Below are 109816 nucleotides of genomic sequence, written 5' to 3'. Positions count from 1 at the left end.
GGTGTCCGTTGTGGACCGTTTCGGCGAACGCCCGTCCCTCGTCGGTGAGTCCCTCGACGATAGTATCGTACCACCAGTTCGACCGGATCGGTGGTATCCCTCCGACGAGCGTTCGGACGCCGTCGTGGATGCGGCCGTAGGCCGGATACGCGAGGAATCCGACGCCGATGGTCACCGCGCTCATCCCGACCGGCGTCGAATACGATGTCGGGAGCCCGACGTGCATCTCGTGGGGGTCGACGGCCGTCGCCTCGAGGCCGGACTGGACGATGACGTCGACGGCGATGTCGGGGTCGACGCTGACGAGTGCGGCCAGCAGCGCCAACACGGCCGGCGGGACGAGCAGGGTCACGGGTGGGCGATGGACGTGCCCGAGCCCCTCGGGCCGGTCGCCGAAGAACAGCGAGAGGAATCGCAGCGAGTAGAGGACGGTGAAGATGCTCCCGAAGACGGCGACGGCGGGATAGAGCCAGCCCAGCACCCCGATATCGTGGTAGTGACTCGCCTCGACGGCGGCCTCGAAGAGCAGTTCCTTCGAGTAAAAGCCGTTAAACGGCGGAATACCCGCCATGCTGAGTGCGACGACCGTCGTGATCGCCGCCGTGACCGGGAGATCGTGTCGGAGGCCGCCGAGTTTCGCGATCTCTCGCGTGCCCGCCTCGTGGGCGACGATGCCGGCGACGAGGAACAGTGCGGCCTTGAACAGGGCGTGGTTGAGCAGGTGGAAGACGCCGGTTTCAGCACCGTACACGGACGTAAATCCGAAGCCGGCGACCATCAGGCCGAGATGGCTCGCCGTCGAGTAGGCCAGCAGTTCCTTGATGTCCGTCGACGCGACGGCCATGATCGCACAGACGGTCATCGTCGTCAGGCCGAGCGTCGCAAAGAGGACGAGCCACTCGGGCCCGACGAGCATCGGCCGAACCCGGCCGATGAAGTAGACGCCGACTTTGACCATCGTCGCGGAGTGGAGAAACGCCGACACGGGCGTCGGGGCTGCCATCGCGTTGGGGAGCCAGAAGTGCAGCGGGACCTGTGCGGACTTGGTCCCCGCACCGATGGCGAGCAATCCGAGTACCGGAAGGAACAGCCCCCGCTCGCGAAGGGCCTCCTGCATCGCGTCGGGGTTCTCGAGCATCGCCGCGAGGTCGAATACTGCGACCGCCGAGCCGGAATCGACGACGTCGACGGCGACGAGCGACAGCAGGAGGAAGCCGACCAGCAGGAAGAGGCCGCCGCCGACGGTGATGAACATCGCCATCCGGGCGGCGTACTGCGAGGAGTCGTCGGCGGTGTAGTAGCCGATCAGGACGAACGAACAGAGGCTCGTGAGTTCCCAGAACAGAAAGATCGCGATCAGATCGGCGGCGAGCGCGACGCCGACGATCGATCCCATGAATGCGAGCAACGCGGCGTAGTATCTGGTGAGCCCCGACTGCCCGTGCATATAGGCGGGCGAGTACGTGAAGATGAGCGCTCCGATACCGCAGGCGAGCAACGCGAACAACAGCGCCCAGCCGTCCACGGAGAACCGAAGCGCGATGTTCAACGCGGGGATCCACTCGAGGGCGACGGTTCCCTCCTGGCCGTACTGGGTTCCGAGGAGTCCGAACGATGCCAGTGCGACGACGGTGCCCGCGTATCCGGTTCGCTCCCCGAGAACGCGAACGAAAAGCGGCGTGAGCGCTGTCGCGACGAACGGCAGCGCGACCGCGGCGATGACGATCGCCAGGTCGGGAGACATTCGATACGCCGGGGTAGGGGAAGACCGGCCTTAAACGGTTACCTTTCGGATAGCCGAACGGTGATCGGAATCGATCGACACGAGTGGGGGGCGATCGGGGTCGAATCGGTGGGGCCGATTCCCGACTGACGACTCCGACACGCTTATTCGCGAACGGGGACCATTCACGTATAGTGAGTACTGAGACGCCAGAACCGACCGAAACCGAAGCGTTCGAACGGGTCTGTGAGACGCTCGTCGAGCGGATCCTCGCCGGCGAGGTCGAACGCGACGAGGTCGAGAAAGCCAAACTCGAGGCCTGTTCGGAACACTCGGCACCGAAGGTGCCGAAAAACTCCGAACTGCTGGATTACGCGCCCGAGGAGCACCGCGAGGACCTCGAGACCGTGCTCCAGCGGAAACCGGTGCGGACGGCGTCGGGCGTCTCGCCGGTCGCGATCATGACCTCGCCCGAGCGCTGTCCACACGGCAAGTGTCTCTACTGTCCGGGCGGTCCCGATTCGGAGTTTTCCTCCTCGCAGAGCTACACGGGCGAGGAGCCGGCCGCCGCCCGCGGCGTCCAGAACGACTACGACCCGTACGGCCAGGTCACGCTCCGACTCGAGCAGTTGCGCCAGATCGGCCACCCCGTCGACAAGGTCGAACTCATCCTGATGGGCGGGACGATGACCGCCCGGAGCCACGACTACCAGGAGTGGTTCGTCAAGCGGGCCCTCGAGGCGATGAACGACTACGACGTCGACAAGGAGCCCGAGCCGGCCCAGGGAGTCAGTTTCGCCGAGGACCCCGAGGAGTACGAGTGGCAGTACCTCGAGGACGTCATCGCCGAAAACGAGACGGCTGACATCCGCAACATCGGGACGACCTTCGAGACGAAGCCCGACTGGTGTGACCCCGAACAGATCGATCGGATGCTCGAGCTTGGCGGGACGAAAGTCGAGGTCGGCGTCCAGACGACCTTCGAGCGGATCAACAGGGAGATGCACCGGGGCCACGGCGCGCAGGCGTCGATCGACGCCAATCGGCGGCTGCGCGACTCGGCGTTCAAGGTCGGGTTCCACATGATGCCCGGCCAGCCCGGAATGAGCAAGGAGATGTGTCTCGAGGACTTCCGGCGACTCTTCGAGGAAGAACAGTGGAAGCCCGACTACCTGAAGATCTACCCGACGCTCGTGGTGCGGGGCACTGCGACCTACGACTGGTGGCACAGAGACGAGTACGACCCCCTCTCGAACGACGAGGCCGCCGACCTGATCGCGGAGATCAAGGACATGATCCCCCGGTACACCCGACTCCAGCGCGTCCAGCGGGACATCCCGGCGGACTTCATCGACGCGGGCGTCTGGAAGTCGAACCTCCGCCAGCTCGCGCGCAAGCGCATGGACGAACACGGCTGGACGTGTGAGTGCATCCGCTGTCGCGAGGCCGGAATGCACGACGACGAACCGGAAACCGTCGAATTAGACGTGATGAGCTACGAGGCCTGTGGCGGCACCGAGCACTTCATTTCCGTCGAGGACTTCGAGAAGGACCTCCTCGTGGGCTTTTGCCGACTCCGGTTCCCGAACGATCCCGTCCGCCCGGAACTCGAGAACGCGGCGCTGGTCCGGGAACTCCACGTCTACGGCTCGGAAGTCGCGATGGGTGACGACGGCGCGACCGACCAGCACCAACACCAGGGCTACGGCCGTCGGCTGATGGACCACGCCGAGACACTGGCCGCCGACGCCGGCTACGACAAGGTAAGCGTCATCTCCGGCATCGGTGCTCGAGAGTACTACCGGAACAAGCTCGGCTACCATCAGGACGGCCCGTACGTCAGCAAACGATTGTGAGTGGACGGTCCGTACGTCAGCCACCGCCTGTAAGTCGCGCTCGTGGATCGTGTCGTCCGGATCGCAGCGCCCGCTTAGGTGGTGTCTGACCCCGACGCCGAATTTATTGTCGATGGTGTAGATTCGAATTAAAATCGAAAAATTTATTCGGGTATTCCCACAATTATCCGCTGCCGACAGTGGTCGGCACCGTTGTCAACCCCCCCCCCACTCCGACAACGCCACATCACCGTCCGATCGAGTGCGTCGAACGCCACTCATCGTTCGATTCCTGGTGCGGCCATCTCGGCGCGCTCGTCCCCGGACCTTTCTGTGCTGTCACCATCCCGTCAGTTTCGTTCTCTCATGCGCTCTCGGGTAGCCAGAGCGGTGCGTCCACGGTGTGGCGGCCGCCGTCGACGACCGTCTGCGAGAGAAGCCAGTCGGTCACTCCGTCCTCGGAAGCCGGAAGGTGTGGGCCGTCCGAGGGCGGTGCGCTCGTGAACGCCGGTCGTCCTGTCGTGCCGACCGGGGTACAAACCAGTACACAGCCCAACTGCGGGACGGGACGCCTCGCCGTCCTCGGCGAAGCGGTCACGCCTCGCGCGCCCTCCGATAGCCGAGACCGCCCTCGTAACAGAGGTAGCCAAGCGCCACTCCGCCGGCGAGGAGGCCGAGGATCGTTCGGTCGGTGCCGTCGGCGACAGCGAGAAACGACGGGAGCAAGGACAAACTGACCAGCGCTGGGGTCCGAATGCGAGTTCGCGGCGCGTGCTCGCCATCGCGGTCGGTCACCGCGAGGTACAGCTGTGGTCCGAGAATCGGGAGCACGATCATAACGAAGACGCCAAAGAGGACGTGATCGATCTCGAGGACCAGTCCGATGCTCATCCCGCAGCGAAGAGAACGGCCGCGACAGCGAGAACGCGGTTCTCTCGTGAGAGCATAGGACACGTTCGGACGCTGATAGTATATTCGTTCGGATGAACGTGCAACGGAGTCGTCGGCGCTCGGGCCACGACCGGCGAGATCGTCAGTCGATCGTGACCTCGAGTTCGAGCAGGCCGAGGTGGGGCGGTGCACCGCCGCCGTTCGTGCGGAACTCCTCGGGCGTCGAGTTGACGACGTTGTAGAAGTCCGACTGGCTGGTCGGGACGAGCGTACTGCCGTCGTCGCGCTGGAGGAACGCCGGGGTGTCAGTGCCCTCGATGAGTTCGAGTTGTTCCTGCCAGTCCTCGTCGGCGTAGATGAAGGTGCCAAACGAGAACCGGCCTGCGGCGAGCGCGTCGTGTTTCGACAGGAACAGTCCGGCTTCCTCGGCGTTGTACTCCTCGTCGCTCACCCAGGCGATCGCGGCGATGCCCTCGGCTTGGAGGAGGTAGAAGTCCCAGGAGAGCGTCGCGTCGAACACCGCCCAGACGCTGCGCGGGCCGACGGTGTGGAGTTCGACGCTGAACGCGGGCCGCAGTCGATCACCCTCCGGTTCGGGGACGAAGGTGGCGTCGTAGCCCGGCGATCGGATGCCCCGATCGTGGTAGACGACGCCGTCCATATCGATCCCCGCGTCGATCCGGTCGACGATTCCGCGGACGGTGGCCCCGCCCTGCCCCTCGAGGTGCTCGAGGAAGTCGGGAAATCGAGAGACGTCCGTCCAGGGTCGCTCGTCGTCCGCGCTCATACTGCTTCCCCCCCGCGGGCGGTGCGTGATCGACACTGGTCCCCGACACACGACAGCGGCCTGCCCACATCGGCCGTGGGGTTCCCGGTAGCCTCGTCCATGGGTCTTACTGGGTGGTGGCGCGGATTAGGCTTTCCGACCTCGAGGCGGTGTCCAGCGAGTCGGGCGTCGTCGTCCAGGCGGGGGATCCGGTCGGTTCGGGCGCTGGCGTCGGAGCGACACGTCTTTTTGACCGGGACGGGCAGTGTGAGGTATGGATCCAAAGCGGGAGCTCACCAGCGTCGACCTCGCCGCCCTCGTCGGGGAATTCGGTGCCTACGAGGGTGCGAAGGTCGACAAAGCGTACCTTTACGGCGACGACCTCGTCCGGCTCAAGATGCGGGACTTCGATCGGGGCCGCATGGAGCTGATCCTCGAGGTCGGCGAGGTCAAGCGGGCCCACACGGTCGCCCCCGAGCGCGTCCCCGACGCTCCCGGGCGGCCGCCGCAGTTCGCGATGATGCTGCGCAACCGACTGTCGGGCGCGGACTTCGCCGGCGTCGAGCAATACGAGTTCGACCGCATCCTCGAGTTCGTCTTCGAGCGCGACGACGGCACGACCCGGATCATCGTCGAACTGTTCGGCCAGGGCAACGTCGCGGTCACCGACGGCGAGTACGAGGTGATCGACTGTCTCGAGACCGTGCGCCTAAAATCTCGGACCGTCGTTCCGGGCTCGCGCTACGAGTTCCCCGACACCCGGACGAACCCGCTGACGGTCTCCCGGGAGGCCTTCGACCACGAAATGGACGACTCCGATACGGACGTGGTCAGAACGCTCGCGACCCAGCTGAACTTCGGCGGGCTCTACGCCGAGGAGGTCTGTACCCGCGCCGGCGTCGAGAAGGGGCTGGACATCGACGACGCCGACGAGGACGTCTACGATCGACTCTACGAGACCATCGAGCGACTGGCACTCGACATCCGAAACGGGAACTTCGACCCGCGACTCTACGTCGAGCGCGACGACGAGGGCGATTCCGAGGAAGGCGACGACGGCGGGAACGATGGGCAGGTCGTCGACGTGACGCCGTTCCCGCTCGAGGAACACGACGATCTCGACGGCGAGGCCTACGACTCGTTTCTCTCCGCGCTGGACGACTACTTCTTCAGGCTCGAACTCGCCGAGGAGGAGGAGCCGGATCCGACCGACCAGCGTCCGGACTTCGAGTCGGAGATCGCCAAACACGAGCGGATCATCGAGCAACAGCAGGGTGCGATCGAGGGGTTCGAGCAGGAGGCCGACTCGTTGCGCGAGCAGGCCGAACTGCTCTACGCCGAGTACGGGCTGGTCGACGACATCCTCTCGACGATTCAGGGGGCCCGCGAACAGGACCGCTCCTGGGACGAGATCAGGGACCGGTTCGAGGAGGGTGCCGAGCAGGGTATCGACGCGGCGGAGGCGGTCATCGACGTCGACGGCAGCGACGGCACCGTCGTCGTCGGGATCGACGGCGAACGGATCGACCTCGACGCCCAGCAGGGCGTCGAACAGAACGCGGATCGACTCTACACCGAGGCAAAACGCGTCGAGGAGAAAAAAGAGGGTGCGCTGGCGGCCATCGAAAACACTCGCGAGGACCTCGAGGACGCCAAGCGCCGCCGCGAGGAGTGGGAGGCTGACGAGAGCGACGGTGCGGACGAGGACGAGTCCGACGAGGAGGACGGCGACGACCGCGACTGGCTCGCAGCGCCGTCCATCCCGATCCGCGAAAACGAGCCCTGGTTCGATCGGTTCCGCTGGTTCCACACCAGCGACGGCTTCCTCGTGATCGGCGGCCGCAACGCCGACCAGAACGAGGAACTCGTCAAGAAGTACCTCGAGCCGGGCGACGTGGTGCTCCACACGCAGGCCCACGGTGGCCCCGTCACCGTGTTGAAGGCGACGGACCCGAGCGAGGCCTCCTCGAGCGACATCGAACTCCCCGAATCGAGCATCGAGGAGGCTGCCCAGTTCGCCGTCTCCTACTCGTCGGTCTGGAAGGACGGTCGCTACGCGGGCGACGTCTACGCCGTCGACTCCGATCAGGTCTCGAAGACTCCCGAGAGCGGCGAGTACCTCGAGAAAGGCGGGTTCGCGATCCGGGGCGACCGGACGTACTACCGCGATACACCGGTCGGCGTCGCGGTCGGCATCCAGTGTGAGCCCTACACGCGGGTGATCGGCGGTCCGCCGTCGGCGATCGAAACGCAGGCGGAGACGACGATCGAACTCGAGCCCGGCCGATACGCCCAGGCCGACGCGGCGAAGCGTCTCTATCGGCGCTTCCGCGAGCGGTTCGCCGACGAGTCGTTCGTCCGAAAGATCGCGAGCCCCGACCGGATCCAGCACTTCATGCCACCGGGTGGCAGTCGGATCGCGGACGACTGAGACGGCCCCGTCCGGAGTGACGGTCGTCGCTCTGGCTGACGGCCGCGGCACGATCCGCTGGCCACCATCGGCGGAGGCGTCGGTTCGCTGTTCGAGAAACGGCTGCACCTGCCGGGACCGCGATTACACGCCGGCTCGTGGTCGTGCTCGTATGGTCGAGATCGATACCGATACCGAGACGGAGCCGGAGCTGGGCACCGCCACGATCGTGTACGAACTGCCGGGAGAAGACGTCGAACGCGTCACCGTCGACAACGACCGGATCGCCTACTTCCAGGACCACTGGCTGTTCGCGTACGGGACCGACGAGGACGGCAACGACGTCGTTCGCCGCGTTCCCAAAGCACGCGTCCACTTCGTCGAACGGTCCGTCGAGGAGGTCACCGAAACGTTCGAATCCGGCCTCGAGAAGGCGAAGGCGAAACTCGAGGAGCTCCGTGACTGACGGCAGGTCGCCGACGTGAGACTCGCCGTCCCGGACGGCGGGGACGTGGGCAAGATCCATGTAAGTCGTTGCCGTATCCGTGCGTATGTCAGCAGACGACAGTACGCGCGTCGACGAAGTGATGTCGACGCCGCTCGAAACCGTCTCGAGGAGCGCGACGATTCGGGAGGCTGCGACGGTGATGCGCGACGAGGAGATCACTGCGCTCGTGGTGACGACGGATCCCCCGTCGATCATCACCAGCACCGATCTCGTGAACGTCGCCGCCGAGGGCCGCGATCCGACCGACGTGCAGGTCGAGGACGTGATGACGAAGTCCGTCGAGACCGTGCCACCGACCCTCTATCTCGAGGAAGTGGCTGCGATGATGACCGGCCTCAGTATCGGTCACCTGCCAGTGGTCGAGAAGGACGACTACGTCGGGATGATTTCCTCGACCGACGTCACTGCGGAACTTTCCTGACGACGGGCGACGAAGCCGACCGCGGTCGATTCGGCGATCGAGCGGACTCACCTCCGGTTGGCGTCGCTACCGCCGTTCGACGGGTGACTCGTCCATGTGCATCTCGTGAATCGAGATGCGAATGTCGGAGGCATCGTCGAACTCGGTCGTCGGCTGGTCGGCCTGGTCTCGTTCGAGACGGTCGTCGCCGCCTTCGGCTCGGCGGATCGTCCGTCGCTCGGCTTCGTCGTACGCCGATCCCATGGCGATCAGGAAGCCAACCATCGCCGTCACGAGCGCGACGGCACCGATCGCGACGGCTCCGATCGCGACTACCGCACCGGAGAGGACCTGACCGGAGACCAGCAGCGAGACCGCCGTGACGGCTGCGATCAACGTGAGCAGGCGGGCGAGTCGGCTGGTATCGAGCCCGCGGTATGATTTCTCGCCAGTCGTATCGAACAACACGTCCAGGATCCCGTTGTAGGAATCGTCGGTCCGGGCGTTCCCAAGCGAGTGCGTCGATTGCGCGACCCAGACGCCTGCGGTGAAGTTGAGGAAGGCGACGAACGAGACGAGTCCGATCTGGCCGTCGACGAACAGTCCCGACACGATCGCGCCGGTAAACGTCACCGCCATGATCGCGTGGGTCACGAGCGACCGAGTGCCGAAGTCTTCGAGTTGTGCGAGGTATCCCATGTTCATACCTAGCAAAGGGGGACGACGAGAATAGCGTTGGTCCCTACCTATGTCAATTGTCTACAAGCATCACGACTGTCGGCTTCGACGGACGGATTCGATCGGATAGCCGATGCTCGAGCGCGAAGCATCGCTCAGTTCGGCCACGAATCGCGACTTCGGCGGGGTACACACGCCGTGCTGTCGTCGGAACCACGCAGAACCGACGATTTCGATCGGTTCCCGCCGGCTATCGGATCCGTTCGGGTTAGAGCAAGTTGTTTTCAGCGATCGGGCCGATGACGGGGAAACTCGTCCGGTTGCCCTGGAACGCCATGACCAGGAGGTAGAGCCAGACGAGCAAGAGGGCGAACCCGATCCCCATCTGCGAGAGGAACGATAGGATCCCGATCAGGAACCCCAGAACGTCGCCGACGAGCATCGCCACGACCGTCGTGAAGACGTTGAGCGCGATGTATATCGCCGTCGAGGCGACCCCGAAGACGATGCTCTGGGCGGCGTGGAAGCGGGCGAACTCGTTTTCGTCCTCGAGGAGATAGATGAGAATCCCCGTCAGAGGCGAGAACAGGTACGCGATCGCACCCAGTACGTTCCCGTCGGGACCGAGGCTGGTTGCTGACGATGCTGCTGTTGTCGTTCCGGTTGCTGGTTCGTTTCTCGTTGACATCGGTGATCGACCCCATAGACCGGGATGAGGTACTTCGCTGTATTGGATAGGTCTCATATAAAAATACCGTTTACTGTCGTAAAATCAAATTCGGGCGGATCTCGGATCACTATTCGTGAGGGGGTAACCAATCGGTTGACCGCGACCCCGAGCACGAGCGACCGTCGCTCGGATCGCAGTCCACTTACCGCCACCCTGCAAACGAACGTCCATGCAGATCAAAGACCGGGAGCAGGTCGAGGGCGGCCGCGAGCGGGTCACCGTCGTCCCCGAGAGCGTCGACGACCTCTGGCACCTGCAGTACGTCCTCGAGCCCGGCGATCGCGTCGCGGGCGATACGACTCGACGGATCCAGCGCAACGACGACCAGATGCGGGACACGGGCGGGGAACGCGAACACATGTGGGTCGCCATCGCCGTCGAGACGATCGAGTTCCACAAGTTCGCCAACCGGCTGCGGGTCGGCGGCGAGATCGTCGCCTGCTCGCGCGAGGATCAACTCGACTTTCACCACACGCTCAACGTCGAAGCGCGCGACGAGATTTCGATCGAAAAGCGATTCAAGCCCGATCAGGTGGCCCGCCTCGAGGAGGCCGAGGAGGCGACCGAGAACCCCGACGTCGCGATCGCTACGGTCGAAGAAGGACAGGCTCACGTCCATACCGTCGCCCAGTACGGCACCGAAGAACGAGCGACGATCACCGGCACGACCGGCAAGGGCGAGTACGCCCGCGGGCGCTCGGAGCTGTTCGAAGAGCTCGCGACGGTCCTCACGCGCCTCGAGGTCGACGCGATCATCCTCGCCGGGCCCGGCTTTACGAAGCAAGACGCCTACAAGTACCTCGAAGACAACGAGCCCGAGGTGGCCGACCTGATCACGATGGTCGACACGGCGGCCGTCGGTGACCGGGGCGTCCACGAGGTGCTCAAACGCGGCGCAGTCGCGGACGTCCAGGAGGAGACCCGGATCGAAAGCGAGGCCGAGTACATCGACGAACTCACGCGGCGCATCGCGGACGGTGCCAAGGCGGCGTACGGCCCCGAACAGGTGAAAAAGGCCGCGGAGTTCGGTGCGATCGAGCGCCTGCTCGTGCTCGACGATCGATTACAGCGTGAACGCGGCCCGGACGGCGAGTGGGCGATCAGCGTCGACGAGATCGTCCGTACGACCGAGCAGAAAGGTGGCGACGTGACGGTCTTCTCGAGCGAGTTCCCGCCCGGACAGCAGCTCTCGAATCTCGGCGGGATCGCGGCGCTGTTGCGGTATCGACTCGAGTGAGTCGAGGGGGCCGTCCCGGTCACTCGACGCGCAGTTCCTCACTGGCTTCGATCAACTGGATCAGGACGGCGGCAAACAGCGAGCCGGCACTCCAGATCGCCGTCTCGCCGTCCTCGCCGCCGAGAACGCTCACGAGGATACTATCGTCGTCGCCGATGACGATCCGTCCCGACTGTTGCTCGTCCGCCCGATGGCCGGGCGGGCGTTCGACGATGACGCCCTCGACGTCGGCAAACCGCTCTCGAACGCCCGGGGCCCTGCTGACGACGATCACCGCGACGCCGTTTCGTGCCCGCTCGGCGAGGGTCCGTTCGATCGCGTCGGTGAGGAGATCGGTGCGGCGGGTCCCGAAGACGATCCGTTCCTCCGCCTGCGAGAGGATATCGACGGTCCGGTCGTCGACGCGGTCGCGGCCGCGAACCGTCCAGATGTCTTCCTGGGTCTCTTCCCCGGCCGGTTCGCTCTTGACGGTTTCGACGTAGTCGAACGCTCGATCCTGTTCGCGCTCGAATTCCTCCCGGAGGATCTCTCGTGCCTCCTCGACGCTGACCGGTCGGTACCGGATCGGCTTCGACTGTTGAACCTCGAGGAGTCCCCGGTCCTCCAGGCTGTCGGCGACGCTGTAGACCTGCGATCGGGGGACGTCGGTGGCGTCCGCGACGTCTCGTGCCGTTCCTGCGCTCAGCCGATGCAGCGCGATGAATACCTTGGCCTCGTAGCTGGTAAGCCCGAGCTGCTCGAAGGCGTCGACGGCCTTGGCTTCGTCGCTATTCACTCCTCGTCACCTCCCTGGTAGTCGGCGTCGGTCCCGCCATCGCTCGCAGTGGAGGTCCCCGCCCGTCTCCCGGGGGTGTCGAACGAGACGTCCGGCCCGAAGTACCGCGTCCACGTGACCAGCAGCGTCGGCAGGACGACGACGCTGGCCAGGAAGGCATACGTGATCGTCAGCGCGGTAATGATCCCGAACTGGCGGAGTGCGGGGAGGATGGCGAAGGCGAGCGTTCCGAACCCGCCGACGGTGGTCGCCGCGCTGCCGAGTAGTGCGCCACCGGTGCCGGTGACGGTCGTTCGCAGCGCCGACCAGACGTTCCCCTGGCGCTCGAGTTCGAGCGTGTAGCGGGCGCTGACGTGAATGCTGTAGGCGACGCCGAGTCCGACGGTGAGACTCGTGATCATCCCCGTGAGCACGTTGAAGGGCATGCCGATGAGGTACATCGTCCCCAGAATCCAGCTGACGGAGAACGCGACCGGTAACAGGGTCACGGCACCCAGCGAGGCACTGTTGCCGGTCACCCAGTACGCACCGGTGAGGAACAGGAACACCGCCACGAGCGTAATCAGCAAGCTCTCGAGGACGGTATCGAGCAGGTCCTGTTCGACGATGTGATTGACGATCGGATCGCCGGTAGCGATCGCGCTCCAGCGGCCGTCGCTGCCGTCTTCGATGTCGCCGGCGATGGTCCGAATCTCGCTGGTCGTTTCGCTCGTCGTGGCATCGCCGTCCAGGGCGATGACCAACCGGGCGGACTCGTACGTTCCGCCGTCGGTCCGGTGGAGGACCTGGTTCGCGGCGTCCTCGTCGATCTCGTAGAGTTGATCGTACAGCGCCGAGACGTTCTCGTCGGGAACGTCGTCGTCGTCGGTATCGGCCGCAGTGAACGACTCGTTGAACGACTCGTTTTGCGCGGCGATCCCTTCCATCGTCGTCAGCGGATCCCGTACGTCGGTCTCGTTCGTCGCGAGCGTGTACGCGATCTCGCTGTCGGCGACGTCGTTCCGGGCGTCGTCGATTTCCTCGAGTACGGCGGGATCGGTGACGGTGCCCTCGACGAGGATCTGTGCCTGCTGGTCCTCTCGCTGGAAGTTCTGATTGACGTACTCGAGGTCGTCCTTGGCGTGGTACTCGCCGGGACTCATCCCGCCCGGGAGGGTTTCGGTCCACGATGGGGGACTGTCCGCGAGGAAGTCCTCCTCCTGGAAGCTGGTGTCGACCTGGGTTGCACCGTATACCCCGCCTGCAGTGAGCAACGCGACGACGAGGAAGACGACCAGGGGGATCCGTCTGGCGGCGGTCGAACCCACCGTCAGAAGGTCGCTGAAGCGCCCACCGCCGGTCCCGAACGCACGTTTCCGCCGATCGATGCCGCGGGACTCGAGGAACTCGTCGATCTCGACCTTTGCGGCCGGGATCAGCGCACCGAAGACGATCAGTGCGGTGACGATCCCGACCGAACTGACGATGCCGAACTCCCTGATGGGGGCGATGGGACTAACGAGGTTCGAGAGGAAGCCGATCACGGTCGTGGCCGTCACCCAGACGAGGGCGGCACCCACGCCGGCCAGTGCGACCCCCATCGAGCCGCGGACGGTCCCGCTCGCGCCGTCCGCCTCGCGTTGCTCGCGGTGGCGCATGAAGACGTGAATCGCGTAGTCGATCGACAGGCCGATCAGGAGGACCGGCACTGCGACGAACAGCTGGTTGAACGCGATCCCGGTCCAGCCCATGAAGCCGAACGTCCAGACGAGGACGGCGACGATACCGGCGACGCCGAGGACGATATCCAGCGGATCGCGGTAGGCGATCAACAGCGCGATCACGACGAACAGCAACGCCAGCGGGCCGACGATGGCGAGGCTGTCGGCCATCGACCGGTCGATCTCGTCGGTGATGATCCCGCTCCCGAAGACGAGATACGAGTCGTCGTAGTCGGTTGCCAGCTCACGGATCTCGAGTTGGCTGTCGACGACCCGATCGCTGACCCCGCCGCCGACCCCACCCGTCCCGTCGTCGGGAGTCGACTGGACGACCGAGGTGACCCGTGCCTCGGCGTCGGTACTGCCCTGTTCGTAGGACGCCGACAGGAGTGCGAGCGCGGCGTTGTCCTCGGAGTCGTTCGTCGACAGCGTCCGCTCGAGCGTCCGCTCGAACGCCGCGTCGTCGAGCTCCTCGATAGCCGCGATCTGTTCGTCGAGTGGCGGTCGATCGTCGCTCTCTAGGGCTGCGTACTCCGCCTGGAGGACGCCGGCCGTTCCCGACCGATACGCCTCCTCGAGGTCGGCGGTGAGTTGCTGGTAGTCGGGGTTCTCGCGTGGGTTCGCCGACAGGGATTCGATCTCGTAGCGCTGAGATTCGATCTCCCTGACCTGCTGTAGTGCCGACTCGTAGCGGGCCGTCTGGGTCTCGTTGAGTCCCCTCGTCGAGCGCTCGACGACGACGTCGAACTGCCCCTCGAGTTCGGCCGCCCGTGGCCGGTACTCCGACTGGTTGATCGAGCCGCTCTCGAGGGACGCGTTGAGCTCCTCGTACTGGCGTTGGAGTCCGGCCGTCTCGTTGAGCCCGTCCTCAAGTCGTGCGCTGGTTTCGTTCACCCGTTGGGCGTCCTCCGTTCTGATCGCCGTGATGGCGACCAGGTTCTCGATGCCAGTGATCGGCTGCTCCCCGGCGAGCGTCGCGTTGATCGACTCGTCGGCTCGCAGTTCCTGCTGGAACTCGAGGGACGCGAGCAGCGACTCTCTCGTGAGCACGTCGTCACCGCGTGCGATTACCTGAACGCGGGTCGTGTTCTCCTGTTGATCGCTCGTGAAGTTCCCGTCGATCCGCTCGAGGGCCTTCGCTTCCTCGGATTCGGTCTCGAACTGGGAGAGGGAGGAATCGTCGTCGACCATCGGTGCGCCAGCCCCGACGAGCGCCGTCGAGACGAGAAGGATCACGAGGACGATCCGTGAGTGGGCGGTAATGGCGCGTGCGATCCGTTCGGGGCCGCTCATCCGTTCACCTCCAGGTTCGTATCGGAGCAGTCGTGTGGGCCCATTCTGTTGTTATGTTCTTACAAACAGGCGCGCATTTACGTGTTCGGAATGGATGGCTTTTTGAAATGTTGGGGGTCGCGCTCGAGGCCTGGAGCCCACGAACCCGACGCGAACGCACGGTATAGCAATTAGCAGTTGCCTTTACAGGTACTGCAGTTTTGTGAAGCGGGAAGCACCACTGCGACTGTCGATGCGACCCACTATTCGGCGACTGGTTCACAGAGTCGAGCGGCAACTCGAGAGCGGTCGTCGCCCGGAACCCACGTCAGACCTCATGTCGGCGTTTTCTGATACGTTTGGAGTCGGTAGATAGTGCGGCCTGCTCCGAGGAGGACGATGGCGGCGAACGCGAGCGCGACTGCCTCGGGCACCGATCTCCCGGCAGCGACCAGCCCGAACGCGATCGTCGCAACGCCCACTCGAATCGCGAGATTGCCGACGATATTCGCTGCGACTCCTTTCGGGACGTCCGTCGATGTATCGTAGCCAGCGATGAGGAACGTCCATTCGCGGTACTTGATCAGATACCCGAGGAGCACGGTCCCGAGTCCGACGAGCACTGTTTCCGGCGATTCGGCCAGTGACTCGATCATACGTGTTAGTACACTAAACTACGACATAAAACTGTCTAGGAAACAATTCGAACGGGATATTCACTGTCCGTGGAAGTTTCGAACGGCATAGACGGGCCGTTGGTGGAAACCAGGAAACAACGGAGAGCAGGCGTGAGGAGTGCACGGACCGGGATCGCTGCTGCTCGCGGTATTGCTCGCAGCAGAAATGCGCAGACCGGGATTTGAACCCGGGCCATGAGCTTGGAAGGCTTCTATCACAATCCGTGTGATTTCACCCATCAAACAGGGTTCAATTCGACGCAGAACGACACAGATTCAACACCAACTTCGACAGTCACCCCGTCTCAGTCTTGCATTTTCCCTCGTTAGCGTTCCCGGTTTCCTCGGCTCGTAATACTATTTAGGATATTATAAAGGCCGGTGTCGTGAGCTTTAGGGCTTACATCTATACGCACTGTCTAGTTCTGCACCTCCTCGACCGGCTTTTTTCCATCGAGAGCCTGATGCGGCCTCAGGTGGTTGTAGTAATGCACGAACTGTTCAAGCCACTGACGGGCGCTCGCCCGACTACCCACCCACGAATTATGGAAGCGGTCGATCCGCATTTTGAGGGTATGAAACTACTTTTCGATGAGGTTTCGGTCGATATAGTTGACCTGACCGCTCAATCCTAATCGAGCAAGAGCAGTCCGATAGCCGAATTGATCGACGAGAAACTCAGCCTCTGAGAGATCGTGTTTCTCACGGAGGCCAGCCAGGAACGCAGCCGCCGGATCGGTGCCATGTCGCCCAAATAACGCGACATCAAGGAGTAACTTCGTCTCGATGTCTATTGCAGCATACAACCAAGACCACTCCCGGTTAATCTTGACAGCGGTCTCGTCAACAGCGACCCGCGACGGCGATGCCGTCGGTGGGTCGCGTCCGCTGTCAGCCAGCCGATGGACCCAGTTCCAGACTGCTCCGTGAGAGCGTTCAACGCCTCATTCAGCGAGGATCGTTGTTGTCTCCCGAAGCGAACAACCGGTCTGATGGAGGCGGGCGGCGAACGCCCTGACGGGCGTCGCCGTCCGCTCGTTCTCCCAAGATTCTTCTAAATCCGTCTCATAACTCTCGCTGAGCAGGTCTGCGAGCATCAACCAACTCAACAGTACGACCTGCTCACTTCTCAAACTGGCTCAACTAGACAGTGCCCTTATTCTATACTTTCTCCGTGTCTGACTGTTTGAAACCGTCCAGTTCATCTAATGCGGTTCTGTTGAAATCCTCTTCTTCAGACATAGCACAGTTCGAAGCAGTTAGTCACTGAAGAGTGCGAATTGAGCGAAGAACTTTTTGTGGAATCAACGGAATACGAGAACAAGATGGATACCAGCCGTTCCAACCATGGTCTCTTGGCGTATTTTCTGTTTCTTCTTGGCGCAGTCTTCATTGGTCCACTTGAAGCTGTATTGGGGTTGGCGCTTTACTGGCTCCTTGGGAGTCAAGAAGAGTCGCCACAGAATGAATCCTAGTTCGTCAGTAATTTCCTACTTGCATCCTACCATTTGTACGTCCTATACTGACTGCAAACAGCTCAGAATGTGTTATCTACTGAGGACTTCAACAGGGCCAGCCGACCCTATCTACGATCCTTGATGCCGATCCTACCCTCGACGCACCGATTGAACTGTAGTATCAATCAACCGTTCCCCATCCTCGTTCACCCAGAGCGTTTCAATGAGAGACTGAAGACGACGAACAATACATATTCGTACAATACGGCTGATTTAGGTCGAACGAAGGGGAAGTCGATCCGATATTCTGTCACTCGTAGGCCTCGTACGGCTCGACCAACGTCAGGAGATCTTGTTCCAGTTCACCGCCAACAAACCGGACGTGCCCCGTTTCAGCCTCGTAGTCGATTATCCGAGCCTCCTCCAGTTTTGGAAGATGAGTATGGTGAAGTACAATTCGGATGCGTTGTTGGTGTTCGTCTGACTCCCGTCTCGGGTCTTCGTTCCGAACCCGGTCTGCAACGCGATCTACGAGCGCATCGTATTCCAGTGTCTTCTCAGAAGCGTTGTCCAACGCGTTGAGGGTGGCGCGTCGGTGTTCGTTCGCTACTGCCGACAGAATCGTATCGGGGGAGATCGATCTCTCACGCCCCGAAGAACCGGTACCCTCATCAATTGACTGTATCTCACGTGTCCCCATCTCTCGACTCTCATCCATACTCACATAGCGTAGTCCCATCTGCCTGGCTCTGTCCCATGGTGCATAATGGAAACAGTCAGTCCATTTCCGCTGCTGACTCGGGCGTGAGAAGTGTGTACCTCCCGAACGTCCCAATGGCACGACGCAGTCGCTCCGTCACTGCCTGATCGGAAATTCCGAGTTCGTCAGCTAACTCTGCGGTCGTACACCCTCGTGGAATGTCGTAGTATCCCCTTCGAATGGCAAGCGTCAACGCTTCTCGTTGGTGCTCACTCAGGCCGTACCACGGACCGGCCTCAGGGTCCGTCGGATTATATATGCGGATTAAATCCAAAGAGATGTGCGCGTCCTCACAACAGGTCTGGCACTGACTCATTGCTTCGCGGTCTGAGAATCGGATTTCGAAATTCCACCCTTCCGGTGATCCAGTAGCACCTAGTATTTGCCCGTCGTGTTCCAAAATGCACTGAAAAAGGTGGTCCTGGCTCGCATCCCAGTCGAGCCTGATGAGCGTCCGGTCGTCGAACACGTCAACCTCCGTGACGCTATTAACCGTTGGATAGCGTTCGACGGCCTCGAGAATGCCGTTTTCGACCGGTTCGTAGACCCAGAAGAGCGGCACGGTCACGTCCCCACTCGGGACGAGCGTTTCCAGTTCGATAGCCGAGGCTTTCTCTAGACTGAGGATTTGCCCGAGTTCAAAATCATCGGATGGGATGCGAACCTCCGTTATCACACTCATACTCGCTTGTAAGACTAGATTGTCCGGTTGCACAAAAGGAGGTGACATGGTGCACCATGGCCATCCGGGTGCCAGAGGTACACCCCGCTCGCAGCGCACACCATCTCGGCCAGCAACAGTGCGTTGACTCGTCTCGAAGCCATGATACACCACCCATGCCGGTTATTCGTCTGCCAGACGAAGGCTTCCGCATGGCGACTGTGATGGAGTTTACGAGTCCGGTAGCGGAGTTTCCGCTGGGAAGTGTGTTCGAGAACCTGCCGGGTGTGACCGTTGAACTGGAGCGATTGATTCCACACGAGACGCTGATTATCCCGTACTTCTGGGTGCGCGATGTAGAAACGAAGGATATCGAAGCTGCGTTCGAGTCACATTCCGGCGTGAGCAACATTCGAGTGGTCGATAGCGTCGAAGACGAGTATCTCATGCGGGCCGAGTGGGAGTCAGAGTACTTCGGCATCCTGAGTGCGCTTGCCAAGGCCAACGTCGTCGTGCTTTCCGGGATTGGAACGAAAGAGGAATGGCGGTTCGAGGTACGCGGTGAGAGTCAGGAGACGCTCGCTGAGTTTCGAGAATACTGCCAGGAAAACGATATTCCGATAGCGATCACCGCCGTCCACGCCATGCTTCCGATCCAGGGAGAGGGCTACGAGTTGACCGAGACCCAACGCGAGGCGCTGGTACTAGCCTACGAACGGGGCTACTTCGACTCCCCACGCGAGGCGTCGCTCGAAGAGATTGCCGACGAACTCGGTATCACCCAGCAGTCACTATCGTCACGACTCCGTCGGGGACATCGACGCCTTATTGGAGCGACACTCAGCAGTTCGTCGTGATCGTTCGGATAGTCTGCGTTTTAAACCTACTGTACTATCAGTATCCCTGTTGAACCGACTCAGACGGCTAGAATCAGTCTAGATGGGTACAACGATATCTGGGGTTGGAGTAGAAGCGGTTGAGTACGCTCAGGAATCTGGGACTGTTCGCACCCAGTTCGATCAGGAGAAGACACCAGCGAGCATGGCTGTTGTCGCAACGCTGGCGGACGTAATGGATACTGACCCTGTCGAACTCGACCCGCTCCATTCCACTGTTGACGCCGACGAATTAGATGCGCTCGTCCGCGTTCGCAACGGGACAAACGGGGATACCCACGCTGCATTCACGTACGAGGGGCACGCAATAACCGTACACAGCTACGGTGTGATCACTATCACACCAGAAAACGAACTCGCAGTGGAGAAACACGAAAGGGGGGCGGGAAGATGACGTCTGAGGAGACCTCGCTTGCGTCGAAGGAAGAATTAAACGCGGAGCTGAAAGACCTCCTTCGCAGGGCCTACGAGAGTGGAATCGATGTGGAAGGCGGATTCGAATGTCGGAATGGGGTCGAACATCCTGACTGGGACGTGATCGTCACCGAAGTCGAAAAGAACGAGCATTCGGAGTGAACGACTTCGAGCGTGGCCGGATCGGTAGCAACTACTTGACCTGTGAGTGACGAACGCTGTAACCAAGATCGCATCAAACGGGTACTCTCAGCGCAACAGCGGCGAGTATTACGTGCGCTCCTCGACGAGAGTTCGATGTCTGCTGACCCGATTCTTCGTAAGGGAGAGACTCTCAACTCCGGGGAGTACCTCACGATTTGTTACGAACTCCATCACGTCCTACTTCCCGAATTATCGGATGAGGGGTTCGTCGAGTTCGACAGGTTCGAAGACAAGGTACGGCGAGGAATGAAATTCAACGAGGTACGTCGGTTTCTTGAACAGATCGATGACGATCATGACGAGTAACCTGGTCCTGTAATCGATTTGCTACTGAATGCGCGCTTTGGGCTTGCACGACTACTTGAACAACTATCAGAACTGGCAGAACCCTCAGCGATCGATACGCAGCTCTCATCGACCGGCTGTTTCAGGCGATAATTTATCTGAAGAATGGGATTTCAACAGAGCCAGAGGAACCGGATCAAGAAGTATTGAGTCCCAGTTGTTGACCGTTTCCTGTCGATCGCCTACAGGTGCCTGGTCGTACCGGACAGCCATCTCATAGCTTTTCTGTCGAAGCTGTTGTTGGACGGCGGCGGGTCCCTGGTCACGGCTCATCTGCGGACCTACACTGTGTCTAATTGAGTACCAGGACATATCCCTGTGCTCCACCGGAATACCGGCTTCCTCGCAGAGTTTGTCCAGCAACCGGTTGAGCGACGAGCTACCGTACGGATTTCCGTACTTGGTAAGCCACAGTGCTTCCGTCCCCCGGTACTTTTCGTAATCTCTCGTTCACTCACCCATTTCCGGAGAATATTCGATGTGCGTTCGCTGAGAGCGACGTGCCAGTCATCCGTATTCTTCGTGGACTCATCCTTGGGGATTCGAAGCATCCCGTTCTCGAGATCCAACCGGCTTGTCTTGGCGCGTCCAACCTCCTTGGGTCTTAGTCCTGCGTCCATCGATGTGTAGACGATAGAGGGATACTTCCAGCCGTTCGCTTTCTCCCAGTCACTCCTGGTTACCTCGTTCTTCGGTTTCTCGAACCGCTGCGCCAGATGAGTCTTCCACTTCTCTCGTTCTCGGGGATCGAGGGAGTTGTAGTGGGGTATGGATCCGTACTCGAGACCACTCTGTTTGATCTTCCGTCGTTCGTCTCCTGTCAGGAAGTCCCGTATCTGGTGTGTAGCTCCTCCACTGGAGAACTTGATCTCCGGCTCCCAGTCGATACTCCGTCCTCTCTCATGGTTCAAATACTTGAACAGTGATTTGATCGCTTTCTGGACAGCAGCCTTGTGAGTCTTCGACAGCTCCTCGTACACCAACTCCTTACAGTACTCGTCCGCGTGATCTGTCGTGACGCGGAGCGTATAACCCTCTTCCTGCCTCCAGATCCACCGGTAGAACTGATCCAGTTTATGCCCTCTCTGCTGCGTAGTGTCGAACGCGTAACCCTCAGCCATCTCCGGATCCTTTCCCAGGTTGAGAAGCCACTTGATCAACTGTGTCCGGAAGCTGTGGTAGTCCTCGAGCTGCCGCTGGTTCAAGTATTTCTCCGACTGTTCCGGAACCACAACGATTCCATCGACCTCGTTACGTTCATCCTACATAAGCCCTCACCTCCGATTCCGCGAAAACAGGGGAACCGCTGACTATACCCCTAGTAAGCCTGAAACTTTTTATAATCCGGGGGCGGCTCCGGGGTGCGATACGCCAACCCACGTTGTAAGCTTCGAATGGCATGGTCGGGTCATTGCTGGAAACCCGGAAAACCAACGGGAGAAGGGCTATGGAGTGCGCGGACCGGGATTTGAACCCGGGCCATGAGCTTGGAAGGCTCAGGTCCTACCACTAGACCATCCGCGCGCAGTTTCGGGTTTTCGTTCCACGTTTAAGGCTCTTCCTTTTCGGTTCGATCCCCCGCTAGCGATCAGCGCCACCGCCGGCCCGAACGACGCGCGAAAAAACGAGTCACGGTATTCGACAGCCGACTCGGATCGGGCGGACACGAATACCCCGACGATGTCGATCAGTCGACGGTGCTCACCGCTCGAGCCAGGATCGAATGTCCAACAGCAATCCGGCCTCCGTGGCGAGGCGACGGCTACGCGTTCGACCCGGTGCCGGTCACTGTCGCGTAACAGTTCCCACTCGAGAGTTCTACCTCGCGACACTCGAGGGCGCTGTCGGCGAGTTCGGCCTCGAACTCGTCGGGGGCATAGATGTGGTAGAACCGGTCGACCGTCTCGCCGCCGGGGAGGGTCCACTCGATCGTCGTGTCGAACCCCTCGGTCTCCTCGAACTTGTCGTGGGCAGTCGACCACGCGCTGACGAGTGCATGGCCGCCCGGTCTGAGCACGCGCGCGAGCTCGTCCAAGCTAGCCGTGCGGGCGGCCCGCGTCGGCAGATGGTGCAGCGTCGCGACGTAGACCGCCACGTCGATACTGTCTGTCGCCAACGGAAGCGCCGCGGCGTCCCCCTGAATCAGGTCGACGGCGAAGCCACGCTTGAGCGCCCGTGTTTGCCCCGTCTCGAGCAGGCCGCGGCTGACGTCGAGGCCGACGACGGACTCGAGGTGGGCAGCGAGGAGTTCAGCGTGACGGCAGTTGCCACAGCCGAGGTCGAGCCCGACGCCTGCGACGTCGCTCGCGTGAGCCTCGACGAACGTCTCGACTTCGGGCCAGGCGTACTCTCGCGTGGACGCGAAGTGGGTCGCGATCCGATCGTAGGTGTCGCGTACGTCGGCGCGACGGGCGTCCTCGTCTCGGCTCTCCGTTCGGTCTCGAGCCCGATTCCGGTCCTCGGCCATCGTCGGGTGTCGTCGGGGAACGCGCAAAAAGCGTTCGCAACCCGCTCGAGGGACCCGCGTCGATCGGTCACGGTCGCGTATCGACGGGGAGAATGTGGGACCGTGACGGGGACTCGAGGAATTCGAGGGGTTTATCTATTCCCGACGGGAACTGTGGGATGCGTACGAGGGCTCGTAGATCAGGGGTAGATCACTCCCTTGGCATGGGAGAGGCCCCGGGTTCAAATCCCGGCGAGTCCACTCGAAATTTGGCGTTTCAGGCCTTCTAATTGCCGAATTCCGTTCCCTGTGGGTATTCTGGCGGCTATCGATACGACAGTGCTGACAGCGGCTTGTGTGAGAGTCATGTTCCTGTTATAGGTCTTCGATGAAGTCGCGTCGCTGTTCCATCTTCTCACGGTCTGTACGGCGGTCATAGTGGCGATCGAGGACTTCAGAGGAAACGTCACAGCGGTCGCTGACGATCTTCTCGGGAATGTCCTCGCGGAGCTGGTAGGTGATCGCCCCGCGCCGAATAGTGTGCGGCGAGAGACTGCTCGGGCAGTCGTAGTAGTGCCCGTACTCCGTGGCTTCGCAGTCGTTCGGATCGCGGTCGTGCGGGCACTCCCCGATCAGGCAGGGCTGGGTAAGCCGGTACACCTCCGAACGAATCTGTCCGGAACTCAGCCGCCCCTGGTCGCTCGTGACGAGCGGCTCGCGGCCGTGTTCGTCCACGACATCGTGACGGTGAAAACGGATGTACTCGTCAAGGACATCGCAGTAGTAGTCGTCGAGTGCCATCGCCCGCTCGGCTGGCCCCTGGTTCTTGAGCGGCGTGCCCGTATCGGGCCGGTGTCGTAACCAGAAGCACTGCTCGTCGGGCTCGTAGTCCTCGAGGTCGACCGCGCGAAGACTCCCGAGGCGGATCCCCGTGTGCCAGAGGATCGCCATGATGACGTGGTCACGGCTCGCGCGCTTGTACCGCTCGAGGTAGCCGATGATCTTGTGACCACGATCGGCGTCGAGCATCTCGTCGCGCGCTTCGTCACCGCGGTCGACGTCCGGCAGTTTCACCCGCTCGCGCATCCCCGGTTCGACGGCGTCGATCGACGCACAGAACTCGAGGAAGACGCGGAGCGTCGCGAGCTGCCCGCGGAGCGTCACGATGTTCACGTCCTGCTGTCGCCACACTCGGTATTGGTGGAGATGCCGGCCGGTGAGATCGTTGAGGTTGTCGATCCCGACCTCGTTGCACCACTCGACGAAGGCGTCGAGCCGGTACTTGTGATTCTGGAGCGTCTTCTCGCTCACCTCGAGTTCGCGGTGTGAGACGTAGAGGTCGACCGCTTCGCGTGGTGAGATCGGCTCGAGGTCATCGGTCATATCGACACCTCCCCCTCTTTACCATAGATCTGTGTCATTCGGATTCCTTGTTCTGAACACCCGCAAAACGGTCGTTTGGAGTGATCTACTTGGAGGCCGAGAGAATCATCAGGTAGCCAGACGACATTTCCACACTCCTCACAGACCCACTTGTTGTGCGTCGTCGCGCTGGGTTCAGTACCTTCTATAGACCGGTCACTCATGCGCTGACCCTCCGTGTCGCGTAGTTACTGAGCCGGCGGAAGACACCGCCGCGCCGGAGTCCCCTGCCACCGTCGGTGTAGACGATGTGACCGCCGGCGTGGCACTCGCTACAACGGAAGCAGGTCGTATCCGTCGAGCCCCAGGTGATACGCCGCGCGGTCGCCCCGCAGGTCGTGCAGCTGACCGTCTCGGGATCACCACTCATAGTCTTCCTTCGATTTTTCGAGTCGCAGTTTCGACCTCTGCACCACAGACGGGACAGGTCGCACCGTTCTCGTCCTTGACAGCGAGGACGTACGCACCGCCATTCGTACAGAAGCCCGTTGTGTGCGCTTCGTTACTCATCCTGATCACCGCTCTCGTCGCTGTCGTCGGCTTCGGTGACTTGGAGCCCGCAGGCGTCCGCGCGTCGGTGAACGCTCTCCTCAAGCAGCGCCTTGGCTTCGGGCAGCAGCGTGTAGCTGTTCGTCCGCCCGTCGAGTTCCCCGCGCTCGAGGAGATCGTCGTCGATGAGGCTGTCGAGGTTCTGGTACAGCCGTCCGTGGAGAACTTCGTCGTGGTGCTGCTCGAGTTGCTCCTTGATCGCGAGGCCGTAGGAATCCTCGCCAGTGGAGCCAATGGCGGCGATCGCCTCGAGAATGTCCCGCTGGAATCCGGTGAGGTCGCCCCAGGCGATGCCGCCGTCGGCCACCAGCTCGGGCTCGGCTTCGTAGTCCGTCGCGAGTTCGTCCGCGCAGTCCTCGCAGACGTAGCCGTCGGGCGTGATTACCTCTTTCCAGCCGTCACAGCCGGGCGTGTCGCAGGAGTAGAGCGGGTGTCCGCTCATTCGTCATCCCCCTCCCCGTCCTCGAGCGGACGGAAGTTCTGCTGTACCATGTCGGGGACGGGAAGGTGGCCGTCGCGTTCGTAGCCCGCGTCCTCGAGGGCCGCGTCGATCTCGGCGACGTCTTGCTCGTCGGCATCGCTGTGGATCACGAAGTGACCATAATCGTCGTCGTACTGCGCGATGCTGTCGGGATCAGCGTCCGGGATCGATTCGACCGCGTCGACGAGCGCGTCGTCGACCATCTTAGATCCCCTCCTGCTCGCGCCGAGTCACGTCGTGGTCCTCGATCGCCGTGTGAATCGCCGTCGGCGACCGAAACCCCTCGCCGTGGATCGCGTCGAGGGTGTTGATGACTTCGGAGAGAACCGCGTTCTGGTACCGCAGTTCGCTGGCGATCGTCTCGAGCGCGTCCGCTTGCCGCCGTGCTTCGGGTGAGCCCGACGTTGGATCACCGTCAGCGCGGAGAGGCGAGCAGGAGTGACAAATTGGTTCGTCGCTGCGGGCGTCGTAGCCTTCTGCTCGAGCGCCGCAGGCGCACCGAGCGTCAGACCTTTTGGCTGGCGATGTCTCTTGCCGTGCGTGGGGTACATGCCCCACGGAAGTTCCGAGATTCATTATCATCACGGAGCTACCTTCTGGGCGGCGCTGGGACGCCGCCCAATCCCACATACCAACAAGAGTCATCTTCAGCCGAGTTGGTAGCTCCTCAACCACATGTGTAGCCTCCCGGAACATGAATGTTACGGGAACTTATCTGTGAACCATGGGAGTGCGAATGCTATTTTAAGTATATTTAGACACCGTCGAAGCGTATATGAGAGTATGCGCTACTCAGGAGACTGGATGTCTCTCGTCGATGATCGTATTTTAGAATATATTTACGAGAACGATTCAGGTTCTCCAAAAGAAATGAAAGATAAGGGTCATATTCGCTACTCTCGGCAGCATATCGCCCGAAGGTGCAGGAAACTCAACGAGAAAGGGCTTCTCACCCATCTTGGTAACGGAGTCTACGTCATCACTGATGAGGGTGAAGCCTATCTCAAAGGTGAACTTGACACAGAGACTTGGACTCGAGTTAATAGGAACGAAGATAAAGCCGATTCCTCTACAAATAGCGTCCAAAATTCAACCTAACCTATTCGTATGAAACAGCGCCACTCTGCGTCTTGGATGGTGCAACTCGATGACCGTATACTCGAGCATCTGGATGAAGAACCATGGTCGTCAGTGTCAGTGATGGATTCAAGATCGTACTTCCGAGCGTCAAAGAGTCGAATAAGAGAACGATGTCAGATGCTCGCCTGTGCTGGTTTAATTGCTCCAGTCCATCATGATATGTATGAGATTACGACGTGGGGGATACGTTATCTTGAGGGTGAAATAGATGCGGACCATCAGCCAAAGCCATCACAACAGTTGATCAGAAAACGAATCACCAGAATTTAAGACTAATTAATATAATATATAATTATGGCTAATACAAAATCCAATTCAATGAGTTCCATCCGGGATGACTGGTGGCAAGTTGTCGCAGTACTGCCTTTTCTTTATCTAATAGTGTACTTTTTCATTCTCTTTGTACAGGATAGTATCACCATTCGCTACATCCAATTGGGGTTGGTACTCTTATATTCAATTTCACTTGTATATGATGCACGGTACATTCGAGAGACCACCTCACAACGGAGTCCCGGAAAATGGTTGACTTGGATTCTTGTATTTCTCGTTCTTATAACGATGGGTGCTTTATCGTTTATTGTCTCGCCATATTATCTTTACAAACGAAATGATTATGTGTCATTCTCGATTTGACGATATTCTGAAAAGGTGCATGGTGCTGAAAACGAGGTAGATCTCAACAGAAACGGCTCGAACGACGGTCCAACTGCAAGCCAAACCACTGAAACGTAATGAGCCGGAAGCCCGCCCGCTGGATGTGCACACTGGATGAACGGATTCTTGAGCACCTTTCAGATAATCCGTGGTCTACACCACGGCATATGTCTCAAGTCATCAAACTCATAGCATCGCGTGGGCGGGTTGACGAACGGTGTCAACTCCTTTCTCAGGTCGGGCTCGTCGCCCCGATCTTCGAGGACAGCAATATGTACGAGATCACCTGCGAGGGGACAGAGTATCTCGACGGCGAGCTCGATGTTGGGAACCGACCGACGCCGTCTCCTCGAGCGTTACGTGGTTGACCGTTCCTTCTGAATGAGTAGCTGACAATGGAGATGCCGCACAGCATTTGATATAAATATCAATCAGACCGGCGATCTTTCCCATATACCTGGTAGAGCTCATTTGTTAATTCGGATGCTAGATGATCATCGTTTAATAACCGTAGAAGATCATGGCGGTGTCGCAAGTCTGGGACCCTAATTCCTCGGCCATCCTCAGGATCTTCCTCAATATTTAGATTCAGATTATATTCATTAATTATCTCTTCTGCTTTATCAAGTGTTAGTGAATCATATACACCGACTTTTTCAATAACACTCATTTTTCTCAGAGAGATATTGTCGTTCATCACTGTTGTCTTTACTTTGTCTAGATTATGTATTGTGAGATCAGACTCTTCTAAACTGTCGAAAACGCTTGATGCACTCTCTTCATATGTCTCGAAATAATCAAACATCTTCTCGAATCTTCCAGGGTTGAAAATGAAAAGGACACCATTATAATATATAACGTCATATGTGTCTGGTAGAGCAACTAGGTCCTCCTCAAACGTATTATACTCGTTTCCTCTCAAGGCAGCTTTTATTTTCCATGTATGTCCAATTATTTGGCTTTTTGTATATACACTAAATGCTGCAAAGCGATCCTGATGAAGCCGATTAATCGCCCGGAATACTTGAAAAGATGGGTCATCTTCTTCTCCATAAGTTGTTTCAGAGAAAGAATTCCCCATTACGATTGACTGAAAACGATCAAACAAAGGTACGTCATCAGTATCAATGTACTGAATAGGCACCTTCTTTTTATTAGCATTTTCAATATCGTATTTTGCTAGGCTTCTAGACTCGTTCTTTAGTTTGTTGAGTTCAGTCTGAAGTTGCTCTAGAACCCACTTGCTAATTTTTATCTGAATATTTCTGTGAAGAGGAACCTCTCCAGCCTCATATTCTCCATCAATATTGTCAGATTTGTCTACTAAAAGAAACTGTCTAGTATAATTTGTGGGATCCTCGTTAACGAGATCCTTTGCTTTACGCAAATGGTCATGCGCATCCTCCACATCCATTGCTAGTAAGCGGCGATATGTACGTCATTACTTAGTTCTATTGTTTGAACAGATTCTGGGAACTTGTCAGGGTTCTTGCGAGATATTAACGTAATCTGTTTCCGCCCTGTATCAATTTCATATATATCGTAATTAAATATGGCCAGGACAGGATTTACATGAAGTTGGTTAGAGCGCACCTGAACAATTCCAATCACAATAAAGAATACGCCGAAAGCTAACCAGTTACCCACTTCCGTGTAGTCAAGAACCACAAATGGGAAAATATAGACTAAGATATAACTAGTTATAAGATCATTCCGGCTTCGATATGATTCAACATCAGTCCACTTCGGCTCCTTAGTCTTTCTAACAGATATTGCAAGCCAGAGACCGAATAGAGAAGCTATTGTCAGGATGATCCAGAGAACAGTAAGAATAGGAACATCAATAGATTCAATACCAGTGTATTCGCTCAAATATCTATGATCTACTGTTACTTTGAACCCCCAGTGTTTGAACATTAATATTGCATACAGAGGTGTGAAAGAACTGAAGAAAAGAAGCCATTTTAAATATCCTCTGTACTCTGCCATAGTGGACTCCTGATTTCTAGTTATGAGTTTCTTGCGCGTTGCTGCTTTGCTGGGTTGTATCTGAGGGGTTGCATGCATATACATTTCTGCCCCGAAGTGGAACTAAAACGATTCTATGATTAAACCCCATAGGAACACCTGAAGAGCTTGTTTATAGGAACTTCTCAACTGGAGGAGTTCCCGAATCTAAAGCCAATCAACCTTATTTCTCTCTCGTTGTTGTGCCTCTGGGCTATAACTTCCCCGGTAGTGTTCAAGGAAGGTCTCAAGATCATTCCATCCTCCCCAATCACACACCAAGAGCGGATCGACGTCAGCGGAGGCAAGTGCAGTCGCCCAGGTCCGTCGGAGGTCGTGAAAGCCGAGATGATTCCATCCGGCGTCTTCCGTCTTGTCATACAGCTGGTTAGCCGCCGATCGAACCCACCGGCGAAGCGATCGAGTACTCGTGATCTCGACGAGCGACGAGCTGGTCGGCGCGTCGCGGACGTCGTCGACAGTACGGATGGTCGTCGCCAGATCTCGCGGGACTGGCGTCTCGCGGAACTTGTCCCCTTTCCCGTGCCAGACGCGGAGCATCGTTCCGGCATCAGTATCGACGATATCCTCAGGAGCGACGTCGAGGACTTCGTGTGAGCGGAGGCCGCAGCGGGCACCGAGCGCGAACGCGATCCGCTGCTGGGTTCCATCGGCAGCCTCGAGCAACTGTTCTACTTCGTTCTGGCTGAGCCAGACCTTCATATCGTCGCGATTCTCGTGCTGTTTCAGATTCATGGCGTCCGAGTTGCCTGCATCTCGGACAAAAACGGGCGGGAATCTAGTTCTTTCGGTGGGGCTCGAAGGGGATATTGGGGTGAATCTGTCCGAGACTACCGCAATTCCCGGACACTGTATCGATGATGTCCTTATGCCTCAAACTAATCAGGCCGAGACTCTGATGTAACTGCATCACAGTACCAAGACGGAGCTAAATGCCAGACGTTCTTAAACGCCTCATCAAGTACGTAAAATTCGCAATTATCCTCAGCACTACGGACGCCACGGCCTGCAGCTTGGACTAATTCAGTCGTTGCCTCAGAATGATACCAAGACCAACCTCGATTTTCCTGTAGATAGCGGACTCTGGGATCTGCCAAATTCGGATATGGTACTTTTGTGGCCACCTGCCAGCGGCACTTGTCTCCCGCAAGATCTACGCCTTCCTTCATAGATGGTGTGATTAAAATCTGTGTCCCAGTGTAGGTAGCAGAGTCAGATTGGCCGCCCTGCCACGTTGCAAGCGCTGATTCAGCATCTTGTTCTTTCTTATGGACAGTAACCGATACGTCCACATCGCTAAGATCGTCAATTGTCTCCCCAAGATGAGAAGCTTGCTTATAGCTTGAAACGTGGACAAGACCCTTCTCACTAGGGTGGAGAGTGGAAAGTTCGTTGATGGTACGGCTGATTTCGTCGATATTGGCATCAAAACCTCCGCTTGACATATTCCCGATGTAGTCAATCCTAACCCTGCGATTCTCAACCGGGAAGGGTGAATCTTCAGTGATAACGTGTGTTGATTCAGGATCCAAACCGATCCGATCTACCCACTTTAAGATACCTTCCTTGCGGTCAGTTGCCCCATGAGAAGGAATAGTAGCCGATGAGAGAACTACTTTATCGGCTCTATTCCAGATCTGTTGCTTAAGCAGGTCACCAACGTTTGCAGGGTTAAATTTGTATTCTGTCGCCGTGAGTGGACCGGTATTAACATCGACAAACCAAGGGTTCTCTTCAGGATCATACTCGTCGGAGAAGCCTACCTCAATATTACTGACAAAATCGCGGAGTTCTCCCATGATTTGAATCTCTTTCTCGATCTCATTGCGAAGCTCAGACAGTGGCTGAGAAGGATAGTCCTTCGCATCAACCATCCGCATATCGATTGACTCAGGGAGCTTAAGATTCTCTATAAAATCGGCCATGCCCTCAGAAATCTGGGCCTGCAACTCCGCTTCAGAGAGTCCCGTCTCCAAATTTTGCTTCCGTCTGATAGCCCCTTTCACTAATCGTGCGTACCTTTTTCTGTGATTTTGGAGTTCGGCGATCGCATCCTCCTTTGCGCCAAATAAATCGTCAATAAGATCGTTGCTAACAATGTGATCCTCAAGCGGAGCCAGTTCTAAATCGTGACTAGGATCCTCAGCATGGAACAAGGAGTCAGGGATTGCAGATCGAAGTGACTCACCGATTCCTAATTCTTCAAGGTTGGTTGAGAGTTCAGGCGTGAGTTTAAACCCAGCAAACATCGACGAATACTGTTGTTCAATTGAATGTGCTTCATCTACAATAAGCAGTTCGCGATCGCCAAATGAAATCTGCTCTTGATCATCTGAGTTTGGGTTAACAACCGGAATGAAACCGTCTATTCTAAGATATGCAAACGTCAATCCCGCTATCTTTGATTCTATAGCACGCTCCTTTGCGTTCCAATACTGGCAGCCTGAATGGTCGCTGCATTTCTCGATGTCGGTGTTGTTGACGTGGCACTCTGCACAATTTACCGGATCACCAGGACTCGAAGCATAGTCACAGATATAGTCCTTGCGAGCACGAAGTGTATTTACGTATCCATTCAGCAGAGAATCGTTTACAAGTTGATCTCGAAGTGATTTCTGTGGTGTTGTGTAAAAAGAGCTGTTCGCTAAATTGCAGAGAGCAGTGTTAATAACTGACTTTCCAACTCCAGTCGGAGCATCGATTACGATTATGTCGTGGTCAGTATCACCGAATAGAACTGAAGCGGCCTCCTTGTAGATCCTCTGTTGTCCACTTCTATAACCGGGAGCTGGCCAATTTGCATCTAAATCACGGTCAATATCCGGAAGGGGTGGTTGTGTTCTAGTCATTTGACTGCTCTCGAGCAGAGATTCTCATATCAAAGTATGTCTATAGACATTAATTGTTTTCTGAATTATAGCCAAAGTGATCGGATTGACTACTGAGTCTATCGGAGACGACAGGAGAGTACGACACAGATGGAGGTATCCAACGACACAGTCAAGCTGAGAATCTGTCTCATCTCTCCACAGAAATTATAATAGTGTAACCGAATCGATTGGAAACACACCAATGGTTCTTCTCTGGATCAATAATATCGAAAGTTGGGTTGGAGTACTAAGCGGACTGGGCTCTCTTCTGTTGTCTGGGATTCTAGCGTATCTCTATTATCAGCAGCATGCCGAGCTACGGCGGCAAGTCGACACACAGGCCCAACAAAAGGAGCTAATGGCGAAGCAAACAGAGTTGATGGCTGTGTTGAATCGCCATACGGCGGTGGATTTCACTGTTTGACGGCCCGCTTGATGTTATAGACGACACACATCAGGGTGATTTCACGGAACTCTCGATACCAGGTACGCGCTCGCACGGCGTAGCCGAGCGAGCGCTTGATTGCGGAGTTCACGGTTTCAGTCATTGATCGCTGAGCGTACCGATTGTCGTCAATACGAGCGTTGTGAGCGTGATCGTATGGGGCGAAGATCCGATGTTTGATCAGCGGGCGAATGTCGAGTTCACGGAGCTGGTCGCGGAGCGCTTGCTTATCGTAGCCCTTGTCAGCGGCAAGGGACCGCAGATCGCCCGCATTCCGGCGGGCGATCTGCTCACAGAGGTCCGCGTCGCTTCCTTCTAACGTTGTTGAACAGTGGAGATCAAGAACGGCTTGCGTTGCTGTATCGACGAGTTTTTGACTTTGAGCGTTTGAACGCGGTAATTCGTTCGGTGGCAGTAGTGGCGGCTCGCACGATCACGTTCGTAGAATGTTGCGTCGATAGCAGCGTGTTCAGAGGGGTTGTGCAGCTGCGCCGAGTGGCGCAGCAGCACTCGACAGACACTCATCTCGATCCGATCAAACGACTTACACAGCGTAGATGGATCGGGGAGATCGGCCACGTCAAGGCCGATCTCCCCTGTTATTTGCGGCATTTCCTTCAACAGATCGATCGTCATCCGGTAGGACGTATCGAGGTAAATCCGGAGGCAATGCAGCGAAATGAGGGCATAGTCGGCGAATCCGCCGCCACCAGTCGGGGCGGCGGATTCGCCTCGTTCACCCGTAACTCTTTGTGCAATCAAGACGCAACGCTCGGTGAAGCGGGAGATTTGTGTCATGGACAACCAAATTTCCCCGCTTCAACTCCTTCGATTTACTGACCTTCCCCGACGCCGTCTAGTGATTCAACGCAGCCCTATACACAATACATGTGAGTGTATATCAGAGGATGTCCTGTTGGGAACTGTACCGTTAGGTACAGAATTCCGTGATGTCCTTGATCTGGATATTTATCCCTACAGAACGTGGGGAATCACGCTGTCAGCACGAAAATTAGCTTGAATTTCACTCAAATGTCCTCGAGGACCGGCTTCGCGGACACCTTTGTGACCTCAAAGAGTGGTTCGCGGACACAGTACTCGTGGGAAATAGAGATGCGTACATCTCAACTGTGATTGGAATGTTGCTCCAACAAGTGTAGCAATAGCCTCTCAGAACAGCGGTAAACGAGAGTGAGTATCTCGACACGAAATGACGACATCAACTCGTCATCCATCGCTACTGTTCCAATGATTTTTATAACTAGGGTGACTATAATCAGTATGTCCAGCATTGATTCGAAGATTCAGGATGCGATGGATCGGCGTAAAACGCTAAGACTGGATTATAGCGGTGAGGATGAGGTCGGCTTCCACGAACGTGAGTTAGAACCCTGGTGCTACGGTATTCACGCGGACACCGGGAACCCGTGTCTCAGAGCATACCAGGTCGCGGGATACAGCGAGTCAGGATATCCCGACGAAATGCCTTTCTGGCGAATGGCGAGAGTGGACCGGATGCGGAACGTCGTAGTCACGGACAACGACATCCGCTCGAATTCGCCTGAGTATTACAATCCACAGGACAAGGATATGAGGCAAATCTTCGTCAGCCTTCCCAAATAGGGTAATCTAGTCACCCCCAATTCTGCCCTTGGTTCCCAACCACCGAAGATGGATCTCTGGGGTTTTGGATTCTCTGTACTTATTACTGTCCACGAAGAGTGGGGTCGCGGACACGGTACTCCGATAAGTACGTGTACCTACCTTGCGGTATGATATCTGGCCAAGCTTCATATAGTTGGATTATAATGATTCAACTGTTAGAAGACATGGATTGGGGCTTTCGAATTCGCAAGGACGTCGATCCAAAGATACAGCTTTTGATACTGATTTTAGCGATTGCAGTTATTGCATCGTTGCAGTATTTCAACATACTCTGATTTTGGGACCACTTCTCTAGAGCGACTGGTCTCGTTCTACACTGACTGAGGTGGCTTTTCCCTGTACTTCCCGCTGTCCTCGAGGACCGACTTTGCGGACACCACGGAACGCTAAGGACAACGGATATATCCGTCTCTCCTCGTAGTAGTTAGTCAATCAGATGCCGACTCGAGTTGTCCAGCAGCACCATCCGGACGATATCAACTATTCGCTCGAGGATGTCAGTACGGATCCGGATGCGTTCGAGGACAAACTCCACGACCCAACAACCGATATCAAGGTGATGGATTACTCGCTCCCGGACGGAGACGTACGTGTCCTCTATACGCCGGGTGTATCGGGAACGGCTGACGATCTCGATCGAGAAATCAGCCCCGCTCAGTTGGAGGAAGATTTAGAACCGATGGATCCGACGAGCCGGGTCATCGCGATTTGGTTACTCCAGTTCTTCGCCGAGATGCAACAGGAAGAACAGGAGAACGGGAGTGAACTTGCGATCTACAAGGACCTCGAGATTGAGCGAGTCCCCGAAGCGGTCGAGCACGTTTCGTGGGACGGATCGTCGACGGACGTTGCCGGAAGCCTGATGTCGAACCTGATCCTGCGGCACTCGCTTCCGAACGCGAATCACCGGACGGGGATTACGATGGCACAGACCTATCTCGAGGCGGCAGGGGCCGAATTTGAAACACCAAAAACGCATACCGAAGAGTACGAATGGCGTGAGTGGGTCGATCCCTATATCGTCGAATCAAAACGGCTGCTAACCGTTCGACGACACAACCTGTACTTCCTCACGCTGAAACAGAACGGGTGCGAGATCGTCCGCCGAAAGCATGATATCGAGATCCCGCTCGACGAGTACGACCTCGATATGCACTACTACGAGGCGTGGGAGGAATACGCCGAGCTGCACGAGACACACTGCATCGAGTTCGCGGAGGAACTGGCCACTCGGGGTGGGGCAGGAAACCTCGTTCAAGAGCCAGCACTATCCGAAGAGGGATTCATCGACTTCCTGCGAACCGAAAACAGCAGCTCTGAAACGGAATAAGACTTAGTCGCGGAGGTGCGCGTTCGATCGCGCCAGTTCCCGGAGACGCTCGTTGTCCGGGACATCGTACTGTTCACTGACATCGCGAACAGCTTCTTGTAGGGTCATGGTTACTGTGAATGCCTATGAGATTGCTGTTGATAAAACTTCTCAACAGAACCCTGCTTTCTGTGAGTGAGATATACGCCGGAAAGTCAGCCGAATTATAATAGCTACTCTCTGTGGGTTACCGTTGATTTTCGAGGGTAAAGAAGACAGACTGTAATTCACCGATTTGAAGCCGGATAATCTTCTGGATCAATAACAGAAACCTCCCAGGTCCCTGTATCGGTTCGCGTCACCCGCACTGGTTGATCTTTCACGTTGCCCTCATCGTCGACCAATCCAAGCGCCCGAAGTTCGCTCTTCGGGAGCACGACACCGCCCGACGTACGACCAACTTGTACCAACTGATGGATCGGCATGGCTACATTTTGAACAGGTCCTGAATCTGTTTAAACATTGGTTTCACCAGTACGAGACTACGATATTCCAGAGTGCTATCACTGTAGACATACTCCTCGAGGTGAGGTGCTCGTGACCTGCAAATGAGCGACTTCAGCCCAAAGAATTGCACCCCAGAGTGGAACGCACTCGCCCGGACACCCGATGGACTCGCCGCCCACGTCGTCGCGATCGGCAACGGCAGAATCGTCGCGAGTGCCTGCGGTCTCGAGTCCACTGATTGGACTCCACTCGGCCAAGAAGATAGTCCGGTCCGTCTCTGCGGGACGTGCGCGAACCATTTCGGCGGTACGGGTCCCCGTCCGGTCGCTTTCCAAGAGCCGGTCGCGCTCCCGATCGCCGGCGTCGATGTCGGACCGATTGGAACCTCGGTAACGCTCACCGACGCTTACCCAGGTGAGAAAGCGTGAGTCGGGACGACCCGACCGACGATACCCTCTTCGCCGGCGTTGACGATATCAATCAGTCCGAGCGCAGCTGCTCGAGCGACGATCGAGACGGCCTCGAGGGAACTGACTACGTCAACCCAATCAAATGGGCTCGTCACCTCGAATACGACGAGATCCATTCGTTCACGGTTGGGTTCGCACCGGCGTTTCTAGCGATCGTATTGGGCGAGCCGACGTTCCTATTCCTGACGACGCTCGTCGTCGCCGGCGCGTTCTTCCCCTGGTTGCTCCGGAAGCGGCTCCGGTACTGTCCGCGGGAACCGCACTACTGCGTCGGCGGTTCGGTACTTGGGGTCCTCGCAGCGGTCCCCACCGGGGTACTACTCGACGTCTTCGGGGTGCTACCGGCATGAGCCATCGAGATAGTCTGACCGATGTCGTCGCTGGCGGTCTCGCGCTTGCCAGTGCCGCGGCGTTCGCGATCGGCCAGCGGACAACTGATCGTCGCGAACTCCCGGCCGACCAGAACGTCGACGGTCGGGGCGACACGACCGACGAGATCGTCCTCGAGCAGGATGACGACGAGGTCTACCGAGCATGACCGTCGAGAAAACGGTTGATGAGGTCTACACCGATCGAAACCTGCTCGCTGTCGCAATGGTCCATATGGCCGTTCTCGAGGATTACGCCGGTGGTTGGTACGAACCCGACGCGGACGATGCCGACGCCGACGAATGGGCGATCGTCTGGGCCCGGCTCCCGACCGGACAGGTCAGCTGGCACGTCCCTCGCGATCTCGCTCGTCGGTCGGCCCTGCCACAGACCTCGAGAGTATGGGACGGGCATGGTCGCGACGAAAAGAACACCCGACTCCGAACGTTCGCTGAAGCCGGCAGCTGATATCTTCGCTTCGGCCCTCCACAGGCGGTTCTCGAGTGCCGGGTTCGAACGTCACGGCCCGGCCAATAGATCGGCCCAATTTCGCCATTACGTCCCCTGATTCTCCAGTTTTCACTAATCTATTTCCTCGTAACCCGGCTAGTAGAATACGCATGAGTTCCCGCAGTAGAACTGACGAGCCACAGCCCTCTCACCCGGGTCCTCCCGACATCGACGATCCGGAAGAGATCCGGTTCGGGACGATCGACGTTGCGAACTCGTTTCGTGACGATCACCCGGACCACCTTGCACCAGTCGATGACCGTCGGACAAAGACCGTCACGATCGTCTCGGAGGCTCCCGACTACGTCGTCGACGAAGCGGTCCGTCTCGCTGAATCCGGAAAGGCCGAAAAAGCCCAACAGTTTGGCCAAGAAGAGCTAACTGCCAACGAACGACAGCAACTCGAGGATCGAGGCTCGTGGGAGGCACACCGCCACCTCTTCCACGCGCAGTCCGCGAAGGCGATCCTCCAGGGCCACGGAATCGACGATTGGCTCTCGTTTTACGACCCAGACCTCACGACCGACGAGCACCGGAGTCACGCCGACGAGTGGAAACAGCAAGAAGTCGGGGATCGACTCGACGCAGACGAAGAACGGCGACAGGCACAGGTCGCAAAGCAGGCCGAGAAGGTCCACGGAGAAATGTGCAGCAGCGCCGAAGATGCCTGTTCCGACGGGAAAGAGGACGCCTGTGAGGCGCTGCTCGAAGAGTGTGGCTACGATCGGGACGATATCGAGGACCTGATCGGGACGGTCGACGATCTCGATGAGGATCCCGAAGCTGTCTTTTCCGCCCCCGATCCGGACGACATCGACGATCCCGACCTCGAGACCGAGTCACAGTCGTTCGAAGCCTGGGCTCGAAGCTCGATGCCTGACCCGCCGGAAGAACCGAGCGACGAGGAACTCGCTCAACTGGCACCGACACCGGAACCCGACGATGTCGGTCGCGACCGGCTTCCGGGTCCAGCGCTGACGGCACTCAAGAAAGCCTGGTCCGGGTACAAACTCGCCCGAACCGAGACGCGAGAAGCACAGGACGAAGCCGAGCACTACGCCGGCGTTATCAACGGAATTCGGGCTGTTCACGGGCAGGATCCGCTCGAGTTTGACGATCTCGACGGGTTCGAGGGCGGACGGGTCATGCCTGATGATCCGACCGAGGAGTTCCCCACAGAGGAGGGAGAGATAACCCTCGAGCAAGCCGGCGTACTCGGTCGCCTAAGTGAACGTCTCCAATCGGCTTTTGACCCGGCCACTGGAAAATTCGAGTGTCCTGGCGGCAGCTGCTACGACCCGATGAAAGAATTCGAGGGTTAGACCGGCAGCGCGTCGTCCAGAATCCCGTCGTCGCCGCTGAAATGTGGCCGCTCCCGGTCGCAGTTGTCCGTGTCGATCTTTTCGAACTCTCCCGAGTGCTTGTTCTCGACGATTGCCTCGCGAGCCTGCAGATTCTTCAGCCGGTCAGCGTCGAACGTGCTCGCCTTGTTGATCTTGTCGATGTCGCGCTGCTCGGAGACGTGGAAGTAGATCCGTCGGTCGGACTGCGAGAGGATCGTCAGCGGCATCAGTGCCGGCCGCTGGGCGAGATGAATCGTCTCGACACCGTGTTTCCGTCCGCCGGTCTGCATCCGGTTGACGCGGCTGTCGAGGCTGTGCTTACTGAGGACTTGATGGGCCTCGTCGCACGAGACCAGCGCCGACTCGGGGGCCGCCTCGATCTCCAGGTCCTTGCACAGGGACATCGCTGCCTCACAGATCTGCCCGTAGAGTTCTTCGATCTCTTCGTCGTCCAGAGCGTCGGGGACGACCCGGAGCTTCCGGTGATTGAAGAGGCATTTCGGCCAATCGATTGACTCGAATCGGTCCTTGTCGACGACCAGTGTCCCGTAGAGCGCGTTGCCTTCGACCGACAGTCCACCCTCCTCGTCCTCGAGGTCGAAGTGAACCGCGATGTCGAAGTTCGGTACGCGATCCTCGAGGAGCGCCCCGGTGTAGTAGCTCTTGCCGGAGCCGGACGCGCCGATCACGGTGATTCGAGCCATGTTACAGCTGGCAGAGATAGGCGTCGTGATCGATCCCCCAGCTCCGGATGGTATCACGACTGACCTGCTTCGGTGGGGTTCGATCGATTCCGAGGATGGGATGGGCGGTCGCAATCGTCACCCACCAGTCGTCGTCGACGTAGGACACGATCGCGAACTCGCCGACGAACGTCGATGCTTGCTTGAACACGAGCCACTCCCGCCGCTCCAGTCCAGTCTCGAGGAGATCGTCGATATCGGAGCGCGTCGGCGTCTCGGTCGTCAGCTGGGTACCGACTCCGTCGATCGGGAGCACTGCCGGCGGCACCAGGCTATCCATCAGAATCACCCGGTTCTGTGTTCATGACGCACCGTTTCGCCGTCTGGAACTCGGCGAACTCGTCTTCTTCGAGCAGTTCCTCGAGGAGTTTCTCGCGTTCGGTGGCTTGTTCGTTGAACAGTTCGATCACCGGCTCCCAGTTCCCCTCGACGAGGCCGGCGATGTAGAGGGCCATCTTCTCGGAGGTCACCATGTTGACATCGACATCGACATCGTGCTCGGCACCGATCCGACGGAGATCGGCCCGCTGCATGTTGATGAGATCGGCCATGATGTCCGCCGGAGACTCGCCCGTTTCACCCTCTTGAAGGAGCATCTGCGCGATCTGGTCGGGGTTCGAAAGTGAACTCGCGATCCCCTCCGGAGTCATGTCGATTCCGAGGCTCGAGGCGAGGCCGTTGTCACCCATCACGCCGACCCACCTCCGTTGAAGTTGACGGCGTCTTTCAGCCGGGCGATCTGATCGTCACTGTCGGGTCGCATCATGACCGCGACGGCGGCACACGCCAGCGACGATCCCAGCAGGGCCCAGGCCGGGTCGACTTCTCCGTCGCCGTCGACGAAAATGTACTCGTTCGCGAACTCCGCACCGTAGTACCCGAGCCGGAACGCCGAGAAGACATCGCGAAGGTCGTCCTCGAGGGCTGCCTGATCGTCGTCTTCCAGACCGAGTACCGCGAGCTTGGCGGCACCGTCCTCGATGTGCGATTGCAGCTGGGCCGTCGGGTTGTCTCCCGTGAACTGTCCGATCGAGTCGACATCCTCAGACATCGAGCCGGCGGTCGCCTCCGATTCGGAGTCGGATTCCGACTCACTCTCACCGTCGTCATCATCGATATCGTCGACGCCGGCGAAGAGATCATCGTCGGACAGGTCGACCTCCTCGATTTCGATATCGTCCTCGTCCGGGTCATCACCCGACTCGCTGTTCTCGGCGGTTTCTTGAAGGCCACTCTCTCCCTCGTTGACGTCGTCGTCTTCGATTCGATCTTGCTCTGCTTCGAGGCTCTGGACGGTCTCATCGAGGGCCTCGGCCCGCGCTTGCTCTTGATCGCCGGCAATGTCCGGAGTCGGCATCAACTACCGGCCCCCGAGATTTTCCCGCGGTCCTTGAGTCCCTGAATGACCGCTCGATCGCCTTTGAGCGGCTCGTTTGGATCCTGTGGAACGACGATTTCACCAAGCGTCTCTTCGTCGTCATCATCGGCGTCGTCGGAATCCTCGAGGGTGTCGAAATCGAAATCGTTGGCAGTGCCCGACGATTCTTCTGCTCCGTCATCGTCTCCGTCCTGCTGCCGCGTCCGAAGCCAGTAGAGGGCTGCGAGGGCGACAGTCACGACACCGAGGATAACGAGCGTCCGTTTGGACGGACCGAGCGAGAAACCGCTCGAGGCGCTCCCGTCACCGTCTGTCGACGGGCCCGGATCGACGGAGGGTGTCGGACCGGAGTGGTCGGAGGGCTGGCCGTGCTCTGCTTCGATGTCTTGAATGGAGTCGTCTGTCATTGGTGTTCGGAGGAACAGCCGCAATCAGTTTCGTCGTCGTCACTGTCACTGCCCCAATTATACGGGATGTCGCAGTGGGGACATTGGTCGGGGTACCCGTCGACGTGCTCGTGGCAATTGGGACACGAGAACTCATGCTCCTCTGCCGGAGGACGGGTATCACTCTCGGTCTCGTCACCGCTTTCGGAAGGATCGTCGATCGATCCGCCATCGGCTCGGGCCCGATCGGCCCGGCGGTCGGCAACATCGTCGACGAGATCTTCCCACTCGTCTTCATAGTCGTACTGCTCGAGCGGGATGATGTCGGCCGGGACATCGGGATCACCATCCGCGGGGAGAACGTGCGGATGGAGGGACTCACGGAAGTGCTGACCGGAGGTACAGGGTCCCCAGGACTCGCATCCCCAGCAGAACGTCCGGTACTTGTTTCCCGGTTTGTTGCTGCGTTCGATGCGTTTGGACAGCACGGGAACCACGCGCCGACTCGAACAGTAGCGACACTCTCGTCTCGTGGGTGCGCCGTTACTCACGGGACCCACTGGCGGTTCGCCAATTCTCGGGTGCAGTTGCTAATCGGATCATCGGTAGAGGGCGGGGCGAAATTGGCGGTGCTTGGAGGGCCGCCTATCGCCAAAAATGGTCCGTCTGAGTAAGTATCTAAGCCCAATTTCGCCAATTCCCAATTAATTAGGCCGTATATCTGACAGAAGCGCCTCGGTTGAAAGCGCAATGGCGACAGTCAACGTAAATCGGGCGACGGATACGCTCTCCTCGTCGTCCTTCGCGAAGTCCGCTGTCCTCATCGTCGGGGGCAGTCTCGCAGCACAGCTGGCAACCAGCTACCTCCGAGAGAACGTCTACGACGTTCAGGTTCGGGGTGGCGACGCCGTGTATGCCCTCACAGCGGCGTTCCTCACGCTCGCAGCGTTGCCCGCAACGTATTCACGACCGCTATCTCTCGGCATGGGAGCGACGTCGGTCCGCGTCCTGCTGGCCGATTTCGACATCGTCTAAGAGGTGATCTAACATGCAAATGAGCCAAAACAACGTCGAGCAAGAAACGACTCTCCATGCCGGTCTCCCGTTCATCGAGATGCAGGATGTCGCCGCCGGCGACGACCGAACCGCCTGCGTCACGATCACCGGGCCGGAGGGCTATCTGATCGCCATCGACGCGGGTACGAATATCGCTCCCGAGTTTCGAGATGCCGACGGGCAGAAGCTCGACGGCTCGACGAAGGTCGCACTGCACAAGTGTACGAAGCAGGGCGACCCGCTTCCCGGCGGCCAGGCGTTCAGCGATACACTCAATCGATTCGAGTACTCGAAGATGCGGGTCGAACCCGACTTCTTCCGCTACATCGATGAAGAGCTGATGATCGCCGAGCGGGAGATCGTCAAGATGTTCGTCGAGATCCCGGAAGGCTCGAGCGGGTTCAGCGCTGAACAGTCCCGACTCCACGTCGGGGACGATACCAGCGACTTCGGTGTCCCTGTCTCGATTCTCGATACGGACAACCTCACTGAGCAAGAGAAGGCCGCGGTCGAGATGGCCGCCCAACGGTGATTTCGATGGCAGGAGATATCCAACCCGAGACCCTCACGCAGGCCAGCACCGAGGTCGACATCAGTCTCAATCAGAACCAACTCGATCCCCAGCGCCACACCCGTATCATCGAGTTCACCGTTCCGGACGATCTCGAGTGGGTCGAGTACGACGCCCTTCGAGATCCGGTCCGGTTCGTCCCGCGGACGATGGAGACGGTCACCGGCGACGGCGCTACGTCGACGTACGGCGTCGATGCGAACCTCCAGCCGATCGCTGGCGAGGAAAAACTCGAGGACCAAGACTATCCGGTCGTCGTCGCCGTCGATGTCTCGACCGGTGACGAGATCGATATCGACTCGGTCGACTACGCGGCCAACGAGGTAACGCTTGCATCGACGCCGGCCGACGGCGACGATGTCAAGCTCTACCCGATCATGACCGACGGGTATCTGAAGGTCGAGGGGTTCAACCAGTTCGATCAGCCCCAGGGAACGCTGTTCCCGTGGGGATTCCCGCTGTTCCGCTTCCACGACATGGAGCAGAACCGCCGGGGCCGCGAGATCAACCTCCAGGGGGCGGTGCGCTGGGAGCGTCACGAGACGCTCGCGTTCAAGATCGACGCCCCCCGCCAGATCGTCTGGGAAGACGAGGACTACCCCGAGAGCTACGTTTCGACCTTCGAGGTCGACACGAGGATCGGTCTGTAAGCAACAATGGGCGTCCGTACCACCACTACCGGCGAAGCCGGGACAGCGGACGACGCCCGCCCTCCAAGCGAGCGCAGCCAGTCGCCGACTGATCCCTTTTTGATGGGATACGATATGACCGCCGTCGAGCAACCCGCTCGAGCAACGGTCGATGTCAGCGCCGTGGTCGTGCTCGCCTCGAGGTTGGTCTAACCGCGACACATGGGAGTTAGAGAACAAATCCGCAATTCAGAGGAGTATCAGCAAATCGTCGCGGAGCAGCAGGCCCAGCAACAGCAGCAGGTACAGTCCCAGCAGGTTCCCGAGGCCGTCGATCCCGTCGTTTCACTCGAGAAGACGGATCTCGACTTCCTCACCCAGCTGGCGATTCTGTTCATGCTGGTCCTGATCTACCGCGAACTGAAACGAGGTGAGACATAGTGGCATTCAACTTGGATTTCGACATTCGGGACAGCGCAGACGACGCGCTTCGTGACGCAACTGACGGGAACGTCGGTATCTCCGACGATTTCACGTCGACAGAGGACTCCGGCGGCATTCGTAACGTCGCAACCACCGGGGCTGTCGAGGGGTTCAGTGCGACAGATAGTGCGGTCAAAACGGGCTCGGAGGCCGTGCTCGACAACGACCGCTTCAGCGTGCAGGATACGGTACGGACGGGCCTCGCACAGGCACCGATGTCGGCCGCTGCCAGTATTAAACAGGGTGAACCCACGTGGGTTAACGACGACCAGGTAGCCGAAGGGTTCCAGCAGGTCGACCAATCGATCACGAATACGATCGACAGTGCGGTCGAGGGGACTCCAGCCGACAACCCTGCGACCGATGCTGTGCGATGGGCAGGTGATACGTTAGTCGGTGATGCTCTACGGATCGGTGTTGGAACTGCGACCGGGATCGACACTGAAGAAGGCACGACCGATTACACGCCCGGTGCCCTCGAGGCGGCCGATATCGGCCTGACTCTCGGGACGGCGGGAGCCGGCTCTGCTGCTCTCCGTGGCGGTACTCGCAGTCTTGACAGCGCCACGTCGGCAGTCGGTCGCTTGACGAGTCGCTTCGGGGACGATGCCGGTGACGCTGGTCGACTCATGACTGACGGCGGTCGGTCTGTCGACGATATCGGGAGTGCAGCGGATGACACGCCCCAGTTGGTCCCATCCGGTGAAGACGCTCTGAGTTTCGGCTCCGGTGCCGACGATGCTCGAGACGCGGCCAGCCGCGGCGTCGACGACGTGATGGACGTGTTCAACCGCAATGCGGACGATGCGGGTCGCTCCACTGATGACGCCGCCACGGTCGTCGATGATACGGTGGACGACGCCGGGCGTGCCGCCGACGATACCGGCTCGCAGCTAACACTCGATGCTTCGGCTCGCTCGGCCGACGATGCTGGATCGTTGAGCGGCCGGATCAGGTCGGCTATCTCTCGAGACGGTGACGGACTGGCCTCGAGGGTCAGCCGTAGCACCGACGATGTCGGCTCGACGGCCGCCCGATCGGGCGATGACTTCGGTTCGACCGCGGCTCGCACGGGCGACGACGCCGGTTCGACGTTTACCCGCACCGGCGACGATGTCGGCTCGGCAGTCTCGCGGTCGGGTGATGATGTCGGCTCAACGTTCACCCGCTCGAGCGATGACATCGGCTCGACAGTGACCCGCTCGGGCGACGATGTCGCCCGGACAGCCGACGACAGCAGCAGTCTTTTCAGCCGCATTCGGGATTCGCGATACGCCCGCTACGGCGCAGCCGGTGGGGTGATCGGCGGTGGAATCGTCGCCGGCGGCACCCTCGCGAGTATGGTCATGGGCGGCTCCGACGAGCCAGGTGACGACGAGCGTCAGGGCGCTGGCTGGGGCGACCCTGAGCCGATCGCCGAACTCGAGGGTGGCTGGGTACTCTCCCGCCAAGAGCAGACCACCGGCAGTGACGACCGGTATTTCGTCGCTGGCGGCCCCTCCTCCGGCGAGCAGTTCCTCGCTGCTGGCGGCGAAGCCGTACAGCCCGATCCGGATGCGACCCTCGACGATGTTCCGTCGTTCGATACCGAGTCCGCCGCTCGACAGGCGCATCAGGCCTGGCTCGAGCAGGCTGGTTCGGCGTCGGACAGTGACGGAAGCGGTGAGTGGGACGAGTTGGAAGCGCTCGAGGAGCTCGGCAACGGCTGGGTTCTCTGGCGTCAGGAGAAGATCGACGGCACTGACCGGCGGTTCTTCGTCACTCGAGAGCACAGCAGCGGGATCGAGGTCCTGCTGTCCGGCGGCAACGCAGAGGTCGTCGACGGACAGACGCCGATCGAAGAGCTTCCCTCGTTCCCGAGCGAAAGCGATGCCCGAACCGCTTACCAGGCGTGGCTCGAGGCAAACAGCGGCGGCGGCCGTGGGTCACAGGGTGGCCGCGGTGGACAGGAACGCGCCGACGGCGGCGGCGAACAGGCAGAGTCCGGCGAGTGGACCGAGTGGACTGAATACGAGGTCGTCGAGCCGTGGTACATCCTCCGGCGCGAACACACCGGGAACGGTAGCGTCGAGTTCGTCATCGCCGGTGCCGACGGCAACGGCAACACGGTCTTCCTCGGCCCCGACGGCGAGATCGTCGACGAGCCACACATCTACTCGTCCGAGGAAGACGTGCAGGCGGCCCTCGACGCCTATCAGCAGAACGCTGAGAACGGGAACACCGACGAGAGCAAGCAGCCGACCGGCGAGCAGCCCGATCAGCGCGACGTTCAGGAAGGTACGAACGAAGGCTGGTCTGAGTGGGAGTGGGTCGAGGCCGTCGAGCCGTGGCACATCTACGCTCGAGCCCACCGGGACGGCGAACAGGTCGAGTTCCTCGCTGCCGGCGACCTCGGTGACGGGACAACCGTCTACCTCGGGTCTGATGGCGATGTCGTCGACGAACCCGATATCTTCGAGTCCGCCGACGAGATCCAGACCGCGCTCAAGGCCTACTATCAGGCCGTCCAGAATGGAGAGATCCCGGCAGAGCGCCAGCCGACCGGCGCAGAGCCGCCGCTCAAGCAGGTCCGTGAGGACGCCGCTGCGGCGACTGGCGGAATCCTTAGCTGGATCACCGACAACCCGGTTCGGATGGTCGGAATCGCCGTGATCCTGATCGCTGCGGCCTACTACTACAACTACTACTACCGCGACGAGCCGATCGACTGGGGCGATGAGAACGACGCCGGCGACGAGTCGGTCATGGACATGGGGGCCGATGGATGAGCAAGGTTCGCCTCGCTCGAGAGGTCGCGCAAGCGACCGGCCGGTCGCTCGATGATGCGGCCCGGTATGTCGGCGATGTCGGGCCTGCACGGGCCCGTCAAGCAGTCGACGCGGCGAAGAAAGGGGGCCGGACGGCGAAGGACCTCTGGAAGCCGGCTGCCGGCGTCGGCGCGGTCGGTGCCGCCGGGTACGGTGCCTACCAGTTCCGCGAGCAAGACGTCCGCAGAGCCGAAGCACTCGCCGAACAATCGGACTCGTCGGCCGATTTCGTCGAGGCGATCATGAACAGCGATCTCCCCGAGGGGGCGAAACAGGATCTCATCGACCGCTACACTCAATCGATCAACGAGAACGGCGGTGACGGATCCAGCCCCGATGGAGGCTTCATCGAATCGCTCCTCGAAGACTTCACCGACGATATCATGACGATGGTGATCGGCATCATTGCCCTGGTGCTCGTCCTGAACTGGGCGCTGTCCCAGTCGTCTGCCGGCCCCAGTCCTATCCGAATCGATAGTGGGGGTGAGTCCTCGTGAGAGTGTCGGACAACGTCGATTTGATGGTCTCGCTGCTACAGCGGATCGCCGAGAACACGTCAGACATCGAGGGAGGCGACGGAACCGAGTCCTCCGAATCGCGAGAGGATACCCACAATCACTACTACGACGGTCAGGTCCGGCCGATGGGCCCGCAGCAGTACATTGTCTCGGAGACATCGAACCTCGAGGACGTGAACGATGACGGCTCCGTGACGCTCGAGCCAGGCGACGAGAAGACGGTCGTCTCGCAGTCGCTCCCGCGGAGTAGCCAGCAGGCTCTGGCGTTGCTGGCGATCGGGGCGACAGACGAGACGGACGTTCAGTGGGCGTTGCAGATCGACGACCACACCGTTGGCGGTGGCTGGACGAACAGCCCGCTCGGATTGGTCAACGATCCGTTCTCGTTCGTCGACGAGTTTCAGGCCATCATTCCAGCTGAGCACAAAATAGAGTACGTTGCTCGGTACAATCCCGCTGCATCCGGCAGTGTCGATCTCGTCGGCCGAATGCACACTGAGGTGATATAATAATGGAAACAGGGATACTCAACAAACCACCCGAGGGCGTTCTCGCAGGAGAGAGCGTTCCTCGTGAGAACGAGGAATCAGAGTATGAACGGATGAAACGTGAGCGCGTCGAAGCTCTGAAATCTGTCGACAATACGGAGAATAACGACTTATGACGCTACCAGCACTGGATACCAGCGAAATCAGTTTCCTCGGATACTGGAACGCGCTTGACCACTCGACCGAGGACTCGATCGACCCGACGGAGGTACTGAATAACGGAAGTGTCGACGCACACAATGTGTATGAGAACGGGGTCGAAGGCCTGTTCAGTTTCGGCTTTTCTCGGGCAACCTCGAGAACAGTCAATTTCCGCGTCAAGGATGACGGGTGGTTCGTTGCATGGCTCGATACCTCGGGGGAGTTCGACACCCATGTTCCAAAAGACGGCGATTTACACGGCCCATACGACTACCTCGGGGATTGGTCGTACCCCGGAAGCGTTGACCCCAGTAAGAGTCTACTAGCCGAAACGATTCGGAATCTCTACACCGAACTGTCGAACTCCGGTACGATTACGTTCAACAGTTCAGACGTGGCCCACTTCAATTACGAATATCCGAACGCTACTGGGATAACGGTCGTCCACTCGAAGCAGACAGAGAGCAGCCAACAGGAGGACGTGACACCCACGGACTCGACAACCGTACATCGCGCATACTTCGCCGGCTCTGCGAAAGACGGGGCCAGCGGCGTCAACTGGGACCCGAACAATCAGGGCTTAGATCTGTGCGGCAATGGTGAGATGTTCGGAGTTCCAGCAGACGACACAACGTACTTCACCAATCCACTCGAGTCGGGTGTAACGAGTACGTTCGCGGTCAATGCAGATGGCTACGAAAGCGAGGACGCAGCAGGCGACCTACTGGTGTTGTGGTCCTAATAAGGTGATTCAATGACTATTGATTCCACTGCTTCGACGACTGATCATACCTACGACGAGCCGGCGGACACGCTGCTTCCAGAAGGTGACAACACCCTCACGGTCGACGGACTTGCCTCGAGCGCACCTGTCACGAACCACAGTAGCGTGTCACCCGATGGCTCGATACTCCCCGAGGGTGGAGACGATTCCCCTCAGATACAGGGCCTCGTCTCGTCAGCAAGCGTCACGACCGAGCGAGCGGGGACCTTCGTTTCGGGCTCAGTTACCAAAAACGGTGATTTCGTCAATGGGACGGTGTACGCCTATGTAAATGGGAATCTCGCTGGTGGGACCGGACTCACGTCGACATCCTTCTCAATGGGTGTCATTCCCACTGGCGTTCATTCTGGGGAAAACAGTCTCCCTCGGGATGGTGACAATATCGTCCTCATCGAGTCTGAGACTGGTGGCCTCGTCACGAAGGATCTCACTGGTGCTGAGACGAGGGTGTATGTTGACTTCTCGCCGCTCAAAATCATCATCAAGGATGCCCACGGACAGCCGGTTCCTGGCGATCCTGTCTCTGCGGACGTTGTCTCAGCGACGACGAACGAGGACGGCGTCTCAGAGGTCGAAACCTCGGGCGAGGTCGACGTGGTCGCTCTCAGCGGCACCCTCGAGGACACGGTACAACTCGGCGATGATGGTACGACTGTCGAGTATCAGTATTCGGGGCTCGAGGGATCCGTCGAAACGCCAGATGGAGACCCGATTGCGGGTAAAATCGTCAATCTGCTTGTCGGGAGTGGCGAGCCATACGACTCGACGACGACTGACGAGAATGGTCGGTACGAGTTCGCGCGGGTCCCGCCGGACATGGCGTTCTACGCAGAAGCCTCGCCGTATCACCGCCCGGCCGATTCACGAGGGCAGGGCGAGTGGGTCCTTCGCGGCTTCCCGTCGCGGCAGATGCGCCGCGGCGACCCACACGACTACGAGTTGGTCGAGGAGGACGATCTAATCAGTGTCGGCGTCGAGGTCGTCGACAGCGAGACTAGCGAGCCGATCAAGGGCACGGAGGTGATTGTTGGCGATTTCCGCGTCGAGACAGAGAGCGGAGGTCGGGGCCGCGGGTTCGTCGATAGAACTGTGACGGACTCCGTCCCGATTACCGCAGGGAAGGATCGCCGATACCGTCGCCGAGAGGAAATCGCCGAGATCGGCGAGGAGCCGATCGAGCTAGAACTGCCACTTGATCGCTACGTCAAAAGCTCACAGAAATAATGAGAAGACAGTCAGAAGCCTACAAACACCGCGAACAGACCGATCGTGTCCACGATATCATCGGAGCCGACATCCCGCGCGATCTGCTGAAAGTATCGATCACCGAGACGGATACGCAGATTCCGGCCTATCTCGAGGAAGACGTGTCGATCGATGGTATCGTGACTGTCGAGCAGCGAGACACTGTCTCCGTCAACCAAGCCGGTACAGTGGCAGTGCAAGAAGACACGCCGCTCGACGTGAGCGCGTCTACTGTCCCGGTTGACCATCAGGGCGTGATCGATATCTCGAGTCGCGACAATCGCATCCTCGGCGATGTCGACATCACTGCGCTCCCCGACGCCGATCGAGCCGATTGGTCCGGTGCAACGATTGCGGCCGACGGCTCGATCGAGCATTCGCTGGCCGCGGTCGGTGCCGATCGCCTCCGCGGCCGGGTCGAGTCGACCGGGAGCTACGACATCCAGGTCAGTTGGCTCGCGGAAGATGGAACCGAATTGTTCACCGATGAGATCGCGTCGGGAGTAGCCGCCGGGACGGCCACGGATATCGATGAGCCTGCGGTCGGTCCCGAGGCGACCGTGACGATCGTCGATACCAGCAGCGCCGAACAGACTGCAACCGGGGTGTTTCATCTCGCGTGAGTAGTGCTACTGATCCATCTAACGACATCCCCTCGAATCATGAACTCTCGGAACGGATGACTCAGATCGAGCAGAAACTCGATCATGTAACGGAGCTGCTCGAGCGGATGGAGACCGATCTCGAGGAGGATCTCGATGTCGTAGAAGAGGATCTCGAGGAGCTTCGACCAAAGACATCCCGACTGTGGTTGATTTACAAGGGCGGAAAATGGACGACGGGGCTGCTTGTGGGATCCGGTCTCGTGGGGATCGCTCTGACGTCTTTGGTCTGATTTTTCTGTGTGCCTATGCCGAGACAGGCTCTGCTTCGTCGATTATGTCTTCGCCATCGGTGTACCGCATCGGTCGGACGACGACCCACACGGTCTGATTGCCCGGATAGACGGAGACGTACCCGAGGTGTTCGAGGGGTTTGATGATCTCCTCGAGAACGGCTGTCTTCGGTGTGTCGTTGGTGTAGAGCTTGTTCTTTGCCGTTTCGAGTTTAACCCGTGATTTGGTTTTGTGTGGAGCGTGAGCGCGATCGTGGAGGGTTCGATATGCATCGGCGAGTCGCTCGTCATCAGGAAGGATCGGCTGTGGTCCCTCGAGGTCACCTTTCGCTTCGACCTCCTGACGAACGAGTTCGCGGAGCTTCTGGCTCCGGCTCTTGTCTTCGCGATCGGCGATCTCGTCGAGTTGCTCGAGCAGATCATCCGGACAGCCGAACGAGGTCCGGCTCGTCGGGTTGTGATCCATCCGGCTCATCGGCTCACCCCGGTTTGCATAAGTCGTGAATACGCGGACGGCGTCGAGTTATGCAGTTCGGATGCAAGGGGGGTGTAGTAACCTCCGAAGGTGCCTTGTGCGCGGGTGTGCGTGCGCGTCATATTTGTCCCTCTACCTCCCGTTCACGGTGGTGTGTCCGTTCGATTGCGGTGTCGTGTGGCTCCCCCTCGAGCGTCTCGCCGGTGGCCTGGCACATCTCGTATTCGTCGTCGGGGCTCCCGTCCGTGGCCTCGATCTCGATCAGCTCGAGGAAGTCGGCCTTCCGAAGCGTGCAGAGATGGGCGCAGGGTCCGTCGTGGTACTGCCAGCCCTTGCAGTCGCACCGACCGACGTACTCGCCGTCTTCGATCCCGAGCGCACAGTAGTGGACGCTCTCACCGTCTCTGAGCGTAACCTTGTACCCGAACCGACCGAACGATTCGATCAGTGCCTCGCGTGGATCGGCTCGAGTCCACGACTCGGTTCCGTCGTCGCGTTCCTCGAGGAAGTCGACCGGCTCGCCGTCAGTTGGTTCTGGGAAAGCGCTCATTGGCCTTGTGACACCTCCTGTAGATCGTGTGGACCGTTCTCACAAACGCGACGGGGGAGGCCGCCGCTCGAGGTCTTGGTCACCATTCGGCCACCGCAGTGCGGGCAGTAGCGGGTCACGCTCGAACACCTCCGCCGTACTGCGGTTGACCACGACCGAGGTTTACAGTTGCCCGCCCGGCGAGTCCACTCGAAATCAATTGTTGTCTCGAGGGTTCCTAAAACTCGAGTAACAACCCTGTCCGTCCCGATATCGGAGGAGTCGCGTTTTTCGAGCCGACCATCTTCGACGGAGTTCACTACGGCTCCGTTCGGACCCCGCCGCTGTCCGGCGGTCAATAGAGGGAGGTGGGCAGGCGTGTGGACTGACCGTCCGTTCCGTTCTGAAACTTCCGCTACCCGAAGATAGCGACTCACAGTCGGGTGAATTCGGGTTCACAATCAATCATCTGGCTCGGGGGCCGATGGCTGGTCGTCCGCCGGTTCTGGCTGTAACTGGCGGACGAGATTCAAATGCATGAGGTGAAGGTGCATCCCGATTCCGTACAGGATGGTACCTAGTCCGACGAACGTGAGTGGCATCAGTATCGCTTCGATCGCCTGTGATGGACTGTCGAGGTTTGCGGGAAGGACGACACCAACGGCTAATAGAAACGCACTTAGAATGATCACCAATCCTGTACGGACTGCCCGGGAGTACTTCCCAATCTTTCGAATCCGTTTTTCGATCTCCTCTCGAGAGGGTGACGCCGTCTCACGGGCCATAACTTACGCCTCACTCGTTCTATACATCGCTCTCGCTGCGAGTTCGGTCATGATCATCTGCATCGGATACTGTCATCGCTCACCATTCGACCATCTGCGGCGTAAAACGAGGGCCGGAATTGGCAACCCGACACATGAAACGCATGCCAAGCTGCTGTAACGGTTACTGGCTACGGACTTGCCTGCTGATCACAGCGATCGTCTTTTTGCCGACGCCGACTACTGCTTCGAGCGACCGTTAGCAGCACCATCGATCGAACACGCCTGTAGGGGCCTAGTTCTCGGGTCTGGAACGAAGTCGTCGCCGAAAGAATTCGACGAGTTCACTCACGTAGCCAGTTCCCCAGATTGCGACGATCACTGCGCCGACTGCGTTGAACACGAAGTCGGTAACGATGTCGTCGATGCCATAGACAGTGACCACCGCGCCGCCGAGGGCGAACTCGAGTACCTCCCAGACGACCCCGATCGCGAGGACGAAGACGACGATGAACACGGAGCGAAAGGTCGACGGGACGTTCATCTCGTCGGTGTGGAGTTCGAACGCTCGGAAGGCCGCATACCCCAGTCCTGCGATGACTGACGCCGAGACGGTGTGTGCGATCTCGTCGTACCACTGGTACACGTCGTAGAACCAGAGCGATCCCATCGTGTGAAGGATCACGGCGGTGGTGGTCCAGAGGACGAGTCCGGCGTCCATCGAGTACCCGTACTCCCGGCGCAACCACGCCGGCAGGAGCGTTATCCCGAGGGCAAACCCCGCAGTTCCGGAGATTCCGAACTGAAACGTCACGACCCCGTAACCGAGGAGCGCGACGAGCCCGAGTTGCAGGCCTCGAACGAGACGGCGCTCCTGAGCATCCGTCAGTCCCAGCGCGTCGCCCAGCGTCATGGTGGGTCCGCTCCGTTCGCGGCTCGAGCGACGGCACCCGCCGGCTCGAATCGGCCAGCGTACCACTGGAAGAGCACGCCGAGGACGAGCCCCACGACGGTGACGCTGACGAAGTCCCACTGGAGTTCGGTCTGCGAGTGCAGGTACGCGGTCCCGAGCCACCGATCCGAGTAGAACTGCGCGACGGTCCAGAGCGCCTGGAGCGCCATCGTCGTCAGCATCGCGAAGCCGACGGCGAACCGACGACTCAGTTCGACCGATGCGAACGTCTCAAGCTCGACGACGACAATGAGTGCGAGCGTCGCAACGGCGAGATACACCACGGTCTCGGACGGAAATTCGGCCACACTGGCAACGACAGAGAACGCAGCGACTGCCAAGAGCGGCCAGGAAACCATCGCCGTCCAGTCGCCGGTGATCAGCGCTGGCACTGAGACCGTAGCGACGATGACTAGCTCGAACCCGCCCCAGAGAAGAACACCTGTAAGAACACTCTCAATAGCACCCAACACCACGATGCCCGTCAGCAACCATCCGATGGCGGCGTTCATCCGCTCGTCACGGACGAGGTTCTCGAGCGCCACAGCGTATCAACGCGGTCCGGAGACACTAAAATCCGCAGCCAAATTCGCAACTGCCCAACGGAATGAACGTCCGTCGCCAACGGATCGACGGACGTGATATGGTTCCTCTCGTCGACCGGGATCGCTGACGTCGACAGTGATGAGTCGATTCGTATTGCTGACGGGAGTTCGTTTCCGGTCCATCTCGAATTCGGGCCAGGCGTACTCTCGCGTGGACGCGAAGTGGGTCGGATGAGGCTGGTTCCGATTGGCATCGGCGTCAGAAACGAATCCGAGACAGTCTGCTCTTTCGAGACCGGCATTCTTCCGGTTCGTGCCCGTCTAGTTGACCATGGCCGTTTTCGACACTTGGGACGGCAAGCGTCTCCTCTGGGTTGGATTCGGATCGGTGATCGCGGCACTGATCGGGATCGCCCTCTTCAGATACGTGGGGACGGTCCTCTTCGCGATATTCGTCTACTACGCGACGCGTCCACTGTATCGCCAACTCGACCGCGTCATCGACTATCCGAACGTGACGGCGACGGTCACGATACTGTTCGTCGTCATCCCTATGGCTGCTGTCATCGCCTACGCGGGCCTCGTCGCACTCCGGGAACTGGATCAGTTTCTCGCCTCGAGCGAACTCGAGGCGTATCGATCGCTCCTCCAGCCGTATTTGCGATTGGCCAGGGAGGGCAACATCGATAGACTCCGGGACGCGTTCACGGCCGGCACTGGTGGCTCCATCGGGGGCATCATTCGACAGGACCTGGCGGGAGTCCTGGGACGCCTGCAGTCGATCGCCGGATTCGTCTTCTCGGTTCTCGCTCGATTCTTCCTCATGCTCACGTTTCTCTTCTATCTCTTGCGTGACGACCAGAAGTTACGACGGTGGTTCTACGAGAGCATCGACCACGACGACGAGATCGTCTCGTACATCGAGTCGGTCGACGACGACCTCGAAACGGTCTTTCTCAGCAATCTTGCGGTCATTGCGGTCGCCGCCGTGACTGCCGTCGCGACGTACACCGGTCTCAACTATCTCGCCTCGGGAGGGGCCGTCGTTGCGACGCCGGTGTTGCTCTCGCTGCTCATCGGGATCGGGACGCTGATCCCTGCCGTCGGGATGAAAATAGTCTACGTCCCGTACGGATTGATCCTGCTCGGACTCGCAGTGACGACGTCGACGCCGCTTTGGCACCCGGTCGCGTTCCTCGTCTTCACGTTCGTCGTCGTCGACACGATCCCCGATTTCTTCGCGCGGTCGTACCTGTCCGCACGAAGCGGCGTCCACATGGGACTGGTTCTCCTCGGATACTTCCTCGGGACCCTCGCGTTCGGCTGGTACGGACTCTTCCTCGGCCCGATCATCGTCGTCCTTACGGTTCACTTCGCGCATATGATCTTCCCCGCCCTCGGTAGCGCTCTCCTCGGAGAGTGACCGCGACCGACGGAACGCCCTGGCCCGTCGATTCCGTCAATCGTAACGTGACCGGATGCGGCGCTGTCCCACGGATAGGAACGACGCCACGGGAGGTTGGATCAGAGTCGTAGCTGAAGGCCGGTGCATGAGACTGGCCGTGCAGTGACCGGCTATTAGACGATTCCTTCAGTTCGTCCCGAACGGCGGATCGGATTCGCTCTATTCTGCGCTACCCCGCTGTCGCTTTCCCGTCTATGAGGTGCACGCGAGTAGTGCGTCGGGCGTCAGTACCGATCGGGATGTGGGTGTGCGTCGATTACACACGGCCGACACCCGGTTATGTGCGCTGCGTCCTTTTCGACACCTATGCACGACGGCAGACCCGACGCTCTTTCGAGACGACGCGTCATCACCTCGGCCAGTGGCCTCGCTCTCGCGGCTCTTGCAGGCTGTCTGGATGGCTCCGGCGCGTCCGATCGCGGTGCAACACCGACGGAGGGCCCGCCGATCGCCGACCGATCGCTTCCCGAGGAGTACACGACCGACGAACTCGAGGCGGAGAGCCTGTCCGGCGGCTCGGGACCGGACGACATCCTGTCGATCGACGATCCGCAGTTCACCTCGGCCGACGACCCGCCCGCAAATCTGGCCGGCGGGGATCCCGTCTTCGGCGGCGAACCGGTCGCGGTGACGTACTGCCCGCTAACTGGGACCGCACAGGACTTCTCTCGCGGTGAGAGCGAGTTCGGCGTCTCCGACCGACTGATCAACAGCACCCTCGTCATGCACGATCGCGGAACGGAGACGTGGTGGCCCCAGATGCTCGCGCGGAGTATCCGCAGATGCTCGCACGGAGTATCCGCGGCCCGGGCGAAGGGGAGTCCCTCGAGGAGTTCCAGGTCGCCCGGACGGCGTGGGAGCGATGGCACGAGCAGTACCCGGGGACGGTCGTTCTCACGGAGGAGGCCGGCTCCATCCGTAATTACGGGCCGGTGCTCGTCTCCTCGGAAGAACCGAGCGAACGGGGAAATACTATGAAACGGAATATATCCGAGACGATCGAGAGCGTCCCGAGACGATCAGTGTTGACGATAGGGGCTACCGTCGGCATCGGAACGGTCGCCGGCTGCCTCGGTGGAACGGACGAGAGTGATGAGAACGCGGAAGAGGAGGCCGGCGACGACGATCAGCGGGGGGATGTCGGAACTGACGTCAGTGCAGAAACGAGCGCGCTCGCGGCGGAGATGGTCGAAGCGATCGACGACGACCTCTCGGTACTCAAATGGCAGTTGCACGATATGTTCGTCCCGCAGTACACCGACAGCGCGGACATGGACGGTGACATCCCGATTCTCGGAGACGCCTACGCCGATATCGTCGACCAGGGGTTCGACCGTCGAGCGATGCCGACCCTACTCGACGACAACGAAATTCCGGATTTCATGGTCTTTCTCGAACCCGAGTGGGCCACTGCGTATCTCGACGGTGACTGGTCGAAAGAAGAGTACTACGCGGAGATCGAAGCCTCCAAACACTGATCCCGAAAGCGATCCCTGCGCCCGACGGCGAGATTCTCGGCTACTCACGTCACCGGGGTTGTCGCCAGTTCGCATCGAGACCGGCCGGAAACCTCCAGCGACAGCACCGCGGTCGCCGCGTCTTCGGCCCTCGGCGATCGGGGACTACTCGTCGTGGGCGACCGACTGGACGTGGCCGACGACGCCGCTTTTCAGTTTCACGTGCGGACCCTCGGGCTCGTCGCCGTAGATCGTCCCGACCTCACCGATGATCGGCTCCGTATCCTCGGAGTGGGGATCAGCGTCGTCCTGAACGATTTTGACGGTCATTCCCCGTCGCAGTTCTTCGGCGGACGGTCGTTCGCTGGCCATGGCTGGAGGTGGAGCGGGTCGCTGGAAAAACGTAGTGCCTGCAGCGGCGACGACAGCGAGCCCGTCCCGTTACGTTTTACCCCCGTGGGGCCGAATCGGTCTCCAATGACTGCCCAGACCGTCCAGCAGGGCGACCTCGTGACCGTCATCGGCCTCGAGGTCCACGTCCAGCTGGAGACCGACACGAAGATCTTCTGTGGCTGTTCGACCGAGCCCAGCGACGAGCCAAACGACAACGTCTGTCCCGTCTGTCTCGGCCTGCCGGGCGCGCTGCCGGTGCTCAACGAGGCCGCCGTCGAGGCCGCCGTCAAGATCGGGAAGGCGATCGACGCCGACATCCCCGAGGAGACTCGCTTCCACCGGAAGAACTACTACTACCCCGACCTGCCCAAGAACTTCCAGATCACCCAGTACGACGAGCCGATCTGCCAGGAGGGCTCACTCGAGGTCGCCGTCGAGGGCCAGCGCCGCACGATCGAAATCGAGCGCGCCCACCTGGAGGAAGATCCGGGCAGCCTCCAGCACGTCGGCGGCGGTGGCGGCATCGATTCGGCGGAGTACACCCTCGTCGACTACGATCGTGCGGGAACGCCGCTGATGGAGATCGTCACCGCGCCGGACTTCCGCAGCCCCGGCGAGGTCCGAGCGTTCCTCGCCGAACTCGAGGAAGTCCTCGAGTATCTGGGCGTCTTCGACGCCGAACGCGACGGCAGCCTGCGGATCGACGCCAACCTCTCGATCATCCCCACCGAGGAGATCGACGGCGACGATACCGACGAGATCGGGATGGACGCCCTCGAGGCCGCGAACCGTACGGAGGTCAAGAACATCTCGAGCCACAAGGGCGCACAGAAGGCCCTGGCCTACGAGGAAACCCGCCAGAAGAACGCGATTCAACGCGGGCGCGCGGTGGAACAGGAGACCCGTCACTGGGACGAGAGTCGGGGAATCACGGTCTCGATGCGCTCGAAAGAAGAGGAGAAGGACTACCGGTACTTCGAGGAGGCCGACCTGCCGCCGCTACGGGTCTCGAACTGGAAAGACGAGATCGAGATTCCGGAGCTTCCCGCCGCCCGTCGCGAGCGGTTCCAGGAGGAGTACGGTCTCAGCGAGGAGGCCGCTTCGAAGCTCACCTCGACGAAACAGGTCGCGGACTTCTACGAGGACGTCGCCGGCGAGTTCGACCCCGACCTCGCCGCCACCTGGGTCGCCGACAACCTGCTGGGCGAACTCAACTACCGCGACATCGAAATTACCGGGATCGAGGGGCGACTCGAGGAGATCAAGCGGCTCGTCGAACTCGTCGCCGACGACGAGATCACGGCCAAAAACGCCCGCGAGACGGTCCTGCGCTCGATGCTCGACGACGGCCGGACCCCCGACGAGGTCGTCGCCGAGGAGGGGTTGGGCAAGACCGGCGAGGACGAAGTCCAGCAGGCCGTCGTCGAAGCCATCGACGAGAACCCCGACGCCGTCGACGACTACGAGAGCGGCGACGACGGCGCGATCAACTTCCTCGTCGGGCAGGTCATGCAAAAGACCGGCGGCAGTGCGGACCCGGGTGACGTAAATCAACTTCTGCGGGCCGAACTCGAGGGGTAAACGGCGCTCGCTGGTTGTCTCGAGTGAGCTGAGGGACAGCCGTTCGTCGCTGGTCGAAAGCTACGGGACGTGCGTTGGCACTCGTATCGAATCTTGTAGCGGTTGCTGTCCGATCGTGGAGCGAGAAGATGGCAGGTTATAGTGCTCGGTGTCGCTGCCGAACGACGATGTGGCCAGTCGGCGAGCTCGTAGAACTTCCGGCCACGGTCCGCCGATGGCCGACCCCGTCACAGCGCGTGCCACTGGGTACTGGTTTCCTTGCTCGGCGCGATACGTCAACCCTGTACTGAGCGATGTCTACTGTACTGAGCGATTTCCACGGGTGAACGAGTTGCTCGTCCACCGTCAGCCCATCACCGACAGCGGTCCCGACCGCTATCGCGTCAATTATTAGCGGGTAGCATGTCGGTAGCCGACATGGACCGTATTTCGCTTGGCAACGACGAATTCGAGGGCCGAAACAACGCGTACGTTCTCGCTGACGACACCGACGACGAACTCGCGCTCGTCGATACCGGCGTTGCTATCGATCCAGTCCGCCAGGATCTCCGCGAGGGCCTCGCCGAGCGCGGTTACGAGTTCGCCGACGTCGACGACATCGTCCTCACACACTTCCACGTCGACCACGCCGGACTCGCCGGCGAGATCCAGGCCGAAAGCGACGCGACGGTCTACGTTCACGAGGCCGACGCGCCACTGGTCGCCCAGGATCCGGACGCGGTCGCTGCCGTCGAGGATCGCCGCCGCCAACTCCTCGAGCAGTGGGGCGTTCCCGCGGCTGCACGGGAGGAACTCCTCGGTTTCTTCGAGTCGGCCGACATCGAAGGACAGCCGGCCGAACCGACGCCGATCGCGGACGGAGACGTGCTCGAGGTCGGTGGTCGATCCCTCGAGACGGTCCACGCACCGGGCCACGCGGCGGGGCTGTGCTGTTTCGAAACCGAGTCCGGCGACGAAGCGTTCGTCGGCGACGCCGTCCTGCCGGTGTACACGCCCAACGTCGGCGGTGCGGACGTGCGGGTCCAGCGCCCCCTCGAGAAGTACGTCGCCACGTTAGAACGGTTCGTCGATCGCGAGTACGATCGCGTCTGGCCCGGCCATCGCGATCCCATCGACGAACCGACCGATCGGGCCGAAACGATCCTCGAGCACCACCGGGAGCGAGCGGAAACGATCCTCGAGTTGCTCGGGGAGCACGGACCGGCCGACGCCTGGACGATCAGCGAACGGTTGTTCGGTGCCCTCGAGGGAATTCACATCATCCACGGCCCCGGAGAGGCGTTCGCTCATCTCGATCATCTCCGCCACGAAGGGATCGTCGCGTACGAAAACGGCCGATATCGGCTTCAAGACGGTTCGCTGGCAGTCACGGACCTCTTCTAGGGGGTGCTCGGCCTCGAATCGATCGACGGTACGTCAAAACTTTTCATGCGTGTATTATTCACAGGAGCCTTGCTAACTTCCCTCATCTTTATTAAGTGGGAATCGAAAGAGAGGGATGAGAATCGGTAACTCACTGACTTACAATGGCTAACGAAAATAACGATACTCTCGAAACGAGTAGATCTGGAAACGGGGTTGTGGGACGACGAGCATTTCTCGGTGCTGCGAGTGCGGGTGCGTTGACGACGACGCTCGCCGGTTGTATGGGTGGCGTCGGCGGTGGCGGTGGCGACGGAACGTTCAAAATCGGTCACCTCGGCCCGACGGAGCTCCAGATGGGGCGTGGGGCCGAACGGAGTGCGGAGCTCGCGGTCTCCGAACTGAACGACAACGGCGGTATTCTCGATCGGGACGTCGAACTCCTCTCGCGAGACACCGGCGGCGCACCGTCGGAGGGCGAACGGGTGACCGAAGATCTGGTCCAGTCCGAACAGGTCGACCTGCTCGTCGGCACCTTCGTCAGCGAGGTGACCCAGGGGATCATCGACTTCGTCGCGGAGATGGACGTGCCGTTCGTCATCACCGGCTCCGCGGACCCGGCGACGATCACGGACAATCACGGCGAGGATTACGAAACCTACAAGAACATCGTCCGAACCGGACCGATCAACTCGGATCTGCAGGCGGAGGGGATGGGGGGGTACGCGAGCTACCTCAACGAGCAACACGGCTTCGAGAATTTCTCGATCCTGGCCGACGACGCCGCCTGGACCGGCTCCTTCCGGGACATTCTCCCGGACGAAATCGAGTCGAACGACGATCTTTCCGTCGTTCACCAGGACAGAATGTCGGTCGAGACGTCCAACTTCAACCCGTTCCTCGACGCCGCCGACGAAGCGGACGCCGACGTCGTCATGCGGTTTATCGCACACGGGGGCGCGGCGGCCTTTACCAGCACCTGGGCGCAGAACGAGTATCCGTTCGCGCTCGAGGGGATCAGTGTGCCGGGAATGTCCCCCGAGTTCTGGGGCGCGACCGAAGGTGCCTGTCTGTACGAGACGACGTCCCAGTCCGGTGCGGGTGGCGTCGCGGAACTGACCGACCGGACGAAGCCCTTCGTCGATGCCTACGAAGAGGAATTCGGTGGCGGAGACCCACCGAGCAAACCGATGTACATGGGGTTCAACTCGTACGACGGGATCCTGTTCTACGCGCAGGCGGCCGAAGACGCCGGCACTGCCGATTACGAGAGCGATCTCGACGGCATCGTCGAGTCCATGCTCGACCTCGAGTTCACCGGCGCTGCGGGGGAAATCTCGCTCTACGGCGAGGACGCGGACTACCCGAACGATGTGAGGGAGACCAGAAACGACGACGACATCATTTCGAATTTCCCGGTGACGCAGTGGCAAGAAGACGGGGACGGTGGCGTCGTCGAGTGTGTCTACCCCGAGCCGGACGCGACTTCAGAACACGTCGTCCCCGAGTGGATCTAAGCGGGCCTCGAACGAATGATAGGACAACTACTCTCCATACTGGTGTTAGGGGCGATGATCAGTGCCGTCTACGCACTGATCGCGATCGGGTTCACCATGATCTTCGGCGTCGGCGGCGTCCTGAATCTCGCACACGGCGCACTGATCATGCTCGGTGCCTTCACGTATCTCGCGTTCACGTCGACCGCTGGCGCGCTTTCACTGCCACCGATCGTGGGGTTCCTCCTCGCGGTCGTCGTCACAGCCGCCGCATCGTACGCGCTGTACGCGGGACTGGTCAAATACATCGAAGACAACATCGTGATCACGTTCCTCGCGACGGTCGTCGTGGCGCTCCTGTTGACCGAACTGATCATCATCCAGTTCGGCAGCGCGCCGTCACAGCTCATTCCGGTGGTGTCGGGGACGATCTATCTCGAGGCCGTCGGAACACGGCTCCGGTACGTCCAGCTGTTGGCGTTTGGCGTCTCCTGGGTCGCGATCGGGGCGCTGTGGTATTACGTGACCAAAACCGACGAGGGACGGTCGATCCTCGCGACCTCGATGAGCACGCGCGGTGCGGAGCTCACGGGTGTCAATCTCCAGAAAGTCAAGTCTCGGACCTGGCTGATCGCCGGCGCGTTCGCCGGGATCGCTGGGGTGTTCATCGGAACGCTGCAGTCGACGTCGCCCGAGATGTGGCTCAGTCCGCTCGCACTCGCGTTCATCATCGTCGTAATCGGCGGCATCGGCAGCATCAAGGGGTCCGTCATCGCGGCGTACCTGATCGGCTACCTCGAGACGGCGTCGGTCGAGATCCTCGGCCCGAGCTTCCAGGGGGTCCTGTCGTTAGTCGTCCTCGTCGCGATCTTACTGATGAGACCGAACGGCCTCTTCGGGAGGGAGCTCGTCCATGAGTAGCGCGACGGATCGGTTGAGCACTGCAACCGGCCGTATCGATCAGTCGCTACAGCCGCTTGCGGACGTCTACAACCGGTTGTTCGGTGACTACTTCGGTGAAATGAACGGGCTCCAGTTCGTGTTGATCTTCGGAACGGCCGCCGCGCTGTTGACGGCACCGTTCTGGGGGAATTTCGGGCTCGTCAGAGCGATGACCGTCGCAGCGATCTGGGCGATCTTCGCGATGAGCTGGGACATCCAGAGCGGCTACACCGGCTACATCAGCTTCGGTCACTCCGTCCTCTCGGGTGCCGCGGGATACACGACCGCGATGCTCATTCACAACGTGAACCCGGAGCTGTCGATGATGATCACGATTCCGGTGTCGATCCTCGCCGCACTCGTGGTCGGGCTGCTCGTCGCCCTGCCGTCGCTTCGGCTGACGGGACCGTACTTCTCGTTGATTACGTTCGTGTCCGTGTTGATCTTCTATCGATTGATCCCCTCCTTCAGCCAATACACCGGCGGAGAAACGGGAATCCAGTCGGTGGAGGTCTTCACGTACGATCCGTTCGCCCGGTACTACTACATGATCATCCCGATGTTCCTGATCGCGATCGTGTTGACGCTGATCGCTCGCTCGAACATCGGACTGATCCTCATGTCGATCCGCGAAAACGAAGCCGCAGTCAACGCTGCCGGGATCAATGCGACGAAATTCAAGATCTTTTCGTTCGCACTGAGTTCGATCCCGATGGGGATCGGCGGCGTGTTGCTGGTTCACTTCGGCGGCGGCGTCGACCCGACGACGTTCATCGTCGTCGACCGGAGTATCGAAATGATCGCGATCGCCGTCCTCGGCGGGATGAGTTCGATCCTCGGGCCTCTCGGCGGGGCCTTCTTCCTCGTCGTACTCCGGGATTACGTCCTCACCGAGATCGCGGGCTTTCCGTCCCCGATTCGATGGACGGTCTTCTGGGGACTCGTCTTGGTCGTGCTCGTGTTCGTCCGCGACGGACTGTTCCGGAAACTCTGGCACGGCCTCGATCGATTCGGAGGTGATCGCCGATGAGCCTGCTCGAGGTCGACGGCCTCACGAAGAAGTTCGGCGGCCTGGTCGCCGTCGACGACTTCTCGTTCGAAGCCGACGAGGGCGAAATCGTCGGCCTGATCGGACCGAACGGCTCGGGGAAGTCGACAGTCTTCAACTGTATCATGGGCCGCTACGATGTCACCGAGGGCTCGATCCGATTCGACGGGAGCGACATCACCGACGATGCGACCCACGAAGTCGTCAACAAGGGGCTCTCGCGGGTCTCACAGGAGTCGAACCCGATTCAGGAGATGCCGGTTGCGGGCAACATCAAGCTGTTCACGCTCCCGAACAAGCTCACCTCGTTCTACGGCGGCGCGACCGACGAGGAGATCTACGAGTACGCCGCCCGCATCGATATCGAGGACAAACTTCACGAGATGCCGGACGAACTGCCCCACGCGGACGTCCGCCGGCTCGAGATCGCCAAATCGCTGGCGACCGAACCCGAGCTCATGCTACTCGACGAGCCCTTCGCGGGGATGAATCAGGCCGAAATCACGGAGTTGGCCGATCAGATCGAGCAGTTCCGTGACGAAGGGATGACGATGATCGTCGTCGACCACAACATGGGCGGGCTGATGGAACTCGTGGATCGAATCGTCGTCCTCAACAACGGCGACTTCCTCGCGGAGGGAACGCCCGAGGAAATCGCCGAGAACGAACACGTCCAGGAGGCATACCTCGCTGGGGAGGGACTGTAATGACCGATCCGATACTCGAGGTCGAAGACCTCAACGTCTACTACGGCAAGTCACACGCACTGAAAGGCGTCTCGCTGTCGATCGACGAGGGCGAGATCTACGGCGTCATCGGGCCCAACGGGGCCGGGAAGACGACCATGCTCAACGCCATCGCCGGCTTCGTCGACTACGAGGGGGCGATCCGCTACGACGGAACGGACCTCGCGACCGTGAACCCACAGCAGATCGTCAGGGACGGCCTGATCTACTGCACCGAGGATCGGGACCTGTTCCCGTTCTTCTCGGTCCACGAGAACCTGCTGATGGGTGCCCAGTTCCGCGACGATCGTGGCGCGGTTCAGGACGATCTCGACATGGTCTACGAGCTGTTCCCGCGGCTCGACGAACGCCGCGAACAGGAGGCCGAGACCATGAGCGGCGGCGAACAGCAGATGCTCGCCGTCGGCCGCGCGCTCATGAGCGATCCCGACGTGTTGATGCTCGACGAACCGACGCTCGGGCTCGCCCCGGTCATCATCCAGGACATCAGCGACGCGCTCGAGCGACTCTCGGATCAGGGGCTGACGATCCTGCTCGCCGAACAGAACTCGACGTTCGCGTTGCGCCACGCCGAACGGCTCTCGCTGATCGAAACCGGCGAGATCGAACTGGCGGGCACGTCCGAGGAGTTCCACGGCAACGAGTACGTTCGCGAAGCGTACGTCGGGGTCCACTGAGGTACCCCGCCGCTCGAGCTTTTTTCGATGGGGTGCGCCCCACTCCTCATACGGTCTCCTGTCCGTCAGTGCCGGTGAGACCGCGACCGCCCTGCGGTCCCACCGGGACATCGGGACAGTAACCCGTCTCAGTCGCTCGACTCGAGACCGCCCTGGAACGCCGCGACCGCGTCCCGGAACTCGTCCGGGATGGCGATCGGCTCCTCGGTCTCGAGGTCGACGGCGACGTGGGTGACCGAGCCCTCGACGAGGGGTTCGCCGTCGGATTTCCGTCGCGCGCGGTAGTCGGAGGTAAAACTCGACGTTCCCATCTCGGTGACCGCCAGTTCGTTGACGATGGTGTCACCGAACTCCGCACCGGCACGGTAGTTCAGTTCGGCGTTGACCACGTGTGTCTGCCAGCCGCGCTCGTGCATCCGTCCGTAACTGTAGTCGACTTCCCGGAAGAACGCGGAGATCGCCTCGTCCTGAAAGGTGAAGTACTCGCCGTAGAAGACGATCCCCTGCTGGTCGGTCTCGGCAAACCGGACGCGGTTCTCGAAGACGGGCTGTAGGGTCGGGCCGTCGGGTTCGTGCTCCGGATCGGTCGTGTCTGCGTGTCCCATACCAGCAACGCCGTCGCGACGAGCAAAACCGTACCGGCCACGGCAAACGGTCGGGGCACCACCCCTCGCCTCCGAGAGAGATCGTTTTCCCACCGGCGACCCCGTGACGGTCTCCAATCGGTAGCCGAACGACTCAGTCCGCGTCGCCGATAGCGACCTGTTGGGCACGCTCGGAAATCTCTGCATCCATGTCTCGCATGAACGCGTCGACCGTATTTCCCATCAGCATGACCGGGTACTCCCCAGCCAGCATCTCGTCCAGCACCGAACCTGCGTTTTCGTCCCGATCGTGAGTCGTCACGGGAACGTCGACGTTCGCCGCGAAGACGTCCGTGAACGCCCCACCGGCCCGTGCCCGCTGGATCAGGTCCCGGTCTGCGAGCGTATTCAGGTAGTCCGCAAACGAGGCGGTTCGACTCCGCCGATCGGCCCGGAGGTAGACGAACGGGAGAACGTAGTTCTCCCCGGCGAGTGACCGACGGATCGCCTCCGTACTTTCGATGTCGTTGATCTCCGCTCCGTTGAACACTTGCCCGCCGGGGAGACGAACCCACTCGGGCTGGATCGCATCGAGATACCCGTTGAGCTGTTCCTCGGGGACCGGCTCCAGATCCAGCAGACGCAAGACGTCGTTGACCGCGTAGACCGTTTCGGCACCGATCCGCCCGCGCTGGTCGTCCGGAATCGTGACCTGTGTGAGCGTTCCGCCTGCCCGTGTGATCTCCGCGGACAGATACTCGTGCAACACGGGATGGAGTTCCCCGCTCACGACATCCGTGCCCGGAGGGATCGTCCGAGCGAACGCACGTGCGATGTCACGTCGGCTCTTCCCGAGCGTATCCTGATGATCCTGGCGGATGTTCGCGATCACGACGACGTGGGGTTTGACGAACCGCTGATTGAACAGCCGCGTCGTGTATTCGGTGATCCCCTGGTTCTCGAAGATGGCCACGTTCTCGGGCGTATACGACTCGAGAATCGGACTGAACTCCCGAAGCACGTTGATGTTTTCGTAGAGCGTGGTATACGGCCCCGGTCGATCGATCGGGATGACGTCGCCGTTTCGGATGAGCGCCGGCTGATTCCCCGTGATTTTCGTCAGCACGTCGTAGCCACGCCGATTGAACACGTCGTCGAGCCGCTTGACCGTCGATGACTTGCCACGGATGCCGGACACGACGATCCGAATATCGGTGTCCTCGATGAACGTTCGATGACGCCGTCCTCGCGTGAGAAGCGACCACAGCCGGTTTCGAAGGGTACCACGCCCAACGCTGAACGGCTCATACGAGACCGATTCGTCTTTCGCTCCGGTCAGGTAGACGGACATCGCCCCGACTGCGAGCTCGCGGAACCGCCGTGCTGCGTCGACTACGCTGTCCCGTGTCGTATAGGTGTAGCTCGGAACCGCGAGCGTCTCCTCTCCTTGCTCGAGTGCCCACTCGAAGATGCCGCTGCGTTCCTCCCCCCGGATGTGAATCCGAGAGCGTGCGTGATCGGTCGGGTCGACGGTGAACTCGAACGCGTCGAGCTGTTGGACTTCGGCGACGGCATCTCGAACCGCATCGACCGCGTTCCGTGCGTCCTGTGACGTCTCGTATGGGGCTGGGGCGACTGCGAGTGGGACATCTCCGTCGTAGAACTCCCAGATCCACCCCTCGGGCGTTGCGATGACTTCGAAGTGTCTCTGGTCGATCACGCGTCACCACCTCCCGAAAGGATCGACGCCTCGAACACGGCCTCTTGGTCCGGACGGTCGACGGTCCGCCACTCGACGAAGACCACACACGCGACGACGCCGACGAGCATCGCGACGATGGCAGGAATCTCGAACACCTGTGGAATCAACGTCGGACGAGCCAGGCCGATGAGTTGTGTCGTGGCGAGCAACAGGAGGAACGATCCGATCTGTAACGGGACGAATAGCGCCCGCTGTGCGGGCGCGGTGACGTGCCAACTGTAGGCGTTTACGCCGGCCAGGATAGCGACGAAGTAGGCTGATAGCCCGCGAGTGATCGGGAGCGAAAGTGCAAGCGGGACGACGGCGATCAGCGCCGTACCGGTCGCTACGGAGATCAGAACGCGCCCGTACAACAGTGTGACGTAGTGGACGGTTTTCAGTCCGAGATACGCGACGACCAGAACGGCGAGATACAACACGAGCAACCACGTGTTGGCGAGTGCATACAGCGAGAGTAGCGCCATCGCAACGAGGCCCGTCCGGACGCCGTACCGGCTCCGAACGCGTTCCGCGAGCACAACACCGATCAGAAACACGACGATTGCGACCGGGCGTGCGAGAATCGTCGGGTCCAACTCCTCGACCACGACCGCGCCTTTCAGGACGGCCACGTCGGCCGTCGGACTGTAGAGAACTGGCGGGGTGAGGGTACCGAGCGTCTCCGCGAGCGATGGGGCGACCAGGATCCACCCGGTCGCGACGAGAACGACGAGCAAAGCCGCCGTCGTCAGTAGATCGCGGCTGCGGTACTGTGGCTTGATCTGGTGGTAATTGTACGCCGCCAGTCCCGGAAGGATGCTCCCGATGAAGACCACGCTTCGGAGCGATTCCGGGAGGAAATGCCAGACAGCGAGCAACAACACGAGGGGGACGCCACTGCCGATCGCCATCGCCACGAGGAGTTCGTCGCGGCCATAGATGAGGGTGCGGTGTTTGACGACGTAGAGACCGATATACGCGATGAGCGTACTGATGAGGAAAATCGGCAACATCAGCGCGTTTTTTAGCGTATACACGGCGAGAACCGGAATTGCGATCGTCCCACCGGTCCGGTAGCCAAACAGTTGCGTGATGAGCCCGACGGCGAAGACACCGAGTGCAGTGACGGTGACGGCAACGATCATTTCTATGTAACGTTCCGAGAGATCTATTCTAATGCCCATTATAAACGAGTTGTGAAGGCGGAAGGCGAGGGCGGAATCTCGCCGGTTGATGCCGGTCAAATCGCGCTCTACACAGGTTCGGTTGGCCAACTGCATCGTACTGAGGACGACAAATCACATTAACATTATAATAACTCCTACCAGACACTATCGGGCAAGACTGCTTCCCTGCACAGTTAGGACAGTTCCTTTATAGGTCACCGACCGACGTTCCACTATGCGATCGACTCCGCAGGTCGTCGTCGCTGGTGGCGGGTTGGCCGGACTGGTCGCCGCGCGTCACCTCGCCGCCGGCGGCACTGACGTGACGGTGTTCGAACGGGAGCAGACGGTCGGTGGCCGCGTCCGAACCCTCGAGCGCGACGGCTATCTGTTCGATCGCGGCTTCCAGGTCCTCTTTACGGCCTATCCCGCGGTCAAGCGTGAACTCGACCTCGAGGCCCTCGAGTTACGCCGGTTCGCCCCCGGTGCCACCCTCGCCGGCCCGAACGGCCGGTCGACGCTCGCGGATCCGCTTCGCGAGCCGGGGACGATTCCGTCGACGTTGTCGAGTCCGTCGGTTTCGTTCGGGGACGCGCTTCGAGTCGCCCGGTTGTGGTGGGACCTTCGGCGAACCGATCCGACGGAGATCTTCGCCGGCGACGACGAACGGATCGACGACTTCCTCCGCGAACGTGGCTTTTCGGCGGGATTCATCCGTGGCTTTATCGCTCCGTTCTACGGCGGGATCACGCTCGACCGGTCGCTGTCGACGTCCAGGCACGTCTTCGAGTACACGTTCCGGACCCTCGCGGCGGGCGGGATCGCCGTTCCGACGGCCGGGATGGAAGCGATCCCGTCCCAACTCGCCGACCGGGTTCGCGAGGCCGGCGGGGCGATCGAACCGGGAGTCGAGGTCACGTCGGTGACGCCCGACGGTGACGACGGTACCGACACCCCCGTCTCGGTCGACACCGACGACGGGACCGTCGACGCCGACGCCGTCGTCGTCGCGACCGATCCGCCGACCGCTCGCGACCTCACCGGCGTGTCGACGATTCCCGTCGATGCGCGGGGCTGCGTTACCCAGTACTACGCCCTCCCCGCGGATGCCGACCTCGAGACCGGCCGCCGGCTCCTGTTGAACGGGCGCGACCGAGGGCCAAACCACGTCGTCCCCCACAGCGTCGTCGCACCCGAGTACGCCCCCGCGGGAACGACCCTGATCAGCGCCACCTATCTGGGCGAGCGCGAGGAGAGCGACGCGGAGCTGGCCGCTCGGACCCGCCGGTCCCTCGAGTCGTGGTACCCCGATCGGCGGTTCGACGACCTCGAGGCGCTACATACCGAGCGCGTGCCGTTCGCACAGTTCGAGCAGCCGCCGGGGATCCACGACCGGCTTCCCGACCCTCGCGATCCCGCGGGCCCCGTCTATCTGGCCGGCGACTACACGCAGTGGTCGTCGATCCAGGGCGCGATGGAAAGCGGCCAGGAAGCGGCGAAGGCCGCCATCGAGGACCTGTCGCGGTAACCCGTCCCCGAAACGGCGACTCGAGCCGTCTGGTCGTCCGATCGTGACGACCCGATCGATCGCGACACTGTCTCGAGACCAGGACAGTCCCGCGAGTCACGGAGAAACACTAACCGCAACGAGAGCCATTGGTCGGGATACGGAGCGCAGCCATGGCTATGGACGAACTCCTCGAAGGGACGGCGCTTACCGGTCGACAGGCGGCGATCATCTTCTTTAGCTTTCTCTGTTTGATCTTTCTCGCTGCGATACTGCTCATCGTCTTCAGCGACTTCTTCAGAGGGCTCATCGCGATCGATGGCTCCCTGCGGCCGGTCGAACCCCGTCGGGTGGTCGCTGTCCTGTAGCGAGGACCGTCCTTCGCGAGAGCCGTCGATAGCGCCACCTCACAGCAGTCGTCGACACGCTCCCAGCGGCGGGAACCACAGGACATCGCCGCTCGAGTCGTCCCTGACTGCGGGGTGGAAGGCGTCGGCGTTGCGGACGAGCGGCGTCTGGAAGTCACTGCCGTCCATCCCGTTGACGGTCGACCCGGCGGCAAGGCGGGTAAACGCTGGCAGGACGAGTACGTCCGTTCCGTCGTCGGTCGCCGGCCCGTAGAGGAAACACGGTCGCTTGCGACCGTCGATCGAGATCGCCGGATGGTCGTGGCCGACGATGTACCGATCGGCGGCCGCGTCTGGCCGTGCGTGACCGTGACAGACCACCGTCTCGCCGTCGGCCAGCGCGTACTCGGCGGTCGTCTCGCCGTCGAATACGGCCTCGAGCATCGTGTCGTGGTTGCCGGGCGTGACGAGCAGGTCGGCACCGGCCCCGTCGACGGCGTCGACGAGTCGGCCCACGTCGTCTTTCACTCCGCGTGGAATCCGCGAAAACGAGTGTAACAGGTCGCCCGCGATCACGACGGTCGCCGGCTCGGTGTCCGCGAGGAGCCGATCCAGGCGCTCGAGGGTGTCGGTCCCGTCGTCGAGTGGTGCGTCCACCCGCGAGGCGGCCGCCTTCCCGAGGTGAGTATCGGCGAGGACGAGCGTCTCGGCGGCGGGAACGAAGACGGCGCGGTCGTAAAGGAGAAACGGAACGTCGACGTCGACAGCGGTCATCGATCGGTCTCGGCGTCGGACGACGCGTCGGGGCCGGTGCCCGATTCCGTCCCGGTCGCGGCCGTCGCCGCCCCGCCGTCGGCTCTCATCTCCTGGCCGAGCGCGTCGGCGAGGTCGTACTCCGATCCCGTCAGGATGTAGAGGACGTCCTCGAGGGGCTCGAGGACTTCGGGGAGACGACGGACGACGAGGTAGGTGATTCCCAGCAGGGCGACGATCGCCAGCGCCTGGGAGATGAAATTGTGCGCGACGATGTAGGACGTCCGATCCGCGGGGGCCCCCATGAACTCCGTGGCGATGTAGACGAGCGCGTCCTGCTGGAACCAGCCCCACGGGGATGCCAGACCGATGAAGACGTTCCGGACGAGATTGAGAAACCAGATGACGACGATGGCGGTCAGGAAGGGAACGACTTTCCGCTTGAGCGGAGCTTTGACCGCGGCGATGAGTCCCCCGAAGATCGCCATGCTGCCGATGCCGGTACAGGACATGACGATGTACGTCGTTCGGCCGGTGACGGTCTCGTCGGGATCGAACGCAAACCGGCTCTGGTAGCCGTTCGCCCCCTCGTTGATACCGGGACTGTGACCCAGCAGCTCCATCCCGAAGTGAGTCTGGGCCGCGGTCGTCTCGATCAGCCAGGTTCGGACGAACGGAATCGTCTCGGCGGGCAGGTAGATCAGTCCCATGAACGCGACCGCTTTCGACAACAGGAGCAGCGACTCGCGCCCCCGGACGAGCAGGTAGCCGGTGTAGGCACACAACGGCAGCGCCGCGAGCGTCAGCAGGGTCTCGATCGGGCTCTTGATCTCGAGGTAGTAGTGGGGCACCATCGTCAGCCAGAAGACGCCGAAGACGACCCACGCCGCTGCGGCGAGGTATCGCGCCGGATCGACGGCACCGTACCACTCGACGATCATCGCCGCGACGAACACGCCGATCGCGATCCACGCGAGCGAGTCTCCGAGCGGAATCGAACCGATAGTCATCGCGACCGTCGCTGGAAGGGCCGGCATACTCACGTCATTCCGACGGACTCTCCAGCTATCAACTTGACGCCTCGAGACGGGAGCAGTCACCGACCGAACGACCGCGTACCTTTTTGCAACGCCCTCGAAAAGGCTAGCCACATGGTCGACGTCCTCGACAACAAGCGGGCTGCGACGCGATTCCGGATCCTCGTCCAGATCGCCGAGCGCCAGCCCGCGGTCAGCCAGGGGGAGATCGCCGGGGAAGTCGGCGTGACGAGCCAGGCCGTCAGCGAATACATCCGCGAACTCGTCGACGACGGCCTCGTGGAAAAGGAAGGGCGATCGCGCTATCGCGTCACCCGAGAGGGGGTCGACTGGCTCTTCCGCGCGGCCGACGACGTCCGCCGGTTCGCCGACCACGTCACCGGAGACGTGCTGGGAGCGATGAGCGAAGATGCCTATATCGCCACCGAGGACATCGAAGAGGGTGAAACCGTCTCGCTGACAGTCAAAGACGGATTGCTCCATGCCACGCCGGGCAGCGAGGGCCCGGCAACCGGTATCGCGACCACCGACGCCGAGGCCGGTACCGACGTCGGCGTCACCAGTTTCGAGGGTGTCATGGAACTCGATCCAGGCTCCGTGACCGTCCTACAGGTTCCCTCGATCCGCACCGGCGGAAGCAGCGCGATCGATGCTGGAACCGTCACCGAGGCCTGCGACGGGGCCGACGTCGTGGTCGCCGCCGGCGTCGAGGCCGTCGTCGCCTGTCAACAGGCGGGGACCGATCCCGACGTTACCTTCGCCGTCGGCGAGGTCGCAGCCGACGCCGCGAGCCACGGCCTCGAGGTCACCGCCGTCGCCACGACCGACGCCGTCGGCCGAGTCACCGATGCACTCCGGGACGCCGACGTCTCCTACGAAGTGCTCGAGGGCTGAGACCACCCATGGCACTCCGACTGGTCGTCTCCAGAACGCCCGCACGAGCCACCGCTCGTCGTTCGACGGACAGCCGAAAACAGCTCAGTCCCTCGTGACCGACACGACCCGTCGTCGTGGCGATCTCAACCGATATACCGCAGGTCGTCGTCGGTCGGCACGTCCATCGCCTGTTGTTGTTCCATCTCCTGGATCTTGCCGATGACTTCCTCCATCTCGTCGGCCCGCTCGTCGAGGGACTCGTAGTCGAGATCGAAGCCGAGTACCGCCTCGAGCACCTCGAGAACCGACCGAGCGCTTTTCGGGTCGACGAGGTAGCCACTGGTTTCGCCCATGAGACACGCCGCCTCGAACCCGCGTCGATCGCCCAGTCCCAACAGGAGCCCGGAGACGCCGACGATACCGCCAGCGGGCTCGTCCTCGCGGAACTCGACGCCCGCCTCCTCGAGCGTCTCGAGCATCGATTCGTCGCTGACGGCCCCGACGACGGCGTACTCCTCGATGAGTTCGCCGGTCGGAACGCCGCCGAGCGCGTACACCTCGCTCACGCCGAACTCCTCGGCGATGTCGAGGAAGGCGTCGGTCAGCGTGTAGTGGCCCGCGTTGCTCTGGGCCTGATGATCGCCGGTCAGAAGCAGCAAATCCCGCCCTTCGGGCACGTCGATGGCGTACATCTCCGCACAGGTCAGTTCCGAGACGCCGTCCTCGACGCTTACCTGCGGCGGGAACTCCTGGGAGTAGAGTCGCCGGACGAGCGTGCTCTCTCCCTCGAGTTCCTCGAGCAAGTGCTCGACGGCGAGGGTACCGACGTGACCGACCCCCGGCAACCCCTCGACGAGAACGGGGTCGTCCAGTTCGACCTCGGCGACGACGTCGATCTCGAGTTCGTCCATACCGTATCAGCGGTTGCGACGTTTAAGAGCGCGTCGGTACTCACCGTGTGGATCGGTCGGATCCAGCGGTGCCGGGGCGCTGTTTACCGTCTCCGCACCACACGACGGGCAGGTCGCAGAAAGGGAATACACCGGACGGTCGTGGGCCTCGCGCCACGCCGAACACACCCGGATGTCGGATTTCATTACTCGTCGTCGGTGCGGCGTTCGCGGTGGTACTTGCCGCTGCCTCCGTGACCGTCGATCGCGGCGATCGCCCGGTCGGCACTCGCCTCGAGTTGTGATTCGGCGGTCTTGTAGTTGGGTGCCTGCACCTCGATGCGGTACTCGGGCGCGCCGACGTAGCTCACTTCGAGGTCGACTTCCTCGGGTACGTCGCCGTTGCCCTCGGCAGCCTCTAAGGCCTCGCGAATGCCGTCGACGCCGCTTGGCGACGGGTTCTCGAGGTCGACGTAGCCGGTGACGTTGACGTAAGGCACCGAGACGTTCTCGCGAGCCGTTTCGACGATCGCGTCGATCTCGTCGTCGTCGAGATCGGTGTCCTCGAGGGCTTCCTCGCCGTGGATCGCGGCCTGCTTGAAGCCCTCGTAGAGTCCGCCGTGGATGGCGATCAGTTCGTTGGCGATGGCGGTGTAGTCCTCGTCGGCGATCTCCTCGCCGAAGGCCAGTTCCATCCAGTTGTCGGCCTTCTGCTCGTTCTTCCACTCCTGGATCTTGTCGGAGCGCTGGTGGTCGTTGACGTCCTTCAGGGAGAGGTCGATCTGCTGGGACCCCTTGTCGACATCCAAGACCTTACAGACGGCGATCTGGCCTTCGCGGACGTGGTCGCGGACGTTCTTGATCCACCCGCTCGCGACTTCCGAGATGTGGATCAGACCGCGTTTGTCCTCGTACTCCTCGAGATCGACGAAGACGCCGAAGTCCTCGATTTCGTCGATCTTGCCGACGACGAGTTCGCCGGGATCGGGCCAGCCGCTGTACTTCATCGTGACTCGACTGTCTCGAGGATCTCGTGTTCGATCTCGGCTTTGCCGCCGGTCGGTCGAACGAGCGTCGTCCCACAGACGGCGCAGGCGACCTCCGAGGAGGCCTTGCCGAAGACGGTCTGTTCGTTCTCGCAGTCACTGCATCGAACGCTGTAGAAATTTCCTGCCATTGGTATCACTCCTGGAACTCGAGTCGGCCGGCGCGCCATCCCTCGCGGAGGTGGGCCTTGCCGCATTCGCTGCAGCGGTACTTGAGGTCGGTCTTCTTGGTCGGCTTCTCGCCGCCGGGCACTTTCGAGAAGCGACCGGAGTTCCCGATGGTCGAACTGTTGCGTCGGGTTCGGCGAGCGTCCCACTTCATGCCGCTCGAGCGGCCGGTTCGGGACTTCTCGACTTCGTGTTCGTGGTGTTCGTTGCAGTGCGGACAGTACGTATTGAATCGGCGTGGCATCTGCATGGTTATCTCACTTGCTGTGGGCTAAGATAGCGCTGTTTAAAAAGCGTTTGATCGGCGGTTTCCACCGCCCGAGTCGCGGGACGACGGCCGGGGTCTCCGAAGCGTTTAATCCGCTCTCCTGTGAATCACCGGCCATGAAGCAGCTCATCATCCACGGCGATCCCGGGATTCGCAACGGGGCCATCATCCGATACGAGGCCGACGAGGGGGAGGCGGAGGTGGTCTGTTTCGGGATCAACAGAAACGGCGACTATCACGGTCCGGATCGGGTCCAGCTGTGGTGTACCGTCGGTCGCGAGGACGAGTACGAGGACTACGAGAAGCGAAACTTCACGCCCCACTTCCTCGACGTCGACCGCGTCGACGCCGCGGACGTCGAGGTCGTCCGGGCGAAGAGCGATCTCGCGATCTAGCTCGACGGTTCTCGGACGGCGTCCGTTTCTGGCCATCGGCGACGCCACTGAGCGGACAGCGAGCCCGGCAACCGACATCGATTCGTGTCACCAATGAGTGATTCCCTGTCAGAGGCGGTCCGGACGCGAGCACGCGCGTTGCTCTCGACGACGCGGTTTGGCCAGTTCGCCGGCGTCGGGACGGTCGGAGCGACCGTCGACAACGTGGTGCTCGTGGTGCTGGTCGAAGCGACGGTCCTCGGGCCGGTCGTCGCCAAGGTACTCTCCTGGGAACTCGGAATCGCGATCATTTTCGCGATCAACGAACGCTGGACGTTCGCGGAGTACGGGACGGGTGGTGTCCGGTCGTTGGGCCGCCGATTCCTGCGGTCGAACCTGGTCCGATTCGGCGGGTTTCTGGTAACGCTTGGGGTGCTCGCCGTGCTCGTCAGACGGTTCGACATCTGGTACGTGGCCGCGAACGTGATCGGGATCGGCGTCGGCTTCTTCGTCAACTACACCTGTGAGAGTCTCTACACCTGGCAGGTCCACCAGGAGTAGCGGTAGAAACCCGCATACGGCACCCGAATCACAACCCTTAACTAGCACACTCGGGTATGATGTGGTAGCGGGATGGGATAGCCAGGAGATTCCGGCGGGCTCATAACCCGCAGACCGGTAGTTCAAATCTACCTCCCGCTACTTTTCACGAATTCAATGGCGAACGAGGAGTGTAGCGACGAGTGAGCCCTGAACTCGTGAAAATACGACGGGTAGATTTGACCGAGAGAAGACACACACAGCGAACGAAGTGAGCGAGTCCGTCTTCGCGTAGTTCAAATCTACCTCCCGCTATGTTTTGGCGCGAACAAATCCGTGAGCGTCATCCATAGCATCTGAACCAGGGAGCAACTTCGCTGCGACCGTGGTTCAAATCTACTTCCCGATACTTTTCGAGGCGAACAACAACGAGGAACGGAATGAAACGGCTCACGGAGCCGTCTACGAGTCCGCAGCGAGATAGTCACGCAGCCGTCGTCCCTGTGGATAGGTGAACGTCACCGTTCCGTGCAGGATCGACGGCGTCGAGAGCGGCTCGACGGGTGCGAACTCCTGAAATCGCGATCCCTCGGGGAACTCGAAGTCGACGCGGTCGACCTCGGCCTCGTATAGCTCGCTGACGAAGGGGATCGGGAACTCGAGCAGTTCGCTGACCTGTGCCCGGCCGCCCGCCGGGTCCGGGAACTGCCGGTGTGCGTAGTAGTGGAGGTGGCCGGTGAGCGTGTCGATCTGGTCGTCACCGACGCTCGCTTCGGCCTCGATGACGGGCTCGCCGTCGACCGAGAGCGTCGAGACGAGTTCGTCGCCGTCCTCGTCCCAGGAACACGACCCGTCGAGAGCTGGAATACCGCCGTTCTCGCGGGTGTAGCGCTGCATCTGCGCCGAGTCACTCCAGTAGCCGACCCAGAACCGGCCGGGGACGGGAACCTCACCCTGTGCAGTACTGATCGCGCGGCTGTCCTGATCGGCGACTTCTACCGTCAGGTAGGTGAGCGTGTACGGATCGAGGTGACTCGTCCGGTCGGCCGACGGCACCTGATACATGTTCAACTGGACGAGCGTGTTCGGGTGGGGCTCGAGTCCGGGCGGCAGCGCGGCCTCGAGGACGTCGGGGTCGGCCTCGTAGCCGACGATGAGCATTCGAGCGTTCTTGATCAGCTGTGGCGGCGAGACGGCCGTTCCGTCCGGCATTCCGGTGTACGTCTCGGGATCGAATTGATGGTCACTCATGGCTGAACTGTTACTTGTTCGCTTCAACGCCGAAGTCCTCGGGCGCGAAGACCTCGGGAACCGGTTCGTCTCGGACGCCGCGGATGTCGTCGAGGACGGGCTTGATGTAGGCCCGGAACAGCTCCGGACGCTCGCTCATCGGGAAGTGACCCGTCGCCGTCATCTCGTGGGCGGTCGCGCCGTCGCCGATGGCCGCGGCGGCCTCGCGGGCGTCGTCGGGGTTGGTCAGGTAGTCGTACTCGCCGTTCATGAGGTACATCCGGACCTGCGTGGCGTCGATGTCGTCGGCGGAGTCGCGATAGTCGTGGTCCATCGAGTAGTAGTGGAGGTCTCCCTTGAGGACGCCGTTGGCACCCTGTTCGTACAGGTACAGCGTTTCGCGGCGTGCCCACTCCGGTCCGTGGGGGGCCATCAGCCCCCACGTCGCGTGGGAGTTGACGTCGTTCGCGTTGACGTGTGGGTGATCGAGCCACTGGATGTAGAAGCCGGGCGTGAACAGCCCCGCCTCGAGACCGATCAGCGCCCGGAACCGCTCGGGGTACCAGTCGGCCAGTTCGAGCGTGATCGTCCCGCCCATGCTCGAGCCGACGAACACGGGGTCCTCGAGTTCGAGCGCGTCGGCGATCGAGACGATGGTGTCGGTAAACCGCTCGGCGGTGAGGTCGTACTGGTCGGCCCACCAGGATTCGCTCGACGGCGGCACCGATTTCCCGTGGCGGGGCAGGTCGTAGGCGACCACCCGGAAGTGCTCCGTTATTTCGGGGTCGTTCAGCACGTGCCGCCACTGCTGGTTGTTACAGCCCGCCGTGTGCTGACAGAGCAGCGGGATGCCGTCTTCGGGGCCGGCCGCCTCGTAGTAGATGCGGTGGTCGACGCCGTCGAGGTCGACGGTGACGTACTGGCCCGTGATGGGCTCGTTTGTCGCCTCCTGTGGCCGATTGGTGCCCTCAGTACGCGGTTCGCCGCCGTTGTGTGCGGTCCGCATCAGGTCGAGTGTCCGCTGGAACGCCCGGAAGTTCTGGAAGATCTTCTTGTGGTTGCCGATCAGGTCGAAGTAGCCCTCTTCGCCTTTGACCGCGGTCCGGTAGAAGGAGGCGAATACCTCGTTGTGGTGAGCCGCCGGCACCTCGCTGACGAACTCCTCCCAGGCCTCCTGCGGTCCGACGACGCCGAACGACCACGCGTCGTCCAGCCCCGGCGTCCGAACGTCCTGTATCTCGCCGCCCTGCATCTCGAGCAGGAAGTGCTCGTCACCGATCCCGACGAGGAAGTCGTCGTCGAACGCGTCCCTGCCGTGTCGTTTCAGTTCCGGATCCGCGTTGACGATCTCTCGATACTCGCTCCACCACGCGTCGCTGGCCAGCGTGTTGTCTGCCATCGCTCGGTCTTCGGTCTCCACCCTAATAGTGTAGTATGGTAACTATCCACTATATTGGTGGGACCCGTGCCGCCGCTGTACCGGCTCTCGGAACGGAGAGGGGTGACTCACTCCACGATCTCGATTTCGGTTCGATCGACGAGTCCGCGAGCGCTGGCGTCCGCGCGGGTAACACCGACGTCGATGGTGTAGGTTCCGGGATCGACGGGCACCCACTCGTCGTCGGCGACCCGGATCCGCTGGGGCCACCGGCGACGGAAGCGTTTCCGTTCGTTTCGTGCGAACGAAAAGATCGCGGGTCGGTCGGGAACGGCCCGCGGGACCTGGGAGGCTTCGCGAAGCCCGTCGACCCGCCACCGCCAGCGGTTCGGCGACTCGGTCCGGATCCGGACGGGGATCGGGAGGCGATTCCGAAACTCGATGCGGAGTTCGACTGGGTCACCGGGTTCGTACCGGCGTCTCTCCGTCGAGACGGTGACGTCGATCGCCCGGTGGCGAACTGCCGTCGGGGTGACCGCGTGGCTGAACGCCGCCCAGTCGATCGTTCGAGCGGTTGGCTCGTCGTCCTCGAGGCCACCGGGGGCGAACGGCTCGTCGTCCGCGCGCTCGAGCGCGCGAGACTGGTAGATCCGTCTCATCGTCGTCCCTCTCGAGTGGGGCCGTCTCCCCCGCCCCGGTCGTCGCCCTCGAATCGCTCGTCGAACCGATGGCAGGCGATCGGGTGCTGGGCTGCCCCCGCGGCCAGTTCCGGCTCGGTCGTTTCGCAGGGCGTCTCGAACGCTTCGGCGAGACGCCGTCGTGCGGCCTCGAGATCGCCGTCCATCGCGGGCTCGAGGGCGTTCGTGAAGGCGGCCTCCGCGTTCGGGTCGGAGAGCCGCCGGGGAATCCCGGTCGCGTCCCGGAGCGCTGCCGATCGGTCCTCGGGGCCGTCGGCTCTCGAGTACAGTGCGTCGAGGCCCGCGTCCGCATTCGCCTCGGCGAGTCGGGTTCGAAGCGCCATGATCGAACGGACGGTCTCACCATCGATATCGTACGCCGCCGGCGGGACGAGCTGCGGACAGCGCGTGTGGAACCGACACCCGGAGGGGGGATCCGTCGGCGATGGCACCGACCCCTCGAGGACGATCCGGTCGCCCTCCCAGCAGGGATCGGGTTCGGGAATCGCCGACAACAGCGCCTCGGTATAGGGATGTGACGGATCGTCGAAGACCTCGGGGGTCGTCCCGGTTTCGACGATCTCGCCGAGATACATGACGGCGACCCGGTCGGCGATGTGTTCGACGACGGAGAGATCGTGGGCGATAAACAGATAGGAGAGTCCGAACTCCGCTTGCAGGTCGGAAAGCAGGTTGAGGATCCGCGCTTGCACCGAGACGTCGAGTGCCGAAACCGGTTCGTCACAGACGACGAATTCGGGTTCGACGGCGAGTGCACGCGCGATGGCGATCCGCTGGCGCTGGCCCCCCGAGAACTCGCGTGGGTACCGAGTCGCGTGGTCGGCCTGCAACCCGACCGTCTCGAGCAACTCGCGCACGCGCGCGTCACGTTCCCCTGAAGGAACGATGTCGTGAACTGCGAGCGCCTCGCCGACGATCTCGTCGACCGTCAGTTGTGGGTTCAGGCTCGCCATCGGGTTCTGGAAGAGATATTGAATCTCGGTCCGCAACGCCCGGCGTTCCGACCGGGAGCGGTCGGCGAGTTCGGTCCCGCGATAGGAGATCGTCCCGTCAGTTGGCTCGAGCAGTCCGACGAGCGCTCGGCCAAGCGTCGTCTTCCCGCAGCCGCTCTCGCCGACGAGCCCGAGCGTCTCCCCCTCGCGGATCTCGAGGTCGACGCCGTCGACCGCCCGGACCGTCTCGCCGCGGCCGAGCAGCCGATCGAGGATCCCGTCGGTCGACGAATAGTATTTCTCGAGCCCCTCGGCTCGGACGAGTGTCTCGTCGCTCGTCGCCGTCATCCCGACTCACCTCGCCGTTCCGGGTCGGGATCGATTCCGCCGCCCTCGTCTCGGACCTGAACGTCGTAGTCCAGCCCCTCCTCGAGGTCGCCGGTGTACTCGAGGCAGGCGGCGAGGTGCGTCTCGGGACCGGCGTCGGCGGCTGGCGTTCCCGAGTCGGTCTCGACGAGCGGCGGCGCGCGTCTGGCACACGCCGTCTCGGCGTAGGGACAGCGCGGGTGGAACCGGCAGCCGGTCGGCGGATCGACGAGGGATGGCGTCGTTCCGGGCACCGTCGTGAGACGCTCGCTGTCGTCGCCCAGTCGGGGGATCGAGGCCAGCAACCCGACGGTGTAGGGGTGTTTCGGATCGTAGTACAGCGCTTCGACCGGTGCGCGCTCGACGATTTCGCCGGCGTACTGGACGACCACCCGGTCACATAACTCGGCGACGATCCCCAGGTCGTGGGTGACCAGCTGGATCGCCGTCTCGGACTCCCGGGCGAGGTCGTCGAGCAACTCGAGGATGCCGGCCTGGACGGTGACGTCGAGCCCGGTGGTCGGCTCGTCACAGACGAGCAAGGCGGGATCGCAGGACAGCGCCATCGCGATGACGACTCGCTGTTGCATTCCCCCCGAGAACTCGTGGGGGTAGTCCGCGTACCGCGTCGCCGGGTTCGGGATGCCGACCCGCTCGAGAAGATCGATCGCCCGCTCGCGGGCCTGGGTGTCGGTAACGTCGTCGTGGGCACGAACCGCTTCGGCGATCTGTTCGCCGACCGTGTAGACCGGGTCGAGCGCCGCCTCGGCGTCCTGGAAAACCATCGCGATCTCGTTGCCCCGAATCGCTCTGAGCTCCTCGGCCGAGCACTCCCGGACGTCCCGTCCCTGAAATCGGATCTCGCCGCTCACGATCTCGCCGGGTGCCTGGATCAGGCGAAGCAACGCGAGGCTGGCGACGCTCTTGCCGGCCCCGCTCTCGCCGACCAGCCCGACCGTCTCGCCCGCCCGGATCTCGTAGCTGATCCCGTCGACCGCCCGAACCACGCCGTCATCGGTGTAAAACTGGACGACGAGATCCTCGACCTCGAGCAGCGCCATCAGCGCATCCGCCTCCGGTCGTCGCTGCCGTCTCGACCCGGATCGAGCGCGTCGTTGATCCCGTCCCCGACGAGGTTGATCGCCAGCACGAACAGGAAGATCGCCGCACCCGGGAAGACGGTAACGTGCCAGTACCCCTGCACGAGCGTGTCACGACCTCGCGAGAGCATCGCACCCCACTCCGCGCTCCCGGGCTCGAGACCGAGGCCGAGAAAGCCAAGCGCCGCTGCCGTGAGGACGACCGTGCCGACGTTGAGCGTCGCCTGCACGACGACCGGCGCGATCGCGTTCGGCACGACGTGTCTGTGAATGATCCGCCGATCCGGGACGCCGAGCGCTCTGGCAGCCGTGACGTACTCGCGTTCCCGCACGGAGAGGATTTCGCCGCGTAACAGTCGAGCGTAGCTGAGCCAGCCGGTGATCCCGAGTGCGATCACCACCGTCCAGATACCCCCGTCGAGGATCGGCACCGGCTCGAGGATCGGGACGATCGCGATCGCCAGGACCAGAAACGGGAAGGCGTACAGCACGTCGACGAGTCGCATGATGACTTCGTCGACCCAGCCGCCGAAATAGCCCGCGATCGCACCCAGGGGGATCCCGATACACAGCGCCACCGCGACGGCGACGAGGCCGATGCCGAGGGTGTAGCGGCCGCCGACGAGTACGCGGGCGAACTGATCGCGTCCCGCCCAGTCGGTTCCGAACGGATGCGACCAGGAGGGGGGCGCGTTCGCCGGCCCGACGAACGGTTCGTGGGGGTCGTGGGGAGCCAGCGCGAACGGCTGGAGCGTGAGCGTGTACTCCGCCGTCGACACCTCGATCGGCCGGCCGAAGATCGCAAGCGCTGCCATCACGCCGAGCACGACCAGCCCACCCATCGCCGCACGATTCTGCCGGAACCGAACCCATGCGTTCTCGAGGCGACCGCGTCCCGGTTCCGTCGAGTCTGTCTCGCTCGTCGCTGCCGTCGCCGTCGCCGAACGCGACGCCGCATCGTCGAAGCCGACGATACGGATCTGGCCGCGTTCGGTGGTGGATTGTCGGTCACTCATAGTTCAGTATCGGATGCGTGGATCGAGTACCGCGTAGACGATGTCGACGAGGAGGTTCGCGAGGACGATCGTGACGCCGATGAGCAAGACCCCGGCCTGGATGACCGGATAGTCTCGCTGCAGGATCGATCGGACCAGCAGCCGTCCCATGCCGGGCCAGGAAAAGATCTGTTCGACGACGACCGCACCGTCGATCAGGAACGCCAACTGGATCCCAGTGACCGTCACGACCGGCAACAAAGCGTTTCGCAGCACGTGTTTCAGGATCACGGTTCGCTCACGTAATCCCTTCGCGCGTGCGGCTCGAACGTACGCCGCGTCGAGTTCCCGTCGCATCGACGATCGAAGCAATCGCGTGACGAACGCGGCCGAGGCCGTTCCGAGCGTGAGCGTCGGTAAAATCATGAATTTCGCCATCGCGAGACTCACGAGCGGCGCGTCGGGAGGAATAACCCGGAACCAGCCCAACCGGACGCTAAAGACCAGCAACAAGACGAGTCCGAGCCAGAAGTTCGGCGTCGCGATGCCCGCGAGTGCAGCGAGCCGACTCAGTTCGTCGGCCGGCTCGCCCTGTCTGACCGCGGCGACGATACCGGCCGGAACGCCGATGGCGAGCGCGAGCAGCCACGCAGCCCCGCCGAGCGCGAGCGTCGCGGGAAGTCGCCGGCCGATCGTCGCCGCGACGCGTCGGCCGGTGATCGGAGACCGCCCGAACTCGAGGCTGAGGGCGTCCCACAGCCACAGCAGGTACTGCTTCCAAACCGGTCGGTCGAGGCGATACTCGGCTCGAATCGACGCTTCGGTCCCGGGTGCGACGTCTCGGTACCCGACGATCGCGTCGACCGCATCGCCCGGCAGGACGTGGACGAACGAGAACGTCAGCGCCGTAACGCCCACGAGGACCGGAACGGTGACCAACAGCCGTTTGCAGACGTATCTGCCGAGCGACATTAATCGTGATTAGTTCTGACGGACGTATTCGTCGGCGATCGTCTCCTGGAACGTCTCGTCGCTGTACGCTTCGAGCAGCGGCGAGATCGGCGTATAAGCCAGCTGACCGACCCCGTCGTAGACGGTCTCGAGCGTTTCCGTACGCGGGAGCAACATGTTACAGCCCCGGCGAACCTTCGCGCTCGTAAACGGCGCTCGGTAACAGGGATAGATCACCATATCGAACCCGCCGCCGATGTGGCGACCGACGCCGTACGCGCCGTCGCTTTCGAACTCGGATACGTTTGCCGACGGGAGACCGTAACTGAAGTCGATGTTGCCGGCCTCGAGTGCGGCCTGTCTGGACGCCGTCTCCGTGATGATCTCGAGCGTGACGGTTTCGACCGGTGCCGTCGACGGAACCGTGTCGTCTCCCTCGAACCAGTGATCGTCGAACCGTTCCAGTCGCCAGTGGCTGCCGCTGTCGTAGTCGCCAAATCGGTAGGGGCCGGTTCCGACCGGCTCCGACTCGAGGTCGTGCTCGCCGTCGATCGCCGCCATCGGGACGATCGGGACGTTGAAAAGCGCCGTCTCGAGGGGCCCATACTCCCGCCAGCACTCGATGTCGATGGTGTGATCGTCGACGATCTCGCTTCCCTCGTACCAGTCGTAGACGTCCGTTTCCCGGAGCGTGCCCTCGTAGCGTTCGAACGAGCCCGCGACGTGTGCTGCGGTGAGTTCCTCGCCGTTGTGAAACTGGACGCCCTCCCTGAGGTGCATCCGAACGGTCGTCCCGTCGAGTCGTTCCCAGTCGGTGGCCAACAACGGCTGGCTCTCGCCGTCGAAATCGACGGCGACGAGTCCCTCGTAGACCAGTGCCGTCGCGTGACTGGACACGGTGTCGGTCATCGAGACCGGATCGGTCGTCGCGATGTCGCTCCCGAGATCACCGACGAACTCGCTGCCGTCGTCGAGTTCCGTGTAGGTCCCGGCCCAGGGGGCGTACACGGCGTAGTACGCGCCCGGCTCGAGGGGATACGTCTGCCAGCCGCTGACGGTGTCGGCGTCCCAGACGTGGGTGGATTCGCTAAACCGAACGAACGATATCGGCGAGTCAGCAACCAGGGTTTCCTGTAGTCGCCGGTAGATGGCGATCCGTTCGTCGGGGTCCGTTTCCACGAGGCCCGCGTCGATGCCGTCGTCGACGGCCTCGTTTGCGTAGTGGCCGACGTTGAACCCGTTGGGGGTATGGTTGTCCGAGTGAAACAGCATATTGACGTAGCTGTCCGGGTCCCACCCGCCAGTCCAACTCGCGACGAACATGGCGTTTACGTCCCTGGCGGCCGCGTTCCGCATCAGATCGACGTGCGATCGGAACTCCTGACTGTCGATCGAGACGTCGAAAAAGCCCGTTCCATCGAGTGTCGCCTTGAACAGTTGTGCGAACTGCTCTCGCTCGTCGTCCTCGGTGATGGCGATCGTCGTCCGGAACGGCGGTTCGACCCCCGTCTCCGCGAACCCCGCTTTGATCAACTTCTCGGCGTCCCCCTCCGCTTTGGTCCCGTCGTTGGAACGGATACAGCCGGCCAGTCCACCGATCCCGGCCGCGCCGACTCCCCGCAAAACCGAACGCCGACGGTACCCTCGTCCCCCCAGTCCGACACTATTCCCTGCCATAGCCGTGTGGTTCAGATCCTGCCACTATATTCCTTGTGCTGAATCGACCCGACTCGGTCGGGAAATCGCCTTCTCTGTCCCGGAGACGGCATCTTTTTTCACCGACTACTCAAAGCACAATAATACTCCATCCGTGAAACTATGTCGACGGGGAATCCGCCTCGGTTCCGGGCTGGTTACTGGTCGCCTTCCTCGTCGATGATGACGACCTCGCCGTCGACGACGTCGACGTTGATCAGCGTCTTGACGTCGTAGCCGGCGTCGTCGACCTTGTTTTCGCCGCCGACCTTCTTGATGACTGCGACCGTATCGACGACTTCGGCACCGATCTCGCCGAGCGCGTCGAGGACCGCCGCGAGCGTGCCACCCGTCGAGAGGACGTCGTCGAGCACGAGCACGCGCTCGCCCTCGCGGACGTCGTTGATGTACATCTGGTTCTCCGAGTAGCCCGTCTTCTGGGCGATCGCGACCTCGTCGTCGAGGCCGTACTGGCGCTTGCGGATGACGGTCAGCGGAATGTCGGTCATCAGCGAGACGGCAGTCGAGATGTGAATCCCCATCGCTGCGGGGGTGACGATCCGGTCGACTTCCTCGAGTTCCGCCTTGCGGATGATTCGGATGACGATCTCGCGCAACAGGGTCGGATCCAGCTTCGGGACGCCGTCGCTGATGGGGTGAACGAAGTAATGGTATCCGTTCTTCTCGATGATCGGAGCCTCGAGGAGAGACTGCTTTAGTTGATCCATGTCGACGGTCGGAGGGTAAGGGAGTAAAAGTTGACGATACGACCGGGGCGCACGGAGCAATCCCGTCCGTCACTCGATCATTCCGTCAGTCGTCGGTGCCGTAGCTGAGTTCGGGCGGCTGATCGCCGTGTCCCAGCCGCATGTTCCGCTCGTGGTAGATGTGTGCAACTGCGGTAATCGTGACCGTCGCCGCGATAATGGCCATCCAGACCAGGTTCGACAGGTACGTCAGCGGATAGATATCCAGCCACAGCGCGGCAACGAGCGCGCAACTGATCGCACCTAGCGAGAGGTACAACTCTCGCCACGCGAACTCTCGGCCGGGGACGATCTCGAGATAGACGCTGATGTCTCGCGTTCGCTCGGTCACCGTGATGACGCCCGCATCGGAGTCGAAGCGAAGGATCCCCGACGAGTCCATCTTCGGGAGATGCGTCTGCTGGAGAGTCGTGTAGACTCGCTTGCGCTGTTCGGGCGTCACGCCATCGAGCGTCGTCTCGTACTCCCAGGCGGCGACCTGCTGAGCGAGATCGCCGAGTTCGACCGGCCGCTCGTCTTGCTTGAGATACTGGAGGACGTAGCGCCGTCGCTGGTTCCGCAGGAGTTCGAATATCTCCCCTTTGGAGAGCCGTTCGTCCGCGTCATCATCCACGTCGGCCTCGCCACCCGCGTCGGCCTCGTCACCCTCGACCCCATCGTCGGCGTGCTGTTGTTGCGCCACGGTAATCACCTCGAGACACCGGCTACGGCCACTACTGTGGTCGTGTTCGAATCCAGTCGGACACCCATTAGTTCAGTCGAATGAACCCCACCCATATAACTCTCCTGACGGACTCGTCGCTGTATTAGTCCGCCGTCATCTCTGATTCGAGTATCGTTGCGATCGAATCGGCGATCTCCCCGCCCAGTCCCGCTTTCGTCCCCTCGTAGCGGGCGGCGTCGTTCGCGTGGACCAGCAGGGCGCTCGTCCGCTCTGCACCCATCACGCTCGCGTCGTTGGCGACGACGAAGGCCAGCTCGGCCCGCTCGAGCGTTTTTCTCGCCTGCTCGATCATCGCTGTCTCGTCGCCGGACGTTTCGGCTTTGAACCCGACGATCGGCAGATCGGGGTCTTGGGAACGAATCTCGTCGATGAGTTTCGGCGTCGGCTCGAGCGCGAGCGTGAGCTCCTGTCCCGAGCGGATCTTCTCGTCGCTTTCCGCGACCGTGTAGTCGCTGATCGCCGCCGCCGAGACGAGCGCATCCGCGTCCTCGCAGGCTGCGCTGGTGGCCGCGAGCATCTCGCGGGCGCTCTCGACCTCCCTGACGGTGGCGTAGGGAACGTCCGGACCGTCCTGGACGAGCGTCACGTCCGCGCCGCGAACGTAGCAGGCTTTCGCCACGGCCCGTCCCATCGTCCCCGACGAGCGGTTCGTCAGCACACGGACCGGGTCGATCGACTCGCTGGTCGCACCGCTGGTGACCACGACGTGGGCTCCCTCGAGGGAACGGTCGCCGGCCGTGCGGGCGACGTCACAGACGATCGCCTCCTCGCTTGCGATCTTGGCCTTCCCCTCCTCGACGCGTGGATCGACGAACTCGACGCCCCACTCCTCGACGGTCTCGATGGCCTCGAGCACGCCGGGATGGTCGTACATCGGCTCGTGCATCGCAGGGGCGACGACCATCGGCGTCCCGGCTCCCAGCGCGGTCGTCGCACACGTCGTCACGGTCGTATCGTCGATCGCACTCGCGATCTTGCCGACGGTGTTCGCGGTCGCGGGCGCAACGAGGAAGACGTCGGCCCAGCCGTCGTTCCCACAGAGTTCGACGTGTTCGACGCTCCCGGTAATCTCGGTGACGACCTCGTTCTCGGTCGCGAACTCGACGGCCCACGGGTGGACGATCCCCCGTGCGCTGTCGCTCATCACTCCGCGGACGTCGGCCCCCTGCCGTCGCAACTCGTGGGCCAGTTCGACCGTCTTGACGGCCGCGATCGACCCCGTGATCCCGAGTGCGACGTTGACTCCCTCGAGCATGTGGGCGTCACTTCGGATTGGGACCCTTTAGGGTTACTGTCGGTTGAAATGGCAATCGGGGACGGCGACGCCTCGAGTGCCGGCAATCTCTCGGCGGAACCACCGATCGAGGCCGTCTCGGAGGCGGTGAAACGATTGACACACTGATCGCACGCTGTCTTCGATCAGGCGTGCGATGATTTCAGCCGCCACCATAGATGATAGGAAGCGAACACGTCCCCGTAAACTGTTTGTTGCTGTGATTGTAACTCGAACCAATGGGAATTCGTCAGGTCCAACCGGGTGAGCGAGGGGTGTCAGCGGTGATCGGAACGGTGTTGCTCATCGGAATCGTGACGCTAGTGATGGCCGTTCTCGCGGCAGCCCTTCTCGGTGTCGGACTCTTCGATCAACAGCCCGACGCGGAGCTCTCCTATCAGGAACATACGGATAAGGTCGTCGTCGGTCTGACCGACGTTCGAGACCTGTCGGCCGGCGAAACCGAAATCAAACTCGAGGGTGAGGGGAGCTGTGGGTTCTGGGACGGCAGCGGCGAACTCGAAAAAGGGGACGTGACGACGCTCGAGAGCAGTGACTGTCCAGACTCGCTCGAACAAGGGGACGTGTTACAGGTGATTGGCGGGAACGTGTTGCTCGGGACGTACGAACTGCGGGGCCAGTACCCCGATTACGGGTGTACAACGTTCAAGAGTAAATTCAACAACGGCAACCAAATCGACGTCGAAACCGGCGGTATCGTTTCGTGTGACTTCACCGACCCCGACGGAACCGAACTGAACAACGGATTGAAAGTGAACAACCAAACGACGGTGGTCGGTGAGGTAAACGTTAGCAAGACATCCCGGATCGAAGTAGACGGGGGCAAAATTATCGGGGACGTCGAGACCGGAAAAGACGCCGATATCAAGGACGATAGCGTCGTCGACGGCACTGTGTCGGCCGACGAGAGCGTTTATGTCCGGGACTCGAGCAAAATCACTGGTTCGGTCGATGCCGGTGATTCCGTAGATGTTGACCAGGACGCAACGGTCAATGGACCGATCGATAGTAGCGATTACGTCGCGCTCGATGAACGCGCCTTCGTCGGCGGCGCGATCGAGTCCGACGACGAAGTGACGCTCGCCAAGGATGCGGTCGTGGAAGGTGGTGTGGCTGCCGACCGTGAAGTTACGATCGGAAATTCGGCTGAAATCGACGGGACGGTCGAATCCGGATACGACGTCTCGTTGGAGCAAGACAGTCTCGCCGATAGCGAAGTCGAGTTGACTGGGTCCGGTCGTACATTGGAACTCAGCGATGGCGCGACGATAAGCGGGACCGTCTCCGCGGCTGATAACGACGTAACGCTCAAAGGAGATGCGAAAATCAGCGGCGACGTTACAGGTGACACGGTGACCTGTAAGGATTCCTCGACGGTCGAGGGAACCGTCACCGCAGGCACTAACAACGGCTGCTGAACGGCGGGTACCTTACTTCCCCTCGACACTCGGATGCATCGTCGGTTCCTCGTCTAGCGGCTCGGAAAACGCCTCGAGCATGCGCGCTCTCGCCCGTTCGTCGCGCTCGAGTCGCTCGTCCTCGCCGATCTCTTCACAGCCCGGCGGCACCTCGCGGCCGCGGCCGGTGAAGTAGCCCTCGGGGGTGACCCAGTCGTGATAGAAGTTCGCGTCCGAATCGTGAACGACCGCGAGGCCGACCGTCGCCCCGTGGCCGGCCGCGACGATCGCCTGATGGGGCTCGTCCGCGAGTCGGCCCGCAGCGTAGACCCCGTCGACGGCCGTCCGGCCTGCCTCGTCGACCGAGACGAAGTGTTTGCTCCCACGCTTGATCCGACCGACGTCCAGCGGAACGAGATACTCGCTGTCGGGCCACGACGCCGCGATCACCCGCCGGGCCTCGAGTGGATCGCCACCCGCCGTCTCGAGGACGAACCCCGCCTCGAGAGCCGTCTCGTCGATCGGCTCGGTGCTCGTCACTCGCCCGAGTTCGAACTCGGAACCCGCTGTTCGGGCCTGCTCGCGGGTCAATCGCAGATACCGGCGGGCGTCGACCCCGTCCGGAAAGCCGGGGTAGTTCTCGAGGCTGGCGTTCCGCGCGAGGATGGACTCCCCACCGTCGCCGGACTGCGTCCGGCTGCTCGGGGGACTTCGTCCCCCGGCGTCGACGACGATGGTATCCAGTCCCGCACGGGCGGTAAAGATCGAGGCGGCGAGGCCGGCGACGCCCCCGCCGACGATACAGACGTCTCGCATGGGTCGTGGTTTGCCAGCGCCCGTATAGAAGGTTGCCGTCGCTGGGCCCCGACCGCCAGCCCATGCCCGCCCACGTCGACCTGGGTACCTCAACCCTTTTATTACCGCTGTTCGTTGACTGGGACATGAGCGAAGACGAGGGCACGAACACGTCCGCCCAGGGTGTCCCGTCCGAGGAGGAATCCGACGACGGCGAAGCGGCCGACGTGAACTCCGCGGAATCGACGGCTGGGGAATCGGACCCGAGCCCCGAAACCGACGATTCGAGTTCGGAACCGCCCGCGCCGGCTGCCGACTCGAGCGTCGACACGGCCGGGGGTGCCGAGGCGGAAGCGACGGATGAACCGACGCCAGCCGACGACGCGTCCGGTGACGGACCCGAAACTGGCGAGGACGTCCAGCGAGTGCTCGATCGAGTCACCGAGTACGACGACGAACTCGCTCACAAGGTCAACTCGATCGTCGAGGAAGCCCAAGCACTCAACGGGACCGTCGCCCACCAACGCGAGGAACTCGAGGATCTCACGGAACGCATCGAGTCCCAGGCCGAGACCATCGGCGAACTCCAGGACGAACTCGAGGAGTACGAGCAGGCACTGACCGACCGCGACGACCGACTCGAGGAGTACGAAGCCGAGGTCGAGGACCTGAAGAGCCGGCTCAAACGCAAGCAAGCGGACTTCCAGAACTACAAGAAGCGTGCGAAAAAGCGCCAACAGCAGATCAAAGACCGCGCCGCCGAGGACCTCGTCGAACGGCTCATCGGCGTCCGCGACAACCTGAAACGCGCACTCGAGGAGGACAGCGGCGATGCCGAGAGCTTGCGGGAGGGCGTCGAGATGACCCTCCGGGAGTTCGACCGCATCCTCGAGGACGAGAACGTCTCCGAGATCGATCCCCAGCCGGGTACCGAAACCGACCCGCAGCGCCACGAGGTCATGATGCAGGTCGACAGCGACCAGCCCGAAGGGACGATCGCGGACGTGTACACGCCCGGCTACGAGATGGGCGACAAGGTCATCCAGAACGCGCAAGTGACCGTCTCGAACGGCGAACACGCCGACTCGGGTGGGGACGAGGACGCTGCTGAATCGGCCGACCACGCCGGCGGTGCTGGGACCGACGACGATACGGCCGACGAGGACGACGCGGCGATCGAACTCGGCGGCGAAGTCGACAGCGACGAGAGCGTCGACACCCCGGCGGACGAAACGGACGACTGATAGTCACAGTACGGCTCTCCGATTCTCGCCGACGAAGCGGATATCGTAGCCACTGAAGCGATTGACACACTGACCGCAGGCCGTCGTGCGGTCAGGTGTACATTGACTTTCAGTGGCTACGATGGTGCGATCGAATGCGGTTCCGACCCGACGGCTTTTGCTCGATCGTTCCCACGTTCGCGGACTACCGGTTGCACCGGTTCGAATTCGAACGGCTGTTCTGTTACGAATATTAACACTTATGCTTTCGAGGAAAAACGTCGAGATATGAAGCCCCTGGCTGCGTTTTTCGCCCTCTCCGTGGCCGTCCTTTGTGGGCTCGCCGCCCTCCTGGTTCTCCCGCTGCTCGAGTACGTACTGGCCGCCGGCTTGTTCGCAGTCGTCCTCCGGCCAGCGTACGACCGACTCGAGCCATGGCTCGGTTCGCGGATCGCTGCCCTCGTTTTGACTGGGAGTACTGTCACTGCCGGGATCGTCCCGCTGGTTCTCATCTCGCTGGTCGTCCACCGGTCGGCCGTCTCGGCGATCGAGTCGGTCGACGGCAGCCAACTCCTCGCGAACGGCTACGAGATCGCTCGAGAGGACCTCGGCGTCTCCGACGAGTCGATCGCTGCCGTCGAGGCTGCCGTCCGATCGGAACTCGACGGGACGCTCTCGAACGCCGTGGAGCTGACGCTGGCCCGGGCGGTCGATATCGTGGCGATCGGAATCGACGTCGTCGTCGGGATGGTCGTCCTCGTCGCCCTGCTGTACTATTTGTTGGTCGACGGTCCAGCGCTCGTCGACTGGCTGCGGACGGTCACACCGCTCGAGTCACGAGTGCTCGAGGCCCTGTTCACGGAGGTCCACGGCGTCATCTGGGCGGTTCTCCGCAGTCACGTGTTCGTCGCGATCGTCCAGGGCATACTCGGTGGGGCGGGACTCGCGTTGCTCGGCGTCCCGTACGCGACCACGCTGGCAGCGATCCTCGTGTTCGCCGCGTTTCTCCCGACGATCGGCGTCTGGCTCGTCTGGGGACCGGTGACGCTCGCTCACGGGGCTGCGAGCGATCCCGTGCGCGGCGTTCTCCTGTTGGGATACGGGATCGGTGTCCTCACCGTTGCCGACAGCTACCTCCGGGCCGTTCTGGTCAACTGGGGGTCCGACCTTCATCCGGCGCTTGCATTGCTCGGCGTCATCGGCGGTCTTTCCCTGTTCGGGGTGATCGGCCTGTTCGTCGGACCCGTCGTGCTCGCGGTCCTCAAAGCCACCGTGACGGTTTTCTATCGAACCGAGCGATTCGGTCCGGAGGGGGGCTCCAGTCTCGAGCGAGCGAACGCGTTCGCGGAAACGGAGTAATCGCTGCCCAAACGGGGACCGCCTCGCGTAGTCGACCACGCTTTCCCTCGGCTCACTGGAATCGGTCCCACGAGTGTATAACAGAGTCGGACGGACCACTAGTGGCGGTCCACGCCTCCACTGGAGGGTCGAATCACGTGGTGTGATTCGATTCGACCCTGCAGTCGACGGGTGAAACGGTACTAGGCGCCAGTCCTCCGGTCGGTTTCCGCGCTCCGGGATTCGGATTGGATGCCCCGGTAGGCCAGTGCGGCCCCGACCACGAACACGAGCGTTGCGAGGTAGATGGGGCCGAGATGTGTCACCCAGTTGTGAGCGAAGAGATCGCCGTAGTGCATGGGGAGTGCGATTGCCAACCCGACGACGGCAGCGACGATCGCCGTCGTCCACGCCCACAGTTGCCCGCTCCGGACGCCGTACCACGCAAGCGCCGTGATGGCGATCCCGGTGGCAATGATAAACCCCGCAGTAGCGACGTGGAGGTGGTTGATATAGTGTACGACGGCTGGATCGACCGCGTTGAGATCCGCCGGGGTGACCCCGTTCAGGGTTGCGACACCGAGTTCGAAGCCGGTGCCGAAGAACGTTCTCGCGAGGAAGACGATCCCGTAGCCGACGAAGGCGATGCCCGCAAGCGCCATCAGGAGCGAGCCGATCCGTCCTCCCCGTTCGAGTTCCTGACCGGTCTCGTGGTCCGTCGGTGATCGATCGACGCTCATTCGCCCGTCCCGGTTTCGACCTCGACCTCGGTTACGTGCTGGTCGTCGATTTCCTCGAGGGAGTACTCTTGGCCGTGTTGTTCTTTGACGTGTTCGCGCGCGATCTCCAGCAGGCGATCCTTGTCGTCTTCCTCGGTACGCATGCGGAAGACACACCCGGAAACGGCTGTATCACACGCGACTTGTAGTGCTGTCCTCCTCTCTTCGGATTGTACGTCGTTCGTCATGGTTTCGTTCCCCGCTCGGCGAGAGAGGATACGGGACGGAAGGTTGTGTAAGCACCTAGTGATATCTGTGCAGTCGCTGTCAGTCGTGCAACGGCTGCAACGTGGTCGTCGACTGCAAGCGAGAGCACCGTTCGCGTCCTGGACCGTCGCGTCACCGAGACGGTGACGTCGTCGGGTGCCGCTGACGGCACCACAGTTCCCGAACAGAGCCACCGTGACGGAATAATCGCCGGGATCGACGCCAGCCGTCCGATTCACTCTCCGATCCGTTCGACCCGGAGCGGCCGGGCCTCACTGCGATAGGATTCGTAGGTCGCTTCCGCCCACTCGCGGGCCGCCGACGCGTCGGTATCGATCAGCACGCGAGCCGCTCCGCTCTCGGGATCGTGGCCGCTGACTCCGATTCGTCGATCGAAGATACCGACCCCGTAGGGGGGCAGCTCGTCGTGTAGCCAGACCGAAAGGTTCCCGCTCTCGAGGGGTTTCGAACAGTGTTCCGGGTACGTCGAGAGGATGTGCCTGGCAACGTGTGGTGGGTCGATGATCTCCGTGTCCATCCCGTCGACGATTCGGCGGGCGAGTTCCTCCTTACACGGTTCGAGCAAGGCCAGGTCGAACCCGACGAACCGAAACCGGTCCGTCTCCCGGAGCAGCGACTCGAACCGGTTCACCGGGCGGTACGGATCGTCTGCCTCCGCGACTGTCACGACCGCGTTGGACCCCATCTCGATCGTGAATCCGCTCGCCTCGGCCGGGACCCACTGCCAGACGTCGCGGAGCTTTTGTTCGGTCTCGATTCGTTCGACTAGCTCTCGCATTCCCGAGGCGACGAAGGCTCCAAGCTGTGTCGCCTCGTACTGGTGTCCCTCCCGGCAGATCCAGTGGCGGTCCTCGAACTCGCGCAGCGTCCGCCCGATCGTCGACTGGGAGACATCGGTTCGCTCCCGGAGGTCCGCCCGGCTTTGGGGACTCCTCGCCAGCGTCTCGAGTGTGGTCACGCGGTGCTCCGACCGCGCGAGGAACTCGATGTCGTCGAGGGGCGATCCTTTGGCACCTATGATCATGGTAATCGTACACGTGCCAGTGTCATAGCTGTGGTCCCCGTCGTCGGCCGGCCGCTCGTGAGCGAAAGCCGCCGATTCGACGGCGGGCTTCGGACGACGCCGTTTCGACGCCACCGAACGGGTCTCACCGTTGGAAGACGGTCGCCGATCCGCCGACGAGTTGGACCGCCTCCGCGGGGAAGTTACTGGGCACCCACCACGAACGCCTCGGCGTCCACATCAGTGGGGACTCGCTCACCGGTCGTACTCGCGCTCCCGACCGTCGGTGCGTTCCCGATCGCCTTCCCGGGTCCACTCTCGGGCGTTCTCGACGGTTTTCGTCCCCAGCAGTCGCTCGAGTTTCCGTTCGAACTGTTCGTCTGTCAGCTCGCCCGCAGCGTAGCGCTCGCGGAGCGTCTCGAGCGCGTCGCGCGTGCCACCTGCATCGCTGGGGGAATCCGTCCTCGTCGGTTCGGATTCCGTCGTCTCCGTCTCGTCGTCGCTCCACTCGTGGCCCGCCGTCTCGTCGCCAAACAGGATCGTGACGATCGGGAGGACGGCGGCGTAGCCGACGACCAGTACGGGGAGCCACCACGATTGACCGGTAAGCAGTCCCCCGAGCCAGATCGCCGTCACGAGTAGGGAGACGATGCGGACCGCGTTCTCGCGAAGTCGAGTCCACGGATCGCCTGCATCTCGTCCGTGATCCGGTCCCTCGCTTGCGCTCATACCATTCCTTTCGCTCGGACGTGGAAAGACGTTGGTGGTTCGAGGTGTTGGGTCACCGGTTCCGACCGCCGACGACCCCACGGCGCTGTCGCTCGGCGTCGGGCGGCCGACGGAGAAGAGCGAGCCTTACGCGAGCGTCTCGCCGAGCGCCTCGAGTGCGGCCTCCCGGACGGCATCGCGTTTGCCGGGCAGGAACTCGACGTGACCGTCCTGGCCGCCGACGACGCTGACCCCGCCGTTGGGAACGGCCTCGGCGATCGCGTCACCGAGGTCGCGCACGTTCACGGGTTCGGTCGCGCGGACGTGGAGTTCGTCGTCGCCGACGCCGAGCGTGACGTAGGGCGGGTCCGCCCGGTCGCGTTCGGACCGGTGGAGCGCGTCCAGCAGCAGGATCGTCGTCGGGAAGTTGTACCGGTGGGTGAAGGCGTCCGTGTCGAGCACGGAGACGGTAACGCCGTCGACGCCTTCCACCGTGAGGTTCTCGCGGGCCGTCTCGAGTTCGGTTTCGAGCTTGTCGCGGAACTGTTCGGAGACGTGGGCGGCCAGATCGCCGTTTCGCGGCCGATCCGACTCCTCGCCGTCGCCGAACAGCAGGTCGATCACGAGTTCGCGTTTGTCCTTGTACGACTGGTAGTAGGCCTCGAGCGCGACGGCTTCGCGGCGCTCGGAGACGCCGGTCTCGTCGTAGCCGGCCTCGGTTGCGAGGTCGAGATACGCCTCGGGCGTGTTCTCCCAGTAGCTGACCGCGGGGAGGTGTTCCAGATCGGCACGGACGTCGTCGTTGACGTGGGCGGCGACGTTGGTGGCCAGTGCGGTCGAGGTGACGTCGGTGACGTCAGCGCCGGCGAGGGACGGTGCGACGGCGACGTCGACGGCGTCGGCGACCTCCTCGTCGGCGCGACTGTCGTCGATGACGAGCGAGTCGGCGTCGTACACCGAGAGCAGGTCGTAGCCGTCGACGGATTCGACGGTCGACCCGGCGTCGACCAACACGACGAGGGGGAGCTGTTCGCCGTGGCGATCGCGGGCCTCGAGCATCGAGGTGACGTCGCCGGTGGCGGCGTCCATGTCGTAGACGCGGCCGTCGAGCGGCCGGCGCTCGAAGTAGTGGTACTCCGCGTCCTCGCGCGTGTGTTTCTCGCGAATCAGCGGGAGGACGGCGCGCTCGATGGCCGCCCCGGCGACGTAGCCGTCGGCGGTCGCACCGTGGCGGACGACGATCGGCCGTGCTTCCATGACGGCCCGTCGGATCGCGGTCGCCGCGTCGGCGATGCCGTCTTCGACGGCTGCGACCGCTTCGTGGTCGGCCAGCAGCGCGACCTCGGCCGGACGTGCCTCTCGTTCGATCGCGCTCTCGAGGCGGTCGACGACCGTCTCCCGCTCCTCGCCGTCGAGGATGTCGAGGGATTCGGTTTCGACCTGCAACTCGCCGTGGTGGCGTTCGACCTCGCCCTCCAGGGCGACGACGTCGTCGAGTTCGACGTCGGGGTAGGCGCGAACGCCGGCTTCCTCGAAGGCCGCGCATTCGACGGTCGCGGTCTCGTCGCGCAGTTCGAAGACCGTCGGGCCGCTGGTCTGGCGAACGCCGGTGATCTCGCCCTCGAGGCGGACGACGCTGCCGACCTGATTCTCGATGGCGTCGATGGTCGTCCGCTTGAGCGTGGGTTCCGATTCGGCCTCGGATTCGGCGTCGGCGGCATCGTCGGTTGCCGGTGCCGAGGCGGCGGCGGATCCAGTCGCGACGGAGCCGCTGCTCGTCACTGTTCCGGTTGGTTCCGCGGCCGCAGGCTGTCCCTCGTCGACGGACTCGGTGTCGGGTTCGGACGCGGGCTCGGTTTCCTCGGCGGCCGCCTGCAACTCGCCGGCTTTGGCCGCGCGGTCGTCGGTCGATTCCCGGTCGTTTTCGTCGGCCGTCTCCGTCGCCGACTCGTCGTCAGTCGATTCGTCGTCGACGTCCTCGGGACGGTGCTCGTCGTCGGCCGTTTCGATCAGGTGGCCGCGGAACTCGCGTTCGCGCTGGCGGATCGACCAGCCGAGGTCGACGTTGCCGTTGTCCCGAACGTCGAGTACCTGGACGAAGACGTCGTCCCCCGGTTCCCAGTCGAGACTTTCGAGTCGTTGGTCGAGTTCGCTTCGATGCAACAGGCCGGTGACGTGGTCTCCGATGTCGACGAAGACACCGAAGTCGGCGTAGCCGTCGACGGTTCCCCGGTAGTAGCGACCGGGCGTAAGCTGCGAGGCGGACGTGCCGCGAAATTCGAAAACGGCATCCTCCTCGTGGCTCTCACAGATCTCGCCGTCAACGGGTGTGCCGCAGATGATACAGTTACCCATCTACTCGAACCAAGCGGTTTCGCCCTAAAACTGTTGTCGAAATGCGTTCGCCACACGAGCCACGGTTTCACCCGCGAAAGAGCGCCGCCGTCAGTCGAAAACGGGCGAATCTTCCTCGAGCGACTCGATATCGTCGACGAGCTCCCGAACGTCCTCCGGGAACAGCGACACCTGGATCTCGTTGTCGTCCTCGTCCTCGAAGACGAGTTTCAGTCGCTTGTCACCGAACTCCCTGGCCTCGGCCGAGTCGACGTCGAACAGTTTGACCGTCGCCGCCTTGTTGTTCGGACCGACGTTCTTGATCGCGCCGTCGTTCAGCTCTACCATGAACTCCTCGAGCGTGAGTGCGAGCATGGGTGTCGTACGGACCCCGGGTAAAAAACGGCACGGCATCGCCGGCCAGTGCGGCGACTGCGCGCGGACGCGAGTCCCGCAGTGGTGGGTCGCCAAACGGGATGCGATCCCGGACCGCATGCGTGATGTGTCAGGGCGCTTGCGGCGTCCGGTCGTACCGAGTACGAACGTATAAATATTGGTGATAGTACACGTCCACCCTGGACCGACAATCGATCATTGATTTCACCACGAGCCCGCCAGAAACCGGGTTGGCGGCCGCAGACCGGAAGTCGACGACTCCGCTCACTTTTATGGTGGATTCGCACAAACGCACGGGTGGTTATGGAACTCACCTGGCACGGCCACTCGACGTGGCACGTCACCGTTGGGGAGACGGACCTGTTGATCGACCCGTTCTTCGACAACCCACAGACCGACCTCGAGCCGGCGGATCTCGAGACGCCCGACTACGTCCTGTTGACACACGGGCACGCCGACCACATCGCTCACGCGGGCGAGTTTGCCGACGCGACGCTGGTCGCGACGCCGGAACTCGTCTCCTACTGCGAAGACGAGTTCGGCTTCGAGGACGCCGTCGGCGGGATGGGGATGAACCTCGGGGGGACCGTCGAGTGTGGCGACGCCTACGTCACCATGACCCGCGCTGACCACACGAACGGGATCATGACCGAAAACGACGCGAGCGGCGGCATGCCCGCCGGCTTCGTCATCTCGGATACGAAGCCGACGCAGGTCAGCGACGAGGAGTCGACGACGTTCTACAACGCCGGTGACACCAGCCTCATGACCGAGATGCGCGAGGTCGTCGGCCCGTACCTCGAGCCCGATGCCGCCGCAGTGCCGATCGGCGACCACTTCACCATGGGGCCGATGCAGGCAGCCATCGCCGTCGACTGGCTCGACGTCGACCACGCCTTCCCACAGCATTACGATACGTTCCCGCCGATCGAGCAGGATCCCGAGGACTTCGCCAGCGAGGTTCGCGGGACCGGCAGCGACGCCGCGGTCCACGCCCTCGAGGCCGACGAGCCGTTCGAACTCGAGTCCTGAGCGTCGACGTCGGATAGAACGGACGGTTTTCGACGGTTCGAGCGGACGAAGTCGGATCTCGTGGGGCCTTACTCCTCGTTCGCCCCACTGTACTGGCGCTCGCCGGTCTCCGTTCGGGCACCGATCCGATAACGCGTCTCGAGTGGGTACCGCTCGCGTCGAGCGAGCACCAGATGGAGACCGACGGCGACGGCGAGCAGTCCGAAATTCCAGATCGGCGAGTCGTAGTAGATGACGTCGACGATTATCGCCTCGGAATAGACGGGCCAGAACGGCGAGAGCGGGGCCGCGATATCGGGTGCGGATAGGACGTCCGCAAACAGGTGGCTAAGTCCGCCGACGATCAATCCCGCCGTCGCGAAGACGAACACCGTCTCGCCCGCGATTTCGGAGCTTCGGATCCTACGAGTGGCGTTGAACCAGTCGGTGAGGTATCTGGCAGCGAGTACCCCAGCGAGGATGCTCATCAGAACGACGAACAGGACGGTGTGGGTCACCCCGTGGTGGGTGACCGGGAGGTACCCCTGGAGGACCAAGTCGGTATCCGGGAGCATCGCCGTCACTAACGCGAATCCCGTGAACGCGAGGGAGCCGCGTCGCCCCCAGACCATCCACGCCGGCGCGGCGAACAACAGCGCCATCCCGAGGTGGCCAGTGACGTCGACCATCGATCGCTCGAGTTAGCGGAGTCGCCGAATCAGTCGGAGTAACAGCGAGACGGCCGTCCCGAGACCGGGAATTCGGGACGAAAGCGCGGCTGCCCCGAGGAGCAACATCCCGCTCTTCCGACGCCCGCGCCGGAACTCCATTGCGCTGTCTATCAGGGTCGAAACGATACTGAGCTTGTTTGCCGACCCGCTGTTGAAACTCGACATGTGCTGTTCGTAATCCTCCCGGCGCGACGGATAAATCGCATCCCACTGCAGACGCAGGGGACCGACGGTCCCAGCCCTATCCGACGACGGCCGGGGTTTTCGAACGGAACGCGCCCGTGTGGCTGACGAGCCGTCCGAACTCGGTGCATCCCGCCGCCGAGTTACCCCTCGAAGCACGACTCGAGCGCACGATGAGTCAGGCCGTCGAAACGTTTTTGCGACGATCTCGAGCGCCGACCGCACGCCCGTGAGCGGAGTCGACGGTGCCTGTCCTAACGACTCGGTGCGAATCGAGCCGACGCGAGTCCGTCCGTCGCACTCCGGACTGTCACACCGACGGGACAACGTTTACACCGTCGCTCGTGGACGTCTCGACTGCCATGGCGAAACAGGTCACGACCGTTTCAGACGAGGGGTACAGCGCGACGAACGAGATTCGGGACTTCGAGACGACGATCGACGCCAACGGCGAGGACGCCCCCGACACGCTCGAGACGCTGCTGGCGGCGTACGGCTCCTGTTACGTCCCTGCGTTGCGGGTCGGCGGCCAACAGCGGGGAGCCGACGACCTCGGCCGGATCGAGATCGAGACCAGCGGCGAACTCAACGACGACGACAAACTCGAGTCGGTCGCGTTCGACATCCGCGTCGAGGCGGACGTCGACGACGACACCGGCGAGGAGATCCTCGAGCGCGCGTTCGAACTCTGCAAGGTCCACGACGCGCTCAAAGAGAGCCTCCACGCCGACACGAACTTCGAAGGGGACGCGTTCTGAGAGCGGCGACGCCGACTCCGGACGGTCCGGACAGTTACGATGGGGGTGGTGGGTCCCGTCCGTTTTTCACCGACCAGACATCGTCGGCTGGCTCCCGGCCAACGATGCCCATCGACGCGACTGCAACCTGTTAGAAAAATCCACTTTCAGGCCCTCGTGTGGGCCACAACGGACATATCCATGGGGTGCCTCGCCGGAACACGATGCGACGAACCGCGCTGGTCGTGGCGGTCGCCGGAGTACTCGTCCTCGCGGGCTGTAGCAGCGGGTTCGACGAGTCGAGGGGCAACGGCGGACCGACGAGCGACGTCAGCGGCGACCTCGAGATCCACCACATCGACGCCGGGCAGGCCGATTCGACGCTCGTCGTTACCCCCGCCGACGAGACGATCCTGATCGATACGGGTGAGTACCGCGACGACGGACAGGCAGTCATCGACTACCTCGAGACTCACGATATCGACCGCATCGATCATCTGGTCGCGACCCACGGCCACGCCGATCACATCGGCGGCCACCCCGAGGTCGTCGAATACCTCGAGGAAGAGGGCGAAGGAGTCGGCGCGGCCTACGACTCCGGCGTCCCCCACACGACGGCGACCTACGACGGTTATCTCGACGCGATCGAGGCCTACGACGTCCGGCTCTTCGAGGTCGTCGCGGGCGATACCCTGCCCCTCGAGGACGACGCCCTCGAGGCGACGGTTCTGAACCCGCCCGAGGACGGGCAGGGGGATGGCGTCGACGAGAACGGCGTCGTGCTGTCGATCGCGTTCGGCGGGTTCACGTACCTGACGACCGGCGACATCGGCGCGGAAACCGAACGACGGTTGGTCGAGAATCACGGCGACGACCTCGCGGCCGACGCCTACCAGGCGGGCCACCACGGCTCGTCGACCTCCTCGAGCGCACCGTTCCTGGAGACCGTCGATCCCGCCGTTGCGATCGTCTCCAGCGCGCGCGACTCCCAGTACGGTCATCCACACGACGAGGTCCTCGAGGCCTTCGACGATCGGGGAATCGAGACCTACTGGACCGGCGTTCACGGCGATATCGTCCTCACGAGCGACGGGAGCGATATCACGGTCAACACGGAACGCGACGCGACGACCGACCCGGGTGCCCTGCTCGAGCGAACGGAAACCCACTCCGCACTCGAGGGGCCATCGAAACCCCAGTCCGTACCTGAGGGGCTATCGGTCGACCGCGACCGGCCATCGATTGATGGCGCTGCCACACCTAGTCGGGGGTGAGAACCGATGAGCGACACACAGATCGGGGTCGTCGACCGCATCGTCGACGAGACGGCGGTCCTCCTGCTGGAGGACGACGGCGACGTGGTCGACGAGCAACTTCTCGCCCTCGAGCGCCTGCCCGAAGACGGCCGACACGAGGGTGCCGTCTTCGAGACGGTCACCGACGCGGGGACAGTACGCGAGACGACTTATCGCGCGGACATCGAACGAGAGCGACGGGAATCGACCCGCGAGCGGTTCGACCGACTTTCCGAGCGATTGTCGGATCGGGATCGAACCGACGAATGAGCAGTTTCAAGACGATTCTCGAGCCACCAACGGCTATGCTACGATCGTTCGACGGAACCGAACCCCAGGTTGCCGACTCCGCGTACGTCGACGACGCCGCGGTCGTCATCGGCGATGTCGTCGTCGAAGCCGACGCGAGCGTCTGGCCAAACACCACCCTTCGTGGCGATCACGGCCGGATCGTCGTCGGCGAGGGAGCCAACGTCCAGGACAACGCCGTCCTCCACGAGACGGCCACACTCGAGCCCCACGCGACGGTCGGTCACAGCGCGATCGTCCACAACGCCACCGTCGCCGAGCGCGCGCTGATCGGCATGAACGCGGTGGTCCTCGATGGCGCGCACGTCGGCGAGGGGGCGGTCGTCGCGGCCGGCAGCGTCGTCACCGAAGGCACCGAGGTCCCGGCATCCACGCTCGTCGCGGGGACGCCCGCGGAACCGAAAACCGAGATCGACGACCCGGCCCTCGAGGCGACGGCCGATCGCTACGTCGAACTCGCGAAAAAACACGCGGAGACGTCGGACCGCATCGACTGAGACGGTCCCCTGTCCCGACGAACCGACGCACCCGCGACCCGCCCTGCGGTTGGGCCGTCATTGACGGGCAGGAGTCAGTCCGCCGCCGCGATCGGCTCACTCGACGTGCTCGCCGGCGGCGTCCGCACCGAAGACGACCTCGCGAACGTCGTCGACGCCCGCTCGGCGAACCACGGCCCGGACCGGATCCCGCGCTCCGTCGAGGTTGTTCGAGTCGCCATCGAGGACGAGCAGCCGTGCCTCCCGTCCGGGTTCGACCAGCCCGTACTCGAGGCCGGCGATCTCGGCACCGTTGATCGTGGCCATCCGGAGGATCGCGTCGGCCGGGAGGTCCGAGAGCTTCGCGAGGAACTCCATCTCCCGGAACATCGACGGCGAGTTGAGCATCACGTTGTCCGTCCCCAGCGCGAGCGTCGTCCGCTCGTGGAGTTCCTCGTACGGCGACAGTCCGACGTCGGTCACGAGGTTCGAGCGCGGACAGACGACGATCGGGAGTTCGCTGTCGGCGAGCCGCTCCAGGTGGACCCGTTCGGGGTGAACCATGTGCACCAGGAAGTCCGGGTCGAGGTCCATGGCCGGATTGATATCGCTTTCGTCGACCTCGCCCGCGTGGATGCCGAAGGGTTTCCCCGCCTCGCGGGTCGCCTCCCGTTCTCGATCGAAGTTCGCATCGTTTGCCCCGCTCGCGCCGAACCCGTCGCCCGCGTGCATCGCGTCGACGGACCCGCGAGCGAACGATAGGGAATCGATCCCGAGCCCGTCGGCGGCGTCCTCGAGCATGCGAACGCCCGCGACGTCGCCCTCGCGAAAGTCCAGACAGGCGGCCGTACCGGCGCGTTGCATGAATCGCAGTGACTGGGTCATCGCGCTCACGAGTTCGTCTCGAGACGCGTCCCGGAGCAGTCGGTGTTTCAGCCCGTCCGGCGGGGCGACGAGCTCCTCGAGCGTGAGGCCGCCGCCGGCTTCCTTGGCGATCGAGTCGCCGATGTGGGTGTGAGCGTTGACGAACGCCGGGAGAACGATGTCGTCGCTCTCGACTGCTCCTTCTTCGATGGCCTCGATGCGGCCGTCGTCGTCGATGACCACTCGCCCCTCGACGGGCTCGAACTCGCGGCCCCGGAGAATGGTCCCCGTTCGTTCCATACGCGTCAGTTCGCGGTCAGTCCCTTCAACCGTTCGGGCTGAGATCGATTCCGGACGAGAGCGCGGTCCGAACCGTCGGCGCTCTCGGGCAGGGGGACGGACGGCGATCGGGGGAGCGGGCGCGAACGAACCCGCGTGGCGACGTCATCCGTCCTCGAGGAACTGATCCAGCGTGGCGTCGAGTCCGTTTCGGACGTCGCTGACCAGGGCACCGTCGATATCCAGGCCGAGGGTGTCGACCGCTGCCCGGCCGACTCGATCGCGCAGGGCGGGCGGCGAGTAGACGCCGAGTCGCCACTGGGAGTACTGGGCTGCACGCAGCGCCTCGACCAGCGGCGACTGCTGGTCGAGTCGACGGATCTCGCCGTTGACCATCACGCGCGAGGTCGACTCCGTCATCGACGGGCGACTCGGCACGTCGAGGATCACGTGTTCCGGATCGACGTCCGCCGCGGCAGCGATCTCGCGTTCGAACTCTCGGATCGTCCCGTGATCGGACTCGATGATCCCGCCCGGAACGTCGTCGATCTCGGCCCACACCGCCCGCTTGAACAGGTCGCGGTGGTCCAGCCGTCGGGAGAACTCGCTGGTCGCGTCACACGACCGCAGCGCGACGATCAGATCCGGGTCGTCCATCCGCTGGAGCGTCTCGGCGTCGAGAGCCGTGGCAGGGGCCTCGAGCAGCCGTTCGGATGCTCGCCGAAGCATCGCCTTGCTGATTCGGGCGACGCTGTGGCTGTAGACGGTCGGGTTCATCAGTGCCCGCGCGACCAGCAGACTCTCGGCGGTCTGGACGTTTCCCTCGTCGAGGACGAGTTCGCCGTTGGCGAACGTGAGTTCCCGGACGAGTCGACCGTGGTCGATCGTTCCGTAGGGAACGCCGGTGTGGTGGGCGTCCCGAACCAGGTAATCCATCCGATCGACGTCGAGTTCGCCTGACACGAGCTGGCCGAACCGGCCCTCGCCGGCGACCAGATCCGCGACCGCCGCCGGCTCGAGGTCGTGCGCTCGCAACACGTCGCCGACCGCCCCGTCCGCGAGCAGGTCGTGAACGTCGTCGTGGTAGCGTCCCGTCCGGCGGTAGGTCAGCGACTCGAGGTTGTGACTGAAGGGGCCGTGGCCGACGTCGTGGAGCAAGGCCCCAGCGCGAACGCGCTCGGCTCGCTTCCCCTCGACCCCGAGTTGCTCGAGGGCTTCGCAGGCGAGGTGATAGACGCCGAGACTGTGTTCGAAGCGAGTGTGGTTCGCGGAGGGATACACCACCGAGACGGTCCCGAGCTGGCTAATGTGGCGTAACCGCTGTACCGCCGGCGTATCGAGGAGGTCGCGGGCGACGCCATCGACCTGAATGTGGTCGTGGACGCTGTCCTTGATAATCTTCATTGGTCGCCATTGGGTCCGTTCCCACAAAAACCGTCGTCCGAGAGCCGCGTCTCCGGGTCGAGAGAGCGGTCGATCGTCGGCCCCGACAAGTTATCCCCTCGCCTGCCGTACGCTCGAGCAACGAATGCAATTCGTCGAAGAAATCGTCGTAGACGAGTTCCTCCCGACCGTCCGGTCGCTCCTCGCCGGCGATCTCCGGGATCGGGGGTTCACGCAGAGCGAGGTCGCCGAGGTACTCGGAATCAGCCAGAGTGCCGTCTCGAAATACGCCCACGGCGACGTGACCGTCAACGAGCGCATCGCCGCGGACGAGCGCGTCCAGGACCTCGTCGACGAGCTCGGAACGGGGCTGGCGGCCGGCGAGATCTCGCCGGTCCAGGCGTTGATCGAACTCGAGATCCTGATCCGCGAGTTCGAGTCCGGCGGTGACCTCCTCGCACAGCTCCACGAGGAAGCGGTGCCGGAACTCGCCGATCACGGCTCGAGCTTCCGGGTGCACGACCCCGAGAGCGACCTCCGGACCAGCGAGCGAGTCCTCTCCTCGCTCCGGCGTGGGTTGGGCATGCTCGAGACCACGAGCGGATTTACGGGGCTGATCCCCGCCGTCGGATCGAACCTGGTCGCGTGCATCCCGGACGCGGAGGACGTCGACGACGTCGCGGGCGTCCCCGGGCGGATCTTCGACGTCAAGGGTCGGACGACCGTCCCGGCGGATCCCGAGTTCGGCGTCTCCGAACACGTCGCTCGAGTGGTACTGGCCACGCGCCGACACGGTGGGGCCGCCACGGCGGCGATCAACATCACCTACGAGCCCGAACTGGTCGACGAACTGATCGAGCGGGGCCACGTCGCCGCCGAATTCGACGAGTCCGGGGACGTCGCCTCGAGCGTCGGCGCGGCGATCGAGGACGAACCCGACGCGACGGTGCTCTATCAGACCGGCGGGATGGGGATCGAGCCGCTGATCTACGTCCTCGGGCCGGACGCGGAGTCGGTCGCGGAGACGATTCGCTCCCTCGTCTAATGTGGTGAGTACTCGATGGCCGAATCCGCACAGGAGTTCTACGGCCGCTGGGCCCGCCTCTACGACCTGATCGCGCGCGAGACGCCGGGGATCGCCCGGCTGCGTCGACGGGCGGCTGCCGCCTGCCGCCTCGAGCCCGGCGACACCGTCGTCGAGATGGGCTGTGGGACCGGCGCGAACCTTCCGTATCTCCGCGAGCAGGTCGGCCCAGCGGGGACCGTGATCGGGATCGATTTCACCCGGCCCGTGCTCGAACGGGCGCGAGCCGCGACCGCGGCCGACGACAACGTCCACGTCCTGCAGGGGGACGCGACGCGACCGCCGGTCGGTGAGCCCGTATCGACGGCAACGGACGGTGCCATCGACGCCGTGCTGGCGACGTTCGTCGTGGGGATGCTCGCGGACCCGGCCGGCGCGGTCGACGACTGGTGTGACCTCGTCGGTCCCGACGGCACCGTCGTCCTCGCGAACGCCGCCCGAAGCGAGGCGTGGTACGCGCCGCCGGTCAACGCCGTCTTCCGGGCGATCGTCGTCCTCTCGACGCCGCCGACGGCGAAACTTCGCTACACGGACGCCCCTCACGTGCGTCTCGACGAGAAGATCGACGCCGCACACGCCCGCCTCCGCGAGCGTGCCGTCGCCGTCGCGGACGAAACCCACGTCTTGGGCGTCGTCCGGCTGACCGGCGGGCGACTCGAGTAGCGAGCCCTTCGATCGTCATCGAACGCGTCTCGGTTCCCGTCGTGCTCTCAGAGAGCCGGTCAGTACAGAGACGGCGTTACCCGAGTGGTGATCTCCCTCTCCGATAGCCGGTGAAAATAGCGTGCTGAACACAGAGCGGCTATTCAGCGGAACGATTCCGACAGTAGAGTACAGTTATCAGTATCGGCAGTGTGTATCGATCCATGCCCGAAGAAGTGCTGTTCAAATCGGAACGCGATCAGAGTCGAAAGGAGATCGCCGCGTATCTTCGCCGTGTCGCCGAGAAGTTGGAACGAGGGGACCCGATCACGCTAACATCGGGGGCCGAGTCCGTGACGATGGAGCCACCGGCTCGTACGACGTTCGAGGTTAAAGCCGAACGCGAGGGGCCGACAGGAGGATCCGGTGCATTGAGTATCGAGTTCGAACTCGAGTGGGACGAGAACGGCAGTGAGGGTGATAGCGGGAGCGGCCAGCTAGAAATAGAGTAATAAACGAGCGCCGTGTACGGAGTAGAGCCGCTGAGACCGAATACGGACTGAGGAGCCAAATAACGCCATTCCTTTCGAGTTACTCGTCGCGTCTCACTGTGATGACGGGAACCGGCGCTGAGCGGGCGGTCTTTTCAGCGACGCTCCCGAGTAGTATTCGATCACTTCCGCGCCTCCCGGTCGTTCCCATCACGACGGCGTGGATCTCGTTCGATTCGATAGTGTCGAGTATCACCTCGATAGGAGATCCGTGTTCGACGTGCCGAACAGTGTTGGAAACGCCGCGTGTCTCCGCCTCGGACACGAGGTCGTCAACGGCATCGGTCCCAGCCTGTTCACTGTTCCGTCCCGAAACAGTCGAGCGAACGTCCAGATTCAGCGACGTATCGTCGACGACAGACAGCACGTGAACAGTCGCATCGAGAGCCGCTGCGAACGAGAGGCCATGCTCGGCAGCATGAGTTGCAGTAGCACTCCCGTCGGTCGGTAGGAGGATGTCCTCGTAGGGGAACACCAATCGTTCGTCGGGCTGCATCCGTGCCGTCAGAACGGGGACGGAAGACAGCCGGATGACCTTCTCCGTGACGCTTCCGATGAGGTATCGTGACACCCCCTCCCGACCGTGCGTCGGCATTACGATCACGTCGTAGTCGTATCGTTCAGCGTATTCGACGACCGTCGGCGCTGGATTCCCCTGGACGACGTCGGAATCGTAGTCTACACCGAGTGTGTCCAGTGTCTTTTCCGCCTCTTCGACGATGCCCTTGCCTTCCCGAACAAGTGCGTCAACGACTCGTTTTTCGACGACGGTGACGCTATCGCGTGTCGTATCCGCGACAAACAGAACGTGGATCGTGGCATCGGCCCAGTGTGCGATCTCGGCAGCGTGATGTAGTGTCTCCGCAGCACCATCGCTTCCGTCGAACGGGAGCAGAATGTCCTCGTACATATCGAGTAATTACGTGAATCCCCGTCAAATGGTTTGTCACCCGCTAGATTTCGGCTCACGAACACACATCACCGGAACTGGTATCGTTTGCTCGATCTCCATACCCACGCCACCCGTCATGTCTCGGTCGAAATCCGTCTCGCCGTGCGGCTCCACGATAGTGGCCTATATCTGTACGAGATCTGCGCTGTGTATCTCGCATGGCTCGAGGAATACGACCAATCTCCGCCAGAAATTCCGGTGGTTTGCACGCCCCCGTATCGCTCGGTTCTGCGAAACCCGGACGGAACGAGCCGGTTATCGTAGCCACTGTAAGTCATTGCACACCAGATCGCACGACGGCTATGCGATCAGTGTGTGAATCGTTACAGTTGCTCCCCTCGGTTCGTTTTACGACACCCCCAACGGTCGACTCGAGTACGACGAGCGGTATCCCGTCGTTCTGGCCGCTCACGCTACGGCCTCGAGCCCTTCGTACTCCCGAATCCGCTGGGTCACCGCGTCGGGAATCGGGCTCGGCCGCTCCGTCTCGGGGTCGATGTGGACGATCGTCGTCTCGGCCGTCGC

121 protein-coding genes, 3 tRNA genes and 4 pseudogenes (2 of these 128 cut by a window edge) are annotated in these 109816 nt (G+C 61.7%); 60 read left to right on the top strand and 68 right to left on the bottom strand.

Going from position 1 to position 109816, the window contains the following annotated elements:
• Window positions 1–1744 carry the 5' portion of a hydrogen gas-evolving membrane-bound hydrogenase subunit E gene (gene mbhE / locus J0X27_RS04490; protein ID WP_207271239.1) on the bottom strand. 704 nt of this gene lie to the left of the window's left edge, so only the first 1744 of its 2448 coding nucleotides appear in the window; its start codon is at window positions 1742–1744; its stop codon lies off the left edge, out of view.
• Between the two features lie 173 nt (window positions 1745–1917).
• Between mbhE and J0X27_RS04485 the strand changes: the two genes are divergently transcribed.
• A complete protein-coding gene (locus tag J0X27_RS04485) occupies window positions 1918–3579 on the top strand; it encodes a tRNA uridine(34) 5-carboxymethylaminomethyl modification radical SAM/GNAT enzyme Elp3 (protein WP_207271238.1) in 1662 nt (553 codons plus the stop codon).
• 573 nt (window positions 3580–4152) lie between these two features.
• On the opposite strand, the gene J0X27_RS04480 is transcribed toward J0X27_RS04485, so the two are convergent.
• Window positions 4153–4449 carry a hypothetical protein gene (locus tag J0X27_RS04480; RefSeq protein WP_224214656.1) on the bottom strand — a complete coding sequence of 99 codons (297 nt, stop codon included), beginning with the start codon at window positions 4447–4449 and terminating at the stop codon, window positions 4153–4155.
• 142 nt (window positions 4450–4591) lie between these two features.
• Entirely contained in the window at window positions 4592–5236 is a 645-nt protein-coding gene (locus J0X27_RS04475) for a hypothetical protein (RefSeq protein WP_207271237.1), read from the bottom strand.
• 253 nt (window positions 5237–5489) lie between these two features.
• Between J0X27_RS04475 and rqcH the strand changes: the two genes are divergently transcribed.
• From rqcH to J0X27_RS04460, 3 genes are all read left to right on the top strand, one after another.
• Window positions 5490–7646 (top strand): ribosome rescue protein RqcH, encoded by a 2157-nt coding sequence (gene rqcH / locus J0X27_RS04470; protein ID WP_207271236.1) that lies wholly within the window; start codon window positions 5490–5492, stop codon window positions 7644–7646.
• 151 nt (window positions 7647–7797) lie between these two features.
• Window positions 7798–8091, top strand: a complete 294-nt coding sequence (locus J0X27_RS04465) for a hypothetical protein (RefSeq protein ID WP_207271235.1) — start codon at window positions 7798–7800, stop codon at window positions 8089–8091.
• Between the two features lie 121 nt (window positions 8092–8212).
• Complete coding sequence (locus J0X27_RS04460) at window positions 8213–8554, top strand: CBS domain-containing protein (protein ID WP_207272028.1); 342 nt, start codon at window positions 8213–8215, stop codon at window positions 8552–8554.
• A gap of 66 nt (window positions 8555–8620) precedes the next feature.
• Here J0X27_RS04460 and J0X27_RS04455 read toward each other — a convergent pair whose 3' ends face one another.
• Together J0X27_RS04455 and J0X27_RS04450 are read right to left on the bottom strand one after the other, a co-directional pair.
• Window positions 8621–9238, bottom strand: a complete 618-nt coding sequence (locus J0X27_RS04455; protein WP_207271234.1) for a hypothetical protein — start codon at window positions 9236–9238, stop codon at window positions 8621–8623.
• A 241-nt stretch (window positions 9239–9479) separates the two neighbouring features.
• Window positions 9480–9899, bottom strand: a complete 420-nt coding sequence (locus tag J0X27_RS04450) for a DUF4870 domain-containing protein (RefSeq protein WP_207271233.1) — start codon at window positions 9897–9899, stop codon at window positions 9480–9482.
• A gap of 211 nt (window positions 9900–10110) precedes the next feature.
• On the opposite strand from J0X27_RS04450, the gene J0X27_RS04445 reads away from it, so the two are divergent.
• Complete coding sequence (locus J0X27_RS04445; RefSeq protein WP_097378431.1) at window positions 10111–11178, top strand: mRNA surveillance protein pelota; 1068 nt, start codon at window positions 10111–10113, stop codon at window positions 11176–11178.
• Between the two features lie 19 nt (window positions 11179–11197).
• Here J0X27_RS04445 and J0X27_RS04440 read toward each other — a convergent pair whose 3' ends face one another.
• The 6 genes and pseudogenes from J0X27_RS04440 to J0X27_RS04415 all read right to left on the bottom strand — a co-directional run bounded on the left by J0X27_RS04440 (window position 11198) and on the right by J0X27_RS04415 (window position 18501).
• The gene (locus tag J0X27_RS04440; RefSeq protein WP_207271232.1) at window positions 11198–11953 is read right to left on the bottom strand and encodes a TrmB family transcriptional regulator; all 756 of its coding nucleotides are present in this window, start codon (window positions 11951–11953) and stop codon (window positions 11198–11200) included.
• Window positions 11950–14946 carry an MMPL family transporter gene (locus tag J0X27_RS04435; protein WP_207271231.1) on the bottom strand — a complete coding sequence of 999 codons (2997 nt, stop codon included), beginning with the start codon at window positions 14944–14946 and terminating at the stop codon, window positions 11950–11952. Before J0X27_RS04435 ends, J0X27_RS04440 begins: the two co-directional genes overlap by 4 nt.
• Window positions 14947–15260: 314 nt before the next feature.
• Window positions 15261–15581, bottom strand: a complete 321-nt coding sequence (locus J0X27_RS04430) for a DUF3784 domain-containing protein (protein ID WP_207271230.1) — start codon at window positions 15579–15581, stop codon at window positions 15261–15263.
• A gap of 440 nt (window positions 15582–16021) precedes the next feature.
• A pseudogene (locus J0X27_RS04425) lies at window positions 16022–16699 on the bottom strand (IS6 family transposase).
• A gap of 670 nt (window positions 16700–17369) precedes the next feature.
• Window positions 17370–17798 carry a DUF7344 domain-containing protein gene (locus J0X27_RS17860; RefSeq protein WP_224214657.1) on the bottom strand — a complete coding sequence of 143 codons (429 nt, stop codon included), beginning with the start codon at window positions 17796–17798 and terminating at the stop codon, window positions 17370–17372.
• Between the two features lie 37 nt (window positions 17799–17835).
• On the bottom strand, window positions 17836–18501 hold the full coding sequence (locus tag J0X27_RS04415; RefSeq protein WP_207271229.1) for a helix-turn-helix domain-containing protein: 666 nt from the start codon (window positions 18499–18501) through the stop codon (window positions 17836–17838).
• A 191-nt stretch (window positions 18502–18692) separates the two neighbouring features.
• On the opposite strand from J0X27_RS04415, the gene J0X27_RS04410 reads away from it, so the two are divergent.
• The 4 genes from J0X27_RS04410 (at window position 18693) to J0X27_RS04395 (ending at window position 20300) form a co-directional block, all read left to right on the top strand.
• On the top strand, window positions 18693–19337 hold the full coding sequence (locus J0X27_RS04410; protein WP_207272026.1) for a helix-turn-helix domain-containing protein: 645 nt from the start codon (window positions 18693–18695) through the stop codon (window positions 19335–19337).
• Window positions 19338–19419: 82 nt separating this feature from the next.
• On the top strand, window positions 19420–19770 hold the full coding sequence (locus J0X27_RS04405) for a HalOD1 output domain-containing protein (RefSeq protein WP_207271228.1): 351 nt from the start codon (window positions 19420–19422) through the stop codon (window positions 19768–19770).
• A complete protein-coding gene (locus J0X27_RS04400) occupies window positions 19767–19952 on the top strand; it encodes a hypothetical protein (protein ID WP_207271227.1) in 186 nt (61 codons plus the stop codon). Before J0X27_RS04405 ends, J0X27_RS04400 begins: the two co-directional genes overlap by 4 nt.
• 135 nt (window positions 19953–20087) lie before the next feature.
• Window positions 20088–20300: a hypothetical protein gene (locus J0X27_RS04395; RefSeq protein WP_207271226.1), complete on the top strand. Its 213-nt coding sequence runs from the start codon at window positions 20088–20090 to the stop codon at window positions 20298–20300.
• 320 nt (window positions 20301–20620) lie between these two features.
• Here J0X27_RS04395 and J0X27_RS04390 read toward each other — a convergent pair whose 3' ends face one another.
• The 3 genes from J0X27_RS04390 to J0X27_RS04380 form a co-directional block, all read right to left on the bottom strand.
• Complete coding sequence (locus J0X27_RS04390; RefSeq protein ID WP_224214658.1) at window positions 20621–21571, bottom strand: site-specific integrase; 951 nt, start codon at window positions 21569–21571, stop codon at window positions 20621–20623.
• 221 nt (window positions 21572–21792) lie between these two features.
• A tRNA-Gly gene (locus J0X27_RS04385) sits at window positions 21793–21863 on the bottom strand.
• A gap of 238 nt (window positions 21864–22101) precedes the next feature.
• A complete protein-coding gene (locus J0X27_RS04380; RefSeq protein ID WP_207271225.1) occupies window positions 22102–22806 on the bottom strand; it encodes a class I SAM-dependent methyltransferase in 705 nt (234 codons plus the stop codon).
• Between the two features lie 168 nt (window positions 22807–22974).
• Here J0X27_RS04380 and J0X27_RS04375 point away from each other — a divergent pair.
• Window positions 22975–23046: transfer RNA gene (locus tag J0X27_RS04375), tRNA-Ala, on the top strand.
• Window positions 23047–23160: 114 nt separating this feature from the next.
• Here the strand turns inward: J0X27_RS04375 and J0X27_RS04370 are convergent.
• From J0X27_RS04370 to J0X27_RS04355, 4 genes are all read right to left on the bottom strand, one after another.
• Window positions 23161–24168 (bottom strand): tyrosine-type recombinase/integrase, encoded by a 1008-nt coding sequence (locus J0X27_RS04370; protein ID WP_207271224.1) that lies wholly within the window; start codon window positions 24166–24168, stop codon window positions 23161–23163.
• A gap of 541 nt (window positions 24169–24709) precedes the next feature.
• Window positions 24710–25198, bottom strand: coding sequence for a helix-turn-helix transcriptional regulator (locus tag J0X27_RS04365; RefSeq protein WP_207271223.1), 489 nt, complete (start codon window positions 25196–25198; stop codon window positions 24710–24712).
• Window positions 25195–25440: a hypothetical protein gene (locus J0X27_RS04360; protein ID WP_207271222.1), complete on the bottom strand. Its 246-nt coding sequence runs from the start codon at window positions 25438–25440 to the stop codon at window positions 25195–25197. Before J0X27_RS04360 ends, J0X27_RS04365 begins: the two co-directional genes overlap by 4 nt.
• A gap of 1 nt (window position 25441) precedes the next feature.
• Window positions 25442–25813, bottom strand: a complete 372-nt coding sequence (locus J0X27_RS04355) for a hypothetical protein (RefSeq protein ID WP_224214659.1) — start codon at window positions 25811–25813, stop codon at window positions 25442–25444.
• A gap of 207 nt (window positions 25814–26020) precedes the next feature.
• Here J0X27_RS04355 and J0X27_RS17855 point away from each other — a divergent pair, with 207 nt between their 5' ends.
• Window positions 26021–26335, top strand: a complete 315-nt coding sequence (locus J0X27_RS17855) for a helix-turn-helix domain-containing protein (RefSeq protein WP_224214660.1) — start codon at window positions 26021–26023, stop codon at window positions 26333–26335.
• A gap of 866 nt (window positions 26336–27201) precedes the next feature.
• Entirely contained in the window at window positions 27202–27402 is a 201-nt protein-coding gene (locus tag J0X27_RS04350; RefSeq protein ID WP_242634235.1) for a hypothetical protein, read from the top strand.
• Between the two features lie 59 nt (window positions 27403–27461).
• Here J0X27_RS04350 and J0X27_RS04345 read toward each other — a convergent pair whose 3' ends face one another.
• The 5 genes and pseudogenes from J0X27_RS04345 to J0X27_RS04325 form a co-directional block, all read right to left on the bottom strand.
• Entirely contained in the window at window positions 27462–28448 is a 987-nt protein-coding gene (locus J0X27_RS04345; RefSeq protein WP_207271220.1) for a Kiwa anti-phage protein KwaB-like domain-containing protein, read from the bottom strand.
• Window positions 28449–28450: 2 nt separating this feature from the next.
• Window positions 28451–29023: a hypothetical protein gene (locus J0X27_RS04340; RefSeq protein WP_207271219.1), complete on the bottom strand. Its 573-nt coding sequence runs from the start codon at window positions 29021–29023 to the stop codon at window positions 28451–28453.
• Between the two features lie 186 nt (window positions 29024–29209).
• On the bottom strand, window positions 29210–29797 hold the full coding sequence (locus J0X27_RS04335; protein WP_207271218.1) for a tyrosine-type recombinase/integrase: 588 nt from the start codon (window positions 29795–29797) through the stop codon (window positions 29210–29212).
• 143 nt (window positions 29798–29940) lie between these two features.
• Complete coding sequence (locus J0X27_RS04330) at window positions 29941–31911, bottom strand: helicase C-terminal domain-containing protein (RefSeq protein WP_207271217.1); 1971 nt, start codon at window positions 31909–31911, stop codon at window positions 29941–29943.
• Between the two features lie 434 nt (window positions 31912–32345).
• A pseudogene (locus J0X27_RS04325) lies at window positions 32346–33175 on the bottom strand (IS5 family transposase).
• A 483-nt stretch (window positions 33176–33658) separates the two neighbouring features.
• On the opposite strand from J0X27_RS04325, the gene J0X27_RS04320 reads away from it, so the two are divergent.
• Both J0X27_RS04320 and J0X27_RS04315 read left to right on the top strand, forming a co-directional pair.
• Complete coding sequence (locus J0X27_RS04320) at window positions 33659–34000, top strand: WYL domain-containing protein (RefSeq protein ID WP_207271216.1); 342 nt, start codon at window positions 33659–33661, stop codon at window positions 33998–34000.
• 478 nt (window positions 34001–34478) lie between these two features.
• A complete protein-coding gene (locus J0X27_RS04315; protein WP_207271215.1) occupies window positions 34479–35372 on the top strand; it encodes a DUF8172 family protein in 894 nt (297 codons plus the stop codon).
• 266 nt (window positions 35373–35638) lie between these two features.
• Here J0X27_RS04315 and J0X27_RS18255 read toward each other — a convergent pair whose 3' ends face one another.
• Window positions 35639–35836 (bottom strand): DUF8053 family protein, encoded by a 198-nt coding sequence (locus tag J0X27_RS18255; RefSeq protein ID WP_484549479.1) that lies wholly within the window; start codon window positions 35834–35836, stop codon window positions 35639–35641.
• Window positions 35837–36282: 446 nt separating this feature from the next.
• Here J0X27_RS18255 and J0X27_RS04310 point away from each other — a divergent pair, with 446 nt between their 5' ends.
• The 4 genes from J0X27_RS04310 to J0X27_RS04295 all read left to right on the top strand — a co-directional run bounded on the left by J0X27_RS04310 (window position 36283) and on the right by J0X27_RS04295 (window position 38529).
• Window positions 36283–36678 carry a hypothetical protein gene (locus tag J0X27_RS04310; protein ID WP_207271214.1) on the top strand — a complete coding sequence of 132 codons (396 nt, stop codon included), beginning with the start codon at window positions 36283–36285 and terminating at the stop codon, window positions 36676–36678.
• Window positions 36675–36866 (top strand): hypothetical protein, encoded by a 192-nt coding sequence (locus J0X27_RS04305; protein ID WP_207271213.1) that lies wholly within the window; start codon window positions 36675–36677, stop codon window positions 36864–36866. Before J0X27_RS04310 ends, J0X27_RS04305 begins: the two co-directional genes overlap by 4 nt.
• Window positions 36863–37165 (top strand): WDGH domain-containing protein, encoded by a 303-nt coding sequence (locus J0X27_RS04300; protein WP_207271212.1) that lies wholly within the window; start codon window positions 36863–36865, stop codon window positions 37163–37165. The genes J0X27_RS04305 and J0X27_RS04300 overlap by 4 nt, the downstream gene beginning before the upstream one ends.
• A gap of 152 nt (window positions 37166–37317) precedes the next feature.
• Entirely contained in the window at window positions 37318–38529 is a 1212-nt protein-coding gene (locus J0X27_RS04295; RefSeq protein WP_207271211.1) for a hypothetical protein, read from the top strand.
• Here J0X27_RS04295 and J0X27_RS04290 read toward each other — a convergent pair.
• The 5 genes from J0X27_RS04290 to J0X27_RS04270 are packed head-to-tail and all read right to left on the bottom strand — an operon-like array spanning window position 38526 to window position 41078.
• A complete protein-coding gene (locus J0X27_RS04290; RefSeq protein WP_224214661.1) occupies window positions 38526–39254 on the bottom strand; it encodes an ATP-binding protein in 729 nt (242 codons plus the stop codon). The two genes, J0X27_RS04295 and J0X27_RS04290, sit on opposite strands and share 4 nt — an antisense overlap.
• A gap of 1 nt (window position 39255) precedes the next feature.
• The gene (locus J0X27_RS04285) at window positions 39256–39573 is read right to left on the bottom strand and encodes a hypothetical protein (protein WP_224214662.1); all 318 of its coding nucleotides are present in this window, start codon (window positions 39571–39573) and stop codon (window positions 39256–39258) included.
• The gene (locus tag J0X27_RS04280) at window positions 39566–39982 is read right to left on the bottom strand and encodes a hypothetical protein (protein WP_207271210.1); all 417 of its coding nucleotides are present in this window, start codon (window positions 39980–39982) and stop codon (window positions 39566–39568) included. Before J0X27_RS04280 ends, J0X27_RS04285 begins: the two co-directional genes overlap by 8 nt.
• A complete protein-coding gene (locus J0X27_RS04275) occupies window positions 39982–40650 on the bottom strand; it encodes an acyl-CoA dehydrogenase (RefSeq protein WP_207271209.1) in 669 nt (222 codons plus the stop codon). The genes J0X27_RS04280 and J0X27_RS04275 overlap by 1 nt, the downstream gene beginning before the upstream one ends.
• Entirely contained in the window at window positions 40650–41078 is a 429-nt protein-coding gene (locus J0X27_RS04270) for a hypothetical protein (RefSeq protein WP_207271208.1), read from the bottom strand. Before J0X27_RS04270 ends, J0X27_RS04275 begins: the two co-directional genes overlap by 1 nt.
• Window positions 41079–41080: 2 nt before the next feature.
• On the opposite strand from J0X27_RS04270, the gene J0X27_RS04265 reads away from it, so the two are divergent.
• The 14 genes from J0X27_RS04265 to J0X27_RS04200 all read left to right on the top strand — a co-directional run bounded on the left by J0X27_RS04265 (window position 41081) and on the right by J0X27_RS04200 (window position 50734).
• Window positions 41081–41731 carry a hypothetical protein gene (locus J0X27_RS04265; RefSeq protein WP_207271207.1) on the top strand — a complete coding sequence of 217 codons (651 nt, stop codon included), beginning with the start codon at window positions 41081–41083 and terminating at the stop codon, window positions 41729–41731.
• A 76-nt stretch (window positions 41732–41807) separates the two neighbouring features.
• Window positions 41808–42092, top strand: coding sequence for a hypothetical protein (locus J0X27_RS04260; protein WP_207271206.1), 285 nt, complete (start codon window positions 41808–41810; stop codon window positions 42090–42092).
• Window positions 42093–42105: 13 nt separating this feature from the next.
• Complete coding sequence (locus tag J0X27_RS04255; protein WP_207271205.1) at window positions 42106–42645, top strand: hypothetical protein; 540 nt, start codon at window positions 42106–42108, stop codon at window positions 42643–42645.
• A gap of 5 nt (window positions 42646–42650) precedes the next feature.
• Window positions 42651–43334 carry a hypothetical protein gene (locus tag J0X27_RS04250; RefSeq protein WP_207271204.1) on the top strand — a complete coding sequence of 228 codons (684 nt, stop codon included), beginning with the start codon at window positions 42651–42653 and terminating at the stop codon, window positions 43332–43334.
• Between the two features lie 6 nt (window positions 43335–43340).
• On the top strand, window positions 43341–43526 hold the full coding sequence (locus J0X27_RS04245; protein WP_207271203.1) for a hypothetical protein: 186 nt from the start codon (window positions 43341–43343) through the stop codon (window positions 43524–43526).
• A 9-nt stretch (window positions 43527–43535) separates the two neighbouring features.
• Complete coding sequence (locus J0X27_RS04240; protein WP_207271202.1) at window positions 43536–43754, top strand: hypothetical protein; 219 nt, start codon at window positions 43536–43538, stop codon at window positions 43752–43754.
• The gene (locus tag J0X27_RS04235) at window positions 43754–46564 is read left to right on the top strand and encodes an autotransporter outer membrane beta-barrel domain-containing protein (RefSeq protein ID WP_207271201.1); all 2811 of its coding nucleotides are present in this window, start codon (window positions 43754–43756) and stop codon (window positions 46562–46564) included. The genes J0X27_RS04240 and J0X27_RS04235 overlap by 1 nt, the downstream gene beginning before the upstream one ends.
• Window positions 46561–47100: a hypothetical protein gene (locus J0X27_RS04230; RefSeq protein ID WP_207271200.1), complete on the top strand. Its 540-nt coding sequence runs from the start codon at window positions 46561–46563 to the stop codon at window positions 47098–47100. Before J0X27_RS04235 ends, J0X27_RS04230 begins: the two co-directional genes overlap by 4 nt.
• Window positions 47097–47630, top strand: a complete 534-nt coding sequence (locus J0X27_RS04225; RefSeq protein WP_207271199.1) for a hypothetical protein — start codon at window positions 47097–47099, stop codon at window positions 47628–47630. The genes J0X27_RS04230 and J0X27_RS04225 overlap by 4 nt, the downstream gene beginning before the upstream one ends.
• A 2-nt stretch (window positions 47631–47632) precedes the next feature.
• Entirely contained in the window at window positions 47633–47785 is a 153-nt protein-coding gene (locus tag J0X27_RS04220) for a hypothetical protein (protein WP_207271198.1), read from the top strand.
• Window positions 47782–48552, top strand: a complete 771-nt coding sequence (locus tag J0X27_RS04215) for a hypothetical protein (RefSeq protein ID WP_207271197.1) — start codon at window positions 47782–47784, stop codon at window positions 48550–48552. Before J0X27_RS04220 ends, J0X27_RS04215 begins: the two co-directional genes overlap by 4 nt.
• Before the next feature lie 12 nt (window positions 48553–48564).
• Window positions 48565–49818 carry a carboxypeptidase-like regulatory domain-containing protein gene (locus tag J0X27_RS04210; RefSeq protein ID WP_207271196.1) on the top strand — a complete coding sequence of 418 codons (1254 nt, stop codon included), beginning with the start codon at window positions 48565–48567 and terminating at the stop codon, window positions 49816–49818.
• Complete coding sequence (locus J0X27_RS04205; RefSeq protein WP_224214665.1) at window positions 49818–50462, top strand: hypothetical protein; 645 nt, start codon at window positions 49818–49820, stop codon at window positions 50460–50462. Before J0X27_RS04210 ends, J0X27_RS04205 begins: the two co-directional genes overlap by 1 nt.
• A complete protein-coding gene (locus tag J0X27_RS04200) occupies window positions 50459–50734 on the top strand; it encodes a hypothetical protein (RefSeq protein WP_207271195.1) in 276 nt (91 codons plus the stop codon). Before J0X27_RS04205 ends, J0X27_RS04200 begins: the two co-directional genes overlap by 4 nt.
• A 13-nt stretch (window positions 50735–50747) precedes the next feature.
• Here the strand turns inward: J0X27_RS04200 and J0X27_RS04195 are convergent, their stop codons facing one another.
• The 4 genes from J0X27_RS04195 to J0X27_RS04180 form a co-directional block, all read right to left on the bottom strand.
• Window positions 50748–51200, bottom strand: a complete 453-nt coding sequence (locus J0X27_RS04195; RefSeq protein WP_207272022.1) for a ribbon-helix-helix protein, CopG family — start codon at window positions 51198–51200, stop codon at window positions 50748–50750.
• 127 nt (window positions 51201–51327) lie between these two features.
• Window positions 51328–51759 carry an SWIM zinc finger family protein gene (locus J0X27_RS04190; RefSeq protein ID WP_207271194.1) on the bottom strand — a complete coding sequence of 144 codons (432 nt, stop codon included), beginning with the start codon at window positions 51757–51759 and terminating at the stop codon, window positions 51328–51330.
• Between the two features lie 1038 nt (window positions 51760–52797).
• The gene (locus J0X27_RS04185; RefSeq protein WP_207271193.1) at window positions 52798–53415 is read right to left on the bottom strand and encodes a DUF2238 domain-containing protein; all 618 of its coding nucleotides are present in this window, start codon (window positions 53413–53415) and stop codon (window positions 52798–52800) included.
• Complete coding sequence (locus tag J0X27_RS04180) at window positions 53412–53999, bottom strand: hypothetical protein (protein WP_207271192.1); 588 nt, start codon at window positions 53997–53999, stop codon at window positions 53412–53414. The genes J0X27_RS04185 and J0X27_RS04180 overlap by 4 nt, the downstream gene beginning before the upstream one ends.
• A gap of 331 nt (window positions 54000–54330) precedes the next feature.
• Between J0X27_RS04180 and J0X27_RS04175 the strand changes: the two genes are divergently transcribed.
• The 4 genes and pseudogenes from J0X27_RS04175 to J0X27_RS17840 all read left to right on the top strand — a co-directional run bounded on the left by J0X27_RS04175 (window position 54331) and on the right by J0X27_RS17840 (window position 56942).
• A complete protein-coding gene (locus J0X27_RS04175) occupies window positions 54331–55422 on the top strand; it encodes an AI-2E family transporter (protein WP_207271191.1) in 1092 nt (363 codons plus the stop codon).
• Between the two features lie 321 nt (window positions 55423–55743).
• Window positions 55744–56184 (top strand): annotated as a pseudogene (locus tag J0X27_RS17850) (DUF3179 domain-containing (seleno)protein); the annotation flags it as partial.
• Window positions 56185–56246: 62 nt separating this feature from the next.
• Window positions 56247–56333, top strand: a pseudogene (locus J0X27_RS17845) (hypothetical protein); the annotation flags it as partial.
• A gap of 105 nt (window positions 56334–56438) precedes the next feature.
• Window positions 56439–56942 (top strand): hypothetical protein, encoded by a 504-nt coding sequence (locus tag J0X27_RS17840; RefSeq protein WP_224214716.1) that lies wholly within the window; start codon window positions 56439–56441, stop codon window positions 56940–56942.
• Window positions 56943–57086: 144 nt separating this feature from the next.
• Here J0X27_RS17840 and J0X27_RS04165 read toward each other — a convergent pair whose 3' ends face one another.
• Window positions 57087–57293: a DUF2196 domain-containing protein gene (locus J0X27_RS04165; RefSeq protein WP_207271190.1), complete on the bottom strand. Its 207-nt coding sequence runs from the start codon at window positions 57291–57293 to the stop codon at window positions 57087–57089.
• A gap of 105 nt (window positions 57294–57398) precedes the next feature.
• On the opposite strand from J0X27_RS04165, the gene gatB reads away from it, so the two are divergent.
• The 7 genes from gatB to J0X27_RS04130 all read left to right on the top strand — a co-directional run bounded on the left by gatB (window position 57399) and on the right by J0X27_RS04130 (window position 65166).
• Window positions 57399–58895 (top strand): Asp-tRNA(Asn)/Glu-tRNA(Gln) amidotransferase subunit GatB, encoded by a 1497-nt coding sequence (gene gatB / locus J0X27_RS04160; RefSeq protein ID WP_207271189.1) that lies wholly within the window; start codon window positions 57399–57401, stop codon window positions 58893–58895.
• A gap of 417 nt (window positions 58896–59312) precedes the next feature.
• On the top strand, window positions 59313–60278 hold the full coding sequence (locus J0X27_RS04155; protein WP_207271188.1) for an MBL fold metallo-hydrolase: 966 nt from the start codon (window positions 59313–59315) through the stop codon (window positions 60276–60278).
• A gap of 197 nt (window positions 60279–60475) precedes the next feature.
• A complete protein-coding gene (locus J0X27_RS04150; protein WP_224214666.1) occupies window positions 60476–61774 on the top strand; it encodes an ABC transporter substrate-binding protein in 1299 nt (432 codons plus the stop codon).
• A 15-nt stretch (window positions 61775–61789) separates the two neighbouring features.
• Window positions 61790–62674, top strand: coding sequence for a branched-chain amino acid ABC transporter permease (locus tag J0X27_RS04145; RefSeq protein ID WP_345778249.1), 885 nt, complete (start codon window positions 61790–61792; stop codon window positions 62672–62674).
• Window positions 62667–63725: a branched-chain amino acid ABC transporter permease gene (locus J0X27_RS04140; RefSeq protein WP_207271185.1), complete on the top strand. Its 1059-nt coding sequence runs from the start codon at window positions 62667–62669 to the stop codon at window positions 63723–63725. Before J0X27_RS04145 ends, J0X27_RS04140 begins: the two co-directional genes overlap by 8 nt.
• Window positions 63722–64450, top strand: coding sequence for an ABC transporter ATP-binding protein (locus tag J0X27_RS04135; protein WP_207271184.1), 729 nt, complete (start codon window positions 63722–63724; stop codon window positions 64448–64450). The genes J0X27_RS04140 and J0X27_RS04135 overlap by 4 nt, the downstream gene beginning before the upstream one ends.
• Entirely contained in the window at window positions 64450–65166 is a 717-nt protein-coding gene (locus J0X27_RS04130) for an ABC transporter ATP-binding protein (protein ID WP_207271183.1), read from the top strand. Before J0X27_RS04135 ends, J0X27_RS04130 begins: the two co-directional genes overlap by 1 nt.
• A 128-nt stretch (window positions 65167–65294) precedes the next feature.
• On the opposite strand, the gene J0X27_RS04125 is transcribed toward J0X27_RS04130, so the two are convergent.
• The 3 genes from J0X27_RS04125 to J0X27_RS04115 all read right to left on the bottom strand — a co-directional run bounded on the left by J0X27_RS04125 (window position 65295) and on the right by J0X27_RS04115 (window position 68636).
• The gene (locus J0X27_RS04125) at window positions 65295–65771 is read right to left on the bottom strand and encodes an acyl-CoA thioesterase (RefSeq protein WP_207271182.1); all 477 of its coding nucleotides are present in this window, start codon (window positions 65769–65771) and stop codon (window positions 65295–65297) included.
• Window positions 65772–65904: 133 nt separating this feature from the next.
• Window positions 65905–67470 carry a hypothetical protein gene (locus tag J0X27_RS04120; RefSeq protein WP_207271181.1) on the bottom strand — a complete coding sequence of 522 codons (1566 nt, stop codon included), beginning with the start codon at window positions 67468–67470 and terminating at the stop codon, window positions 65905–65907.
• Window positions 67467–68636, bottom strand: coding sequence for a poly-gamma-glutamate biosynthesis protein PgsC/CapC (locus J0X27_RS04115; protein ID WP_207271180.1), 1170 nt, complete (start codon window positions 68634–68636; stop codon window positions 67467–67469). The genes J0X27_RS04120 and J0X27_RS04115 overlap by 4 nt, the downstream gene beginning before the upstream one ends.
• Before the next feature lie 256 nt (window positions 68637–68892).
• Between J0X27_RS04115 and J0X27_RS04110 the strand changes: the two genes are divergently transcribed.
• Together J0X27_RS04110 and J0X27_RS04105 are read left to right on the top strand one after the other, a co-directional pair.
• Window positions 68893–70185 (top strand): NAD(P)/FAD-dependent oxidoreductase, encoded by a 1293-nt coding sequence (locus J0X27_RS04110; RefSeq protein WP_207271179.1) that lies wholly within the window; start codon window positions 68893–68895, stop codon window positions 70183–70185.
• Between the two features lie 152 nt (window positions 70186–70337).
• Window positions 70338–70532, top strand: coding sequence for a hypothetical protein (locus J0X27_RS04105; RefSeq protein ID WP_207271178.1), 195 nt, complete (start codon window positions 70338–70340; stop codon window positions 70530–70532).
• A gap of 39 nt (window positions 70533–70571) precedes the next feature.
• On the opposite strand, the gene J0X27_RS04100 is transcribed toward J0X27_RS04105, so the two are convergent.
• Both J0X27_RS04100 and artA read right to left on the bottom strand, forming a co-directional pair.
• Window positions 70572–71285 carry a metallophosphoesterase gene (locus J0X27_RS04100; protein WP_207271177.1) on the bottom strand — a complete coding sequence of 238 codons (714 nt, stop codon included), beginning with the start codon at window positions 71283–71285 and terminating at the stop codon, window positions 70572–70574.
• Window positions 71282–72301, bottom strand: a complete 1020-nt coding sequence (gene artA, locus J0X27_RS04095; RefSeq protein WP_207271176.1) for an archaeosortase A — start codon at window positions 72299–72301, stop codon at window positions 71282–71284. Before artA ends, J0X27_RS04100 begins: the two co-directional genes overlap by 4 nt.
• 114 nt (window positions 72302–72415) lie before the next feature.
• Between artA and J0X27_RS04090 the strand changes: the two genes are divergently transcribed.
• Complete coding sequence (locus J0X27_RS04090; RefSeq protein ID WP_207271175.1) at window positions 72416–73195, top strand: DUF7839 domain-containing protein; 780 nt, start codon at window positions 72416–72418, stop codon at window positions 73193–73195.
• 125 nt (window positions 73196–73320) lie between these two features.
• On the opposite strand, the gene J0X27_RS04085 is transcribed toward J0X27_RS04090, so the two are convergent.
• From J0X27_RS04085 to J0X27_RS04065, 5 genes are read right to left on the bottom strand one after another with little or no spacing between them, the layout of a single operon-like run.
• Window positions 73321–74088, bottom strand: a complete 768-nt coding sequence (locus tag J0X27_RS04085) for a proteasome assembly chaperone family protein (RefSeq protein ID WP_207271174.1) — start codon at window positions 74086–74088, stop codon at window positions 73321–73323.
• A gap of 6 nt (window positions 74089–74094) precedes the next feature.
• On the bottom strand, window positions 74095–74274 hold the full coding sequence (locus J0X27_RS04080; protein ID WP_097378456.1) for an RNA-protein complex protein Nop10: 180 nt from the start codon (window positions 74272–74274) through the stop codon (window positions 74095–74097).
• Window positions 74274–75074, bottom strand: a complete 801-nt coding sequence (locus tag J0X27_RS04075) for a translation initiation factor IF-2 subunit alpha (RefSeq protein ID WP_207271173.1) — start codon at window positions 75072–75074, stop codon at window positions 74274–74276. The genes J0X27_RS04080 and J0X27_RS04075 overlap by 1 nt, the downstream gene beginning before the upstream one ends.
• Window positions 75071–75244, bottom strand: coding sequence for a 30S ribosomal protein S27e (locus J0X27_RS04070; RefSeq protein ID WP_097378458.1), 174 nt, complete (start codon window positions 75242–75244; stop codon window positions 75071–75073). Before J0X27_RS04070 ends, J0X27_RS04075 begins: the two co-directional genes overlap by 4 nt.
• Window positions 75245–75249: 5 nt before the next feature.
• Window positions 75250–75531, bottom strand: a complete 282-nt coding sequence (locus tag J0X27_RS04065) for a 50S ribosomal protein L44e (RefSeq protein WP_097378459.1) — start codon at window positions 75529–75531, stop codon at window positions 75250–75252.
• Window positions 75532–75665: 134 nt separating this feature from the next.
• On the opposite strand from J0X27_RS04065, the gene J0X27_RS04060 reads away from it, so the two are divergent.
• The 3 genes from J0X27_RS04060 (at window position 75666) to J0X27_RS04050 (ending at window position 76625) form a co-directional block, all read left to right on the top strand.
• Complete coding sequence (locus J0X27_RS04060) at window positions 75666–75944, top strand: HAH_0734 family protein (RefSeq protein WP_207271172.1); 279 nt, start codon at window positions 75666–75668, stop codon at window positions 75942–75944.
• A gap of 93 nt (window positions 75945–76037) precedes the next feature.
• Window positions 76038–76484 (top strand): GtrA family protein, encoded by a 447-nt coding sequence (locus J0X27_RS04055; RefSeq protein WP_207271171.1) that lies wholly within the window; start codon window positions 76038–76040, stop codon window positions 76482–76484.
• 66 nt (window positions 76485–76550) lie between these two features.
• A tRNA-Met gene (locus J0X27_RS04050) sits at window positions 76551–76625 on the top strand.
• Between the two features lie 300 nt (window positions 76626–76925).
• On the opposite strand, the gene J0X27_RS04045 is transcribed toward J0X27_RS04050, so the two are convergent.
• The 11 genes from J0X27_RS04045 to coaBC all read right to left on the bottom strand — a co-directional run bounded on the left by J0X27_RS04045 (window position 76926) and on the right by coaBC (window position 88554).
• Window positions 76926–77714, bottom strand: a complete 789-nt coding sequence (locus J0X27_RS04045) for an acetoacetate decarboxylase family protein (protein ID WP_207271170.1) — start codon at window positions 77712–77714, stop codon at window positions 76926–76928.
• Window positions 77715–77724: 10 nt separating this feature from the next.
• Window positions 77725–79092, bottom strand: a complete 1368-nt coding sequence (locus J0X27_RS04040) for an alpha/beta fold hydrolase (protein WP_207271169.1) — start codon at window positions 79090–79092, stop codon at window positions 77725–77727.
• Window positions 79093–79199: 107 nt separating this feature from the next.
• On the bottom strand, window positions 79200–79730 hold the full coding sequence (locus J0X27_RS04035) for a DUF7974 family protein (RefSeq protein WP_207271168.1): 531 nt from the start codon (window positions 79728–79730) through the stop codon (window positions 79200–79202).
• Window positions 79727–81049 (bottom strand): ABC transporter ATP-binding protein, encoded by a 1323-nt coding sequence (locus tag J0X27_RS04030; RefSeq protein WP_207271167.1) that lies wholly within the window; start codon window positions 81047–81049, stop codon window positions 79727–79729. Before J0X27_RS04030 ends, J0X27_RS04035 begins: the two co-directional genes overlap by 4 nt.
• A complete protein-coding gene (locus J0X27_RS04025) occupies window positions 81046–82128 on the bottom strand; it encodes an ABC transporter ATP-binding protein (protein ID WP_207271166.1) in 1083 nt (360 codons plus the stop codon). Before J0X27_RS04025 ends, J0X27_RS04030 begins: the two co-directional genes overlap by 4 nt.
• Window positions 82128–83183: an ABC transporter permease gene (locus J0X27_RS04020; protein WP_207271165.1), complete on the bottom strand. Its 1056-nt coding sequence runs from the start codon at window positions 83181–83183 to the stop codon at window positions 82128–82130. Before J0X27_RS04020 ends, J0X27_RS04025 begins: the two co-directional genes overlap by 1 nt.
• Window positions 83184–83186: 3 nt before the next feature.
• Complete coding sequence (locus tag J0X27_RS04015) at window positions 83187–84134, bottom strand: ABC transporter permease (RefSeq protein ID WP_207271164.1); 948 nt, start codon at window positions 84132–84134, stop codon at window positions 83187–83189.
• Between the two features lie 9 nt (window positions 84135–84143).
• Window positions 84144–85790, bottom strand: a complete 1647-nt coding sequence (locus tag J0X27_RS04010) for an ABC transporter substrate-binding protein (protein ID WP_207271163.1) — start codon at window positions 85788–85790, stop codon at window positions 84144–84146.
• A 176-nt stretch (window positions 85791–85966) separates the two neighbouring features.
• The gene (gene hpt, locus J0X27_RS04005) at window positions 85967–86536 is read right to left on the bottom strand and encodes a hypoxanthine/guanine phosphoribosyltransferase (RefSeq protein ID WP_207271162.1); all 570 of its coding nucleotides are present in this window, start codon (window positions 86534–86536) and stop codon (window positions 85967–85969) included.
• 85 nt (window positions 86537–86621) lie between these two features.
• Complete coding sequence (locus J0X27_RS04000; protein WP_425491938.1) at window positions 86622–87266, bottom strand: DUF7344 domain-containing protein; 645 nt, start codon at window positions 87264–87266, stop codon at window positions 86622–86624.
• A 115-nt stretch (window positions 87267–87381) separates the two neighbouring features.
• Window positions 87382–88554, bottom strand: a complete 1173-nt coding sequence (gene coaBC / locus J0X27_RS03995) for a bifunctional phosphopantothenoylcysteine decarboxylase/phosphopantothenate--cysteine ligase CoaBC (RefSeq protein WP_207271161.1) — start codon at window positions 88552–88554, stop codon at window positions 87382–87384.
• Window positions 88555–88811: 257 nt separating this feature from the next.
• Between coaBC and J0X27_RS03990 the strand changes: the two genes are divergently transcribed.
• Window positions 88812–90011 carry a polymer-forming cytoskeletal protein gene (locus J0X27_RS03990; RefSeq protein ID WP_207271160.1) on the top strand — a complete coding sequence of 400 codons (1200 nt, stop codon included), beginning with the start codon at window positions 88812–88814 and terminating at the stop codon, window positions 90009–90011.
• 12 nt (window positions 90012–90023) lie between these two features.
• Here the strand turns inward: J0X27_RS03990 and J0X27_RS03985 are convergent, their stop codons facing one another.
• A complete protein-coding gene (locus J0X27_RS03985) occupies window positions 90024–90806 on the bottom strand; it encodes an NAD(P)/FAD-dependent oxidoreductase (RefSeq protein ID WP_207271159.1) in 783 nt (260 codons plus the stop codon).
• A gap of 125 nt (window positions 90807–90931) precedes the next feature.
• On the opposite strand from J0X27_RS03985, the gene J0X27_RS03980 reads away from it, so the two are divergent.
• A complete protein-coding gene (locus J0X27_RS03980; RefSeq protein ID WP_207271158.1) occupies window positions 90932–92029 on the top strand; it encodes a nucleotide exchange factor GrpE in 1098 nt (365 codons plus the stop codon).
• A 267-nt stretch (window positions 92030–92296) separates the two neighbouring features.
• Window positions 92297–93367 (top strand): AI-2E family transporter, encoded by a 1071-nt coding sequence (locus J0X27_RS03975; RefSeq protein ID WP_207271157.1) that lies wholly within the window; start codon window positions 92297–92299, stop codon window positions 93365–93367.
• A 182-nt stretch (window positions 93368–93549) separates the two neighbouring features.
• On the opposite strand, the gene J0X27_RS03970 is transcribed toward J0X27_RS03975, so the two are convergent.
• The 6 genes from J0X27_RS03970 to J0X27_RS03945 all read right to left on the bottom strand — a co-directional run bounded on the left by J0X27_RS03970 (window position 93550) and on the right by J0X27_RS03945 (window position 98773).
• Window positions 93550–94086, bottom strand: a complete 537-nt coding sequence (locus J0X27_RS03970) for a hypothetical protein (protein ID WP_207271156.1) — start codon at window positions 94084–94086, stop codon at window positions 93550–93552.
• Complete coding sequence (locus tag J0X27_RS03965; protein ID WP_207271155.1) at window positions 94083–94313, bottom strand: DUF1059 domain-containing protein; 231 nt, start codon at window positions 94311–94313, stop codon at window positions 94083–94085. Before J0X27_RS03965 ends, J0X27_RS03970 begins: the two co-directional genes overlap by 4 nt.
• Before the next feature lie 254 nt (window positions 94314–94567).
• Window positions 94568–95377: a helix-turn-helix transcriptional regulator gene (locus J0X27_RS03960; protein ID WP_207271154.1), complete on the bottom strand. Its 810-nt coding sequence runs from the start codon at window positions 95375–95377 to the stop codon at window positions 94568–94570.
• 234 nt (window positions 95378–95611) lie between these two features.
• Window positions 95612–96085 carry an SHOCT domain-containing protein gene (locus J0X27_RS03955; RefSeq protein WP_207271153.1) on the bottom strand — a complete coding sequence of 158 codons (474 nt, stop codon included), beginning with the start codon at window positions 96083–96085 and terminating at the stop codon, window positions 95612–95614.
• A 126-nt stretch (window positions 96086–96211) separates the two neighbouring features.
• Window positions 96212–98419 carry a DHH family phosphoesterase gene (locus tag J0X27_RS03950; protein WP_207271152.1) on the bottom strand — a complete coding sequence of 736 codons (2208 nt, stop codon included), beginning with the start codon at window positions 98417–98419 and terminating at the stop codon, window positions 96212–96214.
• A 90-nt stretch (window positions 98420–98509) separates the two neighbouring features.
• Complete coding sequence (locus J0X27_RS03945; RefSeq protein ID WP_097378483.1) at window positions 98510–98773, bottom strand: hypothetical protein; 264 nt, start codon at window positions 98771–98773, stop codon at window positions 98510–98512.
• A 324-nt stretch (window positions 98774–99097) separates the two neighbouring features.
• Between J0X27_RS03945 and J0X27_RS03940 the strand changes: the two genes are divergently transcribed.
• Window positions 99098–99826: a metal-dependent hydrolase gene (locus J0X27_RS03940; RefSeq protein WP_207271151.1), complete on the top strand. Its 729-nt coding sequence runs from the start codon at window positions 99098–99100 to the stop codon at window positions 99824–99826.
• Between the two features lie 68 nt (window positions 99827–99894).
• Here the strand turns inward: J0X27_RS03940 and J0X27_RS03935 are convergent, their stop codons facing one another.
• Both J0X27_RS03935 and J0X27_RS17835 read right to left on the bottom strand, forming a co-directional pair.
• Window positions 99895–100494 carry a metal-dependent hydrolase gene (locus J0X27_RS03935; protein WP_207271150.1) on the bottom strand — a complete coding sequence of 200 codons (600 nt, stop codon included), beginning with the start codon at window positions 100492–100494 and terminating at the stop codon, window positions 99895–99897.
• Between the two features lie 12 nt (window positions 100495–100506).
• The gene (locus tag J0X27_RS17835) at window positions 100507–100701 is read right to left on the bottom strand and encodes a hypothetical protein (RefSeq protein WP_224214667.1); all 195 of its coding nucleotides are present in this window, start codon (window positions 100699–100701) and stop codon (window positions 100507–100509) included.
• 380 nt (window positions 100702–101081) lie between these two features.
• Between J0X27_RS17835 and J0X27_RS03930 the strand changes: the two genes are divergently transcribed.
• The 4 genes from J0X27_RS03930 to J0X27_RS03915 all read left to right on the top strand — a co-directional run bounded on the left by J0X27_RS03930 (window position 101082) and on the right by J0X27_RS03915 (window position 103557).
• Window positions 101082–101477, top strand: a complete 396-nt coding sequence (locus J0X27_RS03930; protein ID WP_207271149.1) for an OsmC family protein — start codon at window positions 101082–101084, stop codon at window positions 101475–101477.
• Between the two features lie 203 nt (window positions 101478–101680).
• On the top strand, window positions 101681–102730 hold the full coding sequence (locus tag J0X27_RS03925) for a ComEC/Rec2 family competence protein (RefSeq protein WP_207271148.1): 1050 nt from the start codon (window positions 101681–101683) through the stop codon (window positions 102728–102730).
• A 6-nt stretch (window positions 102731–102736) separates the two neighbouring features.
• Complete coding sequence (locus J0X27_RS03920) at window positions 102737–103021, top strand: DUF3006 family protein (RefSeq protein ID WP_207271147.1); 285 nt, start codon at window positions 102737–102739, stop codon at window positions 103019–103021.
• Window positions 103018–103557 carry a gamma carbonic anhydrase family protein gene (locus J0X27_RS03915; protein ID WP_425491937.1) on the top strand — a complete coding sequence of 180 codons (540 nt, stop codon included), beginning with the start codon at window positions 103018–103020 and terminating at the stop codon, window positions 103555–103557. The genes J0X27_RS03920 and J0X27_RS03915 overlap by 4 nt, the downstream gene beginning before the upstream one ends.
• 96 nt (window positions 103558–103653) lie before the next feature.
• On the opposite strand, the gene J0X27_RS03910 is transcribed toward J0X27_RS03915, so the two are convergent.
• Together J0X27_RS03910 and J0X27_RS03905 are read right to left on the bottom strand one after the other, a co-directional pair.
• A complete protein-coding gene (locus tag J0X27_RS03910) occupies window positions 103654–104700 on the bottom strand; it encodes an amidohydrolase family protein (RefSeq protein WP_207271145.1) in 1047 nt (348 codons plus the stop codon).
• A 144-nt stretch (window positions 104701–104844) separates the two neighbouring features.
• On the bottom strand, window positions 104845–106083 hold the full coding sequence (locus tag J0X27_RS03905; RefSeq protein WP_207271144.1) for an HD domain-containing protein: 1239 nt from the start codon (window positions 106081–106083) through the stop codon (window positions 104845–104847).
• Between the two features lie 124 nt (window positions 106084–106207).
• Here J0X27_RS03905 and J0X27_RS03900 point away from each other — a divergent pair, with 124 nt between their 5' ends.
• From J0X27_RS03900 to J0X27_RS03890, 3 genes are all read left to right on the top strand, one after another.
• Complete coding sequence (locus J0X27_RS03900; protein WP_207271143.1) at window positions 106208–107107, top strand: thiamine-phosphate synthase family protein; 900 nt, start codon at window positions 106208–106210, stop codon at window positions 107105–107107.
• A gap of 15 nt (window positions 107108–107122) precedes the next feature.
• Entirely contained in the window at window positions 107123–107809 is a 687-nt protein-coding gene (locus J0X27_RS03895) for a class I SAM-dependent methyltransferase (protein WP_207271142.1), read from the top strand.
• 203 nt (window positions 107810–108012) lie between these two features.
• Window positions 108013–108300: an amphi-Trp domain-containing protein gene (locus J0X27_RS03890; RefSeq protein ID WP_207271141.1), complete on the top strand. Its 288-nt coding sequence runs from the start codon at window positions 108013–108015 to the stop codon at window positions 108298–108300.
• Window positions 108301–108379: 79 nt separating this feature from the next.
• On the opposite strand, the gene J0X27_RS03885 is transcribed toward J0X27_RS03890, so the two are convergent.
• Together J0X27_RS03885 and J0X27_RS03880 are read right to left on the bottom strand one after the other, a co-directional pair.
• On the bottom strand, window positions 108380–109249 hold the full coding sequence (locus J0X27_RS03885; protein WP_207271140.1) for a universal stress protein: 870 nt from the start codon (window positions 109247–109249) through the stop codon (window positions 108380–108382).
• Between the two features lie 450 nt (window positions 109250–109699).
• Window positions 109700–109816: the end of an acyl-CoA thioesterase gene (locus tag J0X27_RS03880; RefSeq protein WP_207271139.1), read on the bottom strand. The gene runs 294 nt beyond the window's last position; the window shows 117 of its 411 coding nt (coding positions 295–411); its start codon lies beyond the right edge, outside the window; the stop codon is at window positions 109700–109702.

It is taken from the genome of Natrinema longum, from assembly GCF_017352095.1.
Classification (GTDB): Archaea; Halobacteriota; Halobacteria; order Halobacteriales; family Natrialbaceae; genus Natrinema; species Natrinema longum.
The sequence above is the reverse complement of the archived record's forward strand: the minus strand, read 5'-3'. Positions and strand labels throughout refer to the sequence as shown.

Coding starts and splice junctions, on each gene's coding strand:
- J0X27_RS04300 (WP_207271212.1), top strand. CDS start 36,863: ATGACCGTCGAGAAAACGGTTGATGAGGTCTACACCGATCGAAACCTG.
- J0X27_RS04410 (WP_207272026.1), top strand. CDS start 18,693: ATGGCGACTGTGATGGAGTTTACGAGTCCGGTAGCGGAGTTTCCGCTG.
- J0X27_RS04435 (WP_207271231.1), bottom strand. CDS start 14,946: ATGAGCGGCCCCGAACGGATCGCACGCGCCATTACCGCCCACTCACGG.
- J0X27_RS04165 (WP_207271190.1), bottom strand. CDS start 57,293: ATGGCCAGCGAACGACCGTCCGCCGAAGAACTGCGACGGGGAATGACC.
- J0X27_RS04080 (WP_097378456.1), bottom strand. CDS start 74,274: ATGAAATCCGACATCCGGGTGTGTTCGGCGTGGCGCGAGGCCCACGAC.
- J0X27_RS04190 (WP_207271194.1), bottom strand. CDS start 51,759: ATGAGCGCTTTCCCAGAACCAACTGACGGCGAGCCGGTCGACTTCCTC.
- J0X27_RS04025 (WP_207271166.1), bottom strand. CDS start 82,128: ATGGCGCTGCTCGAGGTCGAGGATCTCGTCGTCCAGTTTTACACCGAT.
- J0X27_RS04380 (WP_207271225.1), bottom strand. CDS start 22,806: ATGGCCGAGGACCGGAATCGGGCTCGAGACCGAACGGAGAGCCGAGAC.
- J0X27_RS04270 (WP_207271208.1), bottom strand. CDS start 41,078: ATGACAGACGACTCCATTCAAGACATCGAAGCAGAGCACGGCCAGCCC.
- J0X27_RS04365 (WP_207271223.1), bottom strand. CDS start 25,198: ATGAGCGGACACCCGCTCTACTCCTGCGACACGCCCGGCTGTGACGGC.
- J0X27_RS04330 (WP_207271217.1), bottom strand. CDS start 31,911: ATGACTAGAACACAACCACCCCTTCCGGATATTGACCGTGATTTAGAT.
- J0X27_RS04250 (WP_207271204.1), top strand. CDS start 42,651: ATGGCAGGAGATATCCAACCCGAGACCCTCACGCAGGCCAGCACCGAG.
- J0X27_RS03975 (WP_207271157.1), top strand. CDS start 92,297: ATGAAGCCCCTGGCTGCGTTTTTCGCCCTCTCCGTGGCCGTCCTTTGT.
- J0X27_RS04085 (WP_207271174.1), bottom strand. CDS start 74,088: ATGGACGAACTCGAGATCGACGTCGTCGCCGAGGTCGAACTGGACGAC.
- J0X27_RS03955 (WP_207271153.1), bottom strand. CDS start 96,085: ATGAGCGCAAGCGAGGGACCGGATCACGGACGAGATGCAGGCGATCCG.
- J0X27_RS04205 (WP_224214665.1), top strand. CDS start 49,818: ATGAGAAGACAGTCAGAAGCCTACAAACACCGCGAACAGACCGATCGT.
- J0X27_RS04370 (WP_207271224.1), bottom strand. CDS start 24,168: ATGACCGATGACCTCGAGCCGATCTCACCACGCGAAGCGGTCGACCTC.
- J0X27_RS04185 (WP_207271193.1), bottom strand. CDS start 53,415: ATGACGCTGGGCGACGCGCTGGGACTGACGGATGCTCAGGAGCGCCGT.
- J0X27_RS03950 (WP_207271152.1), bottom strand. CDS start 98,419: ATGGGTAACTGTATCATCTGCGGCACACCCGTTGACGGCGAGATCTGT.
- J0X27_RS04415 (WP_207271229.1), bottom strand. CDS start 18,501: ATGAGTGTGATAACGGAGGTTCGCATCCCATCCGATGATTTTGAACTC.
- J0X27_RS04360 (WP_207271222.1), bottom strand. CDS start 25,440: ATGGTCGACGACGCGCTCGTCGACGCGGTCGAATCGATCCCGGACGCT.
- J0X27_RS04155 (WP_207271188.1), top strand. CDS start 59,313: ATGGACCGTATTTCGCTTGGCAACGACGAATTCGAGGGCCGAAACAAC.
- J0X27_RS17860 (WP_224214657.1), bottom strand. CDS start 17,798: ATGGGACTACGCTATGTGAGTATGGATGAGAGTCGAGAGATGGGGACA.
- J0X27_RS04350 (WP_242634235.1), top strand. CDS start 27,202: ATGTCTCAAGTCATCAAACTCATAGCATCGCGTGGGCGGGTTGACGAA.
- J0X27_RS04010 (WP_207271163.1), bottom strand. CDS start 85,790: ATGGCAGGGAATAGTGTCGGACTGGGGGGACGAGGGTACCGTCGGCGT.
- J0X27_RS04240 (WP_207271202.1), top strand. CDS start 43,536: ATGGGAGTTAGAGAACAAATCCGCAATTCAGAGGAGTATCAGCAAATC.
- J0X27_RS04230 (WP_207271200.1), top strand. CDS start 46,561: ATGAGCAAGGTTCGCCTCGCTCGAGAGGTCGCGCAAGCGACCGGCCGG.
- J0X27_RS04345 (WP_207271220.1), bottom strand. CDS start 28,448: ATGGATGTGGAGGATGCGCATGACCATTTGCGTAAAGCAAAGGATCTC.
- J0X27_RS17855 (WP_224214660.1), top strand. CDS start 26,021: ATGCGCTACTCAGGAGACTGGATGTCTCTCGTCGATGATCGTATTTTA.
- J0X27_RS04215 (WP_207271197.1), top strand. CDS start 47,782: ATGACGCTACCAGCACTGGATACCAGCGAAATCAGTTTCCTCGGATAC.
- J0X27_RS04450 (WP_207271233.1), bottom strand. CDS start 9,899: ATGTCAACGAGAAACGAACCAGCAACCGGAACGACAACAGCAGCATCG.
- J0X27_RS03945 (WP_097378483.1), bottom strand. CDS start 98,773: ATGCTCGCACTCACGCTCGAGGAGTTCATGGTAGAGCTGAACGACGGC.
- J0X27_RS04045 (WP_207271170.1), bottom strand. CDS start 77,714: ATGAGTGACCATCAATTCGATCCCGAGACGTACACCGGAATGCCGGAC.
- J0X27_RS04135 (WP_207271184.1), top strand. CDS start 63,722: ATGAGCCTGCTCGAGGTCGACGGCCTCACGAAGAAGTTCGGCGGCCTG.
- J0X27_RS04480 (WP_224214656.1), bottom strand. CDS start 4,449: ATGAGCATCGGACTGGTCCTCGAGATCGATCACGTCCTCTTTGGCGTC.
- J0X27_RS04295 (WP_207271211.1), top strand. CDS start 37,318: ATGAGTTCCCGCAGTAGAACTGACGAGCCACAGCCCTCTCACCCGGGT.
- J0X27_RS04100 (WP_207271177.1), bottom strand. CDS start 71,285: ATGACCGCTGTCGACGTCGACGTTCCGTTTCTCCTTTACGACCGCGCC.
- J0X27_RS03895 (WP_207271142.1), top strand. CDS start 107,123: ATGGCCGAATCCGCACAGGAGTTCTACGGCCGCTGGGCCCGCCTCTAC.
- J0X27_RS04140 (WP_207271185.1), top strand. CDS start 62,667: ATGAGTAGCGCGACGGATCGGTTGAGCACTGCAACCGGCCGTATCGAT.
- J0X27_RS04070 (WP_097378458.1), bottom strand. CDS start 75,244: ATGGCAGGAAATTTCTACAGCGTTCGATGCAGTGACTGCGAGAACGAA.
- J0X27_RS17835 (WP_224214667.1), bottom strand. CDS start 100,701: ATGTCGAGTTTCAACAGCGGGTCGGCAAACAAGCTCAGTATCGTTTCG.
- J0X27_RS04445 (WP_097378431.1), top strand. CDS start 10,111: ATGCAGATCAAAGACCGGGAGCAGGTCGAGGGCGGCCGCGAGCGGGTC.
- J0X27_RS04015 (WP_207271164.1), bottom strand. CDS start 84,134: ATGTCGCTCGGCAGATACGTCTGCAAACGGCTGTTGGTCACCGTTCCG.
- J0X27_RS03960 (WP_207271154.1), bottom strand. CDS start 95,377: ATGATCATAGGTGCCAAAGGATCGCCCCTCGACGACATCGAGTTCCTC.
- J0X27_RS03920 (WP_207271147.1), top strand. CDS start 102,737: ATGAGCGACACACAGATCGGGGTCGTCGACCGCATCGTCGACGAGACG.
- J0X27_RS04465 (WP_207271235.1), top strand. CDS start 7,798: ATGGTCGAGATCGATACCGATACCGAGACGGAGCCGGAGCTGGGCACC.
- J0X27_RS04210 (WP_207271196.1), top strand. CDS start 48,565: ATGACTATTGATTCCACTGCTTCGACGACTGATCATACCTACGACGAG.
- coaBC (WP_207271161.1), bottom strand. CDS start 88,554: ATGCTCGAGGGAGTCAACGTCGCACTCGGGATCACGGGGTCGATCGCG.
- J0X27_RS03885 (WP_207271140.1), bottom strand. CDS start 109,249: ATGTACGAGGACATTCTGCTCCCGTTCGACGGAAGCGATGGTGCTGCG.
- J0X27_RS04460 (WP_207272028.1), top strand. CDS start 8,213: ATGTCGACGCCGCTCGAAACCGTCTCGAGGAGCGCGACGATTCGGGAG.
- J0X27_RS04280 (WP_207271210.1), bottom strand. CDS start 39,982: ATGGGTGACAACGGCCTCGCCTCGAGCCTCGGAATCGACATGACTCCG.
- J0X27_RS04475 (WP_207271237.1), bottom strand. CDS start 5,236: ATGAGCGCGGACGACGAGCGACCCTGGACGGACGTCTCTCGATTTCCC.
- J0X27_RS04075 (WP_207271173.1), bottom strand. CDS start 75,074: ATGAAGTACAGCGGCTGGCCCGATCCCGGCGAACTCGTCGTCGGCAAG.
- artA (WP_207271176.1), bottom strand. CDS start 72,301: ATGCCGGCCCTTCCAGCGACGGTCGCGATGACTATCGGTTCGATTCCG.
- J0X27_RS04220 (WP_207271198.1), top strand. CDS start 47,633: ATGGAAACAGGGATACTCAACAAACCACCCGAGGGCGTTCTCGCAGGA.
- J0X27_RS04260 (WP_207271206.1), top strand. CDS start 41,808: ATGGCGACAGTCAACGTAAATCGGGCGACGGATACGCTCTCCTCGTCG.
- J0X27_RS04455 (WP_207271234.1), bottom strand. CDS start 9,238: ATGAACATGGGATACCTCGCACAACTCGAAGACTTCGGCACTCGGTCG.
- J0X27_RS04105 (WP_207271178.1), top strand. CDS start 70,338: ATGGCTATGGACGAACTCCTCGAAGGGACGGCGCTTACCGGTCGACAG.
- J0X27_RS03925 (WP_207271148.1), top strand. CDS start 101,681: ATGCGACGAACCGCGCTGGTCGTGGCGGTCGCCGGAGTACTCGTCCTC.
- J0X27_RS04315 (WP_207271215.1), top strand. CDS start 34,479: ATGCCGACTCGAGTTGTCCAGCAGCACCATCCGGACGATATCAACTAT.
- J0X27_RS04145 (WP_345778249.1), top strand. CDS start 61,790: ATGATAGGACAACTACTCTCCATACTGGTGTTAGGGGCGATGATCAGT.
- J0X27_RS03965 (WP_207271155.1), bottom strand. CDS start 94,313: ATGACGAACGACGTACAATCCGAAGAGAGGAGGACAGCACTACAAGTC.
- J0X27_RS04430 (WP_207271230.1), bottom strand. CDS start 15,581: ATGATCGAGTCACTGGCCGAATCGCCGGAAACAGTGCTCGTCGGACTC.
- J0X27_RS04030 (WP_207271167.1), bottom strand. CDS start 81,049: ATGACGGCGACGAGCGACGAGACACTCGTCCGAGCCGAGGGGCTCGAG.
- J0X27_RS03980 (WP_207271158.1), top strand. CDS start 90,932: ATGAGCGAAGACGAGGGCACGAACACGTCCGCCCAGGGTGTCCCGTCC.
- J0X27_RS03940 (WP_207271151.1), top strand. CDS start 99,098: ATGGAACTCACCTGGCACGGCCACTCGACGTGGCACGTCACCGTTGGG.
- J0X27_RS04255 (WP_207271205.1), top strand. CDS start 42,106: ATGCAAATGAGCCAAAACAACGTCGAGCAAGAAACGACTCTCCATGCC.
- J0X27_RS04340 (WP_207271219.1), bottom strand. CDS start 29,023: ATGGCAGAGTACAGAGGATATTTAAAATGGCTTCTTTTCTTCAGTTCT.
- J0X27_RS03935 (WP_207271150.1), bottom strand. CDS start 100,494: ATGGTCGACGTCACTGGCCACCTCGGGATGGCGCTGTTGTTCGCCGCG.
- J0X27_RS04060 (WP_207271172.1), top strand. CDS start 75,666: ATGAAGCAGCTCATCATCCACGGCGATCCCGGGATTCGCAACGGGGCC.
- J0X27_RS04405 (WP_207271228.1), top strand. CDS start 19,420: ATGGGTACAACGATATCTGGGGTTGGAGTAGAAGCGGTTGAGTACGCT.
- J0X27_RS04245 (WP_207271203.1), top strand. CDS start 43,341: ATGGGCGTCCGTACCACCACTACCGGCGAAGCCGGGACAGCGGACGAC.
- J0X27_RS04065 (WP_097378459.1), bottom strand. CDS start 75,531: ATGCAGATGCCACGCCGATTCAATACGTACTGTCCGCACTGCAACGAA.
- J0X27_RS04395 (WP_207271226.1), top strand. CDS start 20,088: ATGTCTGCTGACCCGATTCTTCGTAAGGGAGAGACTCTCAACTCCGGG.
- J0X27_RS18255 (WP_484549479.1), bottom strand. CDS start 35,836: ATGCCGATCCATCAGTTGGTACAAGTTGGTCGTACGTCGGGCGGTGTC.
- J0X27_RS04285 (WP_224214662.1), bottom strand. CDS start 39,573: ATGGATAGCCTGGTGCCGCCGGCAGTGCTCCCGATCGACGGAGTCGGT.
- J0X27_RS04195 (WP_207272022.1), bottom strand. CDS start 51,200: ATGGATCACAACCCGACGAGCCGGACCTCGTTCGGCTGTCCGGATGAT.
- J0X27_RS03910 (WP_207271145.1), bottom strand. CDS start 104,700: ATGGAACGAACGGGGACCATTCTCCGGGGCCGCGAGTTCGAGCCCGTC.
- J0X27_RS04335 (WP_207271218.1), bottom strand. CDS start 29,797: ATGAATCTGAAACAGCACGAGAATCGCGACGATATGAAGGTCTGGCTC.
- J0X27_RS03970 (WP_207271156.1), bottom strand. CDS start 94,086: ATGAGCGTCGATCGATCACCGACGGACCACGAGACCGGTCAGGAACTC.
- J0X27_RS17840 (WP_224214716.1), top strand. CDS start 56,439: ATGAAACGGAATATATCCGAGACGATCGAGAGCGTCCCGAGACGATCA.
- hpt (WP_207271162.1), bottom strand. CDS start 86,536: ATGGATCAACTAAAGCAGTCTCTCCTCGAGGCTCCGATCATCGAGAAG.
- J0X27_RS04035 (WP_207271168.1), bottom strand. CDS start 79,730: ATGAGACGGATCTACCAGTCTCGCGCGCTCGAGCGCGCGGACGACGAG.
- rqcH (WP_207271236.1), top strand. CDS start 5,490: ATGGATCCAAAGCGGGAGCTCACCAGCGTCGACCTCGCCGCCCTCGTC.
- J0X27_RS04400 (WP_207271227.1), top strand. CDS start 19,767: ATGACGTCTGAGGAGACCTCGCTTGCGTCGAAGGAAGAATTAAACGCG.
- J0X27_RS04020 (WP_207271165.1), bottom strand. CDS start 83,183: ATGAGTGACCGACAATCCACCACCGAACGCGGCCAGATCCGTATCGTC.
- gatB (WP_207271189.1), top strand. CDS start 57,399: ATGACTGCCCAGACCGTCCAGCAGGGCGACCTCGTGACCGTCATCGGC.
- J0X27_RS03890 (WP_207271141.1), top strand. CDS start 108,013: ATGCCCGAAGAAGTGCTGTTCAAATCGGAACGCGATCAGAGTCGAAAG.
- J0X27_RS04290 (WP_224214661.1), bottom strand. CDS start 39,254: ATGGCTCGAATCACCGTGATCGGCGCGTCCGGCTCCGGCAAGAGCTAC.
- J0X27_RS04110 (WP_207271179.1), top strand. CDS start 68,893: ATGCGATCGACTCCGCAGGTCGTCGTCGCTGGTGGCGGGTTGGCCGGA.
- J0X27_RS04355 (WP_224214659.1), bottom strand. CDS start 25,813: ATGAATCTCGGAACTTCCGTGGGGCATGTACCCCACGCACGGCAAGAG.
- J0X27_RS04090 (WP_207271175.1), top strand. CDS start 72,416: ATGGTCGACGTCCTCGACAACAAGCGGGCTGCGACGCGATTCCGGATC.
- J0X27_RS04305 (WP_207271213.1), top strand. CDS start 36,675: ATGAGCCATCGAGATAGTCTGACCGATGTCGTCGCTGGCGGTCTCGCG.
- J0X27_RS03900 (WP_207271143.1), top strand. CDS start 106,208: ATGCAATTCGTCGAAGAAATCGTCGTAGACGAGTTCCTCCCGACCGTC.
- J0X27_RS03990 (WP_207271160.1), top strand. CDS start 88,812: ATGGGAATTCGTCAGGTCCAACCGGGTGAGCGAGGGGTGTCAGCGGTG.
- J0X27_RS03985 (WP_207271159.1), bottom strand. CDS start 90,806: ATGCGAGACGTCTGTATCGTCGGCGGGGGCGTCGCCGGCCTCGCCGCC.
- J0X27_RS04040 (WP_207271169.1), bottom strand. CDS start 79,092: ATGGCAGACAACACGCTGGCCAGCGACGCGTGGTGGAGCGAGTATCGA.
- J0X27_RS04055 (WP_207271171.1), top strand. CDS start 76,038: ATGAGTGATTCCCTGTCAGAGGCGGTCCGGACGCGAGCACGCGCGTTG.
- J0X27_RS03915 (WP_425491937.1), top strand. CDS start 103,018: ATGAGCAGTTTCAAGACGATTCTCGAGCCACCAACGGCTATGCTACGA.
- J0X27_RS04130 (WP_207271183.1), top strand. CDS start 64,450: ATGACCGATCCGATACTCGAGGTCGAAGACCTCAACGTCTACTACGGC.
- J0X27_RS03930 (WP_207271149.1), top strand. CDS start 101,082: ATGGCGAAACAGGTCACGACCGTTTCAGACGAGGGGTACAGCGCGACG.
- J0X27_RS03905 (WP_207271144.1), bottom strand. CDS start 106,083: ATGAAGATTATCAAGGACAGCGTCCACGACCACATTCAGGTCGATGGC.
- J0X27_RS04175 (WP_207271191.1), top strand. CDS start 54,331: ATGGCCGTTTTCGACACTTGGGACGGCAAGCGTCTCCTCTGGGTTGGA.
- J0X27_RS04275 (WP_207271209.1), bottom strand. CDS start 40,650: ATGCCGACTCCGGACATTGCCGGCGATCAAGAGCAAGCGCGGGCCGAG.
- J0X27_RS04320 (WP_207271216.1), top strand. CDS start 33,659: ATGTCCAGCATTGATTCGAAGATTCAGGATGCGATGGATCGGCGTAAA.
- J0X27_RS04115 (WP_207271180.1), bottom strand. CDS start 68,636: ATGATCGTTGCCGTCACCGTCACTGCACTCGGTGTCTTCGCCGTCGGG.
- J0X27_RS04125 (WP_207271182.1), bottom strand. CDS start 65,771: ATGGGACACGCAGACACGACCGATCCGGAGCACGAACCCGACGGCCCG.